Raw genomic sequence first — 87638 nt, 5'->3', positions numbered from 1 at the left:
CCGGGGGTGGACCCGGCGTGCCCCCGGCCGCGCGGGGCGGCCCCCGGGGGGGCCCCCCCATGGGTGCGGGCGGCGCCCCCGCCGTCGTACCGCTTGAGAAGGCGAAGGCAGGAGGCCGGTCAGCCCCTGACTCCTCCGTTTCCGTTGTTCCCGCCGTTCCCGTTGCCCTGGATGAAGCCGTCGGGCAAGGAGAACGTCGGGTTCGGGGTGGAGTTGCCGCCGTTGTTCCCGCCGTTCGTCGTGCCGCCGTCGCCCGTGTTGCCGCCGATGAGACCGCCGATCAGGCCGCCCGTGTCGTCGCCGTTGCGGCCGTGGCCGTTCCCGTTGCCCTTGTCGTGGTCGTCCTCGTCCGGGATGTCGACGAGGTTGAAGGACTCCGTCTGCTTGCCCTCCAGGGCGCCGGTCATGGCGTCCTTCCAGATCGGGCCGGGCGTGTCGGCGCCGTAGACCTCGCTGTGGAAGACGCCGCCGATGGTGATGTTGGTCATCTCGATGTTCTGCTTGGCGCTGCCGACCCAGACCGCGCCCGCGAGGTTCGGCGTGTAGCCGACGAACCAGGCGTTCTTGCGGGCGTCCGTCGTACCCGTCTTGCCGGCGCTCTCGCGGTCGTCCAGGCCGGCCTCCTGACCGGTACCGGAGTCGACCACTCCGCGCAGCAGGGTGTTGATGGTGTCGGCGGTCTTCTCGCTCATCGCCCGCGAGCAGGTCGACTTCGGCACGGGCAGGGACTTCTGCTCGTTGCCGACCTTCTGGGTGATCGACTCGATGGCGACCGGCGTGCAGTACATGCCGCGGTCGGCGAAGGTGGCGTACGCGCTCGCCATGGTCAGCGGGGAGAGGCCGATCGCGCCCAGGGCGATGGACGGGGTCTGCGGGAGCTTCGAGCCGTCGCCCTGGTGGACGTGGAGCGCGTCGGTCATCTTGACCACCGGGCACAGGCCGATGTCGGAGATCAGCTGGACGAAGTAGGTGTTGATGGACTTCGCCATCGCCTTCTTCATCTGGTACGGCCCGACCTCGGACTCGTTCTCGTTCTCGACCTGCTCGTTGTCCGTGTTGACCCACTGCTTGCCGTCGCACTGCTGGACGGGGCTCGGGTAGTTCATCTTGTACGGCGCCGAGTACTCCTGCGTCGCCGGCTTGCCGCCCTCGATGGCGGCCGCTGCCACGAACGGCTTGAACGTCGAACCCGTCGGGAAGCCGTAGTTGGAGCCGCCGTAGTCCCGGTCGACCGAGAAGTTGTACTCGGTCTCGTTCTTGTTGTAGCCGTACGGCTTCGACTGGCCCATCGCCAGGATCTTGCCGGTGCCGGGCTCCACCAGGGTGGCGGCCGCGGCGACCGAGTCGGCCTTGTAGACGTGGTCCTTGATCGAGGCCTGCACCGAGTCCTGGGCCTGCGGGTCCAGGGTGGTGCGGATCGTCAGGCCGCCCTGGTTCCAGAGCTTGGCGCGCGCCTCGCGGGTCTTGCCGAAGGTCGCGTCGGTGAGGAAGACGTTCTCGACGTACTTGCAGAAGAACCCGGCGCCCTTGGTGGCGGTGATGCAGCCGTTCTTGGGCTGGGTGACATGCAGGCCGAGCGGGGCTTCCTTGGCCTTGTCGGCCTCCGCCTGGGAGATGTCGCCGAGTTGGGCCATGCGCTCCAGCACCACGTTGCGCCGCTTGGTGGCCTCGGCCTCGTCGTTGACCGGGTCGTACCGGCTGGGCGACTGCACGATGCCGGCGAGCAGCGCCGACTGCTGGAGGTTGAGGTTCTTGGCGTGCTGGGAGAAGTAGCGCTGGGATGCGGCCTCGATGCCGTAGGCCTGCTCGCCGAAGAAGGTGATGTTCAGGTAGTTCTCGAGGATCTTCTTCTTGCCGAGCTTCTCTTCCAGCTGGATCGCGTACTTCAGCTCCTTGACCTTGCGGCCGAGGGTCTGCTGGGTGGCCTGGGCGACCTTGGTGGGGTCGTCGCCGGCCTCCTCGATGAAGTAGTTCTTCACCAGCTGCTGGGTGAGTGTGGAGGCGCCCTGGGCGACCCCGCCGCTCACCGCGTTCTTGTTCAGCGCGCGCAGGACGCCCTTCAGGTCGATGGCGCCGTGCTGGTAGTAGCGCGAGTCCTCGATCGCGACGATCGCCTTCTGCATGTACGGCGAGATGTCCTTGAGGTCCACCACCGTGCGGTCACGGGAGTAGACCTGGGCGATCTGGTTGCCCTTGCTGTCGAGGATCCTGGTCCGCTGGCTGAGCTGCGGGCTCTTCAGGTTGGCCGGGATGTCGTCGAAGCCCTGGACCGAACCCTTGGCCGCGAGGCCCAGGGCGCCTGCAGCGGGCAGTGCGATGCCCGCCATCACGGCTCCCGCGAGCACACTGACACCGAGGAATTTGGCGGCCTGCTGCGTGGTCGACAGACCACCGCCCGAGCGCTTCTTTGGCATGGGGGCAGCCTAATCCGTAGGGATGAGCATTCCGCGTGAGCGGCCTGCTCTCGGGATGTTCGAGTGCCGGATCGTGACATAGAGGGCGACGCGACCAGAACACCGGCCCGCCGCGGCCCGATCCGTCCGACCGCATGGCTGCGCCTCGCCGACGGCACGACGACATGAACGGTCTACCTTGCCATTCGCCGGACACACGTGCAGGCCTTGGCCTAAGCTGCTCTCAACTGTCACAGCAGCGCGGCCACGTATCAATACGTCCGGCGACCCCGAATCGTTCCGGAACCCGCCCATTTTTTTCGGGTGATGTGTTGAAGGCGTGTCCGAATCCGCCTCGTGTGTCATCCGGCGTCCGTTGTGGCGCACCACAGCTGTCCCGGTTTGCCGGGATGGTCACGGATGTCGCCAGCTCACTCCCGCGGGTGATCTGCCGCTTACCCATAGTCCGTTCGGGCCATTCAAGATTGGGCCCGAAGGGGGTGTTGCGCTGTGCCCACCTTCCGTAACGTCCTCAACTGGCGGCGGTGAATATGCCGCTGCCGCCGTGGGGGAGCCTCGATTCGGGAGAGGACGGCGCCGGTATGGGCTGGGTAACCGACTGGAGTGCGCAGGCCGCCTGCCGCACTACCGATCCGGATGAACTGTTCGTTCAGGGAGCAGCGCAGAACAGGGCCAAGGCGGTGTGCACCGGGTGTCCGGTACGCACGGAATGCCTGGCGGACGCGCTGGACAATCGCGTCGAGTTCGGCGTGTGGGGAGGAATGACCGAGCGGGAGCGCCGCGCACTGCTGCGCCGGCGGCCCACCGTGACCTCCTGGCGCAGGCTCCTGGAGACAGCGCGCTCGGAGTACGAGCGGGGGACCGGCATCGTCCCCCTCGACAGCGACGAGGTGTACGAGCACTACGCGGCAGTGAGCTGAATCACCCGCCGCACCACCGGCTGAACAACCCGCCGAACCTGCCGGAGGCATACGCCCACCGGAGACTCCGCGGGCATAGGACTACGGGCATACGACTACGGCATACGGCCGGCTACGGGCATACGACCGCCTACCGGTATACGACTCAGCAGCTTGGCTGGGGCCGGTTGGGCTACGGCAGCTCCGGCCGGCCGGCCGCGAGCCGGTCGCCGATGTCCCGCAGTCCCGCGAGGTCGTGCACATCGCCGGGCAGCGCGGCCACTTCCACCACGGCCACCTCGGGGTGGCGTGCGGTGAAGCGGTCACGTGTGCGCTGCTCGCGGGAGAGCAGCTGCATGCGCTCGGCGTGCAGCCTCAGCAGGCCTGCGGTGAGCTGGTCCACGGTGCGGTCCGGACCGCCGGAGGAGTCGGAGTCGGGCCCGGACGCGTTGGGCCCTGGCGCGGACGAGGGGGATTCGTCTGCCTGGGGTAGCTGGTGTGCCGGGGGCGTCTGGGGCGTCGTCGTCCCGTCGAGTCCGGACGAGGGGGAGCCGTCGGACTCGGACGCGGATGATTCAGAACTGCCGTACGTGTCGGGAGAGTTACGAAGTCCAGCTTTCCCGCCACCCTGATCCACAATGCGGGACTCCTCAAGATTTTCCGCGGCCTCAGGGTTTTCCGCGACCTCAAGGTTTTCCGCGGCGGCGAGCGCGCGCTCGGCGGACAACCGGGCGGCGCCGCTGCCGTGGACACGGTTGAGGACCAGACCGACCAGCGGCATGTCCTCCGCGGCCAGCCGCTCCACGAAGTACGCGGCCTCGCGCAGCGCGTCCCGCTCCGGAGCCGCCACCACCAGGAACGCCGTACCGGGCGCCTGAAGCAGCTTGTACGTCGCGTCCGCGCGCGTGCGGAACCCGCCGAACGTCGTGTCCATCGCGGCCACGAACGTCTGGACGTCCTTCAGCAGTTGCCCGCCGAGCAGCTTGCCGAGGGTGCCGGTCATCATCGACATGCCGACGTTCAGGAAGGCCATGCCCGCGCGACCGCCCAGCTTCGCCGGCGCGGTGAGCAGGCGGATCAGTTTCCCGTCCAGGAAGGAGCCCAGCCGCTTCGGCGCGTCCAGGAAGTCCAGCGCGGAGCGGGAGGGCGGGGTGTCGACGACGATCAGGTCCCACTCGTCCCGGGCCCGCAACTGGCCCAGCTTCTCCATCGCCATGTACTCCTGCGTGCCCGCAAAGCCCGCCGAGAGCGACTGGTAGAAGGGGTTGGCCAGGATGGCCGCCGCCCGCTCGGCGTCCGCGTGCGCCTCGACCACCTCGTCGAAGGTGCGCTTCATGTCGAGCATCATGGCGTGCAGTTCGCCACCGGCACGCTGCCCGAGGTCCTCGGCCGAATCGCCGCGTGACGCCTCTCCTCGGTCCTCGGTGCCCTTCACCTTCCGTGGCACGTTGTCGAGCGAGTCGATGCCCATGGACTGCGCCAGCCGCTTGGCCGGGTCGATGGTGAGCACGACCACCTTGCGGCCGCGCTCCGCGGCCCGCAGCCCCAGCGCCGCCGCGGTCGTCGTCTTCCCGACCCCGCCCGAGCCGCAGCACACCACGATCCGGGTGTTCCGGTCGTCGAGCAGCGCGTCGACGTCGAGCGCGGGCGCGTGGGCCAGTCGGCGCGTGCCGTCCTGCACCGGGTCCGGATCCGGAGCCGAAGTCATGACATCCCCTGTTTCCGCAGCTCGGTGGCGAGTTCGTACAGGCCTGCCAGGTCCATCCCCTCGGCGAGCAGCGGCAGTTCGTGCCGCGGCAGGTCCAGCTCGGCGAGGACCGCGCGCTGCTCGTGCTCCAGCGCGTACCGCTCGGCGTACTCGGCGGCCTGTGTTAGCAGCGGGTCCACCAGCTGCTCGGCCTTCCCGCCGCGCCGCGCCCCGCCCAGACCGGCGGTGGACAGCGTCTGCGCCACTGCGGTGCGCGGTACGGTCCGTACGAGTTCCAGGTCGGCCGCGTCCAACACCTGCGGCCGGACCATGTTCACGATGACCCGGCCCACCGGCAGCCGCGCCGCGCGCAGTTCGGCGATGCCGTCGGCGGTCTCCTGGACCGGCATCTCCTCCAGCAGGGTGACCAGGTGCACGGCCGTCTCCTTGGACTTCAGCACCCGCATCACGGCCTGCGCCTGATTGTGTATCGGGCCGATCTTGGCGAGCCCGGCCACCTCGTCGTTCACGTTCAGGAAGCGGGTGATGCGGCCGGTCGGCGGGGCGTCCATGACGACGTAGTCGTAGATGAACCGGCCGGCCTTGTCCTTCCTGCGCACCGCCTCGCACGCCTTGCCGGTCAGGAGGACGTCTCTCAACCCCGGCGCGACGGTGGTGGCGAAGTCGATCGCGCCGAGCTTCTTCAGGGCGCGGCCAGCCCCGCCGAGCTTGTAGAACATCTGGAGGTAGTCCAGAAGGGCCAGTTCGGGATCGATGGCCAGCGCATGGACCTCACCGCCTCCCGGCGCGACCGCGATCTTCCGCTCTTGGTAGGGCAACGCCTCCGTCTCGAAGAGCTGGGCGATGCCCTGCCGACCCTCGACCTCCACGAGAAGCGTCCGCTTCCCCTCGGTCGCGAGGGCCAGCGCGAGTGCGGCGGCGACCGTCGTCTTTCCGGTCCCGCCCTTGCCGCTGACGACCTGGAGCCTGCTCACATCTTCGAGACTAACCAGTCGGCCGGACACTCACGCGGGAGGCTGTGGATAACCGTGCGTACGGTCGGCCGCCGAGGCCGGTCGCAGCCGGCCGTCACTTGCCCGGTGGTCGGCCACGTGTCCCGTCCGTCACAGCGGATACAGTCGGCCCCATGACCAAGTGGGAATACGCAACCGTGCCGCTGCTCGTCCATGCCACGAAGCAGATTCTGGACACCTGGGGCGAGGACGGCTGGGAGCTCGTCCAGGTCGTGCCCGGGCCCAACAACCCCGAGCAGCTGGTGGCCTACCTGAAGCGGGAGAAGCCGTGACGAGCTCCGTCGAGGCCAAGCTGGCCGAACTCGGTCTTTCGCTGCCGGCGGTCGTCCCGCCGCTCGCCGCCTACCAGCCGGCCGTCCGGTCGGGTGTGTACGTCTACACCTCCGGCCAGCTGCCGATGGTGGACGGCAAGCTCCCGGTCACCGGCAAGGTCGGCGCCGAGGTCACCGCGGAGGAGGCCAAGGAACTGGCCCGCACCTGCGCGCTGAACGCCCTGGCCGCCGTGAAGTCCGTCGCCGGTGACCTGGACCGCATCGCGCGTGTGGTGAAGGTCGTCGGCTTCGTCGCCTCCGCGACCGACTTCACCGGCCAGCCCGGCGTGATCAACGGCGCCAGCGAGCTGCTCGGCGAGGTCCTCGGCGACAAGGGTGTGCACGCGCGCAGCGCGGTGGGCGTCGCGGTACTGCCGCTGGACGCACCGGTCGAGGTCGAGGTCCAGGTCGAACTGCTGCCGTGACGGCATCCGGCCGGTAGCTGCCGTAACGCATCCGGCCGGTAGCTGCCGTAAGTGTTTCCCGTGGCACCTCCGGGTGCCCCGGAGCCCCTCTCGAACATTCGCTCCCCACGGGATAGCCTCCGGTAATGGCCGATGGACAGTGGTATCCCCCGGAGTGGCCGGACCGCATCCGCGCACACGCGGAGGGCACCCTCGTGCCGGTGACCCCGAAGCGCGCGGCGACCGTCCTGCTCCTGAAGGACGCCCCCGGCGGTCCCGTCGTCCACATGCTGCGCAGACGCGCCTCCATGGCCTTCGCCGGAGGCGCGTACGCGTATCCCGGCGGCGGTGTCGACCCGCGCGACGACGACCAGCAGGTCCGCTGGGCGGGCCCCACGCGCGCGTGGTGGGCGCAGCGGCTCGGTGTCGACGAGGCGGGCGCCCAGGCGATCGTCTGCGCCGCCGTGCGGGAGACGTACGAGGAGGCCGGCGTCCTGCTCGCGGGCCCGGCCGCCGACGCCGTGGTCGGGGACACCACCGGGGACGACTGGGAGGCCGACCGCGCGGCCCTGGTCGCCCGTGATCTGTCCTTCGCCCAGTTCCTGGACCGGCGGGGCCTGGTCCTGCGCTCGGACCTGCTGGGCGCCTGGACGCGCTGGATCACCCCGGAGTTCGAGACCCGCCGCTACGACACCTGGTTCTTCGTCGCCGCCCTCCCGGAGGGCCAGCGCACCCGGAACGCCTCCACGGAGGCCGACCGCACGGTGTGGATCCGCCCGGCGGAGGCGGCCGCCGGGTACGACAAGGGCGAGCTGCTGATGATGCCGCCCACCATCGCGACCCTGCGCCAGCTGATGCCGTACGGCACGGCCGCCGAGACCCTCGCGGCGGCGCCCGCGCGGGACATGACCCCGGTGCTGGCCCGCGCCCGCCTGGAGGACGGCGAGATCGTCCTGACCTGGCCGGGCCACGACGAGTTCACCAAGCACATACCGACCGACCTCACGACCGGGGGAGCCTGAGCATGACGAACGCAGCAGCCCTGCCCGGCCAGCCGCGCGGCGGGGTCCTCTCGGGTCCCGCCACCGCGCGGGCCGTCAACGTGCTGGCGCCCAACGCCTCCGTGATGACCCTGGACGGCACCAACACCTGGATCGTCACCGAGCCCGACTCCGACCTGGCCGTCGTGATCGACCCAGGCCCGCTGGACGACGGCCATCTGGAGAACGTCGTCGACACGGCCGAGAAGGCCGGCAAGCGCATCGCGCTCACCCTCCTGACCCACGGCCACCCCGACCACGCCGAGGGCGCCGTCCGCTTCGCCGAGCTGACCCGCACGCGCGTGCGTGCCCTCGACCCGGCGCTGCGTCTGGGCGACGAGGGGCTGGCGGCCGGCGACGTGATCACGACCGGCGGCCTGGAGCTCCGGGTCGTACCCACCCCCGGCCACACCGCCGACTCCCTCAGCTTCCACCTCCCGGCCGACCGCGCGATCCTGACCGGCGACACCATCCTGGGGCGTGGCACGACGGTGGTGGCCCACCCGGACGGCCGCCTGGGCGACTACCTGGACTCGCTACGACGGCTGCGCTCCCTGACGGTCGACGACGGCGTCCACACGGTCCTACCGGGCCACGGACCCGTCCTGGAGGACGCCCAGGGGGCCGTCGAGTTCTATCTGGCCCATCGCGCCCACCGGCTCGCCCAGGTCGAGACGGCCGTGGAGAACGGCCACCGCAGCCCGGCCGAGGTCGTCGCCCACGTCTACGCGGACGTGGACCGCTCCCTGTGGCCCGCCGCGGAACTGTCGGTACGGGCCCAGCTGGACTACCTCGGCGAACACGGACTGATCTAGCCGCAGCCCGCAGCCCGCAGCCCGCAGCCCGCAGCCCCGGGAGCCCGCAGACCTGGTACCTGGACGGATCCAGCCCCTGGGCCGGGTCTACTCCCAGCCCACGGGTCTGGGGGTCTTCACGCCGTGCACGCGCGCGTACTCGTCCGCCAGCCAAGGGCCCAGGTCGTCGACGTACGACCGCAGGACCGTACGGTCGCCGACGGGCTCGTACCCCAACCCGGCCGCGCGGCGCAGCTGTTCGGCCCGCTCCGGGTAGTAGCCGGCGAACACCTCGGCCATCTCCCGCAGATCGCTGGTCCAGCCGTTCCAGCGGGGCATGACGAGGGTGAAGCCGGTCCGCACCAGATGCCGTGACATGAAGCGCACCAGGGGCCGCAGGGCCTCCTCGCTGTCGCCCGCGGCCGCGATCCGCTGCCGCCAGCGCGGCAGGTACCGGGCGAGGTCGCCGTTGGTCTCGCGGGCGAGCAGGGAGTCGGGGCGGTAGCGGGGCAGATACTCGGCGAGGTCCTCGCCGAGCAACGGGGTGCACAGACAGGCCACGAACCAGCCGATGTCGTACCGCTCCCGCTCGTCGAGCACCCGCGCGCGGGAGAAGAGCAGGGTCCCGACCCCGTCGATCTCCGGGAACTCCTTGTCGACGGCCTGGCCGAGGCCAAGGGCCGCGTCCAGGTCGGCGGTGCTCGGCTCCGTCCGCAGGACGATCACCAGGTCCAGGTCGCTGCGTCCCACGCGCGCGGTGCCGCGCGGGATCGACCCGTAGAGGTAGGCGCTGTCCAGCCGCGCCCCGAAGACGTCCAGGACGCGGTCGCGGGCGGCGGCGACCACGGGGCGGAACACGTGCGGCACGCGCGCGTGCGAGCCCTCGCGCTCGATGAAGCCCAGGGGGTCGAGACCCCGGGACGAGACTGTTTCAGGCATGGGGAACCAAATACCAGCCCGTCCGGCGCTTGAGGACGAGGCCGAAGGCCGACGATGCGGGGGTCTGGGGGCGGCAGCCCCCAGGAACCGGCGCCTACCGAGACCGCTTCGCCAGACGCTCGACATCCAGCAGGATCACGGCCCGCGCCTCCAGACGCAGCCACCCACGCTGCGCGAAGTCCGCCAGCGCCTTGTTCACGGTCTCGCGGGACGCGCCGACCAGCTGGGCCAGCTCCTCCTGCGTGAGGTCGTGGACGACGTGGATGCCTTCCTCGGACTGCACACCGAAGCGGCGCGACAGGTCCAGCAGGGCGCGCGCGACCCGACCCGGGACGTCGGAGAAGACCAGGTCGGACATGGCGTCGTTGGTCTTGCGCAGTCGGCGGGCGACGGCGCGCAGCAGGGCGGTGGCCACCTCCGGGCGGGCGTTCAGCCAGGGCTGGAGGTCACCGTGGCCCAGACCCAGCAGCTTGACCTCGGTCAGTGCGGTCGCCGTCGCCGTACGCGGGCCCGGGTCGAACAGCGACAGCTCGCCGATCAGTTCGCCGGGGCCGACGACGGCGAGCATGTTCTCGCGGCCGTCGGGGGAAGTGCGGTGGAGCTTGACCTTGCCCTCGGTGACGACATAAAGCCGGTCGCCCGGGTCGCCCTCGTGGAAAAGGGAGTCGCCACGCGCGAGGGTCACCTCACTCATGGAGGCACGCAGCTCCGCGGACTGCTCGTCATCGAGCGCCGCGAAGAGCGGGTTGCGCCGCAGAACGTCGTCCACGAGTTCTCTCCTTGTCGACCTGCTCAGGGGATCTTGCTCCCCCTTGGTACCAGGGGACCGTGCTCCCCATTTTGCCGGAGGATTCAAACAGTGTGATCTGTCACAAGGATGCCGCACAGGTGTCCCGAGGTAAGCGGCAGGGGTCCAATCGGGGGCTGATCTTCCGGGTCCGGGGCGGATGTCGGTGCCGGGCTCTAGGCTGGCCGGGTGTCCAAATCGCCGGTGAGAGCACAGGCCAAGGGGGCTGGGCAGGTGGTTGTACGTCGTGATTCCGCTGTGGGCGAACAGGGGTCCGATGCTGCCTCTGATGAGCCGAAAAGGGCGACGAAAGCGGCAAAGGCGGTAAAGAAGGTCGCGGTGAAGAAGACGGTGTCGAAGAAGGCGGTAGCGAAGAAAACGGCGGTGGCGAAGAAGACAGCGGTGGCGAAGAAGGCGGCAGCGAAGAAGGCGGCACCGGTGAAGACCGCGGCCGCGCAGACGGGTGCCCAGCGGTCCGCGTCCAAAGCCGCCGCGTCCAAGAAGGCCGTATCCAAGAAGGCCGCGTCCAAGCAGGCCGTCGCCGAGAAGCCGCAGGTGGCCTGGAAGCCCGAGTCGCACACCGCCCTGGTGCGCCGTGCCCGCCGGATCGACCGCGAACTCGCCGAGGTCTACCCGTACGCCCACCCCGAGCTGGACTTCGAGAACCCCTTCCAGCTGCTGGTCGCCACGGTGCTCTCCGCCCAGACCACCGACCTGCGCGTCAACCAGACCACCCCGACGCTGTTCGCGAAGTACCCCACCCCCGAGGAACTGGCCGAGGCCAACCCGGAGGAGGTCGAGGAGATCCTGCGGCCGTGCGGTTTCTTCCGGGCCAAGACCAAGTCGGTGATAGGGCTCTCCAAGGGCCTGGTGGAGTCGTTCGGCGGCGAGGTCCCGGGGCGGCTCGAAGACCTCGTGAAGCTGCCCGGCGTCGGCCGCAAGACCGCCTTCGTGGTGCTGGGCAACGCCTTCGGACGCCCTGGCATCACCGTGGACACGCACTTCCAGCGCCTGGTCCGCCGCTGGCGGTGGACCGCGGAGACCGACCCCGACAAGATCGAGGCGGCCGTCGGCGCGCTGTTCCCCAAGAGCGAGTGGACGGACCTCTCGCACCATGTGATCTGGCACGGCCGCCGGATGTGCCACGCCCGCAAGCCCGCCTGCGGGGTCTGTCCCATCGCGCCGCTCTGCCCGGCCTACGGCGAGGGCGAGACCGACCCGGAGAAGGCGAAGAAGCTGCTCAAGTACGAGAAGGGCGGCTTCCCCGGCCAGCGCCTCAAGCCCCCGCAGGCGTACCTGGACGCGGGCGGCAGGCCGGCGCCGCCGCTGGGCGCCGCATCAGGGACATGACCCAGGGATCTTCTGAGGGGCGAGAAACGGAACGATCGAGGAGTCTTCGGGCGTTGGAACGGGCAGGCGGGGGCAGCAGGGCAGGACGGGGGACGCCATGACACAGGGCGGCAAGGCGCACACGGGGGATCCGCAGGCGGGCGTGGCGCTCAGCAAGGACGGCCTGCCGGAGTGGCTGGACCCGGTGGTGCGGGCCGCCGAGACGGTCCAGCCGGTCCAGCTGAGCCGCTTCCTGCCGCCGGAGAACGGCGCGGGACGGCAGTCGGCCGTGCTGATCCTGTTCGGCGACGGCGAGCAGGGGCCGGAGCTGCTGCTCATGGAGCGGGCCGGCAGCTTGCGCTCGCACGCCGGGCAGCCCTCGTTCCCCGGCGGCGCCCTCGACCCCGAGGACGGCGACCCGAAGGCCGACGGGCCGCTGCGGGCCGCTCTCCGTGAGGCCGAGGAGGAGACCGGGCTCGATCCGGCCGGTGTGCAGCTGTTCGGGGTGCTGCCCAGGCTGTACATCCCGGTGAGCCACTTCGTGGTCACCCCGGTGCTGGGCTGGTGGCGCGAGCCGAGCCCGGTGGGGGTGGTGGATCCGAACGAGACGGCGAGGGTCTTCACGGTCCCCGTGGCGGATCTCACGAATCCGACCAACCGGGCCACCGCCGTGCACCCCAGCGGCCACCGAGGTCCGGCATTCCTGGTCGAATCGACCTTGGTGTGGGGGTTCACGGCCGGGGTGATCGACCGGCTGCTGCACTACGCGGGATGGGAGCGCTCCTGGGACCGCGAGAAGCTGGTCCCGCTCGACTGGCGGTCATGACAGGGTGTCCACCGTGAATGTGCTGGACATCCTGTTGCTGGTCGCCGCCGTGTGGTTCGCGATCGTCGGCTACCGCCAGGGGTTCGTCGTCGGCATCCTGTCGGTGATCGGCTTCCTGGGCGGCGGACTCGTCGCCGTCTACGTCCTGCCGGTGATCTGGGACGCGGTGACCGACAACGCCGAGGTGGGCACGACCGCCGCGGTGGTCGCCGTGGTCGTCGTCATCGTCTGCGCCTCGGTCGGCCAGGCCCTGACCACGCATCTGGGCAACAAACTGCGCCGGTACATCACCTGGTCCCCGGCCCGCGCGCTGGACGCCACCGGCGGCGCGCTGGTCAACGTGCTGGCGATGCTGCTGGTCGCGTGGCTGATCGGCTCCGCGCTCGCGGGCACCACGCTGCCGACGCTCGGCAAGGAGGTCCGTAACTCCAAGGTGCTCCTCGGGGTGTCCAGAGCGCTGCCCAGCCAGGCCGACACCTGGTTCGCGGACTTCTCCGCGGTCCTCGCGCAGAACGGCTTCCCGCAGGTCTTCAGCCCCTTCGCCAACGAGCCGATCACCGATGTCTCGCCGCCCGACCCGGCGCTCGCGAACAGCGCGGTGGCCACCACCGCCAGGCGGTCCATCGTCAAGGTGACGGGCACCGCGCAGAGCTGCGGCAAGATCCTGGAGGGCACCGGCTTCGTCTTCGCCGACCGCCGTGTCATGACCAACGCGCACGTGGTCGGCGGCGTCGACAAGCCCACCGTCCAGATCGGCGGCGAGGGCCGCAAGTACGACGCCAGGGTCGTCCTGTACGACTGGCAGCGCGACATCGCCGTACTCGACGTGCCGGACCTGTCGGCGAAGGCCCTGAAGTTCTCCGCGGCGGACGCCGAGACCAGCGACAGCGCGATCGTCGCCGGGTTCCCGGAGAACGGGTCGTACGACGTCCGTGCCGCCCGGGTGCGCGGCCGTATCACCGCCAACGGCCCGGACATCTACCACCGCGGCACCGTCCGCCGTGACGTCTACTCGCTGTACGCGACCGTCCGCCAGGGCAACTCCGGCGGCCCGCTGCTCACGCCCCAAGGCAAGGTGTACGGGGTCGTCTTCGCCAAGTCACTGGACGACGCCGACACCGGGTACGCCCTCACGGCCGACGAGATCCAGGCGGACATCGCCCGGGGCCGTACCGCGAATCAGCAGGTCGGGACCGACAGCTGCGCGCTGTGAGGGATCATGTGCGGGTATGGCGCAGACGGACCGAGACCCAGCGGGCCCGGCGGCGCAGGATATGCGGAATCCCCACCCTGAGGTCCGTGCCCGGCAACTGCGGGGCGGCTCCTCGATGGGAGTTCAGACCGCCTGTCGTACGGCGGTTGCGGGGTGCGTCACTGTAGTCGTGCGTCCAGCCCATACCCCGACGTCTGCCCCCGCCCCAAGGTCGATAACCTCCGGCGCGGCCCTCAATCGGCCTATGCGCGGGGCATGTGGCCGTTCGTAGAACAGGTGTGCAGATCCGGATACCGGGCGCATCGGCGCGGTCACCGATCGGGCTCGGGGTCTTTCAGCCAGTTGACCAGTTCGGTGGAGAACGCGACCGGGTCCTCCTCGTGCGGGAAGTGCCCGAGCCCGTCGAACAGCCGCCAGCGGTACGGGGCTTCGACGTACTCGCCGGAGCCGGCCGCGCTGCGGGTGCGGGCCACCGGGTCCAGGGAGCCGTGCAGATGCAGCGTCGGGACGCGCACCGGGCGCTTCATCCGGCGGTTGAACTGGATGCCGTCCGGGCGGGCCAGCGAGCGCACCAGCCAGCGGTACGGCTCGATCGAGCAGTGCGCGGTGGAGGGGATGCACATGGCCCGCTGGTACGTCTCCACCGTCTCGTCCTCGGGCAGCCGCGGCCCCGACCAGTCCCGGATCAGCCGGCCGACCAGCGCCCCGTCGTCGGCGGTGAGCTGCCGCTCGGGGACCCATGGCCGCTGGAAGCCCCAGATGTAGGAGGCGGCGGCGGACTGCCGGCGGTCCCGGAGCATCGCCGAGCGCCAGCGCCTCGGGTGCGGCATGGACACCACCGCGAGCCGCCGGACCAGCTTGGGGCGCATCGCGGCCGCGGTCCACGCCAGATAGCCGCCCAGGTCGTGACCGACCAGCGCGGCGTCCGGCTCGCCGAGGGAGCGGATCACGCCGGTGATGTCGAGGGCGAGGTTGGCCGGGTCGTAGCCGCGCGGGGTCCGGTCGCTGCCGCCGACGCCCCTGAGGTCCATGGCGACGGCCCGGAAGCCCGCGTCGGCGAGCGCGACCAGCTGGTGCCGCCAGGTCCACCAGAACTCCGGGAAGCCGTGCACCAGCATGACCAGCGGGCCGTCGCCGAGTTCGGCGATGTGGAAGCGCGCGCCGTTCGCCGCGACGTCCCGGTGTGTCCAGGGGCCTTCGAGCCGTACGGCCGAGGGGGCGGGATCGCTCATGACGACGAGCGTCCCACAGCCTCGATGGCCGGCACGTCATCCCTGGGGAGGGCCGGACGCGGATGCGGCTTGGCGTTCTGCAGTACGCCCGCCGTCTCCTTCACCGACGCGGCGACCTTCTGCGGGCCCTGGCCCTTCTTGGCCTTCTTCGCGAACACCACGCCGATCAGCGCGAGGGCGACGGCTACCAGGACGTTCGCCGCGAAGGAGAGCAGGAAGCAGATCGCGAGGTTCCAGTGGCTCCAGGTCCGAATGCCGTAGGCCAGCGCGAAGTTGAGCATCGGCAGGGAGAACAGCAGCAGCACACCGGCCGCCGAGAAGGCGCCGCCGCTCGTCGCGCCCCGCTTGACGTCCTGCTTCAGCTGGGCCTTGGCCAGCGCGATCTCGTCGTGCACCAGCGCCGACATCTCGGCCGTGGCCGAGGCGAACAACTGGCCGATGCTGCGTTCGGCACCGACCGGGCTGCCGTCGGGTGCGCTCATCGCGGTCTCCCTCTGCGTACTTGTCATCGTCTTTTGTACCGTCTCGTCAGATCATGCCGGACGGTTGCCCTGCGCGCCCGCCCCGCCCGGCACTTCGGCAGGCGCGTCGTGCCTGTGACGGCCTTCGGCGGCCCCTGCCCGGTCGTGCCCGTGGCGGCCCTCGCCGGCCCCTACCCGGCCGCCTGCCCGGCTTTCTCGGCGGCTATGCGGCGGTGTTCGGCGGCCTTGCGGTCGTAGATCGCCGCCATCCGCAGGTGGTACGCCGGGTCGTCCTGCTCGTAGACGTCCGGGATGCCGTCGAGGTCCTCGTCCCGCTCCTCGGCCTCGACGAGCCGGCGGTAGCGGGCGTTGCGTATCTTCAGCAGCACCGTGGCGCACAGGGCCGCGATCAGCGAACCGGTGAGTACTGCGGCTTTGACCTCGTCGGTGAGCACGGTGTCGCCGTCGAAGGCGAGTTCGCCGATGAGCAGCGACACGGTGAAGCCGATGCCGGCGAGCGAGGCGACCGCGAAGACGTCGCCCCAGGCCAGGTCCTCGCTGAGCGAGGCCCGGGTGAAGCGGGCGGTGAGCCAGGTCCCGCCGAATATCCCGACCGTCTTGCCGACCACCAGTCCGAGGACCACCCCGAGCGTCTCGGGTTTGCCGAACACGTCTCCGAGCGCTCCTCCGGACACCTTCACGCCGGCGCTGAAGAGCGCGAACAGGGGCACGGCGAGCCCTGCCGACAACGGTCGCACCAGATGCTCGATGTGCTCGCCGGGGGAGTGCTGCTCACCCTCACGGGTGGTGCAGCGCAGCATCAGGCCCATGGCGACACCGGCGATGGTCGCGTGCACGCCGCTGTTGTACATCAGCGCCCAGATGACGAGCGCGAGGGGCACGTACACGTACCAGCCGCGTACGCCCTTTCTCAGCAGCAGCCAGAAGACGGCGAGGCCCAGGGCCGCGCCGCCGAGCGCGGCGAAGTCGATCCGGGCGGTGAAGAAGACCGCGATGATCAGGATCGCGAACAGGTCGTCGACGACCGCGAGGGTGAGCAGGAAGGCGCGCAGGGCGCCCGGCAGCGAGGTGCCGATGACGGCCAGCACGGCCAGCGCGAAGGCGATGTCGGTGGCCGTGGGCACCGCCCAGCCCTGGGTGGAGCCGCCGCCGGCGAGGTTGGTGAGGGTGTAGACGAGCGCCGGTACGACCATCCCGCACAGCGCGGCGACCACCGGCAGCACGGCCGCCTTCGGGTCCCGCAGGTCGCCGGCGACCAGCTCGCGCTTGAGTTCGATGCCGGCGACGAAGAAGAAGACGGCGAGCAGGCCGTCGGCGGCCCAGTGGGTGACGGACAGGTTCAGGCCGAGGGTGCCGGGGCCGAGGTGGAAGTCGCCGACGATCTCGTAGCTGTGGTGCAGCGCGGGTATGTTCGCCCAGACCAGCGCGGCTATCGCGGCGATCAGCAGCAGCACACCGCCGACGGTCTCGGTCCGCAGCGCGTCCGCGACGAAGGTCCGTTCGGGCAGCGAGAGCCGGCCGAGGACCTTGCGGGCGGGGGTGGTGCGGGGCGCGGACACGGAGACCTCCGGTCGGTGGGCAGGACGGGTCTACTTGCCGACCAGACTTCCCGGCACACCTTGTGGAACACGCTCTTTGCTTAGTTTACCTAAGGTGTGACGAGAGTTGTCAGGTGAGTCTCACGGTAGGTGCAAAAGGGGCGCCCGGCGCGTTTCGCGCCGGGCGCCCCTTTTGGGAACCGTCGGTCGGGGTCAGTCCTCGCTCGGCGCCGCCGGGAGCTTCGCCTGGATGAGGTCCATGACCGTCGAGTCCGTCAGCGTGGTCACATCGCCGAGCTGGCGGTTCTCGGCGACGTCCCGCAGCAACCGGCGCATGATCTTGCCGGAGCGGGTCTTCGGCAGCTCCGCCACCGGCAGGACCCGCTTGGGCTTGGCGATCGGGCCGAGCGTGGCGCCGACGTGGTTGCGCAGCTCGTTGACGAGGCCCTCGTCCTCGGCGTTCGCCGTGCCGCGCAGGATCACGAAGGCGACGATCGCCTGCCCGGTCGTCTCGTCCGCCGCGCCGACCACGGCCGCCTCGGCGACCGACGGGTGCGACACCAGCGCCGACTCCACCTCGGTCGTCGAGATGTTGTGCCCGGAGACCAGCATGACGTCGTCCACCCGGCCGAGCAGCCAGATGTCGCCGTCGTCGTCCTTCTTCGCCCCGTCACCGGCGAAGTACTTGCCCTCGAAACGCGACCAGTAGGTGTCCAGGAACCGCTGGTCGTCGCCCCAGATGGTGCGCAGCATCGACGGCCACGGCTCGGTCAGCACCAGGTAGCCGCCACCGCCGTTGGGCACCTCACGCGCCTCGTCGTCCACCACCGTGGCCGAGATGCCGGGCAGCGGGGTCTGTGCGGAACCGGGCTTGGTCGCGGTGACACCCGGCAGCGGCGAGATCATCATCGCGCCGGTCTCGGTCTGCCACCAGGTGTCCACGATGGGGGTCCGGTCGGCGCCGATGTGCTTGCGGTACCAGATCCAGGCCTCGGGGTTGATGGGCTCGCCCACCGAACCCAGCACCCGCAGGGAGGACAGGTCGAACTTGGCGGGGATGTCGTCGCCCCACTTCATGAACGTCCGGATCGCGGTGGGCGCCGTGTAAAGGATCGTCACCCCGTACTTCTGCACGATCTCCCAGAACCGGCCCTGGTGCGGGGTGTCCGGAGTGCCCTCGTACATCACCTGCGTCGCGCCGTTGGCCAGCGGCCCGTACACGATGTACGAGTGGCCGGTCACCCAGCCGACGTCGGCCGTGCACCAGTACACGTCCGTCTCCGGCTTGAGGTCGAACACCGCCCAGTGCGTGTACGACGCCTGGGTGAGGTAGCCGCCAGAGGTGTGCAGGATGCCCTTCGGCTTGCCCGTCGTACCGGACGTGTAGAGGATGAACAGCGGGTGCTCGGCGTCGAAGGCCTCGGGCGTGTGCTCGGCCGACTGCCGCTCGACGATCTCGTGCCACCACACGTCCCGGGTGTCGTCCCAGGCCACTTCCTGCCCGGTGCGCCGGACGACCAGCACATGCTCGACGTTGCCGGCCTTGCCGGCCGCCTCGTCCACGGCCGGCTTGAGCGCGGACGGCTTGCCGCGCCGGTAGCCGCCGTCGGAGGTGATGACCACCTTGGCGTCCGCGTCCTGGATACGGGTGGCGAGCGCGTCCGCCGAGAAGCCGCCGAAGACCACGGAGTGCGCGGCGCCGATCCGGGCGCAGGCGAGCATCGCGACCGCCGTCTCCGGGATCATCGGCATGTAGACCGCGACCCGGTCGCCCTTGCGGACTCCCAGCTCCAGCAGGGCGTTCGCTGCCTTGGAGACCTCGTCCTTCAGCTCGGCATAGGTGATCGCGCGGCTGTCGCCGGGCTCGCCCTCGAAGTGGATCGCGACCCGGTCGCCGTGGCCGGCTTCCACGTGCCGGTCCACGCAGTTGTACGCGACATTGAGCTCGCCGTCCTTGAACCACTTCGCGAACGGCGGGTTCGACCAGTCCAGCGTCTCGGTCGGCTCCTTGGCCCAGGTCAGCCGGCGGGCCTGCTCGGCCCAGAAGCCGAGCCTGTCAGCCTTGGCCTGTTCGTACGCCTCGGCCGTGACATTGGCGTTCTCGGCCAGGTCAGCGGGCGGCGCGAAGCGTCGCTCCTCCTTCAAGAGGTTGGCCAGGCTTTCGTTGCTCACGACATCTCCCTTTCCAAGGGTGTCCGTTGTGTCCCAGGCCACAGCTCATCAGACCCGGGGGCCCGGTGACAAGGGCCGTCGAAAAATTGGTTTAGACCTGTCGAGTGCGGTGGGACACGCAGGGCCCGCCGGTGCCGGCCTGGACGGCGCCGACAGGTCCCCGCCGCCTCCTCAGGCCGGGCTGCGCAGCTCCTCCGCGCCCGGTACCCCCTCGAACACCTCTCCCTCTTCCTCGCCTTCGGGCCGGCCCAGCAGATACGCCTGCGCCTCGCCCACATGGAAGTACATCCCGTGCAGCTCCAGCTCACCGGCCCCCAGCGCCCGCGCCACCGAGTCGTGCGCCCGCAGATGCTCCAGTTGCTGGACCACATTGGTCAGACAGAGCCGCTCCGCCGTGTCCGCCGCCGCTCGCCCGGCCAGCCGGACCCCCGGACGGCCGTCGTCGGCCAGCCGCGCCAGGCTCGGCAGCCCGTGCCGCAGCCAGCGGCCGAGCGGACTCGTGCCGCCCTCGGCCCCGGAACTCAGCAGCGCCTGCATCGCCCCGCACCCGGAGTGCCCGCACACGGTGATGGACCGCACCTTCAGTACGTCCACCGCGTACTCGATCGCGGCCGCCACCGAGTCGTCGCCGTTCTCCTCACCCGGAAGGGGGACCAGGTTACCGACGTTGCGGACCACGAACAGGTCACCCGGACCACTGGAGGTGATCATCGACGTGACGAGCCGGGAGTCGGCGCAGGTGAGGAAGAGCTGCGACGGCCGCTGCCCCTCGCGCGCCAGCCGGGCCAGCTCCTCCCGCACCAGGGGCGCGGTGTCGCGCTGGAACAGGCCGATCCCCTGCGCGAGTTCATGGCCGGTGCCGGCCGCTCCGCCGCCGCCCCAGCGGGCGAGGCCCGGCCTGACGAGCCCCGGCCCATGTCCGTGACCGGCACGGGGCTCGGGGCGAGGCCCGTGCTCCGGTCCGTGGTCGTACCCCGGTGAGCGCACCCCCACCCGGCAGCCGGTCAGCTCGGCGGAACCGCCCTGTGAGATGTGGGCCCGGCGCCAGTCCCGCAGTGACTCGTACGCCGCGTGGTCCATGAACGAACCGTCCAACTCCACCACGGCGGGAGCGCCTTGGGGTACGAGATGCAGGGCTCTGCTGAGCCGGGGGACCGCCAGGAACGTCAGCTGTCCTCTTACATGTACGCGATGGACTCCTCCCTGCTCTTCATGGGTGATGCGGGTGCGGGCGAGGCGGTGCAGGGCGACGGCGACGGCCACGGCGACCCCGAGGAGCACGCCCCCAAGGACACCGAGGATCACCACGCCGAGTGTGGTGACGACGTACACCGCGACCTCACGGTGGCGGGTCACCGTGCGGATGTGGTGCAGGGACACCATCTGGATGCCGACGGCCATCACCAGGGCGGCGAGCGAGGCGAGCGGGATGAGATCCAGGAACGGGACCATCAGCAGCGCGGCGACTACTACGAAAACGCCGTGCAGCATCGTGGAGTTCCGGCTGACGGCACCGGATTGCACATTCGCCGAACTGCGCACCGCGACCCCCGCGACCGGCAGTCCGCCGAGCGCCCCGGAGACGATGTTGGCCGCGCCCTGACCGAGCAGTTCGCGGTCCAGGTCGGACCGGCCGACCCGGGACTGGGGTCCGGGGCGGCCGGCCACCAGCTTGTCCACGGCGACCGCGCCGAGCAGCGACTGCACACCGCACACCAGCGTGGTGGTGAGCACGGCGGCCACGATGCCGAGGACCGGCCCCTCGGGCAGCCCTGCCAGGGCATGGCTGCTCCAGGACGGCAGGTCGACCCGGGGCAGGGTGAGCCCGGTGAGCGAGGCGGTCGCGGTGGCACCGGCGACGGCGACCAGGGCCGCCGGGACCGTGCGCAGCACACGGCCCGCTCTGCCGGGGATCCGGGGCCAGCCGAACAGCAGGGCCAGGGTCAGCGCGCTCATCGCCACGGCGGCCGGGTGCAGGTTCGCCAACTGCGCGGGCAGCGCGCGCACGTTGGCGAGGACCGAGCTCTGCGGGTTGCCGCCGAGCACGATGTGCAGCTGGGCGACGGCGATGGTGACACCGATGCCGGCGAGCATGCCGTGCACCACGGCCGGGCTGACGGCGAGCGCGGTGCGGGCCACCCGCAGGCAACCCAGGCCGAGTTGGGCCAGTCCGGCGAGGACGGTGATGCCGCAGGTGGCCTGCCAGCCGTAGCGGTGGATCAGATCGGCGGTGACCACGGTGAGCCCGGCGGCCGGGCCGCTGACCTGGAGCGGGCAGCCGCCGAGCCGCCCGGCGACCAGTCCGCCGACGGCCGCCGCGACCAGCCCGGCCTGGAGCGGGGCGCCGGTGGCGAGGGCGATGCCGAGGGAGAGCGGCAGGGCGATCAGGAAGACCGAGACGGACGCGGACAGATCGGCGCCCTCGATCCGGAAACGCCGGCGCGGGGGCGTGGGCGGGTTCGGTGGCCGGTCAGCGCCCTTGATGTGCTGGGGACTTGTGGCTCCGGCCCGGGCTCCGGCCTGGGCCAGGCCGAGACTCTCGGGGTGGGTGGGTACGCAGGCTGATGACATGTTTCCCGTCTCCTCCGGGGCAGCGCGGTCGCGGAACAGGGGGGACCCCTCGCCGCCGGGCTGGGGCGTGGTCGCGGCCGTGGGTCACGGCATGCGGTGGCGGGATGAATCAACACTCGGTAAACGAATCGTAATGCAGAGTAAAGGGCAGGCATGGATTTTCTGAGCAAATGGGGCATACCTTCACCTCCATGGGTGAACTGAGCAGTTCATCGGCTTGTCGTATTAATCCCTCTCTCGGTCCTATGCGACCTTGACGGCGCTGTCGGCATATATCCGGCACACCGCCATAAAACGCCGTGATCGGCGTTTGCCGAGAGAAGGAAGAAGGTGGGCGGAATTGGCCGCCACCCAGAGGATCGCCGTCGGCGCCGTGGCCGCCGCGGCCTGTGCCGCGTCGCTGGCGGGTTGCGCCACCGGCACCAAGACCGAAGAAGGGGCGTCCGGGCCGCAGAAGGGAGCACCGGCGCCGCAGAGCATGGTCCGTCTGATCGGCGACGGTTCCACCGCGTACACCGGGGCGCAGCCCCATCTGCCCCGGCCGGAGAAGCTCCAGCCGGGCGAGAAGCCCCCGCAGTTCGTGGTGTTCTCCTGGGACGGCGCGGGCGAGGACAGCCAGAAGCTGTTCTCGCACTTCCGCAAGGTCTCCAAGGAGAACAACGCGACCATGACGTACTTCCTCAGCGGCGTCTACATGCTGCCCGAGGAGAAACGTGACCTCTACCGGCCCCCGCAGCACTCGCCCGGCCGCTCCGAGATCGGCTTCAACGACGAGCAGGGCATCTCCGACACCGTCAAGCAGCTGCGGCTGGCCTGGCTGGAGGGCAACGAGATCGGCACCCACTTCAACGGGCACTTCTGCGGCCCCGACGGGGGTGTCGGCGAGTGGTCGGTGGCGGAGTGGAAGAGCGAGATCTCCCAGGCCAAGCAGTTCGTGAAGAGCTGGAAGACCAACACGGGCATGAAGAACGCCGCACCGCTGCCCTTCGACTACGACAAGGAGCTCATCGGCGCCCGCACCCCCTGCCTGGAGGGGCAGAAGAACTTCATGAAGGCGGCGAGCCAGTTGGGCTTCCGCTACGACACCAGCGGTGTCAACGACCAGGTCTGGCCCAAGAGGAAGGAAGGGCTGTGGGACCTGTCGATGCAGCTCGTCCCCTTCCCCGGTCACTCCTTCGAGCAGCTGACCATGGACTACAACTTCATGGTCAACCAGTCCGGCACCTCGACCCAGGGCGACCCCGACAAGTACGACTACTGGGGCGATCAGATGCGTGACGGGCTGATCCAGGGCTTCAACCGGGCCTACAACGGCAACCGCGCGCCGCTCGTCATCGGCAATCACTTCGAGTCCTGGAACGGCGGCACCTACATGCGGGCCATCGACGAGGTCGTCGAGAACGTCTGCAACAAGCCCGAGGTGCGCTGTGTCTCCTTCCACCAGCTGGCCGACTGGCTGGACGCCCAGGACCCGCAGGTCCTGGCGAGGCTGCGCACCCTGAACGTGGGCGAGGCCCCGCGGCAGGGCTGGGCGTCCTTCCTCTCCGGCCGCCCCGCCCCGGCACCGAAGGGGGTGCCCGGGGCGCCGGCGGTCAAGCAGTAGGCGGCGGGCGGAAGTCGGCGCCCCGCCGACGGAGTGCCCACCTCCGTCAGACGGGCGCCGCCACTCCCTCGCCGAGCACGAAGCCGGGGTCGATCTGTGCCGCCAGGTCGGCCCCGGTGCGCTCGTTGCCCCACGACTGGGCGTTCTTCAGGTGGAAGTGGACCATCTGCCGGGTGTAGCGCTCCCAGTCCCGCAGGTCGTACGTCGCGTCGGCGGCGACCTTGAGGGTGTGCAGGGCACGGGAGTTGGCGTCCTCCAGGAGTTCGAACCGGGGCGGGCGGCCCTTCTCCATGGCGCGCACCCAGTCCGAGTGCCCGACCGTGACCAGCAGGTCGTCCCCGACCTCCGCGCGGAGGAAGTCGATGTCGTCCTGCCCCTGCACCTTGTTGCCGACGACCTTCAGCACGACGCCGAAGTCCCGGGCGTACTCCTTGTACTGGCGATAGACGGAGACCCCCTTCCGGGTCGGCTCGGCGACGAGGAACGTGATGTCGAAGCGGGTGAACATGCCGGAGGCGAAGGAGTCCGAACCCGCCGTCATGTCGACCACGACGTACTCGTCGGGGCCGTCGACGAGGTGGTTCAGGAACAGCTCGACCGCTCCGGTCTTGGAGTGGTAGCAGGAGACCCCCAGGTCCGCGTCCGTGAAGGGCCCGGTGACCATCAAACGGACGGCGCCGCCGTCGAGTTCCACCGGGCGCGCACAGGCGTCGTACACCGGATTGGGTTCCCGTACCCGGACCAGCCGCGAGCCCTCGCCGGGCGGGGTGGTCTTGATCATCGTCGCGGCGGAGGCGATGCGCGGGTTGTTGCCGCGCAGGTAGTCCTTGATCACGGAGAGCCGCTCGCCCATCGCGGGCAGCGTCGCCGACTCCCGCTCGTCGAGGCCGAGCGCGGGGCCCAGGTGCTGGTTGATGTCGGCGTCGACGGCGACGACCGGCGCGCCGGCGGCCGCGAGATGGCGGATGAACAGGGAGGAGAGCGTGGTCTTGCCGCTGCCGCCCTTCCCGACGAAAGCAATTTTCATGTTCACGAAGAGTAGTCGCCTGATAGCTGTACGTGTCAGGTGAAGTGAAGAAGACCACTCCTTCGTGGAGCGGCGGGCCGGGGGTGCGTAGGGTCGTACTCATGAGTACGACACGTGCGACCGCCGATCCGCTCGCGGCCCTGGGCTCGCTGCCCGGTGTGGCCGAGTCCGTGGAGTCCGTGCGCAAGGCCGTGGACCGGGTCTACGGGCACCGGGTCATGCGGCGCCGCAGCAACGCCGTCACGTCCGAGGCCGCGCTGCGCGGCGCCCGGGGCAGTGCGGCGCTGTCCGGTGCCGACTGGGCGCTGGAGGAGGTCCGGCGGCGCTCCGACTTCGGTGTCGACGACGACGCGCGCGTGGTGGGCGCCGCCCTGCGGCTGACCGCCGAGGCAGGCCAATTGCTTTCCATCTGGCGACAGTCGCCGCTGCGCGTACTGGCCCGGCTGCATCTGGTGGCGGCCGCGACCGGGGACGACGAGGTGGGCCGGCCGCGCCGGGCCGGTGAAGGTGTCGACGAGCCGCTGATCGAGCTGCCGCTGCCGGCCGCCGACGAGGTGTCGGGGCGCCTCGACGGGCTCGCCGAGCTGATCATCGCGGGCAGTTCCGCGCCGGCGCTGGTGACAGCTGCCGTGGTGCACGGCGAGCTGCTCGCGCTGCGGCCCTTCACCTCGTACAACGGGCTGGTGGCGCGCGCGGCCGAGCGGATCGTGCTGATCGGCAGCGGCCTCGACCCCAAGTCGATCTGCCCCGCCGAGGTCGGCCACGCCGAACTGGGCCGTGCCTCGTATCTGGCGGCCCTGGACGGCTATGTATCGGGCACCCCGGACGGCATGGCGGCCTGGATCGCGCACTGCGGCCGCGCGATCGAGCTGGGCGTCCGGGAGTCGACCGCGGTCTGCGAGGCGTTGCAGCGCGGCGCGGCGTAGGCGTAAAGGCCACGGGCGGCCGGGAAGGCTGCCTGAACGGGTTGCGGCGGTACGAGTTCTCGTACCGCCGCTGGCATGTTCACCGGGTTACCAGGCGTCCTCGAAATGTCGCCCATCAGGTCGGGTGCTTTGCCCGTCACCTGGTGCGGCTGGCCCGTAATCGACGGGTCGACGTCGCGTGGGTGCTCAGTGTCCATGCGGGGTCCGTGGGGCCAAATGCGTTTAAAAAGGTGATCCTCTCGGATGTCCTTCGGTCTCGCGGGCCGCTAACCCCTTTGTACTGCAAGCCCGGAGCAAGCGGAACCCCTGCCCGCAGTTCTTTACTTTTAGCTTCAAAGACACGCTAAGGCGCAAAAAAGGGACATCGATCGGCTGAACGGGCGAAAGAGGGGATGGTGCGCCGGTTCAGGCAACTGAGTTCCGGCGCCTGCTCGCGTACCAGACCAGGCCCGCGGTGGCGGCTGCCGCTCCTATCGCGGCCGCGGCGACCAGGGCCGGGCGCGGGGGCGCGGAGATGCGCTGCTTGAGCCGGACCGGGCGGTGGAAGTCCAGGATCGGCCAGCCGCGCCCGAGTGCCTCGCGGCGCAGCGTCCGGTCCGGGTTGACCGCGTGCGGATGCCCGACGGCCTGGAGCATCGGCAGGTCGGTCGCCGAGTCGCTGTACGCGTAGCAGCGGTCGAGGTCGTACCCCTCGGAGGCGGCCAGCTCCCGGATCGCCTCGGCCTTCGTCGGACCGTAGGCGTAGTACTCCACCTCGCCGGTGTAGCAGCCGTCGTCGCCGACGACCATGCGGGTGGCCACCACCCGGTCGGCGCCGAGCAGTTCGCCGATCGGCTCGACCACCTCGGCGCCCGAGGTGGAGACGATGACGACGTCCCGGCCGGCCCGGTGATGGGCCTCGATGAGGGAGGCGGCCTCGTCGTAGATGATCGGGTCGATCAGGTCGTGCAGGGTCTCGGCGACGATCTCCTTGACCTGCTGGACATTCCAGCCACGGACCAGGCCGGACAGGTACGCGCGGGTGCGCTCCATCTGGTCGTGGTCCATACCGCCGACCAGGAACACGAACTGGGAGTACGCGTTGCGCAGCGCCGCCCTGCGGTTGATCAGACCGCCTTGGTAGAACGACTTGCTGAAGGTGAGCGTGCTCGACTTCGCAATGACCGTCTTGTCCAGGTCAAAGAAGGCTGCTGTGCGGGGCAAGGAGTGGTTTTCCACGCCCCCGAGCATAGGCGCCCACCATTCGGCGTAAGGTGGGGCGCGTGGGTTTGCCTGAGAGGGCTCTCGGGTACACCATGGAAGTCACGGATCGTTCGCGACCGTGCTAACCCGGTCCGGCTCCTCCCCCCCCGAGTCGGCCGTGGAGACGACCCCCACTCTCCCCCCCGGTGGGGGTCGTCGCATGTCCGGACGGGTTTTTCCTCTCTTCTCCGGGTCCTGAGACCCTGGTCGGGCGGCTGTGGCCGCCCCTCTCGCATGCCCGCGATCCGTCACGCTGTGTAGTCACAACGCTGCGCTGTGGAAGTCGCACAGAGCCCAGAACGGGCCTCACCGGTATGGGTGACAGCGATATTCACAACCATCGAGTTGTCCACAGTTTTGGACCAAGATCCACACGATTTCCGGGTTCGTCGCACCGTGATTCCAGCGCGCTCCGGCGGCGGCGAGTTCATGGCCGGTTCCGATTGTCGGGCGCCAATGGCCGGTTTCTATCGGCCGTGCATATGGAGGCCGCTTGCCGGTTCTTCACACGTATGGGAATCGCGTGGCCCCGGAGGCCGCGCGCAAGAACGCAGCCGAGGGGGAAGCTCACGTGGCCGGAACTGTCACCCACGAACCACCGTCCGCCGCCCCGGGACGGCCCGGACGCCCGATGATCGTCACCGAGGACGCCGAACTCCTCGACGACCTGTTGCGCCTGTGCGCGGCGGCCGGCGCCAAACCCGAGGTCCACCACGGGGTACCGGAACGCGGCGGCGGCTGGGAGTCCGCCCCGCTCGTCCTGGTCGGCGACGACGCCGCACGCCGGGTGCGCGGGGCCGCGCGCCGACGCGGGGTGGTGCTGGTCGGCCAGGACCAGGACGACCCGGACGTGTGGAAACGCGCCGTGGAGATCGGCGCGGACCACGTCCTGATGCTGCCCGACGGCGAGCAGTGGCTCGTGGACCGGATCGCCGACGTCGTCGAGGGTGTGGGCCGCCCGGCCCTCACCGTCGGGGTGATCGGCGGCCGGGGCGGGGCCGGTGCCTCCACGCTGGCCTGCGCGCTCGCCGTCACCTCCGCACGGGAGGGACTGCGCACCCTCCTCGTGGACGCGGATCCACTGGGCGGCGGAATCGACGTACTCCTCGGCGCCGAGACCGCCGAAGGCCTGCGCTGGCCCGCGTTCGCCGCCTCCCGCGGCCGGCTCGGCAGCGGGGCCCTGGAGGAGTCGCTGCCGGAGCTGCACTCGCTGCGGATCCTCAGCTGGGACCGCGGCGCCAGCGTGGCGATCCCGCCGCCCGCCGTCCGCGCGGTGCTCGCCGCCGTCCGCAGGCGGGGCGGCACGGTCGTCGTCGACCTGCCGCGCCGCCTGGACGACGAGGTCGCCGAGGTCCTCACCCAGCTCGACCTCGCCGTCCTGGTGGTCCCCGCCGAACTCCGTGCGATCGCGGCGGCGGCCCGGGTGGCGGCCACCGTCGGCATGGTCGTGCGCGACCTCCGGGTGGCGGTACGGGGCCCGTACGCGCCGGGACTCGACGACCGCGAGGTGGCCCGGCTGCTCGGCCTGCCGCTGGCCGGCGAGGTGCCTGTCGAACCGGGCCTGTCCCGCCCGAACCGGAAACCGCCCGGAGCCGCCGCCCGCGGGCCACTGGCGCGCTTCTGCAAGGGCTTCTGGGAGCGCACGCTCGTCGAGGCGGGTGGCGTATGAGGCCCGGCACCGCGGGCGTGGACGGCCCGGCCCTGCTCGACGGGGTCCGGCGCTGGCTCGCCGAGAGCGGCGCCGAACCGACCCCCGCGCGCGTGGCGCAGGCGCTGCGCGCACAGGGTCGGGTGCTCGGCGACGCCGAGGTTCTCGGCGCGGCCGAGCGACTGCGCTCCGAACTGGTCGGCAGCGGCCCCCTGGAACCCCTGCTCGCCGACCCCACGGTCACCGACGTCCTGGTGTCCGCCCCGGACCGGGTCTGGGTGGACCGCGGCGGCGGCCTGGAACTGACCCCCGTCGCCTTCCCGGACGCGGCGGCCGTACGACGACTCGCACAGCGGCTGGCCGCGGTGGCCGGCCGGCGCCTGGACGACGCCCGGCCCTGGGCGGACGCCCGGCTGCCCGACGGCACCCGTCTGCACGCGGTGCTGCCTCCAGTGGCGGTCGGCTGCACCTGTCTGTCCCTCAGGGTGGTGCGGCCGCGGGCGTTCACGCTCGACGAACTGGTGGCGGCCGGGACCGTGCCACCGGGCGGCGACCGGATCCTGCGCGCGCTGCTGGCGGCCCGGCTCTCTTTTCTGGTCAGCGGTGGCACCGGCACCGGCAAGACGACCCTGCTGAGCGCGTTGCTCGGTCTGGTGGGCCCGGGGGAGCGGATCGTGCTCGCCGAGGACTCGGCGGAGCTCAGGCCCGAACACCCGCACGTCGTGCGGCTGGAGACCAGACCCGCCAACCAGGAGGGCGCCGGCCTGGTGACCCTGGAGGACCTGGTCCGGCAGGCGCTGCGGATGCGCCCCGACCGGCTGGTCGTCGGCGAGGTGCGCGGCCCCGAGGTCGTGCACCTGCTGGCCGCGCTCAACACCGGCCACGAGGGCGGCTGCGGCACGGTGCACGCAAACGCGGCCGCGGACGTCCCCGCCCGCCTGGAGGCACTCGGTACGGCCGCGGGGCTCGACCGGGCCGCCCTGCACAGCCAGTTGGCGGCCGCGCTGTCGGTGGTGCTGCACCTCGTGCGGGACCGCACGGGCCGACGGCGGATCGCCGAGGTGCATGTGCTGGAACGGGATCCCACGGGTCTGGTGCGGACGGTACCGGCACTGCGCTGGAGTGCGGAGGCCTTCGCGCGCGAGCCGGGGTGGGAGCGGCTGCGGGGGTTGCTGCGAAGTGACGCAAGTGATCTGTGAGTTGAAAGGGGTTCGTGCGATGGGTGAGACGACGGTGGGTGCGGCGGTGGTGTGCGGCGGAGTCATGGCCTGGCTCCTGGCCGAGCGGCAGCGCGAGGTACGGCGGGCGCGGCTGTTGCTCGCCGGGGGCGGTGCGGTGGCGGCCGGACCGCCCTTGTGGGAGCAGACGGCCGGGGAGTTGCGGCGGCTGCGCGGCCGTTGGCGGGGCGAGTGGTGGGCCCTGACCGTCGGCATCGCGCTGGCCCTCGTCGCCGCCTCGGTGCTTCCGCTCCTCGCCGGGGCGGCCGGGGTGCCGGTGCTGCGCCGGCTGCGGCTGGCCCGCCAGGCGGGGCGGGTCCGGCAGGCACGCGCCGACGCGGTGATCGTGCTCTGCGGGGCGCTCGCCGGTGAGGTGCGCGCGGGACGGCAGCCGGGCGAGGCGCTGCTGCGGGCCGCGCGGGACTCCGGCGGGCTCGCCGAGGCCCAGGCGGCCGTGGTGGCGGCGGCCCGCTTCGGCGGGGACGTGCCGGGCGCGCTCGCGACGGCCGCGCGCCAGTCGGGCGCCGGCGGCCTGCTGGGGCTCGCGGCGTGCTGGCGGGTGGCCGTCGACCAGGGTGCGGGGCTCGCCGCCGGCCTCGACCGCCTGGAGGCGGCCCTGCGCGCCGAACGGGACCAGCGTGCCGACCTGCGCGCCCAGTTGTCCGGGGCCCGGGCCACCGTGGTGCTGCTCGCCGCGCTGCCCGCCCTCGGTCTTCTGCTCGGCTCGGCCATGGGCGCCGATCCGCTGCGCGTACTGCTGCACACCGGGGCCGGGCTGGGCTGCCTGGTCGTCGGAGCGGTGTTCGAGGGCACGGGGATGTGGTGGGCGGCCCGGATCGTGCGGGGAGCTGAGGCGGCATGAGCGCGGAGGTTGTCCACAGGCTGGGGGCGACGGTCGCGGTGCTGCTGGTCCTGGGCTGGTCGGCGTGGCGGCTGGAGCGGGCCCGGCGCAGGCGCTGGGCCAGGCGCAGGGTGGCCGAACTGCTGGCCCTGGAGATGCCTGAGCGGCGTTGCGACGTCGCGGGTGCCGTCCGCGGATGGCTGCCGGTGGTCGGTGTGGTGTGCGGCGGCTGGGTGCTGGTCGGTGGGGTCGTCGGGGCGCTGCTGGGCCTGGGCGTGGCCGTGGGGCTGTGGCGGTGGCGGCGCCGGCAGGGAGACGCGGGACGGGCGGCGCAGGCCGAGGCGTCCCGGGCCGCGCGCCAACTCCCGCTCGCCTCCGACCTGCTGGCCGCTTGCATCGCCGCCGGGGCGGGCCCGGTCCTCGCCGCGCAGGCCGTCGGCGAGGCGCTCGGCGGGCCCGTCGGGGAAGGGCTCGCGCGGGGTGCGGCTGAGGTTCGACTGGGCGGTGAACCGGTGGACGCCTGGCGGCGGTTGGCGGCACTGCCGGGGGCCGCCGCCCTCGCCCGGCTGCTGGAGCGCGCGACCGAGTCCGGGCTGCCGGCGGCCGTTCCGGTCGCCCGGCTCGCCGCTGACGCCCGCGCGGAGTGGGCGAGAAGCGCGACCGCACGGGCCCGGCGGGCGGCCGTGCTGATCTCCGCGCCGGTCGGGCTGTGTTTCCTGCCCGCGTTCATCGCGGTCGGGGTGCTGCCCGTGGTGATCGGGCTCGCGGGCGGGGTGATGCGAGGGGGTGGTGGATGAAAGGGGCGACAACGGGCCGCCAACAGGAACAGATCACTGAATTCGGAATTCAAGGGAGTGGAGTCGAGATGTACCGGAAGATGCGGAAGTTGCTGCGCGGGGACGCCGGAATGGTTACGTCCGAGTACGCGATGGGGATCATCGCCGCCGTCGCGTTCGCGGCCGTGCTCTACGCGGTCGTGACGAGCGGACAGGTCAGTGCGGAGCTTCAGAACATCGTGAAACGAGCCCTCAGTGCGCGGATGTGAGCGCGGGCGCGGGTCGGACCGCGGGTTCGTGACGGCGGAGACGGCCGTGGTGCTGCCGGTGCTGGTGGCGTTCACGATGGCGCTGGTGTGGGGGCTGCTCGTGGTGGCCGCCCAGATCCGGTGCGTGGACGCCGCCCGCACCGGGGCGCGGGCCGCCGCGCGGCAGGACGCCGAGGGCGCGGTGGTCGCCGTGACGAAGGAGGCGGCGCCGGACGGCGCGACGGTGACCGTCGGCCGGGAGGGCGACCAGGTCCGGGTGACGGTGGTGGCGAGGCCACCGGTGCTGGGAGCGCTGCCGTTCGAAGTACGCGAGTCGGCGGTGGCGTTGGCGGAGGAGCGGGGGCCGTGACGGGGCGTGCGGCGGTCGGGTGGCTGCGGGCCGGTGGGGGCTGCTCGCGCCCACGCGGCGGAGCCGCACACGTCACAGCCCCACGCTCCTACCGGGCACGCTGCGGCGGGGCGCGTGATCAAGGCTCCGCCACTGTGTGGAGCGTCGGGGCGATCGCTGTGCTGTGCGTGGTCTTCGGGGTCGTCATCGGACTGGGGCAGGCTGTCGTCGGCCGCCATCGGGCGGCCGGTGGTGCCGACATGGCCGCGCTCGCGGCCGCGGACCACTGGGCCGAAGGGACCGCGGGGGCCTGCGCCCGGGCCGACCGGGTGGCACGGGCACAGGGTGCGCGGCTGACGCGGTGCGTGGTCGTCGGGGATGTCTCGGACGTGTCGGTGGCCTCGGGGGACGGGCTGTTCGCGGCGGAGGTCAGGGCCAGAGCGGGCCCGGTGGATTGGGCGCCGCCGTAACGCGCCCCACAGGGGCGCGGCGCTGTGACAGGTGCGGCTCCGCCGCGTGGGGGGGGCGACCGGCCCCCACCGGCCCGCAGTGGGCCGGCGCCCGATGTCGGCCCTACTCGGGCGCCCCCTTCAGCAGCACCGTGAGGAGTCGCACCGCCCCCCGCTTGTGCAACGGATCGTTCCCGTTCCCGCACTTGGGTGACTGGATGCAGGACGGGCACCCGGCCTCGCACTCGCACGCGGCGATCGCCTCGCGGGTGGCGGTGAGCCACGCGCGGGCCGTGTGGAAGGCGCGCTCCGCGAAGCCCGCGCCGCCCGGGTGGCCGTCGTAGACGAAGACCGTCGGCAGCAGCGTGTCGGGGTGCAGGGGGATGGACACGCCGCCGATGTCCCAGCGGTCGCAGGTCGCGAAGAGCGGGAGCAGGCCGATGGAGGCGTGTTCGGCGGCGTGCAGGGCACCGCCGAGGATCTCCGGGGTGATCCGGGCCTCGTCGAGCTGGTCCTCGGTGACGGTCCACCACACCGCGCGGGTGCGCAGCGTCCGGGGCGGGAGGTCGAGTTTCGTCTCGCCCAGCACCTCGCCGGTGATGAGCCGGCGGCGGAGGAAGGAGACCACCTGGTTGGTGACCTCGACGGACCCGTAGCAGAGGCGGCCGTCGCCCCAGGGAACCTCGATGTCGGTCTCCAGGACGGAGATGGCCGTGGTGTCGCGGGCGACCGTGGAGTACGGCGGCTCGGCCTGTTCGACCAGCGCGACCGAGTCCTCCAGGTCCAGGGAGCGCACCAGGTAGGTGCGGCCCTGGTGCAGGTGGACCGCGCCCTCGTGGACCGTGGAGTGCGCGGCGCTGGCGTCCACCGTGCCGAGCAGCCGCCCCGTGCCCGCCTCGACGACCTGCACCGGGCGGCCGCCCTCGCCGCGGATGTCGGTCAGCTCGGCGGCCCGCTCGCGCCGGGTCCAGTGCCAGGCCTTGGTACGGCGGCGCAGCAGCTTCGCGGCCTCCAGCTGCGGCAGCAGCTCCGCGCAGGCGGGGCCGAACAGGTCGAGGTCGTCGTCGGTGAGCGGGATCTCGGCCGCGGCGGCACACAGATGCGGGGCGAGGACGTACGGGTTGTCGGGGTCGAGGACCGTCGATTCCACCGGTTGGTCGAACAGGGCCTCGGGATGATGGACGAGGAACGTGTCCAGCGGGTCGTCGCGGGCCACCAGGACCGCGAGGGCGCCCTGCCCGGAGCGGCCGGCACGACCCGCCTGCTGCCACACAGAGGCCCTCGTACCCGGGTACCCGGCGATCAGTACGGCGTCCAGCCCGGAGACGTCCACGCCCAGCTCCAGGGCCGTCGTGGCGGCAAGTCCGAGGAGCTCCCCGGAGTGCAGCGCGCGTTCCAGGGCGCGCCGCTCCTCGGGGAGGTAGCCGCCGCGATAGGCCGCGACACGCCGGGCGAGGGAACGGTCGACCTCGGCCAGCCGGTCCTGCGCGATGAGGGCGATCAGCTCGGCGCCACGCCGGGAGCGCACGAAGGCCACCGACCGCACGCCCTGCACGGCGAGGTCGGTCAGCAGATCGGCGGTCTCCGCGGTGGCGGTACGGCGGACCGGGGCGCCCTTCTCGCCGTGCAGCTCGGTCAGCGGCGGCTCCCAGAGGGCGAAGACCAGCTCGCCGCGCGGGGAGGCGTCCTCGGCGATCTCCACGACCGGCAGGCCGGTGAGACGGCGGGCGGCGACGGCCGGCTCGGCGGCGGTCGCGGAGGCCAGCAGGAAGACCGGGGAGGCGCCGTAGCGGGCGCACAGGCGGCGTAGGCGGCGCAGCACCTGGGCGACGTGCGAGCCGAAGACGCCCCGGTAGGTGTGGCACTCGTCGATGACGACGTACTTCAGCGACTTCAGGAAGGAGGACCAGCGGGCGTGCCCGGGAAGTATCCCGCGGTGCAGCATGTCCGGGTTGGTGAGCACGTAGTTGGCGTACTGGCGGACCCACTCCCGCTCCTCGTACGGGGTGTCGCCGTCGTACACCGCGGGCCGTACGGCGGTGCCCAGCGGTTGTGAAAGTTCCTTCACCGATCGGCACTGGTCTGCCGCCAGTGCCTTGGTGGGCGCCAGGTAGAGGGCGGTGGCACCACGGCCGTTGGGTGCCTCGGAGCCGTCCAGGAGGGTGGAGAGGACCGGCACGAGATAGGCCAGCGACTTGCCGGAGGCGGTGCCGGTGGCGACCACCACCGAGGCGCCGTCCAGGGCGTGCTCGGCGGCCAGCGCCTGGTGCTCCCAGGGATGGTCGATGCCGCACGCCTGTACCGCCGCGACCACCTCCGAACGAATCCGGTCAGGCCAGACGGCATGCCGACCCGCCCGCGGGGGCAAGTGCTCCGTATGAGTGATGCGCGAAGCCCGGCTCGGCCCGGAGGCGAGCCGGTCCAGGACCGTGCCCGGAGAGAACCCGGACGCGGCCGGAGCCGAGGGTCGATCGGATCGGTGATTTATGGCCATCGGGACCGAGTGTGTCACTGGCGTGACGGACAATGGGGCCAAGGCGTCGTGCACGCCTGCCGGTAAGTGATTGAATGCCATCGCGGCTGGCGTACCGTCCCGGGGGCCGCAGGCCGAGGTGTCCCAAGGGGCGACCCGCTCGATAGCAAGGTGCTGGAGGATCCGTGGACCTGTCCCTGTCGACCCGTACCGTCGGCGATCGCACGGTCGTTGAGGTCGGTGGCGAAATCGACGTATATACCGCGCCCAAGCTGCGCGAGCAGTTGGTCGAGCTGGTGAACGACGGGAATTTCCACCTCGTCGTTGACATGGAGGGCGTGGACTTCCTCGACTCCACCGGGCTCGGCGTGCTGGTCGGCGGCCTGAAGCGGGTGCGAGCCCATGAGGGCTCACTGCGCCTGGTCTGCAACCAGGAGCGCATTCTGAAGATCTTCCGAATCACCGGTCTCACCAAGGTGTTCCCGATCCACACCTCGGTCGAGGAAGCGGTGGCGGCCACCGACTGACCCGGTCCGGCCGACGTCTCCCGGGCCGCCGATCGGTCCGCGCCGTCCGGTCGGCCTCCGACACGGGCTCGTACAGAGCCGTACGCAGGCCCGTGTCGCCCCTGCCCGCTCGGGCCCGCGTGCCTGTGCCGGCAGCCGTTCACGGGTCGCAGGCCCGCGGCGGACGCAATTCATCGGGGGGCCGGGTTTTTCGGCGATCCGGCCCCCTACCGCACGCCTGTAGTTCCGAGGGGGACGTATGGCCACCGTTGAACTCCGCTTCAGCGCGCTGCCCGAGCACGTCCGCACCGCCCGACTGGTGGCGGCGGCGGTGGCACGCAGGGCCGGAGTGGACGAGGCCGTCCTGGACGAGGTCCGGCTGGCCGTCGGCGAGGCCTGTTCCCGCGCTGTCGGTCTGCACCAGAGCGCCGGCATCACCGATCCGGTGCGGGTGGCGCTGATCGAGGAGGAGAAGCAGTTCTCCATCGAGGTCGGCGACGATGCGCCCCGTTCCGTCCCCGTCGACCGGGCGACCGGTGCGGCGCCCGACGCGGACGTGGAGGCCGAGGAGGACGAGATGGGCCTCGCGGTCATCAGCGGCCTCGTCGACGACGTCGAGGTCACCGCCGGGGAACACGGCGGCCTGATCCGCATGACCTGGCCGACCACCCCGCCCGGAGTCGCGCTCACCTGAGTCACCCGATCATGAGAAGGGCCCTGCTCAGCAGGGCCCTTCTTGTTATTTTCCTTCGGATGTCATCCGGTCGCCGAATTCGTGAAAGAATTCACGATCAATGTCCCGGCGGATCGCCCGATAATTTGATCAAGCGCCGAATAGGCCAGTGGTGATCGTCAATGCTTTTAGGGCGTTACCACTTTCGGGTTGGTCGGCATGACCTCGATCATTTGCTGAAGAGCAAGAGAAGGCCAATTCCGCTTACCGTCCCCTGTTTAGATCACTCGCGGGTACCTAGAATCCGTCCACATCTTGAGCTCAGCCCAAGCGTCAAGGAGGACGAATGGCGGGGCTTTCTACCCCTCATCAGTTGGATCACCCCACAACCCTGGCGGCCGCGGTCCTGACCGACGACAACCGGGTCCTGGTCGCGGTGATCGCCGTCGTGGCGCTGGCCGCGCTCGTGGTCGCCTGGATCCTGGTGCGCCAGGTACTCGCGGCCGGCGAGGGCACCGACAGCATGAAGAAGATCGCAGGGGCGGTCCAGGAAGGCGCGAACGCCTATCTGGCCCGGCAGCTGCGCACCCTCGGCGTGTTCGCCGTCGTGGTGTTCTTCCTGCTCCTGCTGCTGCCCGCGGACGACTGGAATCAACGCGCCGGCCGATCGATCTTCTTCTTGATCGGCGCGGCCTTCTCGGCGGCCACCGGCTATATCGGCATGTGGCTCGCCGTACGCAGCAATGTCCGCGTCGCCGCGGCCGCCCGGGAAGCCACCCCGGCGGAAGGTGAACCGGAAAAGGATCTCACCGCCGTCTCGCACAAAGCCATGAAGATCGCTTTCCGCACGGGCGGCGTGGTCGGCATGTTCACGGTGGGGCTCGGCCTGCTCGGCGCCTCCTGTGTGGTGCTGGTGTACGCGGCCGACGCGCCGAAGGTGCTCGAAGGATTCGGCCTGGGCGCCGCCCTGATCGCCATGTTCATGCGTGTCGGCGGCGGCATCTTCACCAAGGCCGCCGACGTCGGCGCCGACCTGGTCGGCAAGGTCGAACAGGGCATTCCGGAGGACGACCCGCGCAATGCCGCGACCATCGCCGACAACGTGGGCGACAACGTCGGCGACTGCGCCGGCATGGCGGCCGACCTCTTCGAGTCCTACGCGGTGACCCTGGTCGCCGCGCTGATCCTCGGAAAGGCGGCCTTCGGGGACGCGGGTCTCGCCTTCCCGCTCCTGGTACCGGCCATCGGTGTGCTCACCGCGATGATCGGCATCTTCGCGGTCGCCCCGCGCCGTAGCGACCGCAGCGGCATGAGCGCCATCAACCGCGGCTTCTTCATCTCCGCGGTGATCTCGCTCGTGCTGGTCGCGATCGCGGTCTTCGTGTACCTGCCGTCGAAGTACGCCGACCTCGACGGCATCTCCGACGCGGCCATCAGGGCCAAGGACGGCGATCCGCGGATCCTCGCGCTGGTCGCGGTCGCCATCGGCATCCTGCTGGCGGCCGTCATCCAGCAGCTGACCGGCTACTTCACCGAGACCAACCGGCGTCCGGTCATGGACATCGGCAAGTCCTCGCTGACCGGCCCGGCCACCGTGGTCCTCGCCGGCATCTCGATCGGCCTCGAATCGGCCGTCTACACCGCCCTGTTGATCGGCCTCGGCGTCTACGGGGCGTTCCTGCTCGGCGGTACGTCGATCATGCTGGCGCTGTTCGCGGTGGCGCTGGCCGGCACCGGCCTGCTCACCACGGTCGGTGTGATCGTCGCCATGGACACCTTCGGGCCGGTCTCCGACAACGCCCAGGGCATCGCCGAGATGTCCGGCGACGTCGAGGGCGCGGGCGCGCAGGTGCTCACCAACCTGGACGCCGTCGGCAACACCACCAAGGCGATCACCAAGGGCATCGCCATCGCCACCGCCGTCCTCGCGGCGTCGGCGCTCTTTGGGTCGTACCGGGACGCGATCACCACGAACGTGCAGGACGTGGGGGCGAAACTGACCGGTCCGGGCGCGCCGTTGACCCTGTCGATGGACATCTCGCAGCCCAACAACCTCGTCGGCCTCATCGCCGGCGCGGCGGTCGTCTTCCTCTTCTCCGGACTCGCCATCAACGCGGTGGCGAGGTCGGCGGGTTCGGTGGTCTACGAGGTGCGGCGGCAGTTCCGCGAGCACCCCGGGATCATGGACTACACGGAGACGCCCGAGTACGGCAAGGTCGTCGACATCTGCACCAAGGACGCCCTGCGCGAGCTGGCCACGCCGGGACTGCTCGCCGTGATGGCGCCCATCTTCATCGGGTTCACGCTCGGCGTCGGGGCCCTCGGCTCCTACCTCGCCGGCGCGATCGGCGCGGGCACCCTGATGGCCGTCTTCCTGGCCAACTCCGGCGGTGCCTGGGACAACGCCAAGAAGCTCGTGGAGGACGGCCACTACGGCGGCAAGGGCAGTGAGGCCCACGCCGCCACGGTGATCGGTGACACGGTCGGCGACCCCTTCAAAGACACCGCGGGACCCGCGATCAACCCGCTGCTCAAGGTCATGAACCTGGTCTCGCTGCTCATCGCACCAGCGGTGATCAAGTTCTCGTACGGCCATGACAAGAGCATCGGCGTCCGGATCGTGATCGCGGTCCTTGCGCTGATCGTGATCGTCGGCTCGGTGTACATCTCCAAGCGGCGCGGCATCACCGTCGGCGACGACGAGGACAGCGCGGGACGCGTGGCCAAGTCGGCCGATCCAGCGGTGGTTTCGTAAGCGGCCTTACGACGGCCGCCGGGGCTCTCGCGAGGGAGCCGGGCCAACGAGCGGGCGGATGGCGTGTGCTGACACGCCGTCCGCCCGTTTCGTGCGCCGGGGGCGCTCGCCGGTTCTCGTGCGCGGTCGTCGTACGTGGTCGTGCGCGGTCCCTGTGTGGTGGTGCGTGGTCGTGCACGTGGGGCGCGGTCGTGCGTGGTGGTGCGGTCCGGCTCCGGGTGTGCCCGGCGTCTCGTCGTGAGCCTTCTCTCTCGTGGTGCAAATACGACTAAAGCGTACTTAATGGATGCTCTCCATGAGGGTGCTGTCCGTGTGCCGTGTAGATTCCGGGGGCCGAGAGCCATTGAAGGGACCTATCCGGTGAACAAGAAGCTCGCGGCCGCACTGTCCGGCGGTGCGGTACTGGTAGTGGCGCTGTCCGGGTGCAGCAGCAACAAGGGCACCGACCCCAAGCTGATCGCCTGGGCCAAGACCGTGTGTGACGCGGTGCCGGCGCAGGACGCGAAGATCAAGGCGGCCAACGCGGCCATCGCGCAGACCGCCTCGGACACCACGAGTTCGCCCTCGACCATCCAGAAGACCGACTCCCGGGCCTTCCAGGACATGGCCGACGGCTACAAGGCGCTCGCCACGGCCATCGGCAGCGCCGGTGCGCCCCCTGGGATCGACGACGGCGCCAAGCGTCAGCAGGACGTCGTCAAGAACCTCAACAGCCTCTCCTCGTCCTACGCCGCCCTGAAGAAGAAGGTCGACGCGCTCGACACCAAGGACCAGGCGAAGTTCGCCTCCGGTCTGCACGACGTCGCCTCCCAGATGGCGGACCTGGAGACGCAGAACAAGAGCGGCACCGCGGCGCTGCAGGCCCTGGAGCAGGGCGAGGTCAAGGACGCGATCGCCGAGCAGGCCAGCTGCAAGCAGGTCTCGGAGACGGCGTCGGCTTCGGCGTCGGCCTCGTCGACCGCGAGCTGACGGCACGGGTCGACGGCAGTCGTGGCGCCACGACGACCCGTTCGGGGGGAGCCGCGGGGCGCCGGGAGCTGAGTGCTGCCGGGATTCGTGGGGTGCCTGCGGGGCGCTCGGTGCTTATGGGTTGACCGGTGCGCCGAGGCCGATGGGCGCCGACGGGGCGACGGTCGTCCGTAAGGCGGCGGTCGACGCGAGCTGAGGCGGTGGTCGGAAGGGGGCGCGGGCCACAATGGAGGGCGTGACTGACTCCGGCCTCGCCACCCTGCCCGCCTCCGACCGCCCCGACGTCGCCGCCCGGCTGCGCACCGCCCTGCTGGGCGCCTCCTTCACCGCCGACGGGCTCCTGGAACTGCTCGGCGCGCCCGCGTACGCGGCGCTGGCCCGCAGCGAGACGGTGCCCGCGCTCCGGGCCACCCGCGGGGACACACCGCTGGAGACCCTCGTCCGGCTGTTCCTGCTTCAGCAGCCCGTACCGCACGCGCGCGTGGCGGACATGCTGCCCGTGGACGACCTCCTGGAGAGCGGCTGGCTGACCCGCGCGGGCGGCGATGAGGTCGCGGCCACCGTGGACGTACGGCCGTACAGCGGGCCCGACGGCGAGGACTGGTTCATCGTCTCCGACCTCGGCTGCGCGGTCGGCGGTGCCGGCGGCATCGGGCAGCGCCACGAGGGTGTCGTCCTGGGTGTCGGCGGCGCGTCCACGACGCTGGCCGGCATCACCGTGCGTACGCCCGTCTCCGCCGCCCTCGACCTCGGCACCGGCTCCGGGATCCAGGCGCTGCACGCCGCCCAGCACGCCACGCGCGTGACGGCGACCGACCTCAACCCGCGCGCGCTGCACATCACGGCGCTCACGCTGGTGCTGTCCGGTGCCCCGGCGGCCGACCTGCGCGAGGGCTCGCTGTTCGAGCCGCTCAGGGACGAGGAGTTGTACGACCTCATCGTGTCCAACCCGCCGTTCGTGATCTCGCCGGGCGCCCGGCTGACGTACCGGGACGGCGGGATGAGCGGGGACGATCTGTGCCGCTCGCTCGTTCAACAGGCCGGGGAGCGGCTGGCCGAGGGCGGGTTCGCGCAGTTCCTCGCCAACTGGCAGCACGTCGCGGGGGAGGACTGGCAGGACAGGGTCAGGTCATGGGTGCCGCGCGGCTGCGACGCGTGGATCGTGCAGCGCGAGGTGCAGGACGTCAACCAGTACGCCGAGCTGTGGCTCCGGGACTCGGGCGACCACCGCGGGGACACGGCGGAGTACCAGGCGCGGTACGACGCGTGGCTCGACGAGTTCGAGGCGCGCAAGGTCAAGGGAGTGGGATTCGGCTGGATCACGCTGCGGAAGACGGCGGCCGCCGTGCCCTCGGTCATGGTGGAGGAGTGGCCGCATCCGATCGAACAGCCGCTCGGTGAGACGATCCGCGCGCACTTCGACCGCCTCGACTATCTCCGTGAGCACGACGACGCGGATCTGCTCGAAGGTCACTTCAGGCTCGCCGTCGAGGTGGTTCAGGAGCAGGTCGGGCTGCCCGGCGCCGAGGACCCGGAGCATGTGGTGCTGCGCCAGCACCGCGGGATGCGCCGCGCGACCAAGGTGGACACGGTGGGCGCCGGGTTCGCAGGGGTGTGCGACGGCTCGCTGAGCGCGGGCCGGATTCTCGACGCCATCGCTCAGCTGATGGGCGAGGACCCGGTGTTGCTGCGCGACCGGACGCCCGCGCAGATCCGGCTGCTGGTGGAGCAGGGGTTCCTGGAGCCGACGAGCTGACGAACGGGGAGGGCGGACCGGGAGGCCGCGCCCGCGGAGGGCGCGGGTTCCGCTGCGCGACGGGGCGTGCCCGGTCCGCCGACCGATCCGTGGGACACATCGAGCCGGTTGTCCCGCCTGGTCTGCCCGGCCGCCCCTGCCCGGCCGCCCCTGCCCGGCCGCCCCTGCTCGGCCGCGGCTGCTCTGCCCTGCTCCGCCCCGCCCCGTCCGCCCCGCCCCGGCAGGAACCCCGCCCCGTCCTCCGCCCCGCCCCCGCAGGGACGCCTCGCCCGGGACGTCCCGCCCGGGACGCGTCGGCCTCGGCAGGGCGCTGCCCGGGCGTTCCGGCCGTCCCCCGGACACGCCGGGAAAAGAAAAGGGCCGGAAAAATGTGGCGAGAATGTTCGCCTCGTAGCCATTCGGTCGCATGTTCGAGAATGGGAAGTCGTCCCGTTCACCTCGATTTCGCCCGCCGGCCTCCCGCCCGCCGTCCGTCCGTGTCAGTCTCCCGGCGCTGGGCAGTCGCGGACGGCAGGGAAGGGGCGCGCGGGTCATGGAGAACGGACCGGCGATCTTCGCGGGGGCGGTGTTCGCCCTGTTCGGAGGCGCACTGCTGGTGTGGACCGGCATCCGGGTCCGACGTGGTGAACCCGTCGCCCAGGGTGTGAGTCAGGTCGCATCGGTGGCCCTCGCGAGCCTCGCCGCGGTGATCGCGCTGGGCCTCGGTACGTACTGCCTGACCCGCCTCTGAGGACGTCGTTCCGGTAATCGGAGCATCACGCTCCGGACAGGGCCGAGAGGGCGGCCGGGGACTCCGGGCGGCAGGAATGGCGGTAGTCGGGTTACCGTTCGAGTGGCCGTTGTGAGCTTTTCCCGTTTGACACGGGGGCGGGATGTACCGTCACACTCCGCAGCGTCACCAAGTGAGCGGGCATCCGTGCCCGTGCCACGACCCCGGGAGCAAGGCCTGGGGAGGCCCCAGCGTCGACCGGAGAGAAGAGCGAAGTTGTCCCCGACCAGCGAGACCGCACAGGGCGGCCGCCGACTCGTCATCGTCGAGTCGCCTGCCAAGGCGAAGACGATCAAGGGCTATCTGGGCCCCGGATACGTCGTCGAAGCGAGCGTCGGGCACATCCGTGACCTTCCCAACGGCGCCGCGGAGGTGCCCGAGAAGTACACCGGCGAGGTCCGGCGCCTCGGCGTGGACGTCGAGCACGACTTCGAGCCGATCTATGTCGTCAACGCCGACAAGAGGGCGCAGGTCAAGAAGCTCAAGGACCTGCTGAAGGACTCCGACGAGCTCTTCCTCGCCACCGATGAGGACCGCGAGGGCGAGGCCATCGCCTGGCACCTCCTGGAGGTCCTCAAGCCCAAGGTCCCGGTCAAGCGGATGGTCTTCCACGAGATCACCAAGGACGCGATCCGCGAGGCCGTCGCCAACCCGCGCGATCTGAACCAGCGCATGGTCGACGCCCAGGAGACCCGCCGTATCCTCGACCGCCTCTACGGCTACGAGGTCTCGCCGGTCCTGTGGAAGAAGGTCATGCCGCGCCTGTCGGCCGGCCGTGTCCAGTCCGTCGCGACCCGGCTCGTGGTCGAGCGGGAACGCGACCGCATCGCGTTCCGTTCCGCCGACTACTGGGACCTGACGGGCACCTTCGCGACCGGCCGCGCCGGCGATCCGTCGGACCCGTCGTCGCTCGTCGCCCGCCTGCAGGCCGTCGACGGCAGGCGCGTCGCCCAGGGCCGTGACTTCGACTCGCTCGGGCAGCTCAAGAGCGCCAACATCCTCCACCTCGACGAGGCGAACGCCCGCGCCCTCGCCGCCGCCCTGGAGAACACCCGGTTCGCGGTCCGCTCGGTCGAGTCCAAGCCGTACCGCCGCTCGCCGTACGCCCCGTTCCGTACGACGACCCTCCAGCAGGAGGCCAGCCGCAAGCTCGGCTTCGGCGCCAAGGCCACCATGCAGGTCGCGCAGAAGCTGTACGAGAACGGCTTCATCACCTACATGCGTACGGACTCCACGACGCTGAGCGACACGGCCGTCGCCGCCGCCCGGGCCCAGGTCACGCAGTTGTACGGTGCCGACTACCTGCCCCCGTCCCCCCGCGTGTACGCCGGGAAGGTCAAGAACGCCCAGGAGGCGCACGAGGCGATCCGACCCTCGGGTGATCGTTTCCGCACCCCGGCGGAGACCGGCCTGACCGGCGACCAGTTCAAGCTCTACGAGCTGATCTGGAAGCGGACCGTCGCGTCCCAGATGAAGGACGCGACCGGCAACAGCGTCACCGTGAAGATCGCCGGCACCGCCGCCGACGGCCGGGACGTCGAGTTCAGCGCCTCCGGCAAGACGATCACCTTCCACGGCTTCCTCAAGGCCTACGTCGAGGGCGCCGACGACCCGAACGCCGAGCTGGACGACCGCGAGCGTCGGCTGCCCCAGGTCGGCGAGGGCGACGCGCTCTCCGCCGAGGAGATCACGGTCGACGGGCACTCCACCAAGCCCCCGGCCCGCTACACCGAGGCCTCGCTGGTCAAGGAGCTGGAAGAGCGCGAGATCGGCCGCCCGTCGACGTACGCGTCGATCATCGGCACGATCCTCGACCGCGGCTATGTCTTCAAGAAGGGCACGGCCCTCGTGCCGTCCTTCCTCTCCTTCGCCGTGGTCAACCTGCTGGAGAAGCACTTCGGCCGGCTGGTCGACTACGACTTCACCGCCAGGATGGAGGACGACCTCGACCGCATCGCCGCCGGCCAGGCCCAGGCGGTGCCGTGGCTGCGGCGCTTCTACTTCGGCGAAGGCGCGGCGACGGGCGGTGCGGCCGACGCCGGCAACGGCGACGGCGACCACCTCGGCGGCCTCAAGGAGCTGGTGACCGACCTGGGCGCGATCGACGCGCGCGAGGTGTCGTCGTTCCCGGTGGGCAACGACATCGTGCTGCGGGTCGGCCGTTACGGTCCCTACGTCGAGCGCGGCGAGAAGGACTCCGAGGGCCACCAGCGCGCGGACGTGCCGGAGGACCTGGCGCCCGACGAGCTCTCCGTCGAGCTCGCGGAGGAACTGCTCGCCAAGCCGAGCGGCGACTTCGAGCTGGGCGCGGACCCGGAGACGGGCCACCAGATCATCGCCCGTGACGGCCGTTACGGCCCGTACGTGACCGAGGTGCTCCCCGAGGGCACCCCGAAGACCGGCAAGAACGCGGTCAAGCCGCGCACGGCCTCGCTCTTCAAGACCATGTCCCTGGACACGGTCACCCTGGCGGACGCCCTCCAGCTGATGTCGCTGCCGCGTGTCGTCGGCGCCGACGCCGAGGGCCAGGAGATCACCGCTCAGAACGGGCGCTACGGGCCGTACCTGAAGAAGGGCACGGACTCGCGTTCGCTCACCTCCGAGGACCAGCTCTTCACGATCACCCTCGAAGAGGCGCTGGCGATCTACGCCCAGCCCAAGCAGCGGGGCCGGGCCGCCGCCAAGCCGCCGCTGAAGGAGCTGGGCACGGACCCGGTCAGCGAGAAGCCGGTCGTGGTGAAGGACGGCCGTTTTGGGCCGTACGTCACCGACGGGGAGACCAACGCGACCCTGCGCTCCGGCGACAGCGTCGAGGAGATCACCCCGGAGCGCGGCTTCGAACTGCTCGCCGAGAAGCGGGCCAAGGCGCCCGCCAAGAAGACGGCGAAGAAGGCGCCCGCGAAGAAGACGGCGGCCGCCAAGAAGGCCGCGCCCGCGAAGAAGGCGGCTGCCAAGAAGACCGCCGCCAAGACGACGACGGCCGCGAAGAAGACGGCGGCCAAGAAGGCGACGGCTTCCAAGGCGGCCGCGGAGGACTGAGCCACCCTCAGGTACTCATACCGGTTGTGCTGGTTCATATCGGCCAGGTCGGTCCATATCGGCCACACCGGTTCACACCGCCTTCGCAATGCGAACGCCCCGGCATCAACTTGGTGTCGGGGTGTGCGTACCTGTGGACGGTCGCGGCAGGCTGTCGGCGGCTGCCGATAGGCTGAAAGCATGACGCCAGCCGAGCAGCCAACGGCCCCCCAGACAGAACCGGACGACGCACTGGTAGCGGATTCCCGCGAACGCGCCGTCCGCTCGCTGCTGCGCCGACCCGAGCTGAGGCGGTTGTGGAGCGCCCAGCTAGTCAGCGGTGTGGGTGACACGCTGGCGCTTCTCGTGCTTGTCGTGCTCACGCTTCAAGCGGCGATCGCGCAGGGTTCGTTCGGCGGCGGCTACCGCGGTGTGGCGTTCGCGGTGGCGATCGTCTTCGCCGTGCGCATTCTGGCCACCCTGCTCTTCGGCGCGGTCCTGCTGGGCCCGCTGACCACGCTGACCGCTCAGGACGGCCCGCTGGACCGCCGCTGGACCATGGTCGGCGCCGACGGCCTGCGTGCCGCCCTGCTGATCATCGCGCCCCTGTGGATCGACTGGACACCGGAGAACGCCCCGGCGGTGCTGCTGGTCACGGCCTTCGTCACCGGAGTCGCCGAGCGCTTCTGGACGGTCTGCCGGGAGAGCGCGGCCCCCGCGCTGCTGCCCGCCCCGCCCCTGGAGGGCGCCACGGTACGACCGCTGCCGGACCACCAGGACGCACTGCGCCGCCTGGCGCTGCGGACGACCTTCCTGGCCGTCCCGCTCGCGGCCGCCGCACTCGTCGTCGCCTCCCTGGTCAACAACCTGCTGGGCACGGGCATCGAGTGGTTCGCCCAGCACCAGGCGGCCCTCGGGTCGTACCTGGCGGCGGGTCTGTTCGCCGCCTCCCTCTCGGTGCTGATCTACCTGGAGGTGCCCGGCACGCGCACCCCGCGCGCGCGGTCGCCGCTGGAGGGCCTGCGTCGACCCAAGGCCGGCGCAGGCGCCGACCGGGGCCGTACCGGCGCCATCCCGCTGCTGGTGACGGCCTGCGCCGCCGTCGCCGGTGCCATCTCCGCCGCGGTCGCCGTCTCCGTGCTGCACGCCAAGGACCTGGGCGGCGGCCCGGTGCTGTACGGCCTGCTGGTGCTCGCGCTGACCGGCGGGGTCGCCGTCGGCATCCGTACGGCGCCCGCGCTGCTGCCGACGCTCTCCCGCCGTCGGCTGCTGTCGCTGGCGATCGCCTTCACCGGTATCGCGCTGCTGGCCGGCGGCCTGGTCCCGGACGTCACCACCGTGCTGCTGATCGTCGCGCTGGCCGGCGTCGGCGCGGGCGTGGCCGCCAACACCGGGCACACCCTGCTCGACCAGGAGACCGAGGACTACCGCAAGGCCCGCACCACCGAGCATCTGCACGCGGTGGTCAGGGTCGCCATAGCGCTCGGCGCGGTGATCGCGCCCCTGGTGGCCGCGCTGATCGGGCCGCACCGGCTGGAGAACGGCAAGTTCGTGTTCGCGCACGGCGGCGCCGCGTTCACCCTGATGCTGGTCGGCGCGCTGCTGCTGCCGGTGGCCGCGCTGGTCCTCGCCAAGGTCGACGACCGCGCGGGTGTACCGCTCCGCCACGATCTGCGGGACGCGCTGCTCGGCGGCGACGACCCGGCGCAGGCGCCCACGACCAACGGTTTCTTCATCGCCCTGGAGGGCGGCGACGGCGCCGGGAAGTCCACCCAGGCCGAGGCTCTCGCCGAGTGGATCCGCGCCAAGGGGCACGAGGTCGTCCTCACCCGCGAGCCCGGCGCCACCCCGGTCGGCAAGCGGCTGCGCTCGATCCTGCTCGACGTCTCGTCCGCCGGTCTGTCGCACCGTGCGGAGGCGCTGCTGTACGCCGCCGACCGCGCGGAGCACGTCGACACCGTCGTCCGGCCCGCCCTGGACCGCGGTGCGGTCGTCATCTCCGACCGGTACATCGACTCCTCGGTCGCCTACCAGGGCGCCGGTCGCGACCTGTCCCCGACCGAGGTCGCCCGCATCAACCGCTGGGCGACCGCCGGACTGGTCCCGCATCTGACGGTCCTGCTGGACGTGGAGCCGGAGACCGCCCGCGAGCGGTTCACCGAGGCACCCGACCGGCTGGAGTCGGAGCCCGCCGAGTTCCACGCGCGCGTGCGGGCCGGTTTCCTGACCCTGGCCGCCTCCGACCCCGGCCGCTACCTGGTCGTCGACGCCGGCCAGGAGCCCGAGTCGGTGACCACCGTCATCAGGGCCCGGCTCGACACCGTGCTGCCGCTGTCCGAGGCCGAGATCAAGGCCGCCGAGGAGGCTCGCAAGGCCGCCGAGGAGGAGGCCCGCCGCAAGGCCGAGGAAGAGGCCGCGCGCAAGGCCGAGGAGGAGCGCCTGGAGCGGGAGCGCCAGGAGCAGCTCGCCAAGCTCCGCGCCGAGGAGGAGGAGCGCAAGCGCCGCGAGCTGGAGGAGGCGCAGCGCCGCGAGGCCGAACGGCAGGCGGAGGAGGCCCGGCTGCGTGCCGAGGAGGCCCGTCGCCGCGCCGAGGAGGAGCAGGCCCGGCTGCTCGCCGAGGAGAAGGCCCGCGCGGAGGCGGAGGCCCGTCGCCGCGCCGAGGAGGAGCGGCGCCGCCAGCAGGCCGAGGAGGAGGCCCGGCTGCACGCCGAGGCCGAGGAACGGCGCCTGGAGAAGCAGCGCAAGGCCGAGGAGGCCCTGCTCAAGGCCGAGCAGGCGCGGCGTGCCGCGGCGGAGGCGGCGGCCGCGGCCGACGTGGCCGCCCGGGAGTCGTCCGCGCCGCGGCCGACCGCGCCCGGGGTGACTCCGGAGGCGACGACCACGCCGACGCCGGTGGTGCGGCCGGACGACCAACCGCCGGCGGCGCCGAGGCGCGCGGTGGACGAGACGGCGGTGCTGCGCCCCGTGCGTGCGGACCGCGAACCCCCGGCCCGGGAGTCCGAGTCCGAGGTGACGGCGCAGCTGCCGCAGCCGCCGGCGGGGGCGTCCGACGAGACGGCGGTGCTGTCTCCGGTGGTGCCGGGGACCGCGGACGAGACGGCGGTACTGCCCGCTGTGGTGCCCGGCGCCGCGGACGAGACGGCCGTGCTGCCTTCGGTGCGCGCGACCGACGAGACCGCCGTACTGCCTCCGGTGCGCGACGACGCCACCGCTCCCGCCGACGCCCCGGCGGACCGGGTGCCGCCCGGCTTCTTCCGGGACGAGCGGTCGGGCGGGAACCCCGACGGCTCCGAGGGCCGTACGCGCGAGCTGCCGCAGGTCGGCGACGACGGTACGGCCCGGCGGCAGCGCCCCCGGCCCGACTGGGCCGAGGAGACCCCGCTGGACGACCTGCCGTCGCTGGCGGACGAGCTGCTGGGGTCGTACGAGGACGAGGAGTCCGACGACGAGCGGGGCCGCCGGGGTCGCGGGCGGCGCGGCTGACCCGGCCCCGGGGGCCGGAAAGCGCTCGTACGGGGGCGGTGCGGGTCGGGGTGCCGACCGGTGCCGCCCCCGTTGCCGTCGGTGCGGGACCTGCCGGTGCGGGACCCGTTGTCAGTGGGCGCCCGCACAATGGAGGGCGAGGCCACGGAACCGGTGGACTCCGGATCCGGAATCAGGGATCAGGACGCGTGACGCACGGAAGGGCGGCGTGACCCATGACCGTATGGGACGACCTCGTCGGGCAGGAGCGGGTGAGCGAGGTGCTCACCGCCGCCGCCCGGGACGCCGACGCCCAGGTCACCGCCGCCGCGGCCGACCAGCCGCTGCCGGAGACGTCGAAGATGACGCACGCCTGGCTGTTCACGGGCCCGCCCGGTGCCGGCCGGAACCAGACGGCGCGGGCCTTCGCCGCCGCCCTCCAGTGCGTGAGCCCCGACCGCGCCCTCGGCGGAGTCCCCGGCTGTGGCTTCTGCGACGGCTGTCACACCGCCCTGATCGGCACCCACGCGGATGTCACCTCGGTCGCCGCCGTCGGCGCGGAGATCCTGGTCAAGGACATGCGCGACACGGTCCGCAAGTCCTACACGTCCCCGGCTACCGGCCGCTGGCAGATCATCCTCGTCGAGGACGCCGAGCGGCTGAACGAGAAGTCGGCCAACGCCGTCCTCAAGGCCGTCGAGGAGCCCGCCCCCCGCACGGTCTGGCTGCTGTGCGCGCCGTCGATCGAGGACGTGCTGCCCACGATCCGCTCCCGCTGCCGCCACCTGAATCTCAGCACCCCCTCGGTGCAGGCGGTCGCCGACATGCTCGTACGGCGCGAGGGCATCGAGCCCGAGGCGGCCGAGGCGGCTGCCCGGGCCACCCAGGGGCATGTCGACCGGGCCCGCCGGCTGGCCACCGACCCGGCCGCCCGTGCGCGCCGTGCCGCCGTGCTGAAGCTGCCGCTGCGGCTGGACGAGATCGGCGCGTGTCTGAAGGCCGCCCAGGAGCTGGTGGACGCGGCGGCCGAGGACGCCAAGCAGCTCGCCGAGGAGATGGACGGCAAGGAGACCGAGGAGCTGAAGGCGGCGCTCGGCGCGGCCGAGGGCGGGCGGCTGCCGCGTGGCACGGCGGGTGTGATGAAGGACCTGGAGGACATGCAGAAGCGCCGTCGTACCCGAACCCAGCGGGACAGCCTCGACGTCGCCCTCACCGACCTCACCGGCTTCTACCGCGACGTTCTCGCCCTCCAGCTGGGTTCCAGGGTCGCGATCGCCAACGGGGACGCCGAGGACGCCCTGGACCGGCTGGCCCGGGCCGGCTCGCCCGAGTCCACGCTGCGCCGGATCGAGGCGATCGCCGCCTGCCGGGACGCACTCGACCGCAATGTGGCGCCGCTGCTCGCGGTGGAGGCGATGACGATGGCGCTCAGAGCGGGCTGAGCCGGGGAGGCGGCCGGTGGTCGACCGGGCAGCGGGGCAGACGGCCCGTGGTTGACCGGGGTCACCCGTACGAGCCACAGTCAACACGCACCGCACGGAGATCATCTCTCAGCGTTACGCTCGATTGATGCACACCAGGCGAACCCTCCGCCGTACCCGGACCCGGACTCGCACCAGCGCCCTGACCGCGGCTGCTCTGCTGTCGGCCGCCGCCCTGCTCGTCTCCGCGTGCTCCTCCCCGCAAAGCGCGTCGACATCGGCCTCGGCCGGCATCGCCCAGCTGGCCGCGCTGCCCCGCTCGACCCCGTCCGCGCTGGCGCCGTACTACGACCAGAAGCTCAGCTGGCGCAGCTGCGGCGTCCCCGGCTTCCAGTGCGCGACGATGAAGGCCCCGCTCGACTACGCCAAGCCCGGCGCGGGTGACGTGCGGCTGGCGGTCGCCCGGAAGAAGGCGACCGGCAAGGCCAAGCCGCTCGGTTCGCTGCTGGTCAACCCGGGCGGCCCGGGCGGCTCGGCGGTGGACTACCTCCAGCAGTACGCCGGCATCGGCTACCCCTCCGAGGTGCGGGCGCGCTACGACATGGTCGCGATGGACCCGCGCGGGGTCGCCCGCAGTGAGCCCGTCGAGTGCCTCGACGGACCGCAGATGGACACGTACACCGAGACCGACGTGACGCCCGACGACCGGAAGGAGACGGACGAACTGGTCGGGGAGTACAAGAAGTTCGCGGAGGCGTGCGGGACGCACTCGGCGGAGCTGCTGCGCCATGTCTCCACCGCCGACTCGGCGCGCGACATGGACATCCTGCGGGCGGTGCTCGGCGACCCGAAACTGAACTACGTGGGGGCGTCGTACGGCACGTTCCTCGGCGCAACCTACGCGGGGCTGTTCCCGGAGCGGGTCGGGCGGATGGTCCTGGACGGCGCGATGGACCCCTCCCTGTCCGCGCTCCAGATGAATCTGGAGCAGACGGCGGGGTTCGAGACGGCGTTCCAGTCGTTCGCGAAGGACTGCGCGAAGCGCACGGACTGCCCGCTGGGCGCGAAGGGCAGCTCGCCGACGCAGATCGCGGACAACCTCAGTACGTTCTTCCGGAAGCTCGACGCGCACCCGATCCCGACCGGCGACGCGGACGGCCGCAAACTCACCGAGTCCCTCGGCACGACCGGTGTGATCGCGGCGATGTACGACCAGGCGGAGTGGGAACAGCTACGCGAGGCGCTGCACGCGGCGATGAAGGAGAACGACGGCGCGGGCCTGCTCGCGCTCTCCGACAGCTACTACGAGCGTGAATCCGACGGCCGTTACTCGAACCTGATGTTCGCCAACGCCGCGGTGAACTGCCTGGACCTGCCGCCCGCCTTCACCGGCCCCGAGCAGGTCGAGAAGGCGCTGCCCGAGTTCGAGAAGGCGTCGCCGGTGTTCGGGGCCAACCTGGCGTGGGCCTCGCTGAACTGCGCGTACTGGCCGGTGAGGGCGACGGGGGAGCCGCACCGCATCGAGGCGAAGGGCGCCGCCCCGATCGTCGTGGTCGGCACCACCCGTGACCCGGCGACGCCGTACCCCTGGGCGCAGTCCCTGGCCCGCCAGCTCACCTCGGCCCGGCTCCTCACCTACGTCGGCGACGGCCACACCGCCTACGGCCGGGGCAGCACCTGCATCGACTCGGCGATCGACGCCTACCTCCTCAAGGGCACCCCGCCGGCGAACGGAAAGCGCTGCTCATAGCCCTGCGCACGCCCTGGGAGCCATGCTGCCGGGGCGTGTCCCGAGCACCCCCGGAAACTGTGTAGACTTACCGACGTCGCCGATCGCACCATAGTGCGGGCGACGCGCCGCCTTAGCTCAGATGGCCAGAGCAACGCACTCGTAATGCGTAGGTCTCGGGTTCGAATCCCGAAGGCGGCTCCACTCATGACCAGGTCAGATACCCATCTGACCTGGTCTTTTTTCGTCATCCCCTGATGGTTGGTCAGCTTTTGGGGCGGCCGCCCGGGTGAGGGAGCGCAGCGGGTGCGCATGGGAACTCGATGGTCCAGGTATGTGACCTGGGCTTTTTGCGGTGAGTCATGATGTCGCCACCGAGGTCTTGTGGCGGGCGAGAAGGGCAGCGGGCAACGCGCGTCACGGCGCCGGGACGGGCGCTGTGCTGTGGCTGCACGGGGGGGGGGGTGGGGCCCGGACGCGGTAAGCCGCACTGACCGTCGGCTCGGACACCGTCGTGGTTTGCCCCGGCAGGCGCTGCGGGGCCGGCCGCCGACGGGATCGGGGTGCGGTGCGAGGGTGCGCCGAGGGTGGCACTGTCAGCGACAGTCCCCGCAGGAGTGCCGTCAAGAGGGATCTGGCTGGGCGGCGGCGGGCGGCAGAGGCTGGGACGGATGACTACCGCTGATACCGCCACGACCACCGAGGCCGCGACGTCGACCAGTGTCCGCATGGCAGGCCGTCAGGTCGTTCTGACCGTCTCCTCGCTCGTCGGCGGCCTCGCCGACTCTCCGACGATGCTGCTGGTCGTAACCGACGCAGATGTCTTCGCATGGTCCGTCCCCGTTCATGTCCTGCTCGTTCATGCCCTGTCGTTCGTGCCCTGCGATGACGTGCCGTCAGGCCCGCGCCGGCATGGCGTCATGCGCGGTGCCGACATGGCGTCATGTGCGGGGATGCCGTGCCTTGCGTGACATCGTCACGTCCCCTTCCCGGCGGGGAGCGCGGATCCCCTTGTTCCGGTAGGCGAATCGGATGAAGGGGAGGGCTTTCGGGCGGGGGAACTTATGGTCGGTGGAAATAGTCGATCAAATCATTGTCAAAGCCGACACAAAGTGGGCCCATGCCCGGAGCTTTGGGGTATCTGGGGCAACATCCTGGTGAACGGTGAGTGTCCCTCGGTCAGGCGCGGGCACCGCCGTCGGCCGGACGGGGTGAGTGCATGGCGCAGCCGAGGCTCGCGGTAGCCGTGGTGACCATGGGGAACCGGCCCGACGAAGTCGACGCCCTGCTCAGGTCCGTCGCCAAGCAGGACCTCACCCCCGACCGCATCGTGGTCGTCGGCAACGGCTGCCGGCTTCCCGAGTTCGCCCGCCGCCTCGACCTGCCCGGCGAGGTCACCACCGTCGAGCTCGAGGACAACCTCGGCTGCCCCGGCGGCCGCAACATCGCCCTCGCCCGGCTGCGCGCGTACGGCGACGTGGACGTCGTCGTCGAACTGGACGACGACGGGGTGCTCGTCGACGTCGAGGTGTTCCGGCAGGTCCGGGATCTGTTCGCCGCCGATCCCCGCCTCGGCATCGTCGGCTTCCGCATCGCGGACGAACAGGGCGAGACCCAGCAGCGGCACGTGCCCCGTGTCGGCAACGCCGACCCGATGCGCGGCGGTTACGTCACCGGGTTCCTCGGCGGCGGGCACGCCCTGCACATGGGCATGCTCTCGGAGACCGGCGACTGGCCCGCCGAGTTCTTCTTCGCGCACGAGGAGACGGACCTGGCCTGGCGGGCCGCCGACGCCGGCTGGAAGATCCTCTACGCGCCCGAGCTGCTCCTTCAGCACCCCCGGACCTCGCCGGCCCGGCACGCCGTCTACTTCCGGGTGACCGCCCGCAACCGGGTCTGGCTGACCCGCCGTCGGCTGCCCCTGCCGCTGATCCCGGTGCACCTGGCCGTGTGGACGCTGATCACCCTCCTGCGGACCCGTTCGACCGGCGGGCTGCGGGCCTGGTTCGGGGGCTTCGTGGAGGGGATGCGCGAACCTGCCGGTGAGCGCCGGCCGATGCGCTGGCGCACGGTCTGGCGGCTCACCCGGCTGGGTCGCCCGCCCGTCATCTGAGCCCGGCGACCGTGCCGGAAACGCGACGAGGGTCCCGGTCGTTCACCTCCGCCGACCGGGACCCTCTCGCGTCCCCGGATCCAGGCCTGCGGCGACACTCCCCCGAGCTGCGCGTTGTACACGCGCGCCGTCGGGCCTGATCCGATGCGAAGATCACATCAGGGCTCGCCAACGGATCGCTAACATATGGCCAGCGGTTCTCCCGGAGGCCGCCTTCCGGTTGGCGTGAAGGCGTCGTACGACTCCGGGAACAGGCCGGAAACCCTGCGGATTTCCGGCCCCGACGGCACGGAGAAGGTGGCGGGAACTCGTCCTCGACGGGATCGAATTCCGCCAGGAGCCAGGTACCGGCGGGCATCCCCGCCGTGCAGCGCGGTCGGCCACGACCGTACGGGAAGGCGATGGGCGGAGTGATGCGGCGGTACGAGCTGCGGTTCGGACTGCTGGGAGCTCCGGTGCTCTATCTCCCCGGCGGCGACGTCCGGCCCATCGGCAGCCCGAAGGTGCGCGCACTGCTCGCCGCGCTGCTCCTGGAGGCCGGGCGGATCGTCTCCGTCGACTCGGTCAAGGACGCGCTGTGGGGCGGGGCGCCCCCGGTGTCCGCGCAGGCCTCGCTGCACAACCACGTCACCCGGCTGCGCCGGCTCCTCGACGACCCGGAACGGCTGCGCGCGGTACCGCCCGGGTATCTGCTGCGTGTCGACGACGGTGAGCTGGACGTCGAGGTGTTCGACGCGCGGGTGGCACAGGCGCGCGCGGCGCACGGGCGCCGGGAGTGGGCGCCGGTGCTCAGCGCGTGCGCCGAGGCGCTCGCGCTCTGGCGCGGCAGCCCGCTCTGCGGCCTCCCCGCCGACTTCGGCGGCTACGCCTTCGTGCAGCGCCTGGAGGAGGCCCGGCTGCTCCTGCTGGAGTGGCGTTACGACGCGGAACTCGCCCTCGGCGGGCCGCGGCTGGGCGGTGTCGTGCCGGAGTTGGCGGCGCTGGTCGCGGAGTACCCGTTCCGTGAGGCCTACCACCGCCAGCTGATGCTCGCCCTCCACCGCACCGGCCGCCAGGCCGAGGCCCTCGCCGTCCACCGCGACCTGCGTCACCGCCTGATCGAGGAACTCGGCGTCGAGCCGGGAGCAGCGGTACGCGAGGCCCATGTGCAGGTGCTGCGGGGCAGCGGCGGGGCGGGGGAGACCGGCGGCGGGTCATACGAGGGCGCGCGGGGCAAAGGTGTGGCCGACGGGGGTGTGCGGCGTAGCGGCGGGGTCGACGGGGGTGTGCGGGGCAACGGTGGGGCCGACGAGGGCATGCCGGGCAACGGTGGGGCCGACGAGGGTGCGCGGGGCAACGGTGTGGCCGACAGGGGTGGGCTGGACGCGCGGGTGTCGGACGCGGGCATGCCACGCGAGGGGGTGTCACGCGAAGGGGTGCCGCGCGAGGGGGTGCGTGAAGGTGGTGGGGCGGGTGCGGGGGCGTCCTGGCTGGTCGCGCAGGTCCCCGCGCCCCTGACGGGCGCGTCGGCGGACCGTCGGCCGGCAGACGAGGGCGCTGACGCCGGGGCGGTGTGCGAACCGGATGCGGAGCGGCCCGCCGGTCCCGGTTCTACGCGCGGCGACTCCCCGGCGCCCCGGCCCGCCCAACTTCCCCCGTCCCCGGCCTACTTCACCGGACGCGCCGCCGTCCGTGACGAGCTGGGCGGTGCCCTCGCCGCCGCGGCCGGCCCGGCCGTCGCCGTCGTCAGCGGTATGGCCGGTGTCGGCAAGAGCGCGCTCGCGCTGCATGTCGCCCACCACCTGCGGGACCGTTTCCCTGACGGCCAGCTCTACGTCAACCTGCACGGCGCCACCCCGGGCGTGCCCCCGCTGGCCCCCGCCCAAGCGCTCGCCGCGCTGTTGCGGGACCTCGGCGCCGACCCCCGGCACATCCCCGAACACCCGGACGCGGCAGCCGCGTTGCTGCGCTCCCTGCTCGCGCCGACCCGCACCCTGCTGCTGTTCGACGACGCCGCGAACGCCGCGCAGGTGCGGCCGCTGCTCCCCGGCGGCCCCGGCTGCGCGGTGATCGTCACCAGCCGTTCGCCGCTCACCGCGCTCGACGGCGCCCGCCGGTTTCCGCTCGGGCCGCTGACCGGCGAGGACAGCGCCGCCCTGCTGCGCACGGTCAGCGGGCGGGCGGAGATCGACGCCGGTCACCCGCTCGTCGGTCTCACCGGCCGGCTGCCGCTCGCCCTGCGGGTGGTCGCCGCCCGGCTGGCCGCGCGCCGCGCGCTCACCCCCGAGGTGCTGGCCGGTCAGCTCGCCGCCACCGAGGGCAGGTTGCAGCACCTCGAGTACGACGACCTGAGCGTCCGGCGCTCCCTCGCTGTCGCCCATGACGCCCTCGCCGCCTCCGACCGGGCACCCGACCGCGACGCCGCCCTCGCCCTGCGCCATATCGGCGCCCTCGACCTGCCCACCTACGGCGCCCTGCTGATCGCCCGCCTCACCGGCCTCGACGCACGCCGCGCCGAGGCCGCCCTGGACCGGCTGGTCGAGGTGGCCCTCCTGGAGGAGACCGCCTACGGCCGCTACACCCCGCACGACCTGGTACGGGACTTCGCACGGGAGTTGGCCGAGGGGACCGACCGCACCGAGGCCGTGCTCACCGCCCTGCGCTGGTTCGCCGCCGTCGCCGAACTCGCCCTGGTCGCCATCCTCGAACCCGGCCTCGAACAGGGCGACCGCCGCCGGCCCACCGCCGCCCAGCCCGCCGAACACCAGCCGTACACGGCCGCCTTGGCCCCTTTCGAGTGCGCCGAGCACGCCTTCGCCTGGGGCGATGTGGAGCTGGAGAACATCGTCGCCCTGGTGGAGCGGTACGCCGATACGGCCGACCCGCGCATCAGCGCCTACCTCTCCACGCTGGTCCGGCTGCTCTTCCCCTATGTCCTGCGCGGCGGGCGGGTCGCCGAGATGGAGGTGCTCGGCACGGCCGGGCTGGCCGCCGCCCGGCGCCTGGACGACGAGCCCGCCGAGGCCTACGCCCTGGGCGACCTCGCCGGGCTGCACTTCCTGACCGGCCGCCAGCGGGAGGCCCTCGCCCTGACCGACCGGGCCCTCGTCATCTGGCGGCGGCTGGACGTGGCGTCCTGGATCCGGCGCTGCCTGAACAACCGGGGGCTGCTCCTGGAGGGGCTCGGACGGTACGACGAGTCGGGCGAGGCGCTGCGGCAGAGCCTGGAGTACTCCCGGCAGCTCAACGACCCCTACGGCGAGGCCGTCACCCACAGCCACCTCGGCAACCTCTACGAGCACACCGACCCCCGCGCCGCCATCGAGCAGCACCGGCGCTCGCTGGCGATCGGGGACGCGATCGGCGCCGTCATCGTGCAGCACTCGGCGCACTGCAACATCGGCTACGCCCATCTCGCCCTGGGCGAACCGGCTGCCGCCGCCCCGCACTTCGAGGAGAGTCTGCGCATCCTCGGCCACCACGGCGACTGGCACGGCGAGTCCCAGACCCGGCTCGGTCTGGTCCGTGCCCTGCGCGGCCTCGGCCACACCGACCGCGCCCACCACGAGTGCGTCGAACTCCTGCGCCGCGCCGACTCCCGCGCCGACCGCTACAGCGGCGGTCTGGCCCGCCACCAGCTCGGTCTCCTCCTGCGCGAGCAGGGGCGCACGAGCGAGGCGTACGACGTCTGGCGCGCCGCCCTGGCCGCCCTGGACGGCACCGACGAGCCCGCCGTCCTCGTGGAGCTGCGCGAGCTGCTGTCGGCCGCCGACTGATCACTTCGCGTCGGCATAGCACTCCACCACCGCGGTCGTGAACGGGAAGCGGACCGGCGTCTCCCCGAACGTCAGCCGTCCCGCCAGGTCGGCCGCCTCCCGGATCGCCGCCACGACCGCTGCGGTCTCCTCCTCGGGACAGTGCACGATCACCTCGTCGTGCTGGAAGAAGACCAGCTCGGCCGCCAGGTCCGCGCAGGTCCGGCGTAGCGCCGCGAGCATCAGCAGAGCCCAGTCGGCGGCGCTGCCCTGAACGACGAAGTTGCGCGCGAAACGGCCTCTGGCACGGGAGTTGGTGGACGCGTAGCCCGGCACCCAGCCCTCGGCCGTGGGCTCCTCCGCTACCTGCTGGGGCAGGCCCGCCTCCTCCGCGCCGTCGCCCGCACCGGCCGCCGGTGGACAGGTCCGGCCCAGCCAGGTCCGCACCAGCCGGCCCTCCTCGCCGGCCCGCGCCGCGTCGTCGACATAGGCCACCGCCTTGGGGAAACGGCGTCTGAGCGCGGCCAGGTTCTTCAGGCCGTCCCCGGAGGTCTGGCCGTAGACCGCGCCCAGGACGGCGAGCTTGGCCTGTCCGCGGTCGCCGGAGAAGGCGCGGTCGGAGACGGACTGGTAGAGGTCGGACTCCCGCCCGGCGACCTCCATCAGCCCGGGGTCCCGGGAGATCGCCGCGAGCACGCGCGGCTCCATCTGGTCGGCGTCGGCGACGACCAGCCGCCAGCCGGGGTCGGCGACCGCGGCCCGCCGGATCACCTTGGGGATCTGCAGCGCGCCCCCGCCGTTGGTCACCCAGCGCCCGGTGACCGTGCCGCCCGCCTGGAACTCGGGCCGGAACCGGCCGTCGCGCACCCAGTCCTGGAGCCAGGTCCAGCCGTGCGCCACCCAGATGCGGTACAGCTTCTTGTATTCGAGGAGCGGTTTCACCGCCGGGTGGTCGATCTCGGAGAGCTCCCAGCGGCGGGTGGACTTCACCTTGATCCCGGCCTGGGCGAAGGCCTTGATCACATCGGCGGGCAGATCCGGGCGGACCCGCCTGCCGAACGCGGCCGACACCTCGTCCGCCAGCTCGGCCAGCCGACGGGGTTCGCCGCCGCCCGCGTACCGCTCGCCGAGCAGTTCGCGCAGCATCTCGCGGTGGACCTCGGCGCTCCAGGGCAGACCCGCGCGGTTCATCTCGGCGGCGACCAGCATGCCCGCCGACTCCGCGGCCGTCAGCAGCCGCATCCGGTCCGGGTGCTCGGTCCGGTCGTGCCGGCGCTGCTGCTCCGCGTAGACCGCGAGCAGTTCGTCGAGCGTCAGGCGGGCGGCGCCCTGCGGCTCGAACAGCGGGGACTGCGCGCCCGGTTCGGCCGAGCGCTGTGGTGGATCGGGTGGTACGGGGCCGCCGCGGAGGCGGGCCAGGGCGGCGGCGGCCGAGTGCGGCTCACCGGACCGTCCCTCGTGGCCCAGCAGGAGTGTCTCGGCGTCCTCGATGTCGTAGCACCGCTCTACTCGCACCCCCGTGGCGAGCAGACGCGGGTAGACCTCGGCGGTCGACCGCCACACCCAGCGCGTGACCTCCGGGCGGCCCCTGACCGCCCCGGCGAGATCGGACTCCCGCCGCACCGGCCCGGCGGGCAGCCCGTCCGGGCCGAGGGGGGCGACATCCACGCCACCGTCCTCGGCCGGAGCGAGAGCCCACCGGTCGGTCATGCTGCGAGTGTGGCACCTGGCACTGACAACGGTCCTGACCTGGGAATTCAGCGTCTCGACGGTCTTTTCAGCCCGCCTCGCCCTCCTTCGGCCCGCCCGCCGCCTCCGCCGCCTCCGCCGCCGCGTTCTTCTGTTCCAGCAGCAGTCCCAGCACCTTGTACATGTACTCCTCGGTCGCGGGCTTGGTGATGCCCAGTTCGCTGAGGACGCCGTCGCCGTTCTCGTGTTCCAGCAGGGCCAGCAGCAGGTGTTCGGTGCCGATGTAGTTGTGGCCGAGGCGCAGGGCCTCGCGGAAGGTGAGTTCGAGGGCCTTCTTGGCCTCCGGGCCGTAGGGAACGAGGTCCGGGACGTTCTCGGCGGCCGGGGGGAGCGCGGCCGTCGCGGTCTGGCGCACGGTGTCCAGCAGGACGCCCTGCGCGACGATCGCCTTCGCCGCGATCCCGTCCGGCTCGGACAGGAGGCCGAGGACCAGGTGCTCGGGTCGGCCCTCGGGGTTGCGTGCCGCGATCGCCTCGTTGTGGGCGGCCATGACCACGTTCTTCGCCCGCGGGGTGTAGCGGCTGAAGCCCTGGCTGGGGTCGAGGTCGGCCGACTCCTTGGGCACGAAGCGCTTCTGGGCCGCCTGCCGGGTCACGCCCATGCTCTTGCCGATCTCGGTCCAGGACGCGCCCGAGCGCCGGGCCTGGTCGACGAAGTGGCCGATCAGATGGTCGGCCACGTCGCCCAGGTGGTCGGCGGCGATCACCGCGTCCTGGAGCTGGTCGAGGGGTTCGGGGTGAACCGTCTTGATCGCCGCGATGAGGTCGTCGAGGCGTACGGATGACGTGATGTTCGGGTTGGTCGCCATATGTCAACCGTAGGTTGACACTCTAAGGGTGTCAACCATCGGTTGACATTCTGGTTCTCTCGTGACGGCCGGGCGCCGGACAGTTGTCCACAGGGTGTGGACGGCCGCCGACCGCTGTCCGTGGCGCGTGGCACGATCGACGTGTGACCAGCAGTGAACCCAGCACCGTCGACCGAGCCTTCCAGACCGCCCTGTACGACGGCACCGACTCCGGCCTCGACACGGGCGCGTCCCTCCTCGCGGCCGATTCCGGCGCGGACGCGGAACTCGCGCGCCGGGGACGGGAGTTCGTCGCCGCGGCCTGGCGGCGCGGCTGGCAGCCCGCCGACGTCGTACGCCTGGTGCGGCGCGAGCTGGACGACCCGCATGTCCGGCTCGCCGCCGGGCTGATCCGGGCGCAGGCGCCGGACGACCGGCCGCGCGGACCCCGTTGGCAGGCACAGCTGGACGCGCTGCCGGACGGCCACGCGCGCGTGGGTGACCGTTTCTCGCACGCCACCGCCGTCCTGGAGCTGTACCGGCTGCTGCTGCGGCTGCCCTCCCTGGAGCCCCTAGACGAGTCCGGCCCCCGCGCGGACGCGCACCGGCCGGAGTCCCGCATGCTCACCCGGATCCGCGCGCTGCTCGCCAAGGCCGAGGCGACCGGCTATCCCGAGGAGGCGGAGGCGCTCAGCGCCAAGGCGCAGGAGCTGATGGCCCGGCACAGCGTCGACGAGGCGCTGCTCGCCGCGGGGGCGCCCGCGCCGGATGCGCCCGGGGCCTGCCGGATCGGGGTCGAGCCGCCGTACGAGCAGGCCAAGGCGGTGCTGCTGGACGCGGTCGCCACGGCCAACCACTGCCGGGCGGTGTGGAACGAGCCGCTGGCGTTCTCCACGGTCGTCGGTTTCGAGGCGGACCTGGAGGCGGTCGAGCTGCTCTACACCTCGCTGCTGGTGCAGGCCACGCACGCGATGACGAAGGCGGAGGCGGCGCAGCGGGCGGGCGGCCGGAAGCGCACGAAGACCTTCCGTCAGTCCTTCCTGGCGGCGTACGCCCACCGGGTCGGCGATCGGCTGGCGGCCGTCGCGCGGGCGGCCGTCACCGGGTCCGAGGCGCCCCAGGACCTGCTTCCGGTCCTGGCCACCAGGGAGATGGCCGTGACCGACCGCATGGAGCGGATGTTCCCGGAGACCACCACGACCCGCCTGCGCGGGGTGACCGACGAGGCAGGCTGGACGGAGGGTACGAGAGCCGCGGACCGGGCCCAGGTCCACTCACGCTCCCCACTGCCCTAGGCCGACGTGGCCCGGGTCGATGTACGGCCCGGGCCGACGTGCGACCCGGGTCGACGTGCGACCCGGCCCGGCCAGCTCAGCCCGGCCGCCCCGGAAATCAGTCCCCCGCCTGCTGGAACGCCCCCACCGTCGCGTTCGGCTTGTCCGCGGAACCCTTGCCCGCCACCGGCCCGTACTTCCACGGGAAGCTCTGCGTCGCGTCGCTCCCCGGCAGGGACACCGTCATCGACGTGGCCGCGAGGCCCGCCTTGTCGCCGTCCTCGGCGCGCACATAGCTGATCGAGAACGTCGCGGAGTCGCCCTTGGCCAGCTTGAGCTTGTCGGCCTTCGCGCCCGACACGGCGGACACCGTCGCCGAGGTGCCACCCGCCTTGAGCTTGACGCCGGGAAAGCCGTCCAGCGTGCAGGGTGCGCTCTGGTTCGTGAGGCTCACCGGCACCTCGCCGGTGTCGCCCGCGGCCGGCGCGACGCTTGCGGAGCCGACCTGGACGGAGACCTTGCCCACCTCGCAGGCCGAGCTGTTCTTGCCGCTGGTGCCGGCGTTGCCGTCGTCGCAGGCGGTCAGGGCGAGGGCGGCGGCGAGGGCCGTGACGGTGAGCGGAATGGCGCGCATGAGCAGATCCCCATCGAGGTCGTGGCGGTGTCCCAGCATCATCACGCCCCGGCCCGGGTCCCGCGCGCCCGCCCCTGCCTCTGACCGCTTCGCGGCGCACTCCGGCCGATCGCCGCCGACCGGTGAAAGTACGCCTCAGCCGCCGAACGCGCGCCTATTGCCCCTATTTCTCCTACTGTCCGAGGCCTGCCGTCGGCAGACCCGACGGCAACTTGCCGCCCTCCGCCTTGGTGTAGGTCTCCTCGCCGGTTTTTCCGGACCAGGTGACCTTCATGCCGCTCTTGCTGACCGAGTCGACCATTCCGGTGACCCGGTCCTTGCTGCCGCCCGTGCAGGTGAGGTGGATCATCCGCATCCCGGCCTCCTCGCCGGCGGTTCCGCTGCACACGGACCCGCCGGTCTCGAAGAGCCCGGCGCTCTTGCCGGTGACCACAAGGGCGACGATCTTGCCACCGCTCGTGGTGATCCAGCTGCCCTGCAGCGCGTCGGACGAGGCCGCGGTGCCGCCCGATCCCGACGTGGCGGTCGCGGCCGCGGACGACGCGCCGGGCGAGGTGGCCGAGGAGTCGCCGCCGGAGCCGCCGGAGTCGCCGCCGCTGCACGCGGCCAGCGCGAGCGCGCCCACCAGCCCCGCCGCGGCGGCGGCCACGATCCGCACGGTGGGTCGCGCGCCCGGCCGTCCGGTCGACGCGCCCCGCGCCACGGCCGCAGCCGTCCCTGCGTCCGCCGAAGCCGAAGCCGAAGCCGAAGCCGAAGTCGAAGCTGTCCCCGTGCGTGCCGAAGTCGAAGTCGCGGCCGCAGCCGTCTCCGTGTGCGTCGTAGTCGTACTCGCCTTAGCCGTGGTCACCGCAACGCTCCCAAGCTCTAGGGGGGTCGGCCGCCCGGCCGCCCGAACGACAGCGGCAAGCTACCAGGACTCACCAGGAGGACTTGCGGACGCCGGGTAGGTATCCGCTGTGAGCCTGCCCCCGCAGATTCACGCGGGACAGACCGAACGCGCGGAAGTAGCCGCGCGGACGGCCGTCCACCTGATCGCGGTTGCGTACGCGCGTGGCGCTCGCGTCACGCGGCTGCCCGCGCAGCTCACGCTGGGCGGCGAGCCGCTCGGCCTCCGTGCCGGCCGGCCGCCGGACGATCTCCTTCAGTTCGGCCCGGCGGACCGCGTAACGGGCGACGGTCTCCTGCCGCCGCTCGTTCTTCGCGATCTTGCTCTTCTTCGCCATATCGGTGCCTCGCCCCCGTCAGACCTTCACGCCCCGCGCGCGGACGCGCTCGTGCAGTGGCATATGCAGGGCACGAGAACTTCCGTCTCGAGGTCGGTCACCGGTACCGGACGATCTCTGTCCCGCGTCCCGTCACCGGCTTCTCCGGTGTCGCCGACGTGCGGGTTCACGCCCGCGGCCCGGAACGGATGCTGTCCGTCCGGTGGTTTGATCCCGATCCGGCCGGTCTCACTCACCGGACCATCACACGGACGCTGGAACAGGAGGGCCGCGGTACGCGTCTCTTCCTAGTACATGAGGCGTTCCATCTCGACGACCCGGCGCGGATGACGGCGTGGACGATCATGGACGGGGGCCGGCGGTCGCATGTCTGGGCAGCTCCGGGGCAGACGCTGGAACGGCCCGGGTAAAGCGGTCGTCAAAGCTGTAACCGCAGGAACACCCCCCGTGCACGTGCATCTGCTCATGCACCTGCACGTGAACAGGGTTATGATCCGGGTCAGTTGGCCACTGCATCAATGGTCACATCAGCCAGCTAGTGCACCACCGGGGAGCGACCTGTGGACCTCGACGTTGACGGCGTGTACGGGGGGTTTGACGTGTACAACGGCATGGCTGCGACGCAGCTGGACGGAGTGGCCTGGCAGAAGAGCAGGCACAGCAACTCGCAGGGTTCCTGCGTCGAGTTCGCGCGGTTGCCGGGCGGCGACGTGGCGGTCCGCAACTCGCGCTTCCCGGACGGGCCGGCGCTCGTCTACACGCGCGCGGAGATCGAGGCGATGCTCCTCGGTGTCAAGGACGGCGAGTTCGATCACCTGATAGTGAGCTGAGGCCGGGCGCACCAGGAGGAACCCGGAGCATTCGCCGCAGAATGTACGGCAACGCGCGTAGAAACCCGGCGTCCGAAGACGCCGGGTTTCCTATTCGGCGGCCTGGAGCCGGAACAGCGCCCACACCACCTTGCCGCTGAGGGTGCCCGCCAGCGGGTGCCAGCCCCAGCTGTCGCTGAAGGAGTCGACCAGGAACAGCCCGCGGCCCGACTCCGCCGAGAAGTCGTCGGAGTCCCTGGGGGCGGGGGTGTCGTGGCTCGGGTCGCGCACCGCGCACACCAGCCGCTCGGTCCACCGCATCAGGTGCAGCCGGACGGCCGGGGCCTGCGGGACGGCGGAGCGATCGGACTCCCCGGGCACCGCGTGCCGCAGGGCGTTGGTGACGAGTTCCGAGACGACGAGACAGATGTCGTCGAAGCGCTCCCCGACGTCCCACTGGTCGAGCGTTCTCCGGGTGAACAGCCGGGCCTCGCGCACCGCTTCGTAGCGGGCCGGCAGGGCGCAGGAGGCGGCGTTGGACACGGCCGCGGGATCAAGCGGCGGAAGGCCCTGCCGTAATGGCTTGAGCATGGTCGATCCATTCGTCCCCATGCGAGGCACTCCCGGGAATTCGCGGTCGTTGCGATGCAGCGGTGGCGCGGGACCATGGTTTCGGATGCGCACAGCAGATGCAAGGGCAGATGCACGTGCACGCGACCGAATTGGACCCTCCCGTACCGCTTCTTGGCCATTTTTTCCGCCAACTTGCAGCCGTTGGCTCACTACCTGCTTGCAACTTCCTGCGCTTAAACTTTGGCCGCTTTCCGTTTCCGTAACCGGACGAGTACTGCTCGAAGTGTTTTAGTGGCAGACTGCGGGCCCTGAAGACGGTTGGGGAGGCTGGCGAACGTGAGCGCGGGAGAGCCCGGATCGGTGGTGCGGCGAATGCTGCTCGGCTCGCAACTCAGGCGGCTGCGTGAGGCCCGGGGCATCACCCGCGAGGCCGCGGGGTACTCGATCCGAGCCTCCGAATCCAAGATCAGCCGTATGGAGCTCGGTCGGGTGAGCTTCAAGACGAGGGACGTGGAAGACCTGCTGACGTTGTACGGCATCACCGACGAGGCCGAGCGCGAACAGCTCGTCTCCCTCGCCCGGGAGGCCAACGTGGCGGGGTGGTGGCACAGTTACTCGGACGTCCTGCCGAGCTGGTTCCCCACCTATGTCGGCCTGGAGGGCGCGGCGCATCTGATCCGCGCGTACGAGGTGCAGTTCGTGCACGGCCTCCTGCAGACCGAGGAGTACGCGCGCGCCGTGGTGCGGCGCGGCATGAAGGGGGCCAGCGAGGAGGATGTCGAGCGCCGGGTCACCCTGCGCATGGAGCGGCAGAAGTACCTGGTGGCCGAAAACGCCCCCGACTTCCACATCGTCCTCGACGAGGCGGCCCTGCGCCGGCCCTACGGCAGCCGTGAGGTGATGCGCGGTCAGCTCCAGCATCTCGTCGAGATCTCCGAGCGGTCCAACGTGCGGCTCCAGATCATGCCGTTCAGCTTCGGCGGCCACTCCGGCGAGGGCGGCTCCTTCACGGTCCTGAGCTTCCCGGAGTCCGACCTGTCCGACGTGGTCTACCTGGAGCAGCTCACCAGCGCCCTCTACCTCGACAAGCGCGAGGACGTGGCCCAGTACGAGCAGGCGCTGAAGGAGCTCCAGCAGGACAGCCCCGGACCGGACGAGAGCCGGGACCTGCTGCGCGGGCTGTTGCAGCTGTCGTAGATATATCGATGGACCTGGGGATTTCCCTAGATCATCGAACTGGTGCCCCAACTCCCTTGCCACGCAAGTACCATGACGCGTGATCAGACCGTGATGTGGATGTGGATCGGGTGTCTGCATCGACTGCCGACGCAGCAGGGGATCGAGGGATCACATGTCGTCCTATTTCACCGACCTGGCCCAGCAGTACATCGACGGTGAGTGGCGCCCGGGGACCGGTTCCTGGGACATCATCGACTTCAACCCGTACGACGGCGAGAAGCTGGCGTCGATCACCATAGCCGCGGTCGAGGAGATAGATCAGGCCTACCGGGCCGCCGAGCGCGCCCAGAAGCAGTGGGCCGCCACCAATCCCTACGCCCGCCGTGCCGTCTTCGAGAAGGCCCTGCGCCTGATCGAGGAACGCGAGGCCGAGATCACCGAGGTGATCATCGCCGAGCTCGGCGGCACACACCTGAAGGCCGGCTTCGAGCTGCACCTCGCCAAGGAGTTCCTGCGCGAGTCGATCCAGTGGTCGCTGCGCCCCGAGGGCAGGATCCTGCCCTCCCCGGTGGACGGCAAGGAGAACCGCGTCTACCGCGTGCCGGTCGGTGTCGTGGGCGTGATCAGCCCCTTCAACTTCCCCTTCCTGCTGTCGATCAAGTCGGTCGCGCCGGCGCTCGCGCTCGGCAACGCCGTGGTCCTCAAGCCGCACCAGAACACCCCGATCGTCGGCGGCACCCTGGTGGCGAAGCTCTTCGAGGACGCCGGCCTGCCGGGTGGCCTGCTCAACGTCGTCGTCACCGACATCGCGGAGATCGGCGACGCCTTCATCGAGCACCCCGTCCCGAAGGTCATCTCCTTCACCGGCTCCGACAAGGTCGGCCGGCACGTGGCCACCGTCTGCGCCTCGCTGTTCAAGCGCTCGGTGCTCGAACTGGGCGGCAACAGCGCGATCGTGGTCCTCGACGACGCCGACATCGACTACGCGGTCGACGCGGCGGTCTTCAGCCGCTACGTCCACCAGGGCCAGGTCTGCATGGCCGCCAACCGCGTGCTCGTCGACCGGTCGATCGCCGACGAGTTCACCGAGAAGTTCGTCGCCAAGGTGAAGACCCTCAAGGCCGGCGACCCGAGCGACCCGGCGACCGTCATCGGCCCGCTGATCAACTCCCAGCAGGCGGAGTCGATCTCGGCCACGGTCGAGCAGGCCATCGCCGAGGGCGCGACGGCCCTGCTGCACGGCACGACCACCGACAACCTGGTCGAACCCTCCGTCCTCACCGACGTCCCGGCCGAGTCCGAACTGCTCCGCCAGGAGGTCTTCGGCCCGGTCGCCTTCCTCATCCCCTTCGACGGCGAGGAGGAGGCCGTACGTATCGTCAACGACACCCCGTACGGCCTCAGCGGCGCCGTCCACACCGGTGACATCGAGCGGGGCGTCTCCTTCGCCAAGCAGATCGACACCGGCATGTTCCACGTCAACGACGGCACGGTCCACGACGAGCCGGTCGTCCCCTTCGGCGGCGAGAAGCACTCCGGCCTCGGCCGCCTGAACGGCGAGACCACAGTGGACTCCTTCACCACCCTGAAGTGGATCTCGGTCCAGCACGGCCGGAGCGGCTTCCCGTTCTGAGACCCGCCTGACCGCGACGGGCCCTTTAGGACGAGATCTGGCCTAAAGGGCCCGTAGCTTCGTCGGTGTCAGGGCAACACGACCCGAGGAAAGGCGACCGTCATGGTCACTCACGTTTCCGCCGAAACCCAGGGCGACGAGCGCGGAGCACTGCTCTCCTTCATCGAGGAACAGCGTGGCGGCATCCGCCGGGCACTGCTCGGTCTGACCGACGAGCAGGCGGCGAGCAGGCCGAGCGCGAGCGAGCTGACCCTGGCGGGCCTGCTCAAGCACGCCGCCGAGGTCGAGCACAGCTGGATCGCCCGCGCCCAGCAGGAGCCGCCCGCGATCCGGCGCGACCAGTCGAACTGGCACGAGACCTTCCAGCTGGTCGGCGACGAGACGGTGGCCTCGCAGCTCGCCTACTGGGAGCAGGTCGCCGCCGAGACGGAGAAGTTCGTCCGCTCCGTCCCCAGCCTCGACGACACCTTCCCGCTTCCGCCGGACCCCTGGTTCCCGCCGGAGGGCCGGGTCTCCATGCGCTGGGTCTGCCTCCACCTGATCCGCGAACTCGCCCGGCACGCGGGCCACGCCGACATCGTCCGCGAGTCCCTGGACGGGAAGACGGCCTTCGAACTCGTGGCCCTGGAGCAGGCCTCCTAGCCGCTCCTGCCGCCCCTGCCGCTCCTAGTGGTGGAAGCTGGTGGCCGCGTCCTTGTCCCTGATCAACGGATGCGGCTGCCGGCGCAGTTCGGGCAGCAGCCGGTCCAGGTCCTCCAGGAACAGCTCGGCCAGGTCCTTCGAGAAGCCGTTGCGGCACACCACCCGCAGCACGGACAGGTCCTCCCGGTTCGCCGGGAAGGTGTACGCCGGCACCAGCCAGCCGCTCTCGCGCAGCCGCCGGGAGACGTCGAAGACGTCGTACGACGTCACGTGGTCGGCGGTGGTGAAGGCGAACACGGGCAGCTCGTCGCCCCGGGTGAGGAGCCGGAAGTCGCCGAGCGCCTCGATGCGCTGGGCGAGCCCGGTGGCCACGTCCCGGGAGGCCTGCTGCACCGCGCGGTAGCCGTCCCGGCCGAGCCGCAGGAACGTGTAGTACTGCGCGACCACCTGGGCGCCGGGGCGGGAGAAGTTGAGGGCGAAGGTGGGCATGTCGCCGCCCAGGTAGTTGACCCGGAAGACCAGTTCCTCGGGCAGCGCCTGCTTGTCGCGCCACAGCGCCCAGCCGACGCCCGGGTAGACCAGGCCGTATTTGTGCCCGGAGGTGTTGATCGACGCCACCCGCGGGAGCCGGAAGTCCCACACCAGGTCCTCGTCGAGGAAGGGCGCGATCATCGCGCCGGACGCGCCGTCGACATGGACCGGGATGTCGAGGCCGGTGCGCTCCTGGAGGGCGTCCAGGGCGGCACAGAGGTCGGCGATCGGCTCGTACGACCCGTCGAAGGTGGAGCCCAGGATGCCGACCACCCCGATGGTGTTCTCGTCGCACAGCTCGGCGGCGGCCTGCGGGTCCAGGTGGTAGCGGTCGCCGTCCATGGGTACGAACCGGGGTTCCACCTCCCAGAAGTTGCAGAACTTCTCCCAGCAGACCTGGACGTTGATGCCCATGATCAGGTTCGGCCGGGCGGTGCCCGGATAACGGTCGGTGTTGCGCTGCGCCCAGCGGCGTTTCATCGCCAGCCCGGCCAGCATGCAGGCCTCGCTGGAGCCCGTCGTCGAACATCCGATGGTGCCGGCCGGATCCGGCGCGTTCCACAGCTCGGCGAGCATGGCCACACAGCGCTGCTCCAGCTCGGCGGTGCGCGGGTACTCGTCCTTGTCGATCATGTTCTTGTCGTCGCACTCCGCCATCAGGACACCGGCCTGCGGTTCCATCCAGGTGGTGACGAACGTGGCCAGATTCAGCCGGGCGTTGCCGTCCAGCATCAGTTCGTCGTGAACCAGCTGGTAGGCGGTCGAGGGCGGCAGCGGGCCGTCCGGCAGCCGGTGCGTCGGCGGGGCCTCGGTCATGCCGGCGACCGGATTCGCCTCACCGAAGAACGGGTTGACGGACATGGAGCGCTCGCGGTGCTTACCGGATCCTTTGTGGAGCGGCATGACAGGTGCCTCCTGGAGCAGTTTCACAAGGTTCAGCGCAGGGCCGTGCCGTCCGCCCGCAGTTGCATCTTCGACCGTCCGGTCACCAGCAGCCAGGCGGGCAGCGACGCGATGCACAGTAGGGCGAGGATCGTCGGCGAGGCCACCAGCACGGCGGCCGTGAACAGGCTCACCCAGCCCTGTCTGGTGATCGCCAACAGCATGCCCAGCACACCTGCAGCCACGCCCACCGAGGGCTGGACGGCGGGCACCAGGGCGTGCGCGCACAGCCCGAGGGTCGCGCCGATGAAAACCGACGGAAAGATCCGGCCACCGCGGAAACCGCAGGCGGTGGCCACCAGCAGCGCGGCCAGCTTCACGACCGTCATCACCGCGTACTGTCCCGCCGACCAGCCCGCCGGGTTCTTCGCCAGCTCCGCGACCTCGTCCAGGCCCTTGAAGAGCGTCAGATGGCCGCCCAGCGCGCCCAGCAGGCCGAGGACCACACCGCCGGCCGGCAGGGCCACCATGGGGTGCCCGAGGCGCCGGAAGGCCCCGTGGACGTACGGCAGCGCGTAGACGGCGAGCATGCCGAGCTGCGCGGCCACGGGGGCGATCACCAGAGCCGTCAGCAGATCGGCCCAGCGCAGCCTGCCGACCGCGGGCAGCCCGAGGTCCAGGGCCGGACGGGCGACCAGGGCGGTCGTCATCGCACCCGCGCCCGCCGCCATCAGGGGCCCGAAGAGGTTGTCCCACAGCGCCCCCTTCAGTGGCTTCCCGGCCAGCGCCTCGGAGATCACCAGGGCCGCCGCCACCGGCGTACCGAACAGCGCGCCGAGGGTCGCCGCGTCGGCCAGCGCGGGCCACAGCGAGCCCGGCAGCCTGGGCATCGCGAGGCGTCCCAGCCACAGCGCCAGTCCCACGTTCACGGCGATGATCGGGTTCTCGGGGCCGAGACTCGGGCCCCCGGCCAGCATCAGCACGGTCGCCAGCAGCAGCCCCGGCAGGACGACGGGCGGCAGCGCCACCGCCTCCAGGCCCAGGGTGGCCGGATCGGGCCCCGCGTGCCCGGGAACCTTCCACACCACCAGCCCGACGGCCACGCCGGTCGCGGTCAGCATCACCAGCATCCACGGCACCGAGTAGCGCCCGATGCCGAGCGCGTCCGGCAGGTTGTTCCAGAGCACGTGCTGCAACCGCTCCGCCAGTGAGCTCACCACCAGGTACAGCAGGCTGCTGCCGACCCCGACGACCAGGGCGGGCACGATCAGCGGCAGCAGGGCACGTGCGGGGGCCGAGGGCGGGGTGGGGAGCGCCTGCCGCGCGGTGTCCTGGGCCACGGCCCCACCATAAGCGGGCAAAACCGACACAACATCCCGGAGGAAACGGACCCCGAGCGGACCCGAACCCCACGGACTTGCACCTCACGTGACGTGAGGACCCAAAGTGGAGCCCGGAAAGGAGCGGAAGTGAGTCACTCCGTAGGACAGGTCGCCCGATTCGCCGGCGTCACCGTGCGCACCCTGCACCACTACGACGAGATCGGCCTGCTGGTCCCGGGCGAGCGCAGCCCCGCCGGGCACCGGCGGTACGGCGACGCCGACCTCGACCGGCTGCAGCGGATCCTGTTCTACCGGGAGCTCGGCTTCCCGCTCGACGAGGTCGCGGCGCTGCTCGACGACCCGGACGCGGACCCGCGCGCGCAGCTGCGCCGCCGGCACGAACTGCTGACCGCCCGGATCGAGAAGCTGCGGAAGATGGCCGCGGCCGTGGAGCACGCCATGGAGGCACGCAGGATGGGTATCAACCTCACACCCGAGGAACGCTTCGAGGTCTTCGGCGACAAGGACCCCGAGCAGTACGCCGAGGAGGCCGAGCAGCGCTGGGGCGGCACCGACGCCTACGCCGAGTCGCAGCGCCGGGCCGCCCGCTACACCAAGGCCGACTGGCAGCGCATGAAGGCCGAGGTCGACGACTGGGGCGAGCGTTACGCCGCCCTGGTGAACGAGGCCCAGCCGCCGACCGGCGCACGGGCCATGGACATGGCCGAGGAGCACCGGCGGCACATCTCGGCCTGGTTCTACGACTGCCCGTACGAGATGCACCGCTGCCTCGCCGGGATGTACGTGTCCGACGAGCGCTTCAAGGCGTTCTACGACTCGATGGCCCCGGGCCTGGCCGAGCACCTGAAGGCGGCGATCGAGGCGAACGCGGCGCGGCACACGACGTGACCCGGGTCGGGCTAGTCGAGTCTGTCGACGACGACGGCCGTGCCGTACGCGCACACCTCGGTGCCCGCGTCCGCCGCCTCGGTCACGTCGAACCGGAAGGCCAGCACGGCGTTGGCGCCACGCGCGCGTGCCTGTTCCACCAGCCGCTCCATGGCCTGGGTACGGGTCTGGACGAGCGTCTTCGTCAGCCCTTTCAGCTCACCGCCGATCATCGACTTCAGACCCGCACCGATCTGACTGCCCAGGTGCCGGGAGCGCACGGTCAGTCCGAAGACCTCGCCGATGACCTCCCGCACCCGGTACCCGGGAACGTCGTTCGTGGTGACCACCAGCACGTCGGGACGGGGTCCCTGACCGCCGCCGTATTCTTCGATACCCATGTCCACAGCCATTCCCCAGGGCAGGCACAGTGCATCCAGGTTCCACCGGTGGAACCTGGGGTGGACACATTGCGTTGATAGTTTTGTGCGGCCGCACAAGGAACCCGCTGTGCCTTCACCCCACAGGAGCCCGGAACCGTGATGACGCTCGCCCTCGGCCCGAGCTGGCTGGATCCGAACAACCTTCTCGACTCGTTCGGCATCTGGGGCCTGCTCCTGGTGGTCTTCGCCGAGTCCGGCCTTCTGATCGGCTTCTTCCTGCCGGGTGACTCCCTCCTGTTCACCTGCGGCCTGCTGATCACCTCGAACAAGCTGGACTTCCCCCTGTGGGGCGCCATCGCCCTGATCTGCGTCGCCGCGATCCTCGGCGACCAGGCGGGCTACATGTTCGGCAAGAAGGTCGGCCCGTCGCTCTTCAACCGCCCGAACTCCCGCCTCTTCAAGCAGGAGAACATCGCCAAGGCGCACGAGTTCTTCGAGAAGCACGGCCCGAAGTCCCTGATCCTGGCCCGCTTCGTGCCGGTGATCCGCACGTTCACGCCGATCATCGCCGGCGTCAGCGGCATGGCCTACCGGTCGTTCGTGGTGTTCAACGTCATCGGCGGTGTGCTCTGGGGCGCCGGTGTCACCCTGCTCGGCTCCTGGCTCGGCAAGATCGACGTCGTCAAGAACAACATCGAGGCGATCCTGATCCTGATCGTCCTCGTCTCGGTGGTCCCGATCGCCATCGAGTTCCTGCGGGCCCGCTCGAAGAGCAAGAAGGCGACACCGGCGGAGCAGCCGCTCCCGCAGCACCCCGCCCCGCCGACGATGGACGACGCGACGACCCAGCTCCGCAGGATCGAGCCGACGTACACCCCGCAGCAGCAGCCGCAGCAGCAGTACGGCCAGCCCCACCAGCAGTACGGCCAGCAGCAGCCGCAGTACAGCCAGCCGCAGCAGCAGTACGGCCAGCCGCAGCCTCAGCAGCAGTACGGCCAGCAGCAGCCTCAGCAGCAGTACGGCCAGCAGCAGCCGTACTACGACCAGAACGGTTACGACCAGAACGGCTACGACCAGAACGGTTACGGCCGGCAGGACAACCCGTACGGTGAGGACCACTACCGGGCGCCGTAAGCGCGACACCCTGCTTTTGGGGGCGCGGGGACCTGCGCGATCAACCCGCACGACCCGCGGTCGCGCACGGACCGATGCTCCCCCTGGGCGCCCCGCGGCCCCCTCAGGTGCTCAGAACCCCCGCGTCCGCTTCGCGGCCCTGCGCTTACCGGCCGACCCCACCCGCAGCCCCAACCGCGAGATCTCCGACCCCAGGTTGACCCCGATGGCGATGGCCATGGCGAGCGACGCCGCCTTGGCCAGTGACACCAGCCCCTTGTCGACCTCGTTCTGCGCCATCGACAGCAGCCCGAAGTAGGTTGCCGACCCCGGCAGCAGGGGGCCGATCGCCGCGGTCGTGTACGGCAGCGCGGAGGCGAACCGGTACCGCGACAGCAACTGCCCGAACAGCCCCACCAGCCCGGCCGCCGCGGCCGTGGAGGCGACCGGCGAGATCCCGCCGGCGTAGTGCATCGCGCCGTAGACGCACCACGCCACACCGCCGTTGAGGGTCACGGCCAGCACGGTGGATCGTTCCTGCTGGAGCAGTACGGCGAAGGTCAGCGACAGCACCATCGACGCGGCGATCTGCAGCAGCGGCCGCTCGGAGCCGATCAGCGTCGCGTCGGGGTTGAGCCGGCCGCCCAGCTTCACGCCGAAGTACAGGATCGTCAGCACCCCGATGACGATGCCGACGAAGAAGTACATGACCTCCAGCAGCCGCGCGGACGCGGTGATGTAGAAGCCGGTGAGCCCGTCCTGGACGCCCGCGACCAGCGCCCGCCCGGGCAGCAGCGCGAACAGCCCACCGGTGACGACGGCGGACGCCGCGACATCGACGTGGGCGAGGGCGAACGCCACCCCGATCGCTGCCGGCGGCATCGCGGCGATCATGAACTGGTAGAACTCCGGCAGCCCCCGCCCCGCGCACAGCCACGCCAGCCGGTCGCCGAGCATCGCGCCGATCGCGGCCGCCACGAACACCAGGAAGTCACCGCCGACCAGCACCGAGGCGGCCCCGGCGAGCAGCCCGCTCGCGCCGGTCAGCGCCCAGCCGGGGTACGGGTGCCGGTTGCGGCGGATCTCCGCGAGCCGCCGGTAGGCCTCCTCCAGGGAGACATGGGTCTCGGGGTCGGTGAGGTCGTCCACGAGCCGGAAGACGGCGGCCAGCCGCGTGTAGTCGGTCCCGCGCCGCCGCACCGTCCGGGACGCCGTCACCGGGTCGTCGACCAGCGAGGGCTGGTAGGAGATCGCCAGCAGCGTGAAGGTGACGCCGGGCTCGCAGCGGTCGAGTCCGTACGACCGGCAGACCGCGAACATCGCGGCCTCCACGTCCTCCGCGCCCTCGCCGCCCGCCAGCAGCAACTCCCCGATACGCAGCGTCAGGTCGAGGACGCGCGGAACGGCGGGCCCGCCCTCCTCGGCCTTCTGCACCGGCTCCGGCGCCGGCCGCTCGGCCACCGGCATGCGCAGCATCGTGCGCATCCGGTCCTGCCAGGGCGCGTCCTTGACGAGACTGACCGTGGGGAATCCGGAGGCGGGCGTGAAGGCGGCCGGGGCGTCGTGGGCGCTGTAGGTGCGCGGCATGGTGAACGCCGAGCCCTCCGGCTCGCCGGGCACCGGCTGCGGCGTCGCCAGCCCCTTCGGGACCACGAACTCGGACGTGGTCTCGGGCTCGACGCCGGCCTCGGGGACCGCGATGCCCGCCGGAAGGGCGAACTCGGACGTGATCTCCGGGTCGTACCGCGCCTCGTCCGACCGGGGCTTGCGGTCCTCCTCCTCCGTCACCGTCGTAACGCTCCCTGAACGACAATTTCAGTACGCCTCAGTATGCGCATGACCACACAGCGGCCACCAAAAACCTGCCCGCGCGGACCGGTGGACACCCGGTGGACACCCGGAGGGCACGAAAAACGGGCCGCACGCGTGCGTGCGGCCCGTCTCCCGTGCGCGGACTGGCTCAGTGGCCGCCCGTCTCCTTGAAGCGCTTGTACGACCGCTCGATCTCCAACTCGGCGTCGGTGCGGCCCACCCAGTTGGCGCCCTCGACGGACTTGCCGGGCTCCAGGTCCTTGTAGACCTCGAAGAAGTGCTGGATCTCCAGACGGTCGAACTCCGACACGTGGTGGATGTCGCGCAGGTGCTCCACGCGCGGGTCGGTGGCCGGGACGCACAGCAGCTTGTCGTCGCCGCCCGCCTCGTCGGTCATCCGGAACATGCCGATCGCGCGGCACTTGATGAGGCAGCCCGGGAACGTCGGCTCGTCAAGAATGACCAGCGCGTCCAGCGGGTCGCCGTCCTCGCCGAGAGTGTTCTCGACGAAGCCGTAGTCGGTCGGGTAGGCGGTCGAGGTGAAGAGACGACGGTCCAGGCGGATCCGACCGGTCTCGTGGTCCACCTCGTACTTGTTCCGCGAACCCTTCGGGATCTCGATCGTGACGTCGAACTCCACCGGTGGCTCCTCCATGATCAACACATAGTTCTGGTGGTTAAGTGTCCCTCACGCTGGTGTGTGATCGCGAAAGGGGCTGGTGGTCGTGCCAGAGCTGAGGCCTTGGCAGTCCGCGAAACCGCGTGTGCGGAAGATCGCGGGTGCCGTGCGACCGGGTCTGGCACGCGCGGTGACCGCCACGAAACCGCAGGTCAAGCGGTTGGTGCGGGTAGTCGGACCGCAGCTGGCACGCATCACGCGTGCAGGGGGACCCTGGTCGGCCACCCTGGTCCGCCCCCCTCGTCCCCGGACCCTCAAGACCTGGCAGTACACGGCGGGCGCCGCCACGGCGGGGCTCGCGCTGGCCGCCGGTGTGGTGACCGCGGCGGGCCCCTGGGACGCCGACGGTCAGCGTACGGCCGAGCGGGACCGGGCCGCCGCCCCGGAACGGACGGGTGGCGCAGATCACGGTTCCGGCACCGCCGTGGGAGAGCCGAGTCCCGCGCCCAGCGCCGGATCCGTCCTGACGGGCCTGGGCGCCGCCGTGAACACCGTGAAGTCGGCACCGAGCGGAGAACCCGCCGGAATCTCCGGAACGGCCGTCACGGACCTCCTGGGGCCCCTTCTGGACTCCTCGGCGCTCGGCGCCACCCGCACCGCCGTGGTCGTCGACGTGGCCACCGGCAGGCGCCTCTACGGCGCCGGCGCCGACACGGCTCTCACCCCCGCCTCCACCACCAAGATCGCCACCGCCGTCGCCGCGCTCTCCGCCCTCGGTCCCGACCACCGCATCACCACGCGCGTGGCCCTCGAACCCGGCACCAGGGAGGTCGTCCTGGTCGGTGGCGGCGACCCCACCCTGACCGCCCGCAAGGACACGGGCGGCTGGGCCGGCCTGCGCACCCTCGCGACCGAGACGGCGAGATCGCTGACCGCGCGGGGCATCAAACAGATCACGCTCTCGTACGACACCACGCTCTACAGCGGTCCCGACCTGCACCCCATCGGGGTCAACGACAACCTCGCGCGCGTGAGCCCCCTCATGGCCGACGAGGCCCGCACCGACGACTCCGCCAACGGCCCGGCGGTCCGGGTGAGCGACCCGGCGGCCGACGCGGCACGAAAGTTCGCCGGCTTCCTGACCGCCGCCGGCATCAAGACCTCGTCGCCCGGCACCTCCAAGGCGAGCAGCCGGGCCGACACCCTGGCCACCGTCTCCTCGCCCCCGCTGTCCGCGATCGTCGAGCGCATGCTGACCAACAGCGACAACGACATCGCCGAGGCCCTGGCCCGCCAGACGGCACTGGCGAGTGGCCGGCCGGTCACCTTCGCCGGGGGAGCGGCCGCCATCCAAGCCCAACTGGCCCGGCTGGGCCTGCCGATGACCGGCGCCTCCTTCCACGACGGCAGCGGCCTGAACCGTGACGACCGGCTGACGGCGAACCTGCTCACCGCCCTGCTCGTCAAGGCCGCCGACGCGGACCGTCCGGGCCTGCGCCCGGTCCTCACCGGCCTGCCCGTGGCCGGCTTCACGGGCACCCTGAGCACGCGTTACACGGACGGCGCGGCAGGCGTCGTACGCGCGAAGACCGGCACCCTGACCGGGGTCAACACCCTGGCGGGCACGGTCGTCGACAAGGACGGCCGCCTGCTGGCGTTCGCCTTTCTCGCGGCGGACACCACGAGTCCGCTGGAGGCCCAGGAGGCACTGGACCGGACGGCGACGGCGCTGGCAGGCCTGTGAACCGCGGCGCCCGGCCGGTGCGGGCGCCCGCCCGCATCGGCCGGCGCAAGCACCACCCACCCCGCCCACCGCACAAATCAGCCGCACCCTCACCAACCTCCACGGCCTGCCCCAAGTGGGAGCACTAACGTACGGTTGACGCATGACGAGCATCGGTGGCGCTGCTTCTTCTGGGATGGTCGACTGGAATCTCGCGGTGGCGACCGCGACCCGGCTCGTGCGGCCGGGCCCCGAGGTGAGCCGCGACGAGGCCCGGGTCATCGTCGCGGAGCTGCGGCGGCACGCGAAGGCCTCGGAGGAACACGTCCGGGGCTTCACTCGTATGGGGAACGACGACATCCACGACACCCCCGTCCTGGTGGTGGACCGCCCGGGCTGGGTGAAGGCCAACGTCGCCGGGTTCCGTGAACTCCTCAAGCCGCTGCTGGACAAGATGCAGGAGCGGCGGGCCGGCAGTCCGGGCGGCGCGGTCCTCGGCGCGGTCGGCGGCAAGGTCACCGGCGTGGAACTCGGCATGCTGCTGTCGTTCCTGTCGTCCCGGGTGCTCGGCCAGTACGAGACCTTCGCCCCCGCCTCCCGCGACCTCCCCGCGGACGAGCACGGCGGCGGACGGCTGCTGCTGGTCGCCCCGAACATCGTCCACGTGGAGCGCGAACTCGACGTACAACCCCACGACTTCCGCCTGTGGGTGTGCCTGCACGAGGAGACGCACCGCACCCAGTTCTCGGCGGTGCCCTGGCTGCGCGCCCATCTGGAGGGCGAGATCCAGGGGTTCCTGTCGGAGACCGACGTCGACCCCATGACCGTCCTCGAACGGGTCCGGGACGCCGCCCAGTCGCTCGCCGGGAGCCGCCCGGAAGCCGAGGAGGACGACGGCGGACGGTCGTTCGTCGAGCTGGTGCAGACCCCGGCCCAGCGTGAGATCCTCGGCCGGCTCACCGCCGTCATGTCCCTCCTGGAGGGACACGCCGACTTCGTCATGGACGGGGTCGGACCGTCGGTCGTACCGACCGTCGCCGAGATCCGCGAGAAGTTCCAGCAGCGGCGGGCCAAGGGCGCCTCCCGGCTGGACATGACCCTGCGCAAGCTGCTCGGCCTGGACGCCAAGCTCCGGCAGTACCGGGACGGCGAGCGGTTCGTGCGGGCCGTCGTCGAACAGGTCGGCATGGACGGCTTCAACCGGGTGTGGACCTCCCCCAACACCCTGCCGACGAAGGCCGAGATCGCCAAACCGGCGGACTGGGTCGCGCGGGTGCATCGCAAGGCCGAGTCGTGAACCGACGCGGGCGTGGTGAATCGGATCCCGCCCGCGGCAGGCGAACGCCCCTCCAATCACCCGTCCGAGGGACCGTGAGCGATGGGTAGGCGTGCGATGCTCGGGGAACGGCCCGTTTCTGTCACCATCTACACACTCTGAGTGACCGATCTCGGGTTCACCCCCCGAAAACTTCATGAAGGGAACCGGACATGGGTCCCCATCCTGCGGTCGCGGCGATACGCCTGGCGGTCCGCCGCGTCCTCCACGACATCCTCACCGACAACAGCTCCTACAGCCGTACCACCGGCGAACGCGCCGGTGGGCGCATCGTCGCGCGCCTCACGCGCCCCGTCGGAGACATCCCGGAACAGTCACCGAACGAGCGGCCCCCCTCCCCGCTCGTCCTCGTGGCATGCTCCGGCGGCGCCGACTCGATGGCGCTCGCCTCCGCCCTCGCCTTCGAGGCCCCCAAACTCGGCGTCCGCGCCGGCGGCATCACCGTCGACCACGGCCTGCAGCCCGGCTCCGACCTGCGGGCCGAAGAAGTCGTCCTGAGACTGCGCGAACTCGGCCTGGACCCGGCCGAGTCGATCACCGTGACCGTCGGCCGTGACGGCGGCCCCGAGGCCGCCGCCCGGGACGCCCGCTACGCCGCCCTGGACGCCGCCGCCGAGCGGCACGGCGCCACCGCGGTCCTGCTCGGTCACACCAGGGACGACCAGGCCGAAACCGTCCTGCTCGGTCTGGCCCGCGGCTCGGGCATCCGCTCCCTGTCCGGAATGGCCGCGGTCTCGGGGGCCGGCGGCCGTTACCGTCGCCCGTTCCTCCAGCTGGACCGGCAGACCGCCCGCAAGGCCTGCATGGCCCAGTCCCTGCCGGTCTGGGACGACCCGCACAACGCGGACCCGGCCTACACCCGGTCCCGGCTCCGTCACGAGGGACTGCCCGCCCTGGAGAAAGCCCTGGGCAAGGGCGTCGTCGAGGCCCTCGCCCGCACCGCCCAGCTCTCCCGCGACGACGCCGACGCCCTCGACACCTGGGCCAGCCAGGCCGAGGCCTCGGTACGGGACGCCGCGGGTCAGCTGGAGTGCGCCAAGCTCTACGCCCTGCCACCCGCCGTCCGCCGCCGGATCCTGCGCCGGGCGGCCATCGAGGCGGGCGCACCGGCCGGTTCGCTCTTCGCCCGGCACATCGAGGAAGTCGACCGGCTGATCACCGGCTGGCGCGGTCAGGGAGTCATCAATCTCCCCGGCAAAGTCGTCGCCCAGCGTCAGGGTGGCAGACTGGTGATCCGGCAAGGCTGAATCCGCACCCCCCGGGGTCCGGGCTCCGCCGGTGGGACGACCGAAAGTGATGCGGGTGGACGCGAAAGACATGGGTGCCGACCTTCAGCGGGTACTCATCACCAAGGAAGAGATCGACGCGAAGCTGGTCGAGCTGGCCGCGAAGATCGACGCGGAGTACGCGGGCAAGGACCTGCTCATCGTCGGCGTCCTCAAGGGCGCCGTGATGGTCATGGCAGACCTCGCCCGGGCCCTGTCCACCCCTGTCACCATGGACTGGATGGCCGTGTCCTCCTACGGCGCGGGCACCCAGTCCTCAGGCGTGGTGCGGATCCTCAAGGACCTCGACACCGACATCAAGGGCAAGCACGTCCTGATCGTCGAGGACATCATCGACTCCGGACTGACCCTGTCCTGGCTGATCAACAACCTCGGCTCCCGCGAGCCCGAGACCCTGAAGATCTGCACCCTGCTGCGCAAGCCGGACGCGGCCAAGGTCGCCATCGACGTCGAGTGGGTCGGGTTCGACATCCCCAACGAGTTCGTCGTCGGCTACGGCCTCGACTACGCCGAGAAGTACCGCAATCTCCCGTTCGTCGGTACGCTCGCGCCCCACGTCTACGGCGGCTGAACCCCCGGCTGATACGCCGGAGGGTCCACTTACGTAAGACGAACGGGAACCCCAGCGGGTTTCGCGCCGTTGGAGCATGCAGAGACGGGTTTGCCAGCCGTCCGAGCCGCTCCGTGCGGCTTCGGGTAGTCATGCTGGGGTACCGTCAGAAGAACTGTCTTATCAAACTCACTATGGCAGGAGGGACGGGGCGACACCGCTCCGTATGGATGGACGTGAAGCGATACTTCCGTGGGCCGGTCATGTGGATCGTGCTGGCCGTCCTTGCCGTGGTCGTGTTGATGCAGGTCGTCGGCTCGTCCGGCGGCTACAAGACGGTGGACACCGGCCAGGTCGTGGCGGCGATCAACGACAACAAGGTGGAATCGGCGAAGCTGACCACCGGTGACGAGCAGACCATCAAGGTCACGCTCAAGGACGGTCAGAAGGTCGACGGCAGCTCGAAGATTCAGGCGAGCTACATCGGCGACCAGGGCGTGACCATCGCCAACACGCTGCAGACCAAGTTCCAGGACAAGCAGATCCCCGACGGTTACACCGTCTCGCCGACCAAGCAGAACGCATTCGTCGGTGTCCTGCTCTCCCTGCTCCCCTTCGTCCTCATCGTGGTCGTCTTCCTGTTCCTGATGAATCAGATGCAGGGTGGCGGCTCCCGGGTCATGAACTTCGGCAAGTCCAAGGCGAAGCTCATCACCAAGGACACCCCGAAGACGACGTTCTCGGACGTCGCGGGCTGTGACGAGGCCGTCGAGGAGCTCCACGAGATCAAGGAATTCCTCCAGGAGCCGGCCAAGTTCCAGGCGGTCGGCGCCAAGATCCCCAAGGGCGTGCTCCTCTACGGCCGTCCCGGTACCGGCAAGACGCTGCTAGCGCGTGCCGTCGCCGGCGAGGCGGGGGTGCCCTTCTACTCGATCTCCGGTTCCGACTTCGTCGAGATGTTCGTCGGTGTCGGTGCCTCCCGGGTCCGCGACCTCTTCGAGCAGGCCAAGGCGAACGCCCCGGCGATCGTCTTCGTCGACGAGATCGACGCGGTCGGCCGTCATCGCGGCGCCGGCCTCGGCGGCGGTCACGACGAGCGCGAGCAGACCCTGAACCAGCTGCTCGTCGAGATGGACGGCTTCGACGTCAAGGGCGGTGTGATTCTCATCGCCGCGACGAACCGGCCCGACATCCTCGACCCGGCGCTGCTGCGCCCCGGCCGATTCGACCGTCAGATCGCGGTCGACCCGCCGGACCTGCAGGGCCGTCTGGAGATCCTCAAGGTCCACCAGAAGGGCAAGCCGGTCGCGCCCGACGTCGACCTCGCGGCGGTCGCCCGCCGCACGCCGGGCTTCACCGGCGCGGACCTGTCGAACGTGCTGAACGAGGCGGCGCTGCTCACGGCCCGCAGCGACCGCAAGCTCATCGACAACCAGATGCTCGACGAGGCGATCGACCGTGTGGTCGCGGGCCCGCAGAAGCGGACCCGGATCATGTCGGACAAGGAGAAGAAGATCACCGCGTACCACGAGGGCGGCCACGCCCTGGTCGCGGCGGCTTCCCCCAACTCCGACCCGGTCCACAAGATCACGATCTTGTCCCGTGGCCGGGCCCTCGGTTACACGATGGTCCTGCCGGACGAGGACAAGTACTCGACCACGCGCAACGAGATGCTCGACCAGCTCGCCTACATGCTGGGCGGCCGCGCGGCCGAGGAACTGGTCTTCCACGACCCGACCACCGGCGCTGCCAACGACATCGAGAAGGCCACGACCACCGCCCGGGCGATGGTCACGCAGTACGGCATGACCGAGCGTCTCGGCGCGATCAAGTTCGGCGGCGACAACACCGAGCCCTTCCTCGGCCGTGAGATGTCCCACCAGCGCGACTACTCGGAAGAGGTCGCCGCCCTGGTGGACGAGGAAGTCAAGAAGCTCATCGAGAACGCGCACAACGAGGCCTGGGAGATCCTGGTCGAGAACCGCGACGTGCTCGACAACCTGGTGCTCCAGCTCCTGGAGAAGGAGACCCTGGGCAAGGAGGAGATCGCCGAGATCTTCGCCGCGATCCACAAGCGGCCCGCGCGGCCCGCGTGGACCGGCTCCTCCCGCCGTACGCCGTCCACCCGCCCGCCGGTGCTCTCCCCGAAGGAGCTCGCACTGACCAACGGGGCGAACGGCGTGACGCCGGCGATCAGCACCGCGAAGTCCACGGCGGCGGAGTCCGCCCCGGCGGTCGAGAAGGCCCCGGAGGACCGTCCCGAGAGCTGAGTCACACCGGTCTCACCCGGCTCGGAATGGATGCCGCGCCCCCCAGGATCTAGCCTGGGGGGCGCGGCTTTTCGGTATGCCCGCATATGAGGCGCGTGACCCACAGGCGCCCCCCTAAGGAACGAGGCACCTCAGATGACCGACCCCGTGACGCTGGACGGCGAGGGCACCATCGGCGAATTCGACGAGAAACGTGCCGAGAACGCCGTACGCGAACTCCTGATCGCGGTCGGCGAGGACCCCGACCGTGAGGGGCTCCGGGAGACTCCGGCGCGGGTGGCGCGGGCGTACCGCGAGCTGCTGGCCGGCAACCACCAGCAGCCCGAAGAGGTCCTGACGACGACCTTCGATCTCGGGCACGACGAGATGGTCCTGGTCAAGGACATCGAGATCGTCAGCCTGTGCGAGCACCACATGCTGCCGTTCCACGGCGTCGCCCACGTCGGCTACATCCCGGCGGAGACCGGCAAGATCACGGGACTGTCGAAGCTGGCCCGCCTGGTCGAGGTGTTCGCACGTCGTCTCCAGGTGCAGGAGCGGCTCACCACGCAGGTCGCCGACTCCCTGATGCGCATCCTGGAGGCCCGGGGCGTGATCGTCGTCGTCGAGGCGGAGCACATGTGCATGTCGGTCCGGGGGATCCGCAAGCCGGGTGCCAAGACGACGACGTCGGCGGTCCGCGGTCAGCTCCGGGACGCCACGACGCGCGCCGAGGCGATGAGCCTGATACTGGCGCGCTGACCTGCCCGGGCGGGGCTCATGCGGCCGGCTCGGCCCCGCTGTGGTGGTTGTCGTCGTCCTCCGGGAGCTTGCACACCCGCTCCAGGAACATCGCCGCCGCTATGACACCGATGCCGGCGACCACCGAGAAGGCCGCGTAGAGGGCCTGGTCGCGGCGGGCGGGGAGGTCGAGGAGTTCCAGCAGGAAGGCGCCCGTGCCGCCGTACATGCCGGCGACCAGGGCCGCGACCAGGGCGCTGGCCTGGCCGAAGACGACCGCGCGGGCGGCCATCAGGGGGTCGACGCCCTTGGCGCCCGGGCGACGCTCGCGCTGGGCCCGGAGACGGGCGCGCAGCGAGAGCGCCGTGGCGAGCAGAACCACGGCGATCAGGGCGAGGACGATCGGGGCGGCCACCGGCACGCTGGGCAGGGTCCCCACCGCGTTCCACAGGCGGGCCCCCGCCCAGGACAGCACCCCGGCCACGACGAACACGCCGGCCAGCACCCTGATCCGCAGCTCTTTCACTGTGTTCCTTCAGCTCCCCCGCAGCGATGTGGTCGTGTCGACCTTAACGACTACTCGGGCAGTCGGAGTTCCAGGTCCGCACGTGCTTCCACACCGTGCCGCGTGACGGCCGTCAGCAACTCGGCGACCGTGCCGCGGCCGGGCACCCGGGCTTCGGGGTCGACGTCGTACCAGGGCGCCAGCACGAAGGCACGCTCGTGGGCGCGCGGGTGCGGCAGGGTGAGCTGCGGATCGTCGGAGACGACGTCCGCGTAGGCGACGATGTCGACGTCCAGGGTGCGCGGCCCCCAGTGCTCGTCCCGCACCCGGTTGAACGCCTCCTCCACCGCGTGCGCCCGCTCCAGCAGCGAGGACGGCGGGAGGGTGGTCTTCAGCACCACGATCGCGTTGTAGTACGTCGGCTGGCTGCCGGGGTCGACGCCCCACGGCTCCGTCTCGTACACCGGCGACACGGCCTTGATGCGGACGCCCGGGGTGTCCTCCAGGGCGTCGATCGCGCCCTGCAGGGTCTCCAGGCGGTTGCCGAGATTGGAGCCGAGGGCGACCACGGCGCGTTTGGGGTTGGAGAGGGTGGTGTCGGCGGCGTCGACCTGCTCGACGACGGAGGCGGGCACCGGCTGGACGGTCGGGTCGCTGGGACCCCGCAGGGAGGATGCGGTCATACTCGGCTCCGGGTGATGGTGACGGTGACGTCGTCGAAGGGGACGGCGATGGGCGCGTCCGGCTTGTGGACCTGGACCTCGACCTCTCTTACCCCCTCGTGCTTGAGGCAGACCTGGGCGATCCGCTCGGCGAGCGTCTCGATCAGGTTCACCGGCTCCCCCTCGACCACGGCGACGACCTCTTCGGCCACCACGCCGTAGTGCACGGTCTTCGTCAGGTCGTCGTCGGCCGCCGCCGGCCGGGTGTCCAGGCCAAGGACGAGGTCCACGAGGAAGGTCTGGCCCTCCTCGCGCTCCTTGGGGAAGACACCGTGGTGCCCGCGGGCCTTCAGGCCGCGCAGCGCGACACGATCCACGCGAATCACTCCTGCAATCGTCGGTAACGGCGAGGCCGCATCGCGTGCGGGCGATCGACCGGCCTCAGACGAATCTACCTGCGGGCACTGACAGAGCCGGGTCACGGGGCGGGGGCCCGCGCCGGGGGTGCCAGGGTTCATCGCGTGTTTTCCCTGGAGAACCCGGCGGCTCACGGGCCGGTAGCCGCACCTACTGGCGAGTTCGTGATTCCAGACACTCCTTGGGCCACGCGGACCGCACGGGCCTCGCCGAACGGCGGTGGACCGGCTGGACGGCTCAGGGGGGCGGGTCCCGGCGGGTATCGGCGGGGCGGGCCTCAGGAGGGCGTGTCGTCGTCCTCGTCCTCGTCGGTCTCCGACAGCACCGGGGAGGCGTGGTGGGACCAGAGCTTCCAGCCGTCCGGGGTACGCCGGAACACGTTCGTGGCGACGACCAGCTGCCCCACCAGCGGGCCGAGCTCCTGCCCGCCCGTGGGGGCCGGGCCGCCGCTGAGGATGTTCTCCGTGCAGGTCACCAGGGCGGTGTCGCCGGTGACGGAGACGTGCACGTCGGTCAGGAAGAACTGGATGTAGTCGGTGTTCGCCATGATCAGCGCGTACGACCGCAGGACCTCGCCGCGGCCGGTCAGCACCGGCCAGCCCGGGTGCACGCAGGAGACCACGCCGGTGTCCGCCGGATCGTGGTACTCCTCGTCGACGCCCAGGTCGGCGGGGGTGAGCCAGAGGCCGGACACCGCCTCGAAATCGGCCCGCTCCACTGCCTCGTAGAAGGCGGTGTTGGCGGCCTCGACCTGCTCGACGTCGGTGTGGGGGGCGCTCACCGGGCTCCCTCTGCTCGGTGGGGAACGTTCTGCGGGGCGTGCGAGGCGGGTGAGGCCTGGGGAGGTTGCGAGGCCTGGGAGGCCGAGGGCGCCTGCAGGGCTTGCGAGGCGTGCGCGCCCGGCGTGTCCGTTCCCGTGCGCGCCCCCTCTATCGCGCGCGCGACCCGTACTGCGTCCGCCGTGGCGCGCACCTCGTGCACGCGTACCGCCCACGCGCCGGCGTGCGCCGCGAGCGCGGAGACGGCGGCCGTCGCCGCGTCGCGCTCCCGGGCCGGCGGGGGTGCCCCCTCGGGTCCGGCCAGGACCCGGCCGAGGAACCGCTTGCGGGAGGCTGCGACGAGCACCGGGTGCCCCAGGGCGTGCAGCCGGTCGAGGTGGGCGAGCAGGGTCAGGTCGTGCTCGGAGTCCTTGGAGAAGCCGAGGCCGGGGTCGACGACGATGCGGTCGGGGGAGATACCGCCGGCCAGGACGGCGTCCACGCGCGCGTGCAGTTCGTCGAGGACCTCGGCGACGACGTCGTCGTACACACCCCTGACGTTGCCGCCGTCCAGGAAGCCGCGCCAGTGCATGACGACGAAGGGGGCGCCCGACTCGGCGACGACGGGGATCATGTCGGGGTCGGCGAGGCCGCCGCTGACGTCGTTGACGAGGGCCGCGCCGGCCGCGAGGGCCTGCTGGGCGACGGAGGCGCGCATGGTGTCGACGGAAACGACGACGCCTTCGGCGGCGAGGCCGCGGACCACGGGGATGACCCGGCGCAGTTCCTCGTCCTCGTCGACGCGGGTGGCGCCGGGGCGGGTGGACTCACCGCCGACGTCGACGAGGTCGGCGCCCGCGGTGACGAGGTCGAGGCCGTGCTTGACGGCGATCGTCGTGTCGAACCAGCGGCCGCCGTCGGAGAAGGAGTCGGGGGTGACGTTCACGACCCCCATGACCGCGCACCGGTCCCATGCCGGAAGCCCTGTCACCTGGCCACGTCCGCTGTGGTTGTTCATACGTTCAGCGTAGGCCCAGGAAACGGCGGGGCCGCCCGATGGCCTGCGGGCAGGCCCGAGCGGAGCCCCGGGCTGGAGGGGAGGGGCGCCCGCTCGGGCCGGTCGTGGGGTCAGGCCGCTCGTATGCCCTGTTCGGCGACGGCGTGGGGGCAGGGGCGGGCGGCCGGGGCGTTGCGGCGCAGGAAGCGCGGCAGCGGAAGGGCGAGGTTGACGAAGCCCTCGGCCTGCATGGCGGCGAGGCCGATCCGCGGCAGGTCGCCGGAGGCCCGGTAGACCACGAAGCGCGGCTCCCAGCGCGGCTGGAACTTCGCGTTGAACTTGTACAGCGACTCGATCTGGAACCAGCGCGACAGGAAGACCAGCAGCCCGCGCCAGGCGCGCAGCACCGGGCCCGCGCCGATCTTCTCGCCCCGCGCGAGCGCCGAGCGGAACATCGCGAAGTTGAGCGAGATCCGGGCGATGCCGAGCTTCGGGGCCGCCTGGAGGGCGGCCACGATGAGCAGTTCGTTCATCCCGGGGTCGGCCGCCCGGTCGCGCCGCATCAGGTCCAGGGAGACACCGTCGGTGCCCCAGGGCACGAAGTGCAGGATCGCCTTGAGGTCGCCGTAGGGACCGGGTGTCTCGTCGGTCTTGTGGGCGGTGGCGATCAGGCAGTCGCCGTCGGCGGCGTCGCCGATGCGACCCAGGGCCATCGAGAAGCCGCGCTCGGTGTCGGTGCCGCGCCAGTCCTCCGCCGCCCGGCGGATGCGGTCCAACTCGGCCTCGCCGAGGTCACGGATGCGCCGCACCCGGGTTTCGTAGCCGGCCCGCTCGATGCGCTTGACCATCTGGCGCACGTTGCGCATCGCGCGTCCGGCGAGCGAGAAATCCGCTACGTCCACCACCGCCTCGTCGCCCAGTTCGAGGGCGTCCAGGCCGGTCTCCCGGGTCCACACCTCGCCGCCCGTCTCCGAGCAGCCCATCA

Annotated in this window: 74 protein-coding genes, 1 tRNA gene and 1 pseudogene (1 of these 76 only partly in view); 45 read left to right on the top strand and 31 right to left on the bottom strand. The window is 71.2% G+C overall.

Annotated elements, in window-relative coordinates:
- Positions 1-119: 119 nt before the first annotated feature.
- On the bottom strand, positions 120-2414 hold the full coding sequence (locus tag ABZ642_RS36370; RefSeq protein WP_360492415.1) for a transglycosylase domain-containing protein: 2295 nt from the start codon (positions 2412-2414) through the stop codon (positions 120-122).
- A gap of 581 nt (positions 2415-2995) precedes the next feature.
- On the opposite strand from ABZ642_RS36370, the gene wblA reads away from it, so the two are divergent.
- Positions 2996-3334, top strand: a complete 339-nt coding sequence (gene wblA / locus ABZ642_RS36365) for a transcriptional regulator WblA (protein ID WP_067046754.1) — start codon at positions 2996-2998, stop codon at positions 3332-3334.
- A gap of 172 nt (positions 3335-3506) precedes the next feature.
- Here wblA and ABZ642_RS36360 read toward each other — a convergent pair whose 3' ends face one another.
- On the bottom strand, positions 3507-5021 hold the full coding sequence (locus tag ABZ642_RS36360; RefSeq protein ID WP_360492412.1) for an ArsA family ATPase: 1515 nt from the start codon (positions 5019-5021) through the stop codon (positions 3507-3509).
- Positions 5018-5995, bottom strand: a complete 978-nt coding sequence (locus ABZ642_RS36355; RefSeq protein ID WP_360492409.1) for an ArsA-related P-loop ATPase — start codon at positions 5993-5995, stop codon at positions 5018-5020. The genes ABZ642_RS36360 and ABZ642_RS36355 overlap by 4 nt, the downstream gene beginning before the upstream one ends.
- 152 nt (positions 5996-6147) lie before the next feature.
- On the opposite strand from ABZ642_RS36355, the gene ABZ642_RS36350 reads away from it, so the two are divergent.
- The 4 genes from ABZ642_RS36350 to ABZ642_RS36335 all read left to right on the top strand — a co-directional run bounded on the left by ABZ642_RS36350 (position 6148) and on the right by ABZ642_RS36335 (position 8604).
- Complete coding sequence (locus ABZ642_RS36350) at positions 6148-6306, top strand: DUF4177 domain-containing protein (protein ID WP_019992579.1); 159 nt, start codon at positions 6148-6150, stop codon at positions 6304-6306.
- Positions 6303-6770, top strand: coding sequence for a RidA family protein (locus ABZ642_RS36345; protein WP_360492406.1), 468 nt, complete (start codon positions 6303-6305; stop codon positions 6768-6770). The genes ABZ642_RS36350 and ABZ642_RS36345 overlap by 4 nt, the downstream gene beginning before the upstream one ends.
- A gap of 125 nt (positions 6771-6895) precedes the next feature.
- Entirely contained in the window at positions 6896-7771 is an 876-nt protein-coding gene (locus ABZ642_RS36340) for an NUDIX hydrolase (RefSeq protein ID WP_360492403.1), read from the top strand.
- Between the two features lie 2 nt (positions 7772-7773).
- Positions 7774-8604, top strand: a complete 831-nt coding sequence (locus ABZ642_RS36335; RefSeq protein WP_360492400.1) for an MBL fold metallo-hydrolase — start codon at positions 7774-7776, stop codon at positions 8602-8604.
- 87 nt (positions 8605-8691) lie between these two features.
- Here the strand turns inward: ABZ642_RS36335 and ABZ642_RS36330 are convergent, their stop codons facing one another.
- Together ABZ642_RS36330 and ABZ642_RS36325 are read right to left on the bottom strand one after the other, a co-directional pair.
- A complete protein-coding gene (locus ABZ642_RS36330; RefSeq protein WP_360492397.1) occupies positions 8692-9522 on the bottom strand; it encodes a nucleotidyltransferase domain-containing protein in 831 nt (276 codons plus the stop codon).
- A 94-nt stretch (positions 9523-9616) separates the two neighbouring features.
- A complete protein-coding gene (locus ABZ642_RS36325; protein WP_018547939.1) occupies positions 9617-10291 on the bottom strand; it encodes a Crp/Fnr family transcriptional regulator in 675 nt (224 codons plus the stop codon).
- Between the two features lie 369 nt (positions 10292-10660).
- Here ABZ642_RS36325 and nth point away from each other — a divergent pair, with 369 nt between their 5' ends.
- From nth to ABZ642_RS36310, 3 genes are all read left to right on the top strand, one after another.
- The gene (gene nth / locus ABZ642_RS36320; protein ID WP_360492429.1) at positions 10661-11659 is read left to right on the top strand and encodes an endonuclease III; all 999 of its coding nucleotides are present in this window, start codon (positions 10661-10663) and stop codon (positions 11657-11659) included.
- Positions 11660-11756: 97 nt separating this feature from the next.
- Positions 11757-12464, top strand: coding sequence for a CoA pyrophosphatase (locus ABZ642_RS36315; RefSeq protein WP_360492394.1), 708 nt, complete (start codon positions 11757-11759; stop codon positions 12462-12464).
- Between the two features lie 13 nt (positions 12465-12477).
- Entirely contained in the window at positions 12478-13677 is a 1200-nt protein-coding gene (locus ABZ642_RS36310; protein ID WP_360492427.1) for a MarP family serine protease, read from the top strand.
- A gap of 4 nt (positions 13678-13681) precedes the next feature.
- Here ABZ642_RS36310 and ABZ642_RS36305 read toward each other — a convergent pair whose 3' ends face one another.
- From ABZ642_RS36305 to ABZ642_RS36280, 6 genes are all read right to left on the bottom strand, one after another.
- Positions 13682-13861, bottom strand: coding sequence for a hypothetical protein (locus tag ABZ642_RS36305; protein WP_360492391.1), 180 nt, complete (start codon positions 13859-13861; stop codon positions 13682-13684).
- A 127-nt stretch (positions 13862-13988) separates the two neighbouring features.
- A complete protein-coding gene (locus ABZ642_RS36300; protein ID WP_360492389.1) occupies positions 13989-14909 on the bottom strand; it encodes an alpha/beta hydrolase in 921 nt (306 codons plus the stop codon).
- Positions 14906-15391, bottom strand: a complete 486-nt coding sequence (locus tag ABZ642_RS36295; protein WP_360492386.1) for a phage holin family protein — start codon at positions 15389-15391, stop codon at positions 14906-14908. Before ABZ642_RS36295 ends, ABZ642_RS36300 begins: the two co-directional genes overlap by 4 nt.
- Before the next feature lie 170 nt (positions 15392-15561).
- The gene (gene nhaA / locus ABZ642_RS36290; RefSeq protein ID WP_360492383.1) at positions 15562-16950 is read right to left on the bottom strand and encodes a Na+/H+ antiporter NhaA; all 1389 of its coding nucleotides are present in this window, start codon (positions 16948-16950) and stop codon (positions 15562-15564) included.
- A gap of 192 nt (positions 16951-17142) precedes the next feature.
- Entirely contained in the window at positions 17143-19101 is a 1959-nt protein-coding gene (gene acs, locus ABZ642_RS36285; RefSeq protein ID WP_360492380.1) for an acetate--CoA ligase, read from the bottom strand.
- A gap of 171 nt (positions 19102-19272) precedes the next feature.
- Positions 19273-21672: a SulP family inorganic anion transporter gene (locus ABZ642_RS36280; protein WP_360492377.1), complete on the bottom strand. Its 2400-nt coding sequence runs from the start codon at positions 21670-21672 to the stop codon at positions 19273-19275.
- Between the two features lie 340 nt (positions 21673-22012).
- On the opposite strand from ABZ642_RS36280, the gene ABZ642_RS36275 reads away from it, so the two are divergent.
- Entirely contained in the window at positions 22013-23275 is a 1263-nt protein-coding gene (locus tag ABZ642_RS36275; RefSeq protein ID WP_360492374.1) for a hypothetical protein, read from the top strand.
- A 46-nt stretch (positions 23276-23321) separates the two neighbouring features.
- Here the strand turns inward: ABZ642_RS36275 and ABZ642_RS36270 are convergent, their stop codons facing one another.
- Positions 23322-24308, bottom strand: coding sequence for an ATP-binding protein (locus tag ABZ642_RS36270; protein WP_360492371.1), 987 nt, complete (start codon positions 24306-24308; stop codon positions 23322-23324).
- 95 nt (positions 24309-24403) lie between these two features.
- Here ABZ642_RS36270 and ABZ642_RS36265 point away from each other — a divergent pair, with 95 nt between their 5' ends.
- Positions 24404-25228, top strand: coding sequence for an oxidoreductase (locus tag ABZ642_RS36265; RefSeq protein WP_360492368.1), 825 nt, complete (start codon positions 24404-24406; stop codon positions 25226-25228).
- 405 nt (positions 25229-25633) lie between these two features.
- On the opposite strand, the gene ABZ642_RS36260 is transcribed toward ABZ642_RS36265, so the two are convergent.
- On the bottom strand, positions 25634-26458 hold the full coding sequence (locus tag ABZ642_RS36260) for an HAD family hydrolase (RefSeq protein WP_360492365.1): 825 nt from the start codon (positions 26456-26458) through the stop codon (positions 25634-25636).
- A 583-nt stretch (positions 26459-27041) separates the two neighbouring features.
- On the opposite strand from ABZ642_RS36260, the gene ssd reads away from it, so the two are divergent.
- The 7 genes and pseudogenes from ssd to ABZ642_RS36225 form a co-directional block, all read left to right on the top strand.
- Positions 27042-28139 carry a septum site-determining protein Ssd gene (ssd, locus tag ABZ642_RS36255; protein WP_360492362.1) on the top strand — a complete coding sequence of 366 codons (1098 nt, stop codon included), beginning with the start codon at positions 27042-27044 and terminating at the stop codon, positions 28137-28139.
- Positions 28136-29317 carry a TadA family conjugal transfer-associated ATPase gene (locus tag ABZ642_RS36250; RefSeq protein WP_360492359.1) on the top strand — a complete coding sequence of 394 codons (1182 nt, stop codon included), beginning with the start codon at positions 28136-28138 and terminating at the stop codon, positions 29315-29317. The genes ssd and ABZ642_RS36250 overlap by 4 nt, the downstream gene beginning before the upstream one ends.
- A 19-nt stretch (positions 29318-29336) precedes the next feature.
- The gene (locus ABZ642_RS36245) at positions 29337-30197 is read left to right on the top strand and encodes a type II secretion system F family protein (protein WP_360492356.1); all 861 of its coding nucleotides are present in this window, start codon (positions 29337-29339) and stop codon (positions 30195-30197) included.
- Positions 30194-30973: a type II secretion system F family protein gene (locus ABZ642_RS36240; protein WP_360492352.1), complete on the top strand. Its 780-nt coding sequence runs from the start codon at positions 30194-30196 to the stop codon at positions 30971-30973. The genes ABZ642_RS36245 and ABZ642_RS36240 overlap by 4 nt, the downstream gene beginning before the upstream one ends.
- Positions 30974-31041: 68 nt before the next feature.
- On the top strand, positions 31042-31221 hold the full coding sequence (locus tag ABZ642_RS36235) for a DUF4244 domain-containing protein (RefSeq protein ID WP_351713391.1): 180 nt from the start codon (positions 31042-31044) through the stop codon (positions 31219-31221).
- A 28-nt stretch (positions 31222-31249) separates the two neighbouring features.
- On the top strand, positions 31250-31570 hold the full coding sequence (locus ABZ642_RS36230; RefSeq protein ID WP_360492348.1) for a TadE family type IV pilus minor pilin: 321 nt from the start codon (positions 31250-31252) through the stop codon (positions 31568-31570).
- A gap of 116 nt (positions 31571-31686) precedes the next feature.
- Positions 31687-32019, top strand: a pseudogene (locus tag ABZ642_RS36225) (Rv3654c family TadE-like protein); the annotation flags it as partial.
- A gap of 103 nt (positions 32020-32122) precedes the next feature.
- Here the strand turns inward: ABZ642_RS36225 and ABZ642_RS36220 are convergent.
- The gene (locus ABZ642_RS36220) at positions 32123-34573 is read right to left on the bottom strand and encodes a DEAD/DEAH box helicase (RefSeq protein ID WP_360492345.1); all 2451 of its coding nucleotides are present in this window, start codon (positions 34571-34573) and stop codon (positions 32123-32125) included.
- Between the two features lie 83 nt (positions 34574-34656).
- On the opposite strand from ABZ642_RS36220, the gene bldG reads away from it, so the two are divergent.
- The 14 genes from bldG (at position 34657) to ABZ642_RS36150 (ending at position 57397) form a co-directional block, all read left to right on the top strand.
- Positions 34657-34998, top strand: a complete 342-nt coding sequence (bldG, locus tag ABZ642_RS36215; RefSeq protein WP_010986038.1) for an anti-sigma factor antagonist BldG — start codon at positions 34657-34659, stop codon at positions 34996-34998.
- A 238-nt stretch (positions 34999-35236) separates the two neighbouring features.
- A complete protein-coding gene (locus tag ABZ642_RS36210) occupies positions 35237-35671 on the top strand; it encodes an ATP-binding protein (RefSeq protein ID WP_360492342.1) in 435 nt (144 codons plus the stop codon).
- Positions 35672-35996: 325 nt separating this feature from the next.
- The gene (locus ABZ642_RS36205; protein ID WP_360492339.1) at positions 35997-38405 is read left to right on the top strand and encodes a sodium-translocating pyrophosphatase; all 2409 of its coding nucleotides are present in this window, start codon (positions 35997-35999) and stop codon (positions 38403-38405) included.
- Positions 38406-38765: 360 nt separating this feature from the next.
- A complete protein-coding gene (locus ABZ642_RS36200; protein WP_360492336.1) occupies positions 38766-39374 on the top strand; it encodes a small secreted protein in 609 nt (202 codons plus the stop codon).
- A 226-nt stretch (positions 39375-39600) separates the two neighbouring features.
- Complete coding sequence (locus tag ABZ642_RS36195) at positions 39601-41130, top strand: class I SAM-dependent methyltransferase (protein WP_360492334.1); 1530 nt, start codon at positions 39601-39603, stop codon at positions 41128-41130.
- Between the two features lie 532 nt (positions 41131-41662).
- The gene (locus tag ABZ642_RS36190; protein WP_360492331.1) at positions 41663-41860 is read left to right on the top strand and encodes a hypothetical protein; all 198 of its coding nucleotides are present in this window, start codon (positions 41663-41665) and stop codon (positions 41858-41860) included.
- A gap of 255 nt (positions 41861-42115) precedes the next feature.
- Positions 42116-44938 carry a type I DNA topoisomerase gene (topA, locus tag ABZ642_RS36185; protein WP_360492328.1) on the top strand — a complete coding sequence of 941 codons (2823 nt, stop codon included), beginning with the start codon at positions 42116-42118 and terminating at the stop codon, positions 44936-44938.
- A 180-nt stretch (positions 44939-45118) separates the two neighbouring features.
- Positions 45119-48400 carry a dTMP kinase gene (tmk, locus tag ABZ642_RS36180; RefSeq protein WP_360492325.1) on the top strand — a complete coding sequence of 1094 codons (3282 nt, stop codon included), beginning with the start codon at positions 45119-45121 and terminating at the stop codon, positions 48398-48400.
- Positions 48401-48615: 215 nt separating this feature from the next.
- Entirely contained in the window at positions 48616-49821 is a 1206-nt protein-coding gene (locus tag ABZ642_RS36175) for a DNA polymerase III subunit delta' (RefSeq protein ID WP_360492322.1), read from the top strand.
- 127 nt (positions 49822-49948) lie between these two features.
- Positions 49949-51550 (top strand): alpha/beta hydrolase, encoded by a 1602-nt coding sequence (locus tag ABZ642_RS36170; protein WP_360492319.1) that lies wholly within the window; start codon positions 49949-49951, stop codon positions 51548-51550.
- Positions 51551-51656: 106 nt separating this feature from the next.
- Positions 51657-51733, top strand: a tRNA-Thr gene (locus ABZ642_RS36165).
- A gap of 467 nt (positions 51734-52200) precedes the next feature.
- Positions 52201-52500, top strand: coding sequence for a hypothetical protein (locus ABZ642_RS36160; RefSeq protein WP_360492316.1), 300 nt, complete (start codon positions 52201-52203; stop codon positions 52498-52500).
- A 248-nt stretch (positions 52501-52748) separates the two neighbouring features.
- Positions 52749-53642 (top strand): glycosyltransferase, encoded by an 894-nt coding sequence (locus ABZ642_RS36155; RefSeq protein ID WP_360492313.1) that lies wholly within the window; start codon positions 52749-52751, stop codon positions 53640-53642.
- A 401-nt stretch (positions 53643-54043) separates the two neighbouring features.
- A complete protein-coding gene (locus ABZ642_RS36150) occupies positions 54044-57397 on the top strand; it encodes a BTAD domain-containing putative transcriptional regulator (RefSeq protein ID WP_360492309.1) in 3354 nt (1117 codons plus the stop codon).
- Here ABZ642_RS36150 and ABZ642_RS36145 read toward each other — a convergent pair whose 3' ends face one another.
- Together ABZ642_RS36145 and ABZ642_RS36140 are read right to left on the bottom strand one after the other, a co-directional pair.
- Positions 57398-59086, bottom strand: a complete 1689-nt coding sequence (locus ABZ642_RS36145) for a bifunctional 3'-5' exonuclease/DNA polymerase (RefSeq protein ID WP_360492306.1) — start codon at positions 59084-59086, stop codon at positions 57398-57400.
- A gap of 67 nt (positions 59087-59153) precedes the next feature.
- Positions 59154-59933, bottom strand: coding sequence for a Clp protease N-terminal domain-containing protein (locus ABZ642_RS36140; protein ID WP_360492303.1), 780 nt, complete (start codon positions 59931-59933; stop codon positions 59154-59156).
- Positions 59934-60076: 143 nt separating this feature from the next.
- On the opposite strand from ABZ642_RS36140, the gene ABZ642_RS36135 reads away from it, so the two are divergent.
- The gene (locus ABZ642_RS36135) at positions 60077-61207 is read left to right on the top strand and encodes a DUF2786 domain-containing protein (protein WP_360492300.1); all 1131 of its coding nucleotides are present in this window, start codon (positions 60077-60079) and stop codon (positions 61205-61207) included.
- 97 nt (positions 61208-61304) lie between these two features.
- On the opposite strand, the gene ABZ642_RS36130 is transcribed toward ABZ642_RS36135, so the two are convergent.
- From ABZ642_RS36130 to rpsN, 3 genes are all read right to left on the bottom strand, one after another.
- A complete protein-coding gene (locus tag ABZ642_RS36130) occupies positions 61305-61820 on the bottom strand; it encodes a DUF4232 domain-containing protein (protein WP_360492297.1) in 516 nt (171 codons plus the stop codon).
- Between the two features lie 172 nt (positions 61821-61992).
- Entirely contained in the window at positions 61993-62469 is a 477-nt protein-coding gene (locus ABZ642_RS36125; protein WP_360492294.1) for a hypothetical protein, read from the bottom strand.
- A 268-nt stretch (positions 62470-62737) separates the two neighbouring features.
- A complete protein-coding gene (gene rpsN / locus ABZ642_RS36120) occupies positions 62738-63043 on the bottom strand; it encodes a 30S ribosomal protein S14 (protein WP_360492291.1) in 306 nt (101 codons plus the stop codon).
- Positions 63044-63099: 56 nt separating this feature from the next.
- Between rpsN and ABZ642_RS36115 the strand changes: the two genes are divergently transcribed.
- On the top strand, positions 63100-63453 hold the full coding sequence (locus tag ABZ642_RS36115) for an SRPBCC domain-containing protein (protein WP_360492288.1): 354 nt from the start codon (positions 63100-63102) through the stop codon (positions 63451-63453).
- 201 nt (positions 63454-63654) lie between these two features.
- A complete protein-coding gene (locus ABZ642_RS36110) occupies positions 63655-63873 on the top strand; it encodes a DUF397 domain-containing protein (RefSeq protein WP_052270045.1) in 219 nt (72 codons plus the stop codon).
- 90 nt (positions 63874-63963) lie between these two features.
- Here ABZ642_RS36110 and ABZ642_RS36105 read toward each other — a convergent pair whose 3' ends face one another.
- Positions 63964-64443: an ATP-binding protein gene (locus tag ABZ642_RS36105; protein ID WP_360492284.1), complete on the bottom strand. Its 480-nt coding sequence runs from the start codon at positions 64441-64443 to the stop codon at positions 63964-63966.
- 354 nt (positions 64444-64797) lie between these two features.
- On the opposite strand from ABZ642_RS36105, the gene ABZ642_RS36100 reads away from it, so the two are divergent.
- The 3 genes from ABZ642_RS36100 to ABZ642_RS36090 all read left to right on the top strand — a co-directional run bounded on the left by ABZ642_RS36100 (position 64798) and on the right by ABZ642_RS36090 (position 67879).
- On the top strand, positions 64798-65622 hold the full coding sequence (locus ABZ642_RS36100) for a helix-turn-helix transcriptional regulator (RefSeq protein ID WP_360492424.1): 825 nt from the start codon (positions 64798-64800) through the stop codon (positions 65620-65622).
- Positions 65623-65776: 154 nt separating this feature from the next.
- A complete protein-coding gene (locus ABZ642_RS36095; protein ID WP_360492281.1) occupies positions 65777-67237 on the top strand; it encodes an aldehyde dehydrogenase family protein in 1461 nt (486 codons plus the stop codon).
- A gap of 102 nt (positions 67238-67339) precedes the next feature.
- Complete coding sequence (locus ABZ642_RS36090) at positions 67340-67879, top strand: DinB family protein (RefSeq protein ID WP_360492278.1); 540 nt, start codon at positions 67340-67342, stop codon at positions 67877-67879.
- A gap of 24 nt (positions 67880-67903) precedes the next feature.
- Here the strand turns inward: ABZ642_RS36090 and ABZ642_RS36085 are convergent, their stop codons facing one another.
- Entirely contained in the window at positions 67904-69313 is a 1410-nt protein-coding gene (locus ABZ642_RS36085) for a glutamate decarboxylase (RefSeq protein ID WP_360492272.1), read from the bottom strand.
- A gap of 32 nt (positions 69314-69345) precedes the next feature.
- Complete coding sequence (locus ABZ642_RS36080) at positions 69346-70632, bottom strand: ion channel protein (protein WP_360492269.1); 1287 nt, start codon at positions 70630-70632, stop codon at positions 69346-69348.
- Positions 70633-70761: 129 nt separating this feature from the next.
- On the opposite strand from ABZ642_RS36080, the gene ABZ642_RS36075 reads away from it, so the two are divergent.
- On the top strand, positions 70762-71523 hold the full coding sequence (locus ABZ642_RS36075) for a MerR family transcriptional regulator (RefSeq protein ID WP_360492266.1): 762 nt from the start codon (positions 70762-70764) through the stop codon (positions 71521-71523).
- An 11-nt stretch (positions 71524-71534) separates the two neighbouring features.
- Here the strand turns inward: ABZ642_RS36075 and ABZ642_RS36070 are convergent, their stop codons facing one another.
- Complete coding sequence (locus tag ABZ642_RS36070; protein ID WP_360492263.1) at positions 71535-71903, bottom strand: YbjQ family protein; 369 nt, start codon at positions 71901-71903, stop codon at positions 71535-71537.
- A 138-nt stretch (positions 71904-72041) separates the two neighbouring features.
- On the opposite strand from ABZ642_RS36070, the gene ABZ642_RS36065 reads away from it, so the two are divergent.
- Positions 72042-73019 (top strand): VTT domain-containing protein, encoded by a 978-nt coding sequence (locus ABZ642_RS36065; RefSeq protein WP_360492260.1) that lies wholly within the window; start codon positions 72042-72044, stop codon positions 73017-73019.
- A gap of 111 nt (positions 73020-73130) precedes the next feature.
- Here ABZ642_RS36065 and ABZ642_RS36060 read toward each other — a convergent pair whose 3' ends face one another.
- Both ABZ642_RS36060 and ABZ642_RS36055 read right to left on the bottom strand, forming a co-directional pair.
- Complete coding sequence (locus tag ABZ642_RS36060; RefSeq protein ID WP_360492257.1) at positions 73131-74786, bottom strand: threonine/serine exporter family protein; 1656 nt, start codon at positions 74784-74786, stop codon at positions 73131-73133.
- 172 nt (positions 74787-74958) lie between these two features.
- Positions 74959-75450, bottom strand: coding sequence for an inorganic diphosphatase (locus ABZ642_RS36055; protein ID WP_020941402.1), 492 nt, complete (start codon positions 75448-75450; stop codon positions 74959-74961).
- A gap of 124 nt (positions 75451-75574) precedes the next feature.
- Here ABZ642_RS36055 and dacB point away from each other — a divergent pair, with 124 nt between their 5' ends.
- The 6 genes from dacB to folE all read left to right on the top strand — a co-directional run bounded on the left by dacB (position 75575) and on the right by folE (position 83335).
- On the top strand, positions 75575-77173 hold the full coding sequence (gene dacB / locus ABZ642_RS36050; RefSeq protein ID WP_360492254.1) for a D-alanyl-D-alanine carboxypeptidase/D-alanyl-D-alanine-endopeptidase: 1599 nt from the start codon (positions 75575-75577) through the stop codon (positions 77171-77173).
- 142 nt (positions 77174-77315) lie between these two features.
- Positions 77316-78449, top strand: coding sequence for a zinc-dependent metalloprotease (locus tag ABZ642_RS36045; RefSeq protein WP_360492251.1), 1134 nt, complete (start codon positions 77316-77318; stop codon positions 78447-78449).
- Between the two features lie 191 nt (positions 78450-78640).
- Positions 78641-79735, top strand: coding sequence for a tRNA lysidine(34) synthetase TilS (gene tilS / locus ABZ642_RS36040; protein ID WP_360492248.1), 1095 nt, complete (start codon positions 78641-78643; stop codon positions 79733-79735).
- 49 nt (positions 79736-79784) lie between these two features.
- Positions 79785-80345: a hypoxanthine phosphoribosyltransferase gene (gene hpt / locus ABZ642_RS36035; protein ID WP_360492421.1), complete on the top strand. Its 561-nt coding sequence runs from the start codon at positions 79785-79787 to the stop codon at positions 80343-80345.
- Positions 80346-80554: 209 nt separating this feature from the next.
- A complete protein-coding gene (ftsH, locus tag ABZ642_RS36030; RefSeq protein WP_360492245.1) occupies positions 80555-82594 on the top strand; it encodes an ATP-dependent zinc metalloprotease FtsH in 2040 nt (679 codons plus the stop codon).
- Positions 82595-82729: 135 nt separating this feature from the next.
- Entirely contained in the window at positions 82730-83335 is a 606-nt protein-coding gene (gene folE / locus ABZ642_RS36025; protein ID WP_351317708.1) for a GTP cyclohydrolase I FolE, read from the top strand.
- 16 nt (positions 83336-83351) lie between these two features.
- Here folE and ABZ642_RS36020 read toward each other — a convergent pair whose 3' ends face one another.
- The 6 genes from ABZ642_RS36020 to ABZ642_RS35995 all read right to left on the bottom strand — a co-directional run.
- Positions 83352-83840 (bottom strand): DUF3180 domain-containing protein, encoded by a 489-nt coding sequence (locus tag ABZ642_RS36020; RefSeq protein WP_360492240.1) that lies wholly within the window; start codon positions 83838-83840, stop codon positions 83352-83354.
- A 50-nt stretch (positions 83841-83890) separates the two neighbouring features.
- Positions 83891-84502 carry a 2-amino-4-hydroxy-6-hydroxymethyldihydropteridine diphosphokinase gene (gene folK, locus ABZ642_RS36015; protein ID WP_360492237.1) on the bottom strand — a complete coding sequence of 204 codons (612 nt, stop codon included), beginning with the start codon at positions 84500-84502 and terminating at the stop codon, positions 83891-83893.
- Positions 84499-84858, bottom strand: a complete 360-nt coding sequence (gene folB, locus ABZ642_RS36010) for a dihydroneopterin aldolase (protein WP_360492234.1) — start codon at positions 84856-84858, stop codon at positions 84499-84501. Before folB ends, folK begins: the two co-directional genes overlap by 4 nt.
- A gap of 317 nt (positions 84859-85175) precedes the next feature.
- Complete coding sequence (locus ABZ642_RS36005; protein ID WP_360492231.1) at positions 85176-85679, bottom strand: nuclear transport factor 2 family protein; 504 nt, start codon at positions 85677-85679, stop codon at positions 85176-85178.
- Positions 85676-86674, bottom strand: coding sequence for a dihydropteroate synthase (gene folP / locus ABZ642_RS36000; RefSeq protein ID WP_360492228.1), 999 nt, complete (start codon positions 86672-86674; stop codon positions 85676-85678). Before folP ends, ABZ642_RS36005 begins: the two co-directional genes overlap by 4 nt.
- A gap of 110 nt (positions 86675-86784) precedes the next feature.
- Positions 86785-87638: the 3' portion of a phosphatidylglycerol lysyltransferase domain-containing protein gene (locus ABZ642_RS35995; RefSeq protein WP_360492225.1), read on the bottom strand. The gene runs 958 nt beyond the window's last position; 854 of the gene's 1812 nt are visible here — the last part of the coding sequence; its start codon lies off the right edge, out of view — the gene reads right to left on this strand; the stop codon is at positions 86785-86787.

The organism is Streptomyces sp. NPDC007157, assembly GCF_040634235.1.
GTDB lineage: Bacteria > Actinomycetota > Actinomycetes > Streptomycetales > Streptomycetaceae > Streptomyces.
This window is presented reverse-complemented; position numbering and strand designations above follow the sequence as displayed.

What these genes read in the sequence shown, in the direction of transcription:
- ABZ642_RS36370 (WP_360492415.1), bottom strand. Translation starts at nt 2,414, where the DNA reads ATGCCAAAGAAGCGCTCGGGCGGTGGTCTGTCGACCACGCAGCAGGCC.
- wblA (WP_067046754.1), top strand. Translation starts at nt 2,996, where the DNA reads ATGGGCTGGGTAACCGACTGGAGTGCGCAGGCCGCCTGCCGCACTACC.
- ABZ642_RS36360 (WP_360492412.1), bottom strand. Translation starts at nt 5,021, where the DNA reads ATGACTTCGGCTCCGGATCCGGACCCGGTGCAGGACGGCACGCGCCGA.
- ABZ642_RS36350 (WP_019992579.1), top strand. Translation starts at nt 6,148, where the DNA reads ATGACCAAGTGGGAATACGCAACCGTGCCGCTGCTCGTCCATGCCACG.
- ABZ642_RS36340 (WP_360492403.1), top strand. Translation starts at nt 6,896, where the DNA reads ATGGCCGATGGACAGTGGTATCCCCCGGAGTGGCCGGACCGCATCCGC.
- ABZ642_RS36335 (WP_360492400.1), top strand. Translation starts at nt 7,774, where the DNA reads ATGACGAACGCAGCAGCCCTGCCCGGCCAGCCGCGCGGCGGGGTCCTC.
- ABZ642_RS36330 (WP_360492397.1), bottom strand. Translation starts at nt 9,522, where the DNA reads ATGCCTGAAACAGTCTCGTCCCGGGGTCTCGACCCCCTGGGCTTCATC.
- ABZ642_RS36315 (WP_360492394.1), top strand. Translation starts at nt 11,757, where the DNA reads ATGACACAGGGCGGCAAGGCGCACACGGGGGATCCGCAGGCGGGCGTG.
- ABZ642_RS36305 (WP_360492391.1), bottom strand. Translation starts at nt 13,861, where the DNA reads ATGGGCTGGACGCACGACTACAGTGACGCACCCCGCAACCGCCGTACG.
- ABZ642_RS36300 (WP_360492389.1), bottom strand. Translation starts at nt 14,909, where the DNA reads ATGAGCGATCCCGCCCCCTCGGCCGTACGGCTCGAAGGCCCCTGGACA.
- ABZ642_RS36295 (WP_360492386.1), bottom strand. Translation starts at nt 15,391, where the DNA reads ATGAGCGCACCCGACGGCAGCCCGGTCGGTGCCGAACGCAGCATCGGC.
- ABZ642_RS36280 (WP_360492377.1), bottom strand. Translation starts at nt 21,672, where the DNA reads ATGTCATCAGCCTGCGTACCCACCCACCCCGAGAGTCTCGGCCTGGCC.
- ABZ642_RS36265 (WP_360492368.1), top strand. Translation starts at nt 24,404, where the DNA reads ATGAGTACGACACGTGCGACCGCCGATCCGCTCGCGGCCCTGGGCTCG.
- ABZ642_RS36260 (WP_360492365.1), bottom strand. Translation starts at nt 26,458, where the DNA reads ATGCTCGGGGGCGTGGAAAACCACTCCTTGCCCCGCACAGCAGCCTTC.
- ABZ642_RS36250 (WP_360492359.1), top strand. Translation starts at nt 28,136, where the DNA reads ATGAGGCCCGGCACCGCGGGCGTGGACGGCCCGGCCCTGCTCGACGGG.
- ABZ642_RS36245 (WP_360492356.1), top strand. Translation starts at nt 29,337, where the DNA reads ATGGGTGAGACGACGGTGGGTGCGGCGGTGGTGTGCGGCGGAGTCATG.
- ABZ642_RS36240 (WP_360492352.1), top strand. Translation starts at nt 30,194, where the DNA reads ATGAGCGCGGAGGTTGTCCACAGGCTGGGGGCGACGGTCGCGGTGCTG.
- ABZ642_RS36235 (WP_351713391.1), top strand. Translation starts at nt 31,042, where the DNA reads ATGTACCGGAAGATGCGGAAGTTGCTGCGCGGGGACGCCGGAATGGTT.
- ABZ642_RS36220 (WP_360492345.1), bottom strand. Translation starts at nt 34,573, where the DNA reads ATGGCATTCAATCACTTACCGGCAGGCGTGCACGACGCCTTGGCCCCA.
- ABZ642_RS36210 (WP_360492342.1), top strand. Translation starts at nt 35,237, where the DNA reads ATGGCCACCGTTGAACTCCGCTTCAGCGCGCTGCCCGAGCACGTCCGC.
- ABZ642_RS36205 (WP_360492339.1), top strand. Translation starts at nt 35,997, where the DNA reads ATGGCGGGGCTTTCTACCCCTCATCAGTTGGATCACCCCACAACCCTG.
- ABZ642_RS36195 (WP_360492334.1), top strand. Translation starts at nt 39,601, where the DNA reads ATGGAGGGCGTGACTGACTCCGGCCTCGCCACCCTGCCCGCCTCCGAC.
- ABZ642_RS36190 (WP_360492331.1), top strand. Translation starts at nt 41,663, where the DNA reads ATGGAGAACGGACCGGCGATCTTCGCGGGGGCGGTGTTCGCCCTGTTC.
- tmk (WP_360492325.1), top strand. Translation starts at nt 45,119, where the DNA reads ATGACGCCAGCCGAGCAGCCAACGGCCCCCCAGACAGAACCGGACGAC.
- ABZ642_RS36175 (WP_360492322.1), top strand. Translation starts at nt 48,616, where the DNA reads ATGACCGTATGGGACGACCTCGTCGGGCAGGAGCGGGTGAGCGAGGTG.
- ABZ642_RS36170 (WP_360492319.1), top strand. Translation starts at nt 49,949, where the DNA reads ATGCACACCAGGCGAACCCTCCGCCGTACCCGGACCCGGACTCGCACC.
- ABZ642_RS36160 (WP_360492316.1), top strand. Translation starts at nt 52,201, where the DNA reads ATGACTACCGCTGATACCGCCACGACCACCGAGGCCGCGACGTCGACC.
- ABZ642_RS36155 (WP_360492313.1), top strand. Translation starts at nt 52,749, where the DNA reads ATGGCGCAGCCGAGGCTCGCGGTAGCCGTGGTGACCATGGGGAACCGG.
- ABZ642_RS36150 (WP_360492309.1), top strand. Translation starts at nt 54,044, where the DNA reads ATGGGCGGAGTGATGCGGCGGTACGAGCTGCGGTTCGGACTGCTGGGA.
- ABZ642_RS36145 (WP_360492306.1), bottom strand. Translation starts at nt 59,086, where the DNA reads ATGACCGACCGGTGGGCTCTCGCTCCGGCCGAGGACGGTGGCGTGGAT.
- ABZ642_RS36140 (WP_360492303.1), bottom strand. Translation starts at nt 59,933, where the DNA reads ATGGCGACCAACCCGAACATCACGTCATCCGTACGCCTCGACGACCTC.
- ABZ642_RS36130 (WP_360492297.1), bottom strand. Translation starts at nt 61,820, where the DNA reads ATGCGCGCCATTCCGCTCACCGTCACGGCCCTCGCCGCCGCCCTCGCC.
- rpsN (WP_360492291.1), bottom strand. Translation starts at nt 63,043, where the DNA reads ATGGCGAAGAAGAGCAAGATCGCGAAGAACGAGCGGCGGCAGGAGACC.
- ABZ642_RS36110 (WP_052270045.1), top strand. Translation starts at nt 63,655, where the DNA reads ATGGCTGCGACGCAGCTGGACGGAGTGGCCTGGCAGAAGAGCAGGCAC.
- ABZ642_RS36105 (WP_360492284.1), bottom strand. Translation starts at nt 64,443, where the DNA reads ATGCTCAAGCCATTACGGCAGGGCCTTCCGCCGCTTGATCCCGCGGCC.
- ABZ642_RS36100 (WP_360492424.1), top strand. Translation starts at nt 64,798, where the DNA reads ATGCTGCTCGGCTCGCAACTCAGGCGGCTGCGTGAGGCCCGGGGCATC.
- ABZ642_RS36095 (WP_360492281.1), top strand. Translation starts at nt 65,777, where the DNA reads ATGTCGTCCTATTTCACCGACCTGGCCCAGCAGTACATCGACGGTGAG.
- ABZ642_RS36090 (WP_360492278.1), top strand. Translation starts at nt 67,340, where the DNA reads ATGGTCACTCACGTTTCCGCCGAAACCCAGGGCGACGAGCGCGGAGCA.
- ABZ642_RS36085 (WP_360492272.1), bottom strand. Translation starts at nt 69,313, where the DNA reads ATGCCGCTCCACAAAGGATCCGGTAAGCACCGCGAGCGCTCCATGTCC.
- ABZ642_RS36070 (WP_360492263.1), bottom strand. Translation starts at nt 71,903, where the DNA reads ATGGGTATCGAAGAATACGGCGGCGGTCAGGGACCCCGTCCCGACGTG.
- ABZ642_RS36045 (WP_360492251.1), top strand. Translation starts at nt 77,316, where the DNA reads ATGACGAGCATCGGTGGCGCTGCTTCTTCTGGGATGGTCGACTGGAAT.
- tilS (WP_360492248.1), top strand. Translation starts at nt 78,641, where the DNA reads ATGGGTCCCCATCCTGCGGTCGCGGCGATACGCCTGGCGGTCCGCCGC.
- hpt (WP_360492421.1), top strand. Translation starts at nt 79,785, where the DNA reads ATGCGGGTGGACGCGAAAGACATGGGTGCCGACCTTCAGCGGGTACTC.
- ftsH (WP_360492245.1), top strand. Translation starts at nt 80,555, where the DNA reads ATGGACGTGAAGCGATACTTCCGTGGGCCGGTCATGTGGATCGTGCTG.
- folE (WP_351317708.1), top strand. Translation starts at nt 82,730, where the DNA reads ATGACCGACCCCGTGACGCTGGACGGCGAGGGCACCATCGGCGAATTC.
- folK (WP_360492237.1), bottom strand. Translation starts at nt 84,502, where the DNA reads ATGACCGCATCCTCCCTGCGGGGTCCCAGCGACCCGACCGTCCAGCCG.
- folP (WP_360492228.1), bottom strand. Translation starts at nt 86,674, where the DNA reads ATGAACAACCACAGCGGACGTGGCCAGGTGACAGGGCTTCCGGCATGG.